The sequence below is a fragment of the Kitasatospora sp. NPDC023118 genome (genome assembly GCF_055560875.1).
In genome coordinates this window covers 1-84,757 of record NZ_JBVHHW010000030.1, presented here as the reverse complement: position 1 = coordinate 84,757, position 84,757 = coordinate 1, and the positions used below count along the sequence as shown (strand labels likewise).

Below are 84,757 nucleotides of genomic sequence, written 5' to 3'. Positions count from 1 at the left end.
GGACGCTTCCTTCGGACCGCCTTCCAGCGGGCCCTCCGGGCGCTTCGTTCTTTCGTGTTTCCAGCTTATCAGACGTTTTCCGCTCCGTTTACCGGGGCTTTTTCCATCTGAAATCTGGTGTTAACCGCCGTGTTGCGGCGACTCGACCAACCATAGCGGGTCGACAGTCGGAGCGCGAATCGGGGCGCGCCGGGAGGTCGCCCGGACGGAGGCATGATTTGTTGCTCTCGCGAGCATATACAGCAATGGTCCTGATTCGCCAAGATGCCTGTAGAGTGCGGCGCATCGGCCAAGAGGACTAGACCAGTCGCGAGTCGATGAGACGCCGGCCGGTAGGCGGGCGGGCACGGGTCTTCGCCCGTGAATGTCAGCAGATGTCCGAAGTTGACATGATTTAGGCTTCAGTTGATCGTGTGCCGCATCGCGCGGCCGCTCGATGTATTGCGCACTTGGGAGGCACCACCATGACCACTGTGACGTCGCCGCTGACCGGCAAGGTCGTCGGGCTCGCCGGCGTGCCGGACCCGGTGTTCTCGGGTGCGATGGTCGGCCCGGGCACCGCGATCGACCCGGTTCGCGAGCCCACCGAGGCGGTCGCTCCGGTGGACGGCGTCGTCGTCTCCATGCACCCGCACGCCTTCGTCGTCGTGGACGCCGACGGCCATGGTGTGCTGACCCACCTGGGGATCGACACCGTACAGCTGAACGGCGAGGGATTCGAGCTGCTCGTCAACAAGGGCGACACGGTGGTGCGCGGTCAGGCCGTCATCCGCTGGGACCCGGCCGCCGTCGAAGCTGCGGGCAAGTCGCCGGTCTCGCCGATCGTGGCGCTGGAGGCCTCCCTCGACTCGCTCGGCGACGTGCGCGAGTCCGGCGAGGCCCAGGCCGGCGACAAGCTGTTCAGCTGGAGCTGATCTCTCAATCACCGACACACACCCGCCCCGCAGGAGTTGACGGGGCGACTCGGCCTTCAGCGGCTCCCGGCGGGGCCGCTCCTCTCAGCGGAGAATCAGGTACATGCAGAAGACACTGCGCGGCGTGGGTGTCAGCCACGGGGTCGCGGTCGGCCAGGTGCGGCACATGGGCACGGCGGTCCTGGAGCCCCCGACCACCCAGATCCCGACCGAGGACGCCCCGCGCGAGCAGGCGCGCGCCCAGGCCGCCGTCGAGGCGGTCGCCGCGGACCTGATCGCCCGCGGCAACCTGGCGGGCGGCGAGGCGCAGGCCGTACTTGAGGCCCAGGCGCTGATGGCGCAGGACCCGGAGCTGATGGCCGACGTGTCCCGCCGGATCGCCGTCGGCAGCAGCGCCGAGCGCGGCGTGTACGACGCCTTCGCCGCCTACCGTGCGCTGCTCGCCTCCGCCGGGGAGTACCTGGCCGGTCGGGTCGCCGACCTCGACGACGTGCGCAACCGCATCGTGGCCCGGCTGCTGGGTGTGCCGATGCCGGGTGTGCCGGACAGCGACGAGCCTTACGTGCTGTTCGCGCGGGACCTGGCGCCGGCCGACACCGCGCTGCTGGACCCGACGCTGGTGCTCGGCTTCGTGACCGAGGAGGGCGGGCCGACCAGCCACAGCGCCATCCTGGCGCGGGCGATGGGCGTGCCGGCCGTGGTCGCGCTGCCGGGGGCGACGGATGTCGCCGAGGGCACCGTCGTCGCGGTGGACGGCAGCTCGGGCGACGTGCTGCTCGACCCGTCACAGGAGAAGCAGGACGAGCTGCGGGCGATCGCCGCCGAACGCAAGGCCGCGCTGGCTGCCTCCTCCGGTCCGGGGCAGACCTCGGACGGGCACCGGGTACCGCTGCTGGCCAACGTGGGCGGCCCGACGGACGTGCCGGCGGCGCTGGAGAACGGTGCCGAGGGCGTCGGTCTGTTCCGTACCGAGTTCCTGTTCCTGGACGACTCGGCGAAGGCTCCCAGCGAGGAGAAGCAGGTCGAGGCGTACCGCAAGGTGCTGGAGGCCTTCCCGGAGGGCCGGGTCGTGGTCCGGGTGCTCGACGCGGGCGCGGACAAGCCGCTGGACTTCCTGACCCCGGCCGACGAGCCGAACCCGGCGCTGGGTGTGCGCGGTCTGCGGACGCTCCTCGAGCACCCGGAGGTGCTGCGCACCCAACTGCAGGCGCTGGCGAAGGCGGCCGAGGGCCTGCCGGTGCACCTTGAGGTGATGGCCCCGATGGTGGCCGACCGCAAGGACGCCAAGGACTTCGCGGCCGCTTGTCGCGAGGCCGGGCTGGCCGCCAAGTTCGGTGCGATGGTGGAGATCCCGTCGGCCGCGCTGCGCGCCCGGTCCATCCTGCAGGAGGTCGAGTTCCTGTCGCTGGGCACCAACGACCTCGCGCAGTACGCCTTCGCGGCGGACCGCCAGGTCGGTGCGCTGGCCCGGCTGCAGGACCCGTGGCAGCCGGCGCTGCTGGACCTGATCGCCTCGGCCGCCGCGGCCGCGCAGGCGACGGGCAAGAGCTGCGGCGTCTGCGGTGAGGCGGCGTCGGACCCGCTGCTCGCCGTGGTGCTCACCGGCCTGGGCGTCACCAGCCTCTCCATGGGTGCGGCCTCGATCCCGTACGTGCGGACCACGCTGGCCAAGTACACCCTGGCGCAGTGCCGTCGGGCCGCTGAGGCCGCGCGGGCGGCGGACAGCGCCGAGGAGGCGCGGGCCGCGGTGCAGCAGGTGCTCTCCGGCGAGTAGCTCCCCGGCGAGTAGCTCCCCGGCGGGTGAGAGGACGGATGCGGGAAGGGGCGCTCCCCACCACTTCGGTGGGGAGCGCCCCTTCGGCGTTCCTCGGGCCGGTCGCGGGGGCCGGTCAGGCCTGGCGGTCGGCCCGGAGCTGTTCGAAGAAGCGCAGGTGGTCGATGTTGTCGACGGAGCCGGGGTTGACGGCCTTCTCCAGCGGGGTGCCGGAGAGGATGCGCTTGACCGGGACCTCGATGCGCTTGCCGGTGAGGGTGTGCGGGAGGCCGCGGACGGCGATGACCTCGTCGGGGACGTGGCGCGGGGAGAGTTCGGTGCGCAGCGAGGTGCGGATGCGGCCGATCAGCGCGTCGTCCAGTTCGGCGCCGGGGGCGAGCACCACGAACAGCGGCATCCAGTAACCGCCGTTGGGCTCCTCCAGGCCGATGACCAGGGATTCGGCGATCTCGGGGAGGCGCTCGACCACCTCGTAGATGTCCGAGGAGCCCATCCGGACGCCCTGGCGGTTGAGGGTGGAGTCGGAGCGGCCGTGGATGACGACGGTGCCGCGGGAGGTGACGGTGATCCAGTCGCCGTGGCGCCAGACACCGGGGTACATGTCGAAGTAGCTGTCGTGGAAGCGCGTTCCCTCGGGGTCGTTCCAGAAGCCGGTGGGCATGGACGGGAGGGGCTTGGTGACGACGAGTTCGCCGACGGCGTCGATGAGCGGCCGGCCCTGGACGTCCCAGGACTCGACGGCGGCGCCGAGGCAAGGGGCCTGGATCTCGCCGAGGTAGACGGGGAGGGTGGGGACGCCGCCGACGAAGCAGGAGCAGACGTCGGTGCCGCCGCTGACGGAGGCGAGCCAGACGTCCTCGCTGACCTCGTCGTAGATCCAGCGGAAGCCGTCCGGCGGGAGCGGCGAGCCGGTGGTGCCGATGCAGCGGACGGCGGACAGGTCGAGGTCGCGGCCGGGGTGGAGGTCGGCCTTGCGGCTGGCGACGATGTAGGCGGCGGAGGTGCCGAGGACGGTGGCACCGGTGCGGGCGGCGACGGACCACAGGGCGCCGGTGTCGGGGTGGCCGGGGCTGCCGTCGTAGGTGACGATCGTGGACCCGACCAGGAGGCCGGCCACGAGGAAGTTCCACATCATCCAGCCGGTCGAGGTGTACCAGAAGAAGCGGTCCTGGGGGCCGAGGCCGAGGTGGAGGCCGACCTGCTTGAGGTGCTCGACGAGGATGCCGCCCTGGCTCTGCACGATGGGCTTGGGCAGGCCGGTGGTGCCGGAGGAGTAGAGCACCCAGAGCGGGTGGTCGAACGGGAGCTGCGCGAACTCCGGTTCGCCGTCCGGCCCTTGGACCGGGCCGGAGACGAGGTCGGACCAGTCGAGGGCGCCCTCGGGGGCCGGGCCGCCGAGCAGCGGGACGTGGACGACGGTTCGCAGCGAGGGCAGTTCGCGGCGCAGCTCGGCGACGACGTCGGTGCGGTCGTGGGCCTTGCCGCCGTAGTGGTAGCCGTCGACGGCGATCAGGACGTCGGGGTCGAGCTGCTGGAAGCGGTCAAGCACGCTGCGGGCGCCGAAATCAGGGGCGCAGGAGGTCCATACGGCGCCGACGGCGTTGGTGGCGAGGAGGGCGACGACGGCCTGCGGGATGTTGGGCAGGTAGGCGGCGACGCGGGAGTGCGGGCCGATGCCCTGGGCGCGCAGGGCGGCGGCGAGGGCGAGGACCTGGCGGCGCAGTTCGGCCCAGCTGATCGGGACCGGGTGCTCGTCGGTCTCGTCGAGGTGGAGGATGGCGGGCTGGTCGGCGTTGGCCGGGTCCTCGGCGTGGCGCAGGACGTGCTCGGCGTAGTTGAGGCGGGCGCCGGGGAACCACTGCGAGCCGGTGCGGGTTGCGTCGGCGAGGACGGCGTCGGGCATCCGGGGGTCGGCGAGGACCGCCTCGGGGGCCTGGGTGAAGCGGACGTCGAACCACTGGGTGACGGCGGTCCAGAAGCGGTCGAGATCGGCGGTGGACCAGGCGTGCAGGTCGGCGTAGCGCTGGGCGGCCTGCTGGTCGTCGTCGGCCGGCGCGAGCGGGGCGGCCGGGGCGCCGTGGTGTTCGGCGGCCCAGGCCTGGAAGGCCACCAGGCTGGTGGCGGCGGCGCGAGCGGGGTTCGGGCGCCAGAGCGGCTGGTCCTGCGGTGGGGTGCTCACGGTGGTGGTCTCCCGGCCGGTGGTGGGGACGGGAGAGCTCGTGGCCAACCCGTCCGGTTGGGCTGTCGGTGCAGACCATGCCATGTGATCGCCCGCCGCGCCAGGGTTGGCCGGTGGCGGCCCGGACGCCTAGCTCTGGGTGAACTCGCCGTCGAACCAGCGGCGGAGGATGCCGTTGTGGAAGTCCCAGACGAGCGGGGTGTCGGCGGTGGCGAGCAGCCAGCCGTCGGTCTCGTCGGTGGGGCGCGAGGGCGGGAGGTCGCTGAGCGGGCGGGCGGGGAGGAGTCCGCAGAGCATGACGAAGCGGCCGTTGGGGTCGGAGGCCATGTGGATCAGCCTGACCTCGGCCGGGTCGGCCGAAATGCCGGTCTCCTCGCCCAGTTCACGCACGCAGGCCTGCTGCCAGCTCTCGCCGTAGTCCATGTAGCCACCAGGGAAGGCGAGTTGACCGTAGCCGGGTTCGATGGTGCGGCGGATGACGACCAGCGCGGGGTCGGCGTCGGGGCGGGTGACGGGGAGGACGGCGACCGCGACGGGCAGCGGGTTGCGGTAGCTGATCTCGGCGCAGCCGGGGCAGGTGCGGGGCCAGGCGTCGGTGCCGGGCGGGTAGGGGGTCCCGCAGAAGTGACAGTGGGAGAAGGGCCGGTGGACGGTCTGGGTCGCTTCGTCAGTGGTCATGGCCGGATCGTAGCCCTGTTCGTCAACGGCGTTCCCCGGGGTCGGGGTGGTCAATGGGCCCGGCCGCCGCCCGGGGCGGCGTCGCTCGGCGGCTCTTCGCGGGTGGGGCGGAGCAGGGCGGGGTGGAGCAGTCGGGCGTCGCCGGCGTGGTAGGTGCGGGCGCGGGGGCCGCCGCGGGCACCGCCGCGTTCGGTGGTGGCGCCGGTGCTCTCGACGAAGCCGGGCACGGAGAGCACCTTGCGGTGGAAGTTGCCGGCGTGGAGCTTCTCGTCCCAGACGGCCTCGTAAACGGCGCGCAGGTCGGGGATGGTGAAGTCGTACGGCAGGAAGGCGGTGGCGAGCGGGCTGTACTCGAACTTGGCGCGGACCCGGTCGAGACCGTCGGTGAGGATGCGGGCGTGGTCGAAGGCGAGGGTGATCGGGCGGGGGCCGGTGTGCCCGTCGACGCCACCCCCGTGGGTGTCGACGGGCACACCGGTGGCTGGAGTGGAGCCGCAGGACCACGGGCCCAGGTCGAGGTCGGCGACCGGGTGCCAGGCGGCGGCCGCGGCGTCCGTCCCGGCCTGGGGGTCGGGCAGGTCGGGGGCGAAGGCGAGGTAGGCGACGGAGACGACGTGCATGCGCGGATCCCGCTCGGGGGCGCCGTAGGTGCCGAGCTGTTCCAGGTGCAGGCGGCAGAGCCGGGCCTCGACCTCGGAGACGCCCTGCAGGCCCGTCTCCTCGGCGAGCTCGCGGGCCGCGGCTTCGTCCAGGCCTTCCTCCCCCGCGCGCAGGAAGCCGCCGGGCAGTGCCCAGCAGCCCTGATAGGGCGGGGCGCCGCGTTCGACCAGCAGCACGTGCAGGTTGCCCCGGCGCAGCGTCAGGGCGACGACGTCGACGGTGACGGCGATGGGGGCGTAGGCGCGCGGGTCGTACGCGGCGAGCCACTCCTGCTCGGCCGCGGGCCCGGCGCCGGGCCGGGCGGACGGTTCGTCGGCTGCCATCGCGGGCTCCTCTCCGCGCTCTCCAGGGCACCTGGTGCCGTCGTTCTCGGTCTGAGCACAACGTAACGACTGCCTTCCCCGGCGGCAAATGGTTTTACCGGTCGGCGGGGGCGTCCGGCTTCTAGGCTGTGACCAGGAAGGACCGCTCCCGAGGAGGCCCAGATGCCCATTGCTCCCCCGCCGGACTTCGCCGCGGCGCTGGCGGCCGGTCCCCTGGTCCTGGACGGCGGGATGTCGAACCAGTTGGCGGCGGCCGGGCACGACCTGTCGGACGAGCTGTGGTCTGCGCGGCTGCTCGCGGACGCCCCGGAGGCGGTGGTGGCGGCACACCAGGCGTACTTCGCGGCCGGGGCCGACGTCGCGATCACGGCGAGCTACCAGGCGAGCTTCGAGGGCTTCGCCCGGCGCGGGGTGGGGCACACGGACGCGGCACGGCTGCTGGCGAGCAGTGTGGAGCTGGCCCGGGAGGCGGCGCGGGCCGAGCCGGGCGGGCGGCGGCGCTGGGTGGCGGCCTCGGTGGGTCCCTACGGGGCGGTGCTGGCGGACGGTTCGGAGTACCGGGGGCGGTACGGGCTGAGCGCGGCGGAGCTGATGGCCTTCCACCGGCCGCGGCTGGAGGTGCTGGCCGCGGCCCGGCCGGACGTGCTGGCGCTGGAGACGGTGCCGGACACGGAGGAGGCGCGGGCGCTGCTGGCGCTGGTGCGCGGGCTGGAGGTGCCGGCCTGGCTGTCGTACAGCGTGGCGGGCGACCGGACCCGGGCCGGGCAGCCGCTTGAGGAGGCCTTCGCGCTGGCCGCGGAGGTGGACGAGGTGGTGGCGGTGGGCGTCAACTGCTGCACGCCGCAGGACGCGGACCGCGCGGTGGCGCTGGCCGCCGAGGTGACCGGTAAGCCGGTGGTGGTCTATCCGAACAGCGGGGAGGAGTGGGACGCCGACCATCGGGGCTGGCGCGGGGAGCCGACCTTCCGCTCGGCCCGGGTGGGCGGCTGGCTGGCGGACGGTGCGCGGCTGGTCGGCGGCTGCTGCCGGGTCGGGCCGGACGGGATCGCCGCGCTGGCGGCCGAGGTGGCGGTGCGGCGGGGGCTCATGAGCGAGCGGAGCGAGCGAATCGATCAGAGGCGCGCGCGGGGCGCATGAGCGGTGTGGAGGGCTAGGAGTCGACCGAAGGGCTCGGAAGGTTAACAGCCGGCCGAGTACGGGTTACCGAGGGGGAAGGTGCACGGACGGACGGCGGCCTGGCAGACTCGTCCCGTCATCACTGCGGTCGACATTGTCGACCGCCTGTCAGCGCGGAGGTACCCATGCCCGGCCCGATCCAGTCGCTATCCCGGGCCGCCGCGATCATGCGCCTGCTGGCGGGCGGTGAGCGTCGGCTGGGCCTGTCCGAGGTCGCGACGGCGCTGGACCTCGCCAAGGGCACCGCGCACGGCATCCTGCGCACGCTCCAGCAGGAGGGGTTCGTCGAGCAGGACCCGGAGAGCGGCAAGTACCAGCTGGGCGCCGAGCTGCTGCGGCTCGGCCAGAGCTACCTGGACGTGCACGAGCTGCGGGCGCGGGCGCTGGTGTGGGCGGACGACCTGGCCCGGGCGGCCGGGGAGACCGTGTATCTGGGGGTGCTGCACCAGCAGGGGGTGCTGATCGTGCACCACGTGTTCCGGCCCGACGACACCCGGCAAGTGCTGGAGGTCGGTTCGATGCAGCCGCTGCACAGCACCGCGCTCGGCAAGGTGCTGGTGGCCTACGACCCGGTCGCGCGTGGGGAGTTGGGCGACGGGCCGTACGAGCCGTACACGCTGCGGACGCTGACCGAGGCGACCGACCTGGACGCCGAGTGCGCGCTGATCCGCGAGCGCGGCTGGGCGGACTCGATCGAGGAGACCTGGGAGGGCGTGGCCTCGATCGGCGCGCTGATCCAGGACCGGCGCCGCAACCCGGTGGGCGCGGTGTGCGTCAACGGGCCGGTGGAACGGGTCTGCGAGGACGGTTTCGTGAAGCCCTCGCTGGTCGCCTCGGTGCGTAGCGCGGCGCGCGCGATCTCGCGCGATCTGGGCGCCGGGCGCTTCTGAGTACCGCGGTCGAATCGTCACGCTGAGGCGCGGACGGGCGGTAGGCCTGTCCGCGCCTTGGCGTTTTGTCCCGATTCCGGGCACTCCGCTGGGTAACTTCGAGGAACCCGCCGAGGGAAGGGTCACAGCTGCGTAACCCTGCCTTGACGTGGGGCCGACCTGGGGAGGAAGCTTCCGCATGACGGTCGACATTGTCGAACGATGGCCGGGAAGATCACTCCCACAGCGCGCTCACCCGCACAGGGATCGACCGGCCGCCTGCCCCCACCCGCACCTCCGGGCCATGACAAGGGAGTCTTTGTGTCCGCGTTCTCCAACGGCGACGTCTTCGTCGGCGAAACCCTCGGCACCGCCGCCCTGATACTCCTCGGCGGTGGCGTCTGCGCCGCCGTGACCCTCAGGAAGTCGAAGGCCCTCAACGCCGGCTGGCTGGCGATCACCTTCGGCTGGGGCTTCGCGGTTCTCGTCGCGGCCTACATGACCGGCGCGAAGTCCGGCGCCCACCTCAACCCCGCCGTCACCATCGCGCTCGCGGTCAAGAGCGGCGACTGGAGCCAGGTGCCGCTCTACATCGGCTCCCAGATGCTCGGCGCGATGATCGGCGCCGTGCTGGTCTGGCTCACCTACCTCGGCCAGTTCAAGGCCAACGAGGAGCCCACCCTCGGCATCTTCTCGACCGGGCCCGAGATCCGGAACCCGATCCAGAACGTGATCACCGAGGTCATCGGCACCTTCGTGCTCTGCATGGCGATCCTCACCCTCAGCCCGAAGCTCGGCGCCGGCGGCACCGCGGTCGTCGCGATCGTCGTGGTCAGCATCGGCCTCTCCCTCGGTGGCCCGACCGGCTACGCCATCAACCCGGCCCGTGACCTCGGCCCGCGCATCGTGCACTCGCTGCTGCCGATCCCGAACAAGGGCGGCTCCGACTGGTCCTACGCCTGGGTCCCGATCGTCGGCCCGATCCTTGGCGGCCTGGCGGCCGGCGGCGTGTACAACGCCCTCTTCTAAAGGCCCCCAGCCAAGGGCAGAGTCGAACCCGCCGAACACGGGGACTGACCGGGCATCCGAAACGGCCGCGTCAGACCCACCCACCCCGTAACCCCCCGAACTTGAGCCGAGGACCCTCCACATGACCTCCACTGGCAACTACATCGCCGCGATCGACCAGGGCACCACCTCCAGCCGCTGCATCATCTTCGGCGCCGACGGCCGCATCGTCGCCGTCGACCAGCAGGAGCACCGGCAGATCTTCCCCCAGCCCGGCTACGTCGAGCACGACGCCGCCGAGATCTGGACCCGGGTGCAGTCGGTCGTCCGCGGTGCGCTGGAGAAGGCCGGCCTGACCAAGGACGACATCCGCGCCATCGGCATCACCAACCAGCGCGAGACCACCGTCCTGTGGGACAAGCACACCGGTGAGCCGGTGCACAACGCGCTGGTGTGGCAGGACACCCGCACCGAGGCGCTCTGCCGCGAGCTGGGCCGCAACGTGGGCCAGGACCGCTTCCGCCGCGAGACCGGCCTCCCGCTGGCCAGCTACTTCGCCGGGCCGAAGATCCGCTGGCTGCTGGACAACGTCGAGGGCCTGCGCGAGCGCGCCGAGGCCGGCGACATCCTGTTCGGCACCATGGACACCTGGGTGATCTGGAACCTCACCGGCGGTGTCAACGGCGGCAAGCACGTCACCGACGTGACCAACGCCAGCCGCACCATGCTCATGAACCTGAAGACGCTGGCCTGGGACGAGAGCATCGCAGAGTCGATGGGCGTGCCGATGGCCGTCCTGCCGGAGATCCGCTCCTCCGCCGAGGTGTACGGCGAGGCCGTCGGCGACCTGGCCGGCGTCCCGGTCGCCTCCGCGCTCGGCGACCAGCAGGCCGCGCTGTTCGGCCAGACCTGCTTCGACGAGGGCGAGGCCAAGTCGACCTACGGCACCGGCACCTTCCTGCTGCTGAACACCGGCGAGAAGATCGTCAACTCATACCACGGCCTGCTGACCACGGTCGGCTACCGGATCGGCGACCAGGCCCCGGTGTACGCGCTGGAGGGTTCGATCGCCGTCACCGGCTCGCTCGTCCAGTGGCTGCGTGACCAGCTCGGCATCATCTCCACCGCCGCCGAGATCGAGACCCTCGCCAACACGGTCGAGGACAACGGCGGCGCCTACTTCGTCCCGGCCTTCTCCGGTCTGTTCGCCCCGTACTGGCGCTCCGACGCCCGCGGTGTGATCGCCGGTCTGACCCGGTACGTCACCAAGGGCCACCTGGCCCGGGCCGTCCTGGAGGCCACCGCCTGGCAGACCCGCGAGGTCGTCGACGCCATGCAGAAGGACTCCGGGGTCGAGCTCACCGCCCTCAAGGTCGACGGCGGCATGACCAGCAACAACCTGCTCATGCAGAACATCGCCGACGTCCTGGACGCCCCGGTCGAGCGCCCGTACGTGGCCGAGACCACCGCCCTCGGCGCCGCCTACGCGGCCGGTCTCGCCGTCGGCTTCTGGAACGACCTCGACACCCTGCGGGCCAACTGGCACCGCGCCGCCGAGTGGACCCCGCGCATGGACGAGGCCACCCGGGAGCGTGAGTACAAGAAGTGGCTCAAGGCCGTGGAGCGCACCATGGGCTGGGTGGAGGAGGAAGAGAACAACTGACCGACGAGCCGGTCGGGGCCCCGAGCCCCGACCGGCCGCCCGCTGTTCCGGCAACGGGTATCACCGTGTTTCACCGGCCCGCCGCACCGGGCCGACCGGCCTCTCCCGCAGGGGCCGCACCGCACACGAGAGGAGTAACGGCGCCGCCCGACCAGCGCGCCGTACACAACCACCATGGCAACCATCCCGACCCTGGGCGCCGAGCGCACCGCCGGCCGCACCGCCTCCCGCGCCGAGACCCGCGAGCTGCTCGGCAAGGCCACCTACGACCTGCTGGTGATCGGGGGCGGCATCCTCGGCACGGCCGTCGCCTGGACCGCGTCCCAGGCCGGCCTGAAGGTCGCCATGGTCGACGCCGGCGACTTCGCCGGCGCCACGTCCAGCGCGTCGTCCAAGCTCGTCCACGGCGGTCTGCGCTACCTGCAGACCGGCGCGGTCAAGCTGGTGGCGGAGAACCACAAGGAGCGCCGCGCGCTCTCCACCGACGTGGCCCCGCACCTGGTCAACCCGCTGACCTTCTTCGTGCCGGTCTACAAGGGCGGCCCGCACGGCGCGGCCAAGCTCGGCGCCGGCGTGTTCCTGTACTCGGCGCTGTCCGCCTTCCGCGACGGCATGGGCCGGGTCTCCACCGCCGCCCACGCCGCCCAGCAGGTGCCCGCGCTGCGCACCGAGGGCCTGCGCTCGGTGGCCGTCTACGGCGACCACCAGATGAACGACTCGCGCGTCGCGGTGATGACCGTGCGCGCCGCGGTCGACGCCGGCGCCGTGGTGCTCAACCACGCCGAGGTCACCGGGCTGCGCTTCACCGCCGGCCGGGTCACCGGCGCCGAGGTGCGCGACCGTCTGGACGGCAACGAGTTCGGCGTCAACGCCCGCCTGGTGCTCAACGCCACCGGCCCGTGGGTGGACCACCTGCGCACCATGGAGGACGCCGGCGCCGCGCCGTCGATCCGCCTCTCCAAGGGCGCGCACGTCGTGGTCAAGCGCCGTTCCCCGTGGCGCGCCGCGCTGACCATCCCGATCGACAAGTACCGCGTCTCCTTCGCCATCCCGTGGGAGGACCACGTCCTGCTCGGCACCACCGACGAGGAGTACACCGGCGACCCGAAGGACGTCCGGGCCACCGACGCGGACATCGACCAGATCATGGGCGAGGCCGCGCACGCGATCCGCGACGAGCACCTCGACCGCGACCTGATCACCTACGCCTTCGCCGGCCTGCGCGTGCTGCCGGGCGGCCCGGGCGACACCGCCGCCGCCAAGCGCGAGACGGTCGTCACCGAGGGCCGCGGCGGCATGCTGTCGGTCTCCGGCGGCAAGTGGACCACCTACCGTCACATCGGCCGCACCGTGCTGGAGAAGCTGGCCCACGTGCCCGGCACCAGCCTCGCCGAGGACATGTCCCCGATCGCCCCGACCGTGCCGCTGCCGGGCGTCGGCGCGCCGAACGCGGTGGCCCACCGCCTGCTGATCGACCGTGAGCCGGGCTCGCGGATGGAGCCGCTGGTGGCCAAGCACCTGGCCAGCCACTACGGCACCCTCTCCTTCGAGATCGCCCGCATGATCGACGAGAACCCGGAGCTCGGCCGGCCGATCCACGAGGACGGACCGGACGTCTGGGCGCAGGTCGCGTACGCGGCCGACAGCGAGTGGGCGTACACGGCGGACGACGTGCTGCGTCGCCGTACCACCATGACGGTGCGCGGGCTGGACACGCCGGAGATCCGGGCCGAGGTCGAGGCCTTCCTCGCGAAGCGTGGGACCAAGTAAGCACGGCCTGGCGAAGCGCGCGGGTGGGTAAGCGCAAGGTCTGGCAAGCAACTCGCTTGTAACGGGCGGGCGTTCGGGGTTCCGAGCGCCCGCCCGTCGTCGTTAAACGACGGCGCCCGCCTTGATGACGTGCTTCAGGTGGCGGTCGGGGCGGGTGAGGACGGTGAGGTCGTCCAGGGGGTCGCCGTCGACGATGAGGAGGTCGGCGTGGGCGCCCGGGGCCAGGGTGCCGATCTCCCCCGCCATGCCGAGCAGCCGGGCCGCCGTCGTGGTGGCCGAGCGGAGTACGTCGGCGGGCGGCTGGACCTCGGCGCGGAGCGTGAACTCCTCCAGCTGCGCCGGGTGCAGCGGGCCGAGCAGGTCGCTGCCGTACACCAGGTTGACGCCCGCGCGGTGGGCGCGCTCCAGGGCGGCCAGGCCCTGGTCGCGGACCTCGGCCAACTTGCCCAGGGAGGCCGGCGGCAGGCCGGAGCCGGCGCCGAGCCTGGCCGTCTGCGCGTACGCGACCAGCGTGGGCACCAGGAACGCGTCCTTCTCCAGCAGCAGCCCGATGTTGGCGTCGTCCAGCAGGTTGCCGTGCTCGACGCAGCGCACCCCGGCCCGCAGCGCGCGGTCGATCGCGCGCGGGTGGTAGGCGTGCACGGTCACGTAGCGGTTGTGGTTCTCCGCCTCCTCGACGGCCGCCCGGATCTCCTCCTCGCTGTACTGGACGGCGGCGATCTCGTCGTGCGGGGAGGCGACGCCACCGGAGAGCAGGACCTTCAGATGGGCGGCACCCTTGCGGAACTCGTCCCGGGCGGCGGCGCGGACGGCGTCCACGCCGTCGGCGATCCGGCCGAAGTCGGGGCGGGACTCGCAGCAGGGCACCGAGTCGTCCCCGAGCGGGCGCAGGTCACCGTGGCCGCCGGTCTGGGAGAGCGCCTTGCCACCGAAAATCAGCCGCGGACCGAGCGCGAAGCCCTCGTCCAGGGCCCGGGCCATACCGTGGTCGGCGCCGCCCACGTCGCGGACGGTGGTGAAACCGCGGCGCAGCATCCGCTCGGCCTCGGCCAGCGCCCGGACGGTGAGGTAACCGGGGGTCCAGTTCGCCACCGCGGCGAGGTCGAGGGTCGTGACCAGCAGGTGGACGTGGGCGTCGATCAGGCCGGGCAGGACGGTGGCGCCCGCGGCGTCCAGGACCCGGACGCCTTCGGCGGCGGCGGGCGGACGGCCGGTGCCGGTGGCGGCGATCCGGCCGTCGGCGGTCTCGATCCAGCCCAGGTCGGTGCGGGTGCCGTCCTCGGGGTGGAGCAGGTGGGCGTTGGTGATCAGCAGCCGGGTCGGTTGGGTCATGGCGGTCGTCCCCTCCAGTTCAGTACGGGCCGTATTGAATACGACTCGTACTGAATACACCATGTATCGTTCACCTGTGAACCCACCCCCGGCCGAGACCGCCGCTCCCCGACCGCCCCGCCGCCGCGTCCACACCCGGGCCCGGTTGCTCGCCGCGGCGAGCGAGCTCTTCCTCACCGTCGGCTTCGGGCGCACCAGCATCGAGGACGTCTGCGCCGCGGCCGGCTACACCCGCGGGGCCTTCTACTCGAACTTCACCGGCAAGGAGGACCTGCTGCTGGCGCTCTTCGACGAACAGGCGGCCGCGCGGATGACGGAGCTGGAGAAACTGGCCGCCGCCTGCGAGGCGCTGGCGCCGCAGGAGCGGGCCCGGCTGCTGGTCGAGGCGCTACTGCGGGTCGAGCCCGCGGAGACCGGGTGGATCCTGCTGTTCCTGGAGTTCCGGCTGGTCGCGGCCCGGTCCGAGGCGCTGGCCGAGCAGGTCGCCGCACACGACCGGACGCTGGCGCGGGCGGCGGCGGACGTCCTGGAGCGGGCACTGCCCGAGCTGGTACCCCCGGGGGCCAGTGCCCGGCAGGCGGCGGCGGTGATCCTGGCGGCGCGCGAAGGCCTGCTGGCCCGTACGGCGGCGGGCGGCGCGGTGGCCGAGGATCTGATGGCGGCGACGGCGGCGGTGCTGTCGGGGCTGCTGGGGCGCTGACGGAACGCCGAAGGGGCGGCACCCGTACCGTACGGGTGCCGCCCTCGTGCGCGTCTCGTGGGCTAGATGATCAGGCTCAGCGGCATGATCAGGGCGATCGCGACCACCGAGATCACCGTCTCCATCACCGACCAGGACTTCAGCGTCTGCCCGACGCTCATCCCGAAGTACTCCTTCACCAGCCAGAAGCCGGCGTCGTTGACGTGCGAGAGGAACAGCGAACCGGCGCCGACCGCGAGCACCAGCAGGGCCGAGTGGGTCGAGGACATGTTGGCGGCGAGCGGGGAGACGATGCCGGCCGCGGTGATGGTGGCGACCGTCGCCGAGCCGGTGGCCAGGCGGATCAGCACCGCGATCAGCCAGCCCAGCAGCAGCGCCGAGATGTGCCACTGGCTCGACCAGTGACTGACCATGTCGCCGACGCCCACGTCGATCAGGGTCTGCTTGAAGCCGCCGCCCGCGCCGACGATGAAGACGATGCCCGCGATCGGGCCGAGCGACTTGCCGACGGTGTCGGAGATCCGGGCCTTGTCGAAACCGGCCGCCTTGCCGAGGGTCAGCATGGCGAGCAGGGTCGCGGCGAGCAGCGCGATCAGCGGGGAGCCGATGAAGTCGAACACCCGCTGGCCCATCGCCTTCGGGTCGTCGATCACCACGTCGGCCAGGGCCTTGCCGAGCATCAGCACGACCGGCAGCAGGATGGTCGCCAGCACCGCGCCGAAGGACGGGGTGCGCTCGCGCTTGACCGTCTGCTCGGGCGCGATGGCGGTCGGGATCTCCAGGGGGCCCACCCAGCGCTCCGCCACCCGGGCGAACAGCGGACCGGCGATGATCAGGGTCGGGATCGCGATCAGCAGACCGAGCGCCAGGGTGATGCCGAGGTCGGCCTTCAGCGCGTCGATGGCCACCAGCGGGCCCGGGTGTGGGGGAACGAGGCCGTGCAGCACCGACAGACCGGCCAGGGCCGGAATGCCGACCCGCATCAGCGGCACGTTGCCGCGGCGGGCGACCAGCAGCACGATCGGGATCAGCAGGACGACGCCGACCTCGAAGAACAGCGGCAGGCCGAGCACCGCGGCGATCAGCGCCATCGCCCAGGGCAGCGCCTTGTTGCCGGTCCGGGACAGCACGGTGTCCGCGATGATGTTGGCGCCGCCCGAGTCCGCGAGCAGCTTGCCGAGCATCGCGCCCAGGCCGATCAGCAGACCGACGCCGGCCACGGTGGAGCCGAAGCCCGTCGAGAAGCTGTTCAGCAGCTTGTCGAAGGGCGCGCCCGCGATGGCGGCCAGCAGGCCGGAGCCGATCGTGAGGGCGAGGAACGGGTGCAGCTTCAGCTTGGTGATCGCCAGCACGATCGCGCCGATGCTGATCAGCACCGCGATCAGCAGCTGGGAGTTGCTGCCGGTGTGCGGCAGGGCCGGTGGGGCGGCCGCCAGGAGGAGGGTGGGGGCATTACTCACGCGCCCGCCTCGCTTCGCTCGGCCGGGGCATTCGCCCGTACGCGCCTTGTACTGGCTCGCTCGCTTCGCTCGCTCACGTGAGGTCTCCATTGACGGGCCGCAGCAGCACCACGGCCTTCTCGACGAGTTCTTCGGGGGACGGGCCCACGTCCAGGACGGCGCCGCGCTCGTCCGCGCCCAGGGGTTCCAGGGCGGCGTACTGGGAGCCGAGCAGCGACGCCGGCATGAAGTGGCCGGTGCGGTGGGAGAGCCGGTCCTCGACCAGCTCGTGACCGCCGCTGAGGTGCAGGAAGAAGGCATCCGGGGCGTCCACGCGCAGGATGTCGCGGTAGCCGTGCTTCAGCGCCGAGCAGGTGACCACGCCGCCGGTGCCGGCCTCGGTGCGCTCCTTGAGCCAGACTCCGATGGCGCGCAGCCAGGGCTCGCGGTCCCGGTCGTCCAGCGGGATGCCGACGGACATCTTGGCGATGTTCGCCGGCGGGTGGAAGTCGTCCGCCTCGGCGAAGGGGAGATCGAGGCGGTCGGCCAGGAGGCGGGCCAGGGTCGTCTTGCCGACGCCGGAGACACCCATCACCACGACGGTGAGGGGTGCGACCGGGTGGTCGTGGTTCTCGACGCTGAGAGCCATGGGTGGTGCTCCTTCGTTGCAGGCCGCCACTATCGCTTCAAAGATATGACGTATTCAAGCGCCAGAAACCAAATCGTCATACTTTTACTTCGCTGGGGGTGGGGCCGGGGAAGCGGGGGCGCCCGCGGCGCCGGGGGTGGGCGGGCCCGGGTGGGGGTGGCGGGGCCGGACGGTGGCCGAGGTGGGGGTCGGGGGCTCGACGGGTGGGTGAGGCGAGTCACGCGCGCGCCGGAGGGTGCCGTGGGGGCTCGGGGCGGTGGGCGTCTACGCTGGGCGGATGGAGATCCAGGGGCTGCCCGGTCGGCTACTTGCCGAGCTCGGGCCGGCGATCGCGTCGGGGGAGATTCCCGAGGGCGCGGTGCTGCGCGGGGAGGAGCTGGAGGAGCGGTTCGGGGTGTCCCGGACGGTGGTCCGGGAGGCGGTGCGGGTCCTGGAGGGGATGCGCCTGGTGGCCTCCCGGCGGCGGGTCGGGATCACCGTGCAGCCCAAGTCGCTCTGGGACGTGTTCGACCCGATGGTGATCCGCTGGCGGCTGGCCGGCTCGGACCGCTCGGCCCAGCTGCGCTCGCTCGGCTCACTGCGGGTGGCCGTCGAGCCCGCCGCGGCCGCGCTCGCCGCCGTCCACGCCACCGACGACGACCGGCGCGAACTCAGCTCGCTGGCCGTGGAGTTGACGGTCACCGCGCGGGCCGCCGACCTGACCACCTTCCTCGGGCACGACATCGCCTTCCACTCCGTGGTGCTGCGCGCGTCCGGCAACGAGATGTTCGCCCACCTCGGGGACACCGTGGGGGCGGTGCTCACCGGGCGGACCGAGTATCATCTGATGCCCCATCAGCCGGAACCGTACGCGATCCGGTTGCACCGCGAGGTCGCGGAGGCGATCTGCGCGGGGGACGCCGCCCACGCCGAGGCGGCGATGCGGACGATCGTGACGGGCGCTCTGGAGGAGCTCAACCAGCAGTTGGGCTGAGCGCCTTACCCGGCGCGTGCGCCGACGGGACGCTGCCGCATGCCCGGATGGCACGATTTGTCGGCAGTTCGGTGGATTCGAACGCATAGTCCTGGTTCGGTGGGGCAGAGTGAGGCAAGGGGGCGTTTTTTGTGTGCGCCCGTTCCGTGTCCGCCATCGAATTCGCGCCTGGGGGTCGCCCGATGTCCGTGCCACGCCGCCGTCGCCGCCTGCCCGACGAGGTGCGCGCCGCCGCAGTCCGGGCGGTGCTCTGCCTGGCCTTCACCCTGGTGGGCGTGGTGGTCGCGACCTTGGCCTCGTACGCGGGCAGTTGGCTGATGACGCCCGCGCTGATGGCGATGGGGCTCGGGGTGTTCGGCACGATGTGGTGCCTGCTGGAGATCCTGATCTCCCGCCAGGTCGCCGCCCAGCGGATGCACGGGCCGAACTCCGCGTACCCGATGGCGGGCAGCCGGGTGGCCCCCGAGCCGCTGGCCGCCCGGCCGCTCCCCCGCCCCGGCGGCGCGCCGCCGCAGCCGTACCCGCCCCAGCGCCCGCTCCCGCCGCAGCAGCCGCCCCAGCGCCGGGTGCCGACCGCGTAGCCGACGGCACCCGACCCGGCGTCAGGGCGCTCCCCTAGAGTCGGGCGCATGAAGTTCTTCCGTTCCAAGACAACACCCCAGTACGACCCCGACCTCACCGCCCTGACGACCGACCAGGCCGACCACCTGCGCGAGCTGGTCCGGCAGTACCACGCGGGCATCGGTGTGCGGGCGACCGTCACCGGCCAGTCCGTCCAGCGGGCCGAGGGCACCAGCAACCTGTACAACCTCGCGGAGTTCTGCCGCCGCGCCGATCCGGGCGAGTGGCCCCAGCTGGTGGAGCGCCACTTCCGCGCCCTGGCCGGCGCCGGCGAGTCCACCCCGCAGGGCCAGGACGACGTCCTCCGCTGCGCCTACCTCCGGCTGATCGCCGACGACGCGATCCCGGCCGAGATGGCGCCCTCCTTCAGCTACCTCCGGCCGGTCGCGACCGGCCTGGTGGAGGCGCTCTGCCTCGACCTGCCCGACACCGTGCGGACGCTGGACGACCGCTTCGTCGCCGAGGTCGGACTGGAGCGGCTGCGGGCCGCCGGGCGGGCCAACCTGATCGCCGATCCGGTGGAGTTCGACGTCCTGGAGGGCCCGACCGAGGGCTCGACCCTGTACGCGGTGACCGGCGACTCGATGTTCACGGCCAGCAAGGCGCTGGTGCTGGACGAGCTGGCCCGCGCGCTGACCGGACGCGAACTCCCGCAGGACGGCGCCCTGTTCACCGCGCCCAGCCGGGACTACCTGTTCTTCCACCCGCTGGCCGAGCCGCAAGTGGCCGGCGCCGTGAACGACTTGGCCTCGATCGCGCTGCGCGTCCACTCGGAGAACCCGGGGCCGCTCTCGCCCCGGCTCTACTGGTGGCACCAGGGCACGGTGACCAACCTGACGCAGATCGACGAGGCGCAGCGCTCCTTCTCCATCGCGCCGCCCGCCGAACTCATGGCGATCCTGCGCCGGTTGAAGGACAGCTAGTCCAGCGGGACGACCCGGTAGTGGGTGGTGAGCCGACCTTCGCCGTCCAGGACGTGGAAGGCGAGCATCGGCGGGTGGTCGAAGGAAATGCCGCGCCCGCCCTCGCAGGGCAGCGTGGTGGTGGAGACCACGCCGGGCGCGACCAGCACCGGCAGTCCGGCGAAGGTGGTCGCGGCGGGGGTGTGGGAGTGGCCGCAGAGCAGGGCGGCGACCCGGGGGTGGCCGCTCAGCACCCGCGCCAGGCGCTCCTCGCCGAACTGGCGGATCCCGTCGACGTACGGTATGTGCAGTTCGACCGGCGGGTGGTGGAAGGCCACCAGGGCGGGCAACTCGGTGCGCCCGTTGGTGAGTTCGGCGTCCAGCCAGTCCAGCGTCTCGTTCGTCAGCAGGCCGTCGTGCTGCCCGGGGATGGACGAGTCGAGCATCAGCACGTCGGCGCCGGGCAGTCGGTGCTGCCGGTTCACCGGCTCGTCCCCCGGCGCCTCGCCGAGCAGCACCTCCCGGTACGGCGCGCGAGTGTCGTGGTTGCCCGGGCAGGTGAGCACCGGGTGCCGGGAGGTCAGCACCTTGGCCACCTGTTCGTACTCGGCGGGCAGGCCGTTGTCGGCGAGGTCGCCGGTGACCAGCACCGCGTCCAGCGGGCCGGGAAGGGAGTTGAGGTACGCCATCACCTGCTCGGCCCGCCGCCGGGCCCGCTTGCCGCGGTCCCGGCGGTGGTCCTGGCCGAGGTGGATGTCACTGAGGTGCGCGATCGTCAGCATGGTGATCACGCTAGTCAGTTCAGGACTGTGCGGGAACCTCCGCGGGGCGCTTGAACATCCGGGTGGCGGTGATCTCGCCGTGGATGGTCGGGCCGTCCGGGTCCGGCTGGGCCGGCAGGCCGGGGCGCAGGTGCTCCTCCACCGAGATGTACTTGAGGCCGGCCCGCAGGTCGGCGTCGTTGCGCAGGCGGATCACCAGCGGGAACTCGGCGAGCGCCGTGGTGTCGAACAGGCCGGTGGTGTAGATGAGCTGGACGCCGAGCGCGTCGGCCACGGCCCGCTGGAGCTCCAGCAGATAGGTGGCGTTGGCGCGGCCGATCGGGTTGTCCAGGAACAGCGTGCCCGCGTGGCGCAGCTGGGACTGGCCGCGGTCGTTGGCGCGCAGCGCGGCCATCGTGCAGTAGAGCGCGATGGCGGCGGTGAGCAGCTGGCCGCCGGAGAAGACGTCGGACATCTGGCCGACACCAACCCGCTCGGCGCGCAGCACCGCGTCGGGCTTGAGGATCTCGACGCTGACGCCCTTGGGGCCGATGGCGGCGGCCACGCCGCGCAGCAGCAGGGACATGCCGTCACGGCGCAGGTCGCTGTTCTTCTTGACGGCAGCACGGGTGGCCTCGTCGATGACCTCGCCGAGGCGCTCGACCAGGGTGGCGTGGTCCGGGTCCTCGAAGCGGATCCGCAGGAACTCCTGGCCGGACCACTCCCCCAGGCCCTCGGGCAGCCGGGACAGCCGCTGGGCGGCGCGCAGGGTGGTGAGCGAGGACTCGACCAGGCCGCGCAGCCGGTCCACGATCGAGCCGCGGTTCTTCTCCAGCTGGGCGAGCTCGTCGGTGAGCACCCGGAGCCGGGGGGCGAAGGCGGCGGCCCAGGCGGCGGCGTGCTCGGGCAGCGCGGAGGCGGGCAGTTCGCGGATCTGCTGGCGGGCGGGGGTGCGGACGGCCTCGTAGCGGGCGGCGTTGGCGTGCCGGACCAGCGCGTCGGAGGCGTCGCGGACGGCGAGTTCGGCGGAGGAGAGCTCGCCGGCCGCGGTACGGAGGGTGCGGCGGGCCTCGGTGGAGGTGGTCCGGGCCTCGGCCAGGGAGCCGAGGTACGGCTCGGCCGGGTCGTCCGCGTCGTCCTGGTGGTCGCGCAGGCCGTCGCGCAGCTGGCCGGCCAGTTCGTCGAAGTCGGCGGCGGCGGACTGGGCGGTGTCGTAGGTGCGCTGGAGGTCGGCGTGTGCGGTGCGGGCGGCGTCCACGGCCTCGCGGCACTCGGCGAGCCGGCTGGTGGCGGTACGCAGCAGGGTCTGGGCGTGCTCGGGGTCGGTGGGGACGAGGTCCTCGGGCAGCTCGGTGTGCGCCTCGCCGTCGGCGGGGGCGGAGCGTTCGACCTCGCCGCGCAGGCGGCCGAGCTGCTCGCTGGCGGCGGCGGAGCGGGCCTCGATGGTGGCGACCAGCTCCTCGGCGCGGGCGGCGGCGGCCTGGCGGGCCGGGCCGTCGGCGCCGTCGGGGCTGCCGAGCAGTTCCTCCGCGCGGGTGCGGACCTTGTTGGTGAGGCGGTCGAGTTCGGCCGCGGCGCCGGCCTCGTCGCCCTCGGCGCGGGCCTGCTCGGCGCGCAGGTCGGCGCCGACGCCGACCTTCTCGTAGAGCTGGGAGGCGGCCCGGTAGGCCTCGCGCAGGGCGGGCAGTGCGGCGGAGGCGGTCTGCTCGGCGGGCTCGTCGCACTGCTCGGCGGCGGGGATCTCGGCGCGTTCGGCGCGCAGCGCGCGGCCGGTGCGGCGGGCGTCGTCGGCGGCGCGCTGGGCGGCGCGGCGGTCCTCGTCGCAGGTGCGGGCGCGTTCGGCGCAGACGGCCTGGCGGCGGTCGCACTCGGCGGCGTCCTCGCCCAACTCGCGCTGGCGGCGGCTCCAGTTGGCGCGTTCGCGCAGTCGGAAGGCGAGGCCGGAGAGGGCGTCGGCGCGGCGGCGGGCGCGCTGGGCGGCCTCGCGGTGCTCCTCGTACGCGGAAGCGGCGGTGGCGTGGTCGGTCTCGGCCTCGTCGTGGTCGGCGCGCAGGGTGGCCAGCGCGGCGGCGGACTGCTCGGCGTGCTCGCGGGCGGCCTCGGCGGCGGCGGCGAGTTCGGCGAGGGTGCCGGGCGGGCAGCTGGCGTGCCAGGAGGCGAGGCGGGCGGCGAGGGCGCGGTCGGCGCCGAGGCGGCCGGCGAGTTCGCGGATGTGCTCCTCGCGGGCACTGGCGCGGGCCCGCAGTTCGCGGCGCTCGCCATCCGCGGCGGACTCGTCGTGCATGGCCGGGTTCGGCGGCACCAGGAAGAACGCGGGTTCGTCGGTGATCGGGGCGATCAGCGAGGCGGCGGCGCCCACGGCCACGGTGGAGCGCGGCAGCAGGGCGGCGGCCTGCAGGGCCTCGCGGGCGCGCTCCAGCGAGGACGGGTCGGTGACCACGACGCCGTCGACCAGTTCGGGGCGGGCGGCGAGGATCGCCTCGTGGTCGGCCGGGTCGACGGACTGGGCGAGGTAGCGCCAGCCGGGCAGGGCCGGGATGCCGTGCTCGGCGAGGTACTCGACGGTGGCCAGCACGTCGGGGCCGGGCGGCAGCAGGCCGCCGTCGCCGAGCGCGGCGAGGATACGGGAGTCGTCGGCGGCGGCGGTGCGCAGGTCGAACAGGGTGCGCTCGGCGGTGGCGATGGCCTCGTCGAGGAGTTCGCGCAGGTACTCGGCGTTGCGGTCGAGCACGGCGGGGGTGAGGAAGCCGGCGTCCTCCGCGGCGCCTGACCCGTCTTCGCTCCAATCGGTAGGTGCGGGGGTGAGGGAGAGCAGGTCGGCGAGCCGCTGCTCGGTGGCGAGCAGGGCTGCGGTGCGCTGCTCGGCGGCCAGGGCCCGGGCGGCGCCCTTGCGGGCGTCGCCGGCCCGCTCGGCGGCGAGTTCGGCGCGCGAGGTGGCCGCGGCGGCCTCGCGCAGCCGGGCGGCGGAGGCCTCGGCGGCGGTGCGAGCCTGGGCGAGGGCAGCGGCGGCGGCCTTCTCGACGTCGGCGGCGTGCAGTGCGGCGCGGGCCGGGTCCACGTCGCCGTCGGCGTCGATGAAGCCGGCCTCGACGGCGGCGGCGGTCTCCTGCTCGACCTCGGCGAGGCGCTGGCGCAGGTGCTCGGCCTCGCTGCGGGCCTTCTGGGCGGCGGTGGCGGCCTCGGTGGCGTCGGACTGCGCCCTGGCGCCGTCCGCCTGGAGCTCGCCGGCGCGCTGTTCCTCGGTGTCGGCGCGGGACTCGGCGGCCGCGGCTGCGGCCTCCAGGGCGCGGGCGAGCGCGGTGGCGGCGGCGGCGCGGGCGGCGAGCGCGGGGGCGGCGTCCAGCTCGGCCTCGCGGATGGCGGCGGCCACCCGGGCGACCCGGTCGGCGGCGGCGCGGTGGCGCAGTACGGCTTCGGCGGCCTGCCAGGCGGAGTGCAGGGTGCGGGCGTCGATGAGTTCGCGGCGCAGTGCGGCGGCCTCGGCGGTGGCCGCGGCGAGGCTCAACGTGGCGTGCCGGTGGGTGAGTTCGTCGGCGATCAGGCTGTGCCGGGTGCGGTCGGCCTCGGCGGCGGTGACGGCGCTCGCGGCGGCGGCGACCTCGATGGCGAGGTCCTGGGCGCGGTCGCGTTCGGCGGCAGCGCGGGAGGTGAGGGCGTGGGCGAGGCGGCGGGTGCGGCGTTCGGCGGTGCGGTGGGCCTCGCGGACGGTCTCGCGGGCGGTGGTGGCCTCGACGATGCGTTCCAGCAGGTCGAGCGAGCCGGCGGTGAAGTCGCGTTCGGCGGTGAGTTCGGCGCGGCGGCCGAGCTTGGCGGCGAAGCCGTGCACGAGGTCGGCGAGGCCGTCGGTGTCCCGGGTGTCGGTGACGGCGCGCAGCAGCAGGTCGGTGAAGTCGCTGTCGTGCTTGACCGCGAAGAGGCCGGCCGCCTCGCCCTCGTCGGCGTTCATCTCGCGCTGGTAGCGGAAGAGTTCGGGGTCGAGGCCGAGTTCGCCGAGGTGCTCGGTCCAGCGGTCGTGGCCGTCCTCGAAGACCAGGTCGAGGTGGGGGTGGGCCTTGCCGGCCTCGGTGAGGGCGTCGCGGAAGCCCTTCATGGTGCGGCGGCGGCCGCGGGCCTTCTGGTCGCCGGCCAGGCTGACCCGTTCGGCGACCGGCAGCGAGTCGAGGGTGAGGCCGGGGCCGGGACGGAAGGAGTACCAGGTCTCGGCGAACTTGCGCGGGTCGGAGGAGACCTGGCGGCCGCGCCACTCGCTGACCTTGCCGACCACGATCAGCTCGCCGGTGACGGTGTGCTGCCACTCCAGGGCGACGTGGCCGCAGTCGTCGGCGAGCAGGAACTTGCGCAGCACGCCGGAGCTGGCCCCGCCGAGGGTGTTGCGGTGGCCGGGGAGCATCACCGAGAAGATCAGCTTGAGCAGGACGGACTTGCCGCCGCCGTTCTCCAGGAAGAGCACGCCGGCCGGGGCGGGGCGGCGGACCGGGCCGTCGGTGTCCTCGCCGAACAGGCCGATCTGCTGCGGGGCCGGGTCGGCGACGGGCTCGCCGACGCCGCGCAGGTCGAGCACCGTGTCGGCGTAGCGGGCGCCGGCCGGTCCGATCGAGTAGAGGCGGACCCGGTTGAGCTCGTACATGTGCGGCGGTTCTCCGTGCGTCTGTGGGGCGTCTATGGGGTTGTCAGAGCGAGTGGAACGGCAGGCCAGCGTCGGCGACCAGCTCGTCGCCGGTGTCCGGCGGCAGCAGACTGGCGGTGCCGTCGGAGACCGGGACGATGCCGAGGTCGAGCAGTTCGGCCATCGCGGCGCTGCCGGCCAGGTCGCGGACCTGGAGCTGGTAGCGGGCGGTGGTGCGGTAGGTGCCGCCGGAGTCGTCGGAGACCTTCTGCAGGAAGCCGGAGTCGACCAGGAACATGACGGCCTTGGCGACGATGCCGATGGTGGAGCCGGAGAGGCGGCGGGCGTCCTTGGTGGCGCCGGTGGCGGTGCGCCGGGCCCAGACCCGCCAGGCGGCCTCCAGGCCGGGGGCGTCGGAGGCCGGGTCGGTGTTGGCGCCCTCGGCGTCGGCCTGCTCCTCCAGCCGGCGGCAGGCCTGGCGGACGAAGGAATCGACGCCGTTGACGGTGATCCGGCCGAGGTAACCGTCGTCGGCGAGGTCCTCGGGGCGGGGGAAGGCCATCGCGGCGACGGCGAGGTGGGCCAGGCCGTGCAGGAAGCGGTCGGTGGACTCGGAGGCGGCGCGGCGCGAGTAGTCGCCCATTCGGACGGCGAACAGCGAGTCCTCGGCGGCGGCGACGGCCATCCCGGCCCGCGGCGAGACCTCCAGGACGACCAGGCCCATGCCGGTGGCGATGGCGTCGGCGAGGCGGGCGAACGGCGGGTCCTCGCGGTGGCGGCGGACGAGTTCGGCGTATTCGGCGTCGCGGGCGGGGAGCAGCTTGGCCTGGAGGCCGAAGGAGACCAGCCGGGCGGCGTCGGCGACGTCGGCGGGGGTGATCGGCGCGGGGGCCGCGGGTTCGGTCTCCGCCGCCCAGGACGTGTCGTGGTGGGTCGTCACGGGCGGTGCTCCTCGGGGCTGCTGCTGTTACGGGTGTTCTGGTGGTGCGTCACGGTCGGTGCCTGGAAGGTCGGTGCCTGGAAGGTCGGTGCCTGGAAGGTCGGTGCCTGGAATCTCGATGCCCGGTAGGTCGGGCGTCCGGACGGCCGCTGCCCGGCCGGTCAGCCGCCGTCCTTGCGGTCGGCCGCCATCCCGACCGCGTCGAGCAGGGCGCTGCCGACGATCAGGTCGGCGCCGCCGAACTCCGGGTCGCGCAGCGGGGTGCCGTCGTCCACGGCGAACAGCAGCCGCTCCTCGCCCTGGCGGTAGGCGGTGCCGACCGGCGGGCTGGCCGCGTGCACGGCCAACAGAGCGACCAGGTACGGGAGTTCAGGGTCCCGCTTGCGGGCGTCGGCGAGCAGGCCGGAGAGCCGGCGGGGGGCGTCCGGAGGCAGGTCGAGCAGCTCCAGGGCGGATTCCAGCTGGGCCTCGGAGAAGCGGCTGTCGTCCGGGGTGGCGACCAGGTCCGGGTCTGGCAGTTCGGCGCCGAGGTGCTCGCGCTCGACCGGCGGGGTGAGCAGCAGGTCGACCAGGTCGGCGACCCGGACGGAGACGGGCGTGCGCAGTCCGGCGCCGCGGGTGAAGAAGGCGCCGGTGGGGCGGACGGCCTGCTCTATCGGCAGCCGCAGCACGGGGGCGAGCAGCTGTCCGTACAGGTCGATGCCGCTACGGGCGCCGGGGGTGGCGAAGGCCTGGCGGTCCTGCTCGGCGCGGAACAGCGGGCCGGCCTCCAGCAGGCGGGTCTGCAGCTTCGTGTGGCGGCGGATGCAGTCCTTGACGATGTCGAGCAGCTCGGCGGCGCGGCGCTTGTGCTCCGCCCCTTCAGGAGTGTGAGGCTCGGCCTCGTCGCGCGCCTTGCGGATGTTGGTGAGAATCGCGTTCTCGTGCCGGTAGCGGTCGGCGATGTGGTCCAGCGCCTCGTCGATGAGGTCCGGGACGGCGCGCATCCAGTCGACGGCCCGGACGTTGCGGCGGGTGGCGTCGAGGGCGCGGCGCAGTGTCTCGGCGTACTGGACGGTGCGGTAGCGGGCCTGCTCGGCGGCGAGCTGGGCGTCGGCCAGCCGGCCGCGGCGGATCAGCACCTCCAGCTTGACCTCGGCGGCGATCTGGGCCGAGGTGACGTCGGTGTCGAGCGCGCCGACCAGGACGTTGACGGCCTCGTCGGTGGTGCGCAGGTAGACGCCCCCGTCGGGGCCGGGGACCTCCTCGATCAGCTTGAAGTCGTAGTCGCGCCGGACGTACTCGCCGTCCGCGCCGAAGGTGCCGTAGACGGCGCGGAAACCGCGGTCCACGCTGCCGACGTTGATCAGCGACTCCAGCACCCAGCGGGCGACCCGCTCGTGCTCGGCGGCGCGACGGGTCGGGGCCTGGGCGGCGACCCGGGGCAGCAGCCGGGCGAGCACAATCTCGCGGTCGGCTCCGGTGTCGAAGTCCATGTGCAGGGTGACCAGGTCGATCGCGGCGAGGCCGACCTCGGCCATCGCGTAGCCGCCGTACTCGCCGGCCAGGTTGACCTTGCGGTTGTCCAGGTCGTGCAGCGGGGCGGTGCAGGCCAGTGCCTTGAGCCGGCGGGCCAGGCCTTCGTCGGCGGCGGGGCCGGGCGCGGGCCGCGCGGGGGCGGCGGGCCCGGCGGGCGGCCGGAGGCCGTGCTCGGTGGGCAGGTCAGCGATGGCGGTCACGGTGGACAAGATTAGAGGTTCGCACCGACATCGACCGAAACGGACCTTGCGGGCGGGCCCGACGGCAGGTGGGCGGCGGTGCGAGGGGCCGATTCAGAACGGGGCTTCGACGGAATCCCGCCATTCCCGAACCGATATTCGGGAAAGCCGTGAAGGCGCCGCGCGGCAACCATGATGATCGAACCATGATCACTCGACTGGTCAAAGCAGGCCTCGCCGCCGCGCTCACCGTGACCGCTCTCGCCACCGGCACCGGCACCGCGTCGGCCTCCCCGTCCGACGCGCAGCCCGTTCAAGGGCCGCACGTGACCGCGTCCGTGTACGGCCAATTCCCAGGCACCACCCCGCCCGGGCCGGGCCAGTTCGGGGTCGGCTGGACCTCCGCCGGCACGCAGGACCTCACCGGGCCGACCCACATCACCGTCGACCTTCCGCCGGGTCTCACCACCGGCCTGGCGATGTTCTACTCCACGCCGTACGACTACACCTTCAGCGAGAGCGTCTCGCCCGACGGCCGGCACCTGGACGCCGTCCTCATCGGCACCCGGCAGCCCGGGCACTACGAGTTCATGAAGATGAACGTGTCCGCCGACCCCAGCTGGGATCGGACCGGCCGGATCGTCGAGACCGTCAGCAACCCGAACGACACCGATCCGACCGGCCACGTGTCGATCGTGTCGGCCGACGGCAGCACGCCGACGCCGGTCGTCCCGGTCGCCCCGACCGTGGACAGCCTGGACACCACCACCGGCCCCGGCGCGGGCGGCACCACGGTGACCGTCAGCGGCAGCAACCTGGCGCACGGCATGGTGCTGGTCGGCGGCGTCCCCGCGACGGGCACGTGCACCGACACCGACTGCACGGTGACCACGCCCGGCGGCTCGGGCAGCGCGCCGGTCAGCGTGGTGGCCCCGGGCGGCACGGCGGCGGCGCCGGTCGCCTTCGACTACACCGGCGCCCCGCCCCCGCCCCCGCCCGCACCGGTGATCGGCAACATGACCATCACCAGCGGGCCGGCGGCCGGCGGGACCGCGGTGTACCTGCAGGGCAGCAACCTGACGTACGGCTCGGTCGCCTTCGGCGGGGTGCCGGCCGCACACGTCTCCTGCGGGCCGTCCTTCTGCTCGGCCACCGCTCCGGCGGCCGCCGGGCCGGGGCCGGTGAACGTCACGGTCACCACGGCGGGCGGCACCAGCGCGCCGGTGACGTACACGTACACGGCCTGACCACTGCTCCACGGATGCCCGGGTGCCGCTTCGGCGCCCGGGCACCCGTGCGTCCGGGGGCGCGTCGGGGGACGCGCTCCAACCATGTTGAACATGTTCAAAAGATCGGTCTAGAGTCGGTTCCGCGCAGGTGGGACAAGACTCCGCCTGCCCTTCGGCGTGCTCAGCGGAGGCACGCCCGACATGGAGGTGTGCGAGATGGACGGCGACCCTGCGGTCATCCTGCGGCGGGCCCGACGGTGGCTCCGGTTCTTCGTGGCCTGCCTGGTGCTCAGCGGCCTGACCGCCTTCCCGCTGGAGACCGAGACCCGTTGGCTGGTCGACTTCGCCTCCGGCCCGGCTGCTCCGCTGACCGACCACTTCCCAGCCGCCCTCGCCTGGTTCGAACGGGTCCACCGGGGCATCACCGAGACCGACGAGCGCTACCCCTTCCTGGCGTACGGCACCGACTGGCTGGCCTTCGCCCACCTGGTGATCGCCGCCGCCTTCCGGGGGCCGCTCAAGGACCCGGTCCGCAACATCTGGGTGATCCGCTGGGCGATGCTCGCCTGCGGTGCCGTGATCCCCCTGGCACTGATCTGCGGACCGCTGCGCGGGATCCCGGTGGCGTGGCGGTTTATCGACATGTCGTTCGGAATCTTCGGCGTCGTTCCGCTGCTGATCGTGTTGCGGTCCCTCCGTCCGCTGGAACGTTCCTTCCAAGAACGCCTGGCCGCGAGCTAAGTCGGCCGCCCCCGGAACCGCCCCGGGGCGCGCGAGCGGAGACCGCGCGCCGGTGGGCCCTCCGGGGGCCCGGGTCACGGACACCGGGCTTCACCCGCAGGCCCTACCATCTGGCTCAACAGCTGCTGGGAGGCGGACGGGCGTGGCCGATGCGGTGATCGATCTCAATGCGGACCTCGGCGAGGGGTTCGGGCGCTGGAGCCTGACCGACGACGAGGCACTGCTGTCCGTGGTGACCAGCGCCAACGTCGCCTGCGGCTTCCACGCCGGGGACCCGTCGACCATGCGCCGGGTCTGCGCACTGGCCGCCGAACGCGGCGTCCGGATCGGCGCCCAGGTCTCCTACCGCGACCTGGCCGGCTTCGGCCGCCGCGCGATGGACGTCCCCCCGGAGGAGCTCGCCGACGAGATCGCCTACCAGATCGGCGCCCTCCAGGTCTTCGCCCGCGCCGCCGGCTCACGGGTCTCGTACGTCAAACCGCACGGCGCCCTCTACAACCGGGTGGTCGCCGACTCCGAACAGGCCGAGGCCGTGGTGGCCGGGGTGCTGCGGGCGGGCGCGGTCTGCGACGGACCGCTGCCCGTCCTCGGACTGCCCGGCTCCCGGCTGCTCGACGTCGCCGACGGCGTCGGACTCCCGGTGGTCAGCGAGGCCTTCGCCGACCGCGCCTACACCTGGGCCGGCACCCTCGTCCCGCGCCGCGAGCCCGACGCGGTGGTGCACGACCCCGAATCGGTGATCACCCGCGCCGTCGGCATCGCCCGGGACGGCACGGTGGAGGCGGTCGGCGGCGAGCGGATCGACGTCGAGGCCCGGTCGCTGTGCGTCCACGGCGACACCCCCGGCGCCGCCCAGCTCGCCTGGCGGATCCGCGGCGCCCTCGCCTCCGCCGGGGTCCGGGTGGAGGCGTTCACATGACGGTCGGCGCGGTCCGGCGGGTCGGCGAGCGGGCGCTGCTGGTCGAACTCCCGGGGACGGCCGAGGTCGCCGCGCTGTACGGCTGGCTGCGCGAGCGGCAGGAGGCCGGGGAACTCGGCGAGGTCGAGGAACTGGTGCCCGCCGCGCGCACGGTGCTGCTGGACGGCGTCGCGGACGTCCCGGCGGTGGCAGCGCTGGTGCGCACCGCCCGTCCACGGGCGGCCGCCGCGGCGAGCGGGCCCTTGGTAGAGGTCCCGACCGTCTACGACGGCGCCGACCTGGCCGAGGTCGCCGCGCTCTGGGGGGTCTCCGAGGAGGCGGCGCTGCGGATCCACACCGAACCGGAGTACGTGGTCGCCTTCTGCGGCTTCGCACCCGGCTTCGGCTACCTCACCGGGCTGCCGCAGCGGTACGGGGTGCCCCGCCGGGACACCCCGCGCAGTTCCGTCCCGGCCGGCTCGGTCGCCCTGGCCGGACCGTACACCGGCGTCTACCCGAGCCCCTCCCCCGGCGGCTGGCAGCTGATCGGTCGCACCGCGCTGGCGCTCTGGGACCCGGTCCGCGAGCCCGCGGCACTGCTGGCGCCGGGGGTGCGGGTGCGGTTCACGGCGGAACGGGCTTAGGAACGGGCTTAGGAACGGATCCGGCAACAGTCTTGGAAGCGGGCTGAGTTGAGCGAACTGCAGGTGGTGCGGCCCGGGCCGCTGACCACCGTCCAGGACCTCGGGCGGCGCGGTGTCGCCCACCTCGGGGTGCCCAGGGCGGGCGCGCTGGACGAACCGGCGCTGCGGGCGGCGAACCGGCTGGTCGGCAACGGGCCGGCGGCGGCCGGGCTGGAGACCACGCTCGGCGGGGTCGCGCTGCGCGCCCTCGGGCCGGTGCTGGTCGCCGTCACGGGCGCGCCCGCACCGGTGACGGTCGACGGACGGGCGGCCGCCTGGGGCGCGCCGGTCGCGGTGCCGGCCGGGGCGGTGGTCGAGGTCGGCACGGCGACCGCCGGGGTGCGCGGCTACCTGGCGGTGGCGGGCGGGATAGCCGTCCCGCCGGTGCTGGGCAGCCGCTCCGCCGACCTGCTCTCCGGCCTCGGGCCTGCCCCACTGGTCGCGGGCGACCGGCTACCGGTCGGCACACCGCCGCCGTACCGGGACCGGGCCGACCTGGTGCCACTGCCCGCTCCCCCGGCCGAACTGGCACTGCGGCTGCGACTCGGCCCGCGCGCGGACTGGTTCGCGCCCTCAGCGGTGGACCGGCTGGCCCGGGACGGCTACCGGGTCTCCGCCACGAGCAACCGGATCGGGCTGCGCACCGAGGGGCCTGCCGTGGAGCGCAACCGGGAGGTCGAACTGCCCAGCGAGGGCATGGTGTTGGGAGCGGTGCAGATCCCGCCAGACGGGCAGCCGGTGGTCTTCCTGGCCGACCACCCGACCACCGGCGGCTATCCGGTGATCGGCGTCGTGCCGGCCGCCGATCTGGCGGCGGCCGCCCAGGCCCAGCCCGGGACGCCGGTGCGCTTCGTACTGCTTCGGGAGCGCTGAGGGCGGGAGCACCAAGGGTTTCAGGCCCGACCCGACAGCAGCTCCGCGATGGTGCGCTGGGCCGGGTCGAGCGTCGTCTCGCCCTCCTCCGCCGCCCAGGCCGCGTTCTGCAGCACCCGGGCCAGCGTCCAGGCCGCCGCCACCTCGCGGTCCAACTCCAGTACGTCCAGCAGGAGGTCGAAGCGCAGCCGCAGCGCCCGGTCGGGGGCGCCGCCGGCCCGCAGGTCGTTCCAGCGGTTGCGCAGCGCGGGCAGCAGCTCGAAGCCGGGGTGCCCGGCGAGCGGCTTGGGGTCGATGGCCAGCCAGGGCCCGCGGCCGCTGCCCGGCAGCGGGGCGAGGACGTTGCCGTAGTGCAGGTCCCAGTGCAGCAGCCGGTCACCGGACTCGGCCCGCACCTCGCGCAGGGCGGCCGCGCAGTCGGCGAGCAGCCGTCGCTCGTCCGGGTCGGCGAGGGCGGCGGCCACGGCCGGGGCCTCCGCCAGCAGCCCGTCCGCAAGGTCAGCCAACGTCCGCAGGTGAGCGGGTGCCTGATGTTCCGTCAACTGACGGAGCAGCTCGGCGAGCACACGCAGCGCCGCCAGGTGGTCGGGCAGGCCGAGCAGCGAGCGTGACGGGTCCAGCCGTTCCAAGAGCATGGATCCGGAGGCCGGTTCATGGTCGAGCAGGCGGACGGCGCCCCGCCCGTCCCAGGCCCGCAGGGCGTCGGGCTCGCCGGCCGTCTCCTCGTCCACGGGTTGGAGCTTCAGCACCGCGGGCGTCCCGTCTGCCCGCCGCACCGGTAGCACCAGTCCGGCCACGCCGTGTGCCGCCGGCCCGTCCGGGCGCAGCTCCCATCGGTCCAGCAACTCGCCTGCCAGGGCGGGCAGTCGGGCCGCCCAGGCGCGCCCCTCGACGCCGAGGAACTCCTCCAGCGACCGGGCCAGCGCGGGCGGGACCTCGGGGACCTCGACGGGCATCGGGCGGGCTCCTCTCGGGCGGTCCCGCTCAGCCTAGTTCGCGCTCAACCCTGTTGGAGCTCAATCCGTACTGAGCGCCGCCGCGGCCGCCGACGCGAAGCCCTCCGGATTGTCGAGCATGATGTTGTGCCCGCAGTCCGGCACGGCCACCACCCGCACGCCCGCCGTGCGCAGCCCGTCGACGCCCTCCGGGTCGCCGTCCGCCGCCGGGTGCAGGAAGGTGCGCGGGAGGTCGAGCCCGAGCAGCAGTTCGCGCATGGTCGGCTCGCTCCCCCGGGCGAGGTGCACGGCGCTGCGGTACAGGCCCTCCGGGCCGGCCAGCCGCATCGTGGACCACCAGAACGGTCCGACCCGCCCGGCGACCTCCTCCCGCCCGCCGGCCAGGAACTCCGCCTCCGTGTAGGCGGCGATCCCGCTGCTGCCGATCCGCTGGCGGCTGGGGGTGATCGGGTCCAGGTTGGCGTCCACCAGGAGCAGCCGCTCGACCAGTTCGGGATGCCGGTGCGCCAGGACGATCGCGATCGCGCCGCCCATGCTGTGGCCGACTAGCTCGACCCGGTTCAGCCCGGCCGCCGCGACGGCCGCCGCGACCGCGTCGGCGTGCGCCTCCAGGGTGTAGTCGAAGTCGGCGGGCCGGTCGCTGATGCCGAAGCCGAGCAGGTCGAGCAGCAGCGAGCGGCGCCCGGAGAGCAGCGGGTGGGCGGCAGCGGCGGCGAAGTAGACCGGCGAGCTGGCGCCCAGCCCGTGCAGGTAGAGCCTGGCGGGCTCGGCGCCGGGCAGCTCGACCCAGCGGATCCGGTCGCCGTTCGGGGTGACGGGGGCTTCACGCATGCGCGCACGCTCCTGGTTCGAAGTGGCTCGTTCGAATGGTTCGAGTGGCTCGAGTGGTTCGAGGGAAACGCCGAGAGCATACCTCGATATCGATGTATCACGGCATCGATATACCCATGCCCCGAGTCACTGATCTGAGAGAGTGGCCCCATGCTGAAGCTCGCGATCCTCGGATTCCTGTACGACCGGCCGCTGCACGGCTACGAGCTGCGCCGCCACCTAGCGGGGCTCACCGGCCACATCCGCCCGATCAGCGACGGCACGCTCTACCCCGCGATCAAGCGCCTGGAGGCCGACGGCCTGCTGGTCCGCCGGACCGAGCCCGGCAGCGCCGCCGCTCCCCGGCACACTCTGCACCTCACCGAGGCCGGCCGCACCGCCCTGCTCGACCGGTTGCGCGAGCCCGAGCCGCTGGACATCAGCGACGGCAACCGCTGGACCACCGTGCTCTCCTTCCTGCGCCACCTCGACGACCCGGCCACCCAGGCCGCCGTGCTCCGCCGCCGACTGGACTTCCTCTCCGAGCCGGCCAGCTTCTACTACGAGGGCGACCGACCGCGCAGCGCCGAGGAGTTCGCCGATCCGTTCCGGCGCGGCCTGCTGCTGACAGCCCGCGCGACGACCGAGGCCGAACTCTCCTGGCTGCGCGCCGCCCTGGCCGAGCTGGCGGAGGCCGGACGAACCGGCGGAGCGACGGGCTGACGAACTGACGCACTGACCGAAAGACGCCGTACCGTCCTTCCCGCCGGACCCCGCCCGTGTTCCGATGGCCCCATGGGCAACGACACTCACATGCACGACGAACGACGCCGCGGTTACGACGGCACGGGCGCGGGCGCGATCACCCCCGACGGCTGCGCGGTCGAGGTGTGGAGCCGCCTCCCGGTGGGTGACGCACCGGACGTGATCGAGGCCGCCGTGCCGCCCGGCGCGCGCATCCTCGAACTGGGCTGCGGCGTCGGCCGGATGACCCACCCGCTGGTCGACCGCGGCTTCACCGTGACGGCCGTGGACGAGTCCGCCGAGATGCTGGGCCGGGTGCGCGAAGGCATCCGCACCGTGCGCAGCCCGATCGAGCGGCTGGACCTCGGCGAGCGCTTCGACGTCGTCATGCTCGCCTCCTTCCTGGTGCACGCCGGCGATGTGGCCGTCCGCCGGGGCCTGCTGGAGACCTGCCGCCGCCATGTCGCCGAGGACGGCTGCGTGCTGGTGCAGCGCGAGGGCGAGGACTGGCACCTGAACGTTCCGCGCGAGAGCCGGATCGGGGCGGACGGCATCGCCCGGATCCTCTCCGCCACACCGGTGGGTGACGGGGTGAGCTCCGTCCACGCGCAGTACGAATTCCCGGACGGCGCCTGGACGCAGACCTTCCTCTCCCGCCCGCTCAGCACGGAGGCCTTCGAACAGGCCCTGGCGGACGCCGGCCTGCGGGTCGAGAGGTACCTGACGGAGGACCGCACCTGGGTCAGGGCCCGCCCACTCGGCTGAGCCGTGGTGGCCCGGAGCGCGAGGCCCCTCAGAGAGCGCAACGCCGGTGCGATCAAGTAGAACGCCGTTCCACAGAAGACAACAGAAGGCACCAAAAGCAGTGGGCCGGGACACCTTCACGGTGTCCCGGCCCACTGAACGTCGAGGACCTAGCGCCCGAACTCCCGGGCGGCGGTCAATCGGCCGCGGACGGCGGCGTGGACCTCGGCCTCCTCGGCCGGGTCGGCGGCAAGCCTTCGCAGCCGCTCCAGCACACGCGCGTCGCCCGTGGTGGCGACATGGCGCGCGGCGAGCTCGCGCGTGGACTCCTCGCAGTCCCAGAGGCACTCGACGGCGGGCCCCTCGGGGAAGTGCACATCGGTGGCGGCGAGCGCCCGGGCGGCGCGGCCGCGCAGTTCGGAGGAGGCGGCCTCCCCGTAGATGTGGCGCAGGACCGGTACGGCGTCGGCGGCGGCCAGCCGCCCCGCACCGTCGACCAGCGAACCGAGCCCGGGACCGCTGACCCCGCGCACGGACATCCAGCGGCGCAGCCCGGCGACCACCAGCGGCGCGTCGGCCGGCTCCCCGGCATCGGCGAGCAGTCGGACGGCGGCCTCGCCGAGCGCGCTGTCGGCGCCTCCGCTGGCCGGGTCGGCCCAGCGGCGGGCCTGCGCCAGCACCTCGGGGCCGCGCATCCGGCCGAACAGCTCCAGCGCGGCCCGCACCATCCGCTCGTCCACGTCAGCTGCGGCAGCCTCGATCAGCTCGATGGCGACCGGGTCGCGTTGGTCGACCAGGTAGCGCAGGGCGGCCCGCCGGGCGCCGGGCAGGCCGTCGCGGGCGGCCTCCAGCAGGACCGGACGGTCCTCGGGCCGGACCACGGCGGTCAGGCAGCGGGCGGCCGCGGCGGCGCGGCGGTCCACGGCGTCGGGCGCGGACGGGTCGTCCTCGGCCCGCTCGGGCTCCGGGCGGGCCAGGAAGGCGCCGGCGCCGAGGCCGCCCAGCTCACCCTGGTCGGCCCAGGCCAGCACGTCGGCGGTGGACCAGCCCGGGGTGACGCCGCTGCGGTTCAGCTGGCGCTGCCAGAGGTCGAAGGGTGACTGCTCGCTCGCCGCGGCGACTCTCGGGTGGTAGGCCGCCCACAGCCGCCAGGGCCGGGGCTCGTACGCGTTGCGGATGAAGTCGCGCAGCTCGGCGTCGCCCTCGGGGCCCGGCGGGAAGCGGTCCAGCACGGCGGTGCCGAGCAGCAGCAGGCCGCGGTCGTCGTCGCGCAGGGCGAGCTCGTCCAGGGCCCAGGCCCAGTTGGCGCCCGTGGCGGCGTACTCGCGCAGCATCAGCAGCGCGTCGCGCCGGCCGTAGGCGGCCAGGTGGCCCAGGACGGAGAGGGCGAGACCGGTGCGGTTCTCGTCGTCGTTGACGAGGTCCTCGGCGGAGTGGAGGTGGTCCTCGATCCCGTCGAGGGAGGCCTCCAGCTCCATGTAGAGACGGGCGTAGTAGAGGGAGCGGCTCTCGACCTGCCAGTCGGCCCGCGGATCCCTGGTGACGCACTCCTCCAGCGCGGCGATGGCCTCGGCACGGTCGGCGGCCAGCGCATGGAGCTGCCCGTCACCACGGCCTCGCTGCAGGAGGCCTAGGAGGCTGGCACTGGGTGCTATCACTGGCTCGAACATGAGGTCAGCATCCGTTGCGGCGGTCGTAGTGGCAACGGGATTTCCGTCGCCGGGGTCTCTGGTCGGTACTGCGGTGGGCGCCCGGGCGCCGGAATCACCGAAGGTTACCGCCTCGGGCCCCCTTCCGCACACAGGGCGACGAAGGCTGCTGCCACAGTGGCATATGCCAGGGGAATTTTGCCTGCGATCTGTCCAAATCGCCCACAGCGATGAGGACGCTGTGCGACAGTCTTCTCACTACCCCAACGACCCGCACACGGCTGGTCGCACCGAGCGATGGACCCGTCATGAACATGCCTTTAGGAGCCACCCGCCCGCCGGACAGCGCCGCGGTGAACGGCCCGGCGGGCGCGGACGGCCCGGGCTCCGCGGGCGGCACGGGCCGCGCCCGCGACGAGACGGGCGACGGCGCCGACAGCGGAACGGACGGCAGAGTGGACGGCACGGCGCAGGACCCGTCCGGCCCCCACCTCGACAACGGCGGCACCGACGACCGGATCGTCGGCTCGGCCGAGTGGGACCTGCTGACCGACGGCATTCAGTGGAACGCGGAGACCTACCTCCTCCTCGGCTGCGACCCGGGCCACGGCCCGCTCAGCCTCGACCGGCTGCCCGACCGCCTCCCCGAGGCGGACCGGCCGATGCTGCGCCGGATGATGACCGACGCCCTGGTGCACGGCCGCCCGGCCGCCGGCACCCTGCGGATCCGCCGGACCGACGGACGACACGACAGCGTCGAGTGCGCGGGCGAACCCGTGCTCGGCACGGACGGCACCGTCACCGCGCTGCGGATGCTGCTCCGGCCGGCCTCACCGGCCTGAACCAGCGCGGCCCGCGGCCCCGCTCCTCCTCGAACGGCTCGCGCGAGCCGCCCGCCTCACGACAGCCGCGGCCGGTTCTTGGCGTCCGCCGCCCGCAGTTCCCGCCCGAGCTCCGCCCGCAGCTCGTCCACCACCGGCAGTCCCCGGTACCGCGTGGTCAGCCGGTACATCTCGCGCAGCCGGTCCCAGGTCCGGTGCGAGGAGTTCTGGCCGATCAGGTTCATCACCATCTTGGCCTGGAACTCCGCCGCGTCCGGTTCCCCGGTGATCCAGTGCACCGAGGCCAGGGTGATCCGGTCGAACAGCGCCGAGCGCAGCTGCCCGGTGCCCTCCCGCAGGGTGATCACCCGCTCCGCGTGCCGCCGGGCCAGGGCGGCCGCCGACTGGTCGTGCTCGGACAGCGTGCGCAGCACCAGGGCCTGCATGCCGCGCAGCTCCGCCTCGTCGAAGACCTGCATCCAGTTCGGCGCCGGCTCCTGCGCGTCCTCGGTGAACAGCTCCTCCGCCTCACCGAGGAGGCGGTAGGTGTCCTGGGAGTGGCCGATCGAGGCGTGCGCCCAGGCCTCGACGGTGTTGAACATCGCACGCGTTCTGGGCAGCAGCCGGCCGCCCGAGGCCTTGGCCGCCGACATCAGGTCGATCGCGTCGTCGGCCCGGCCCAGGTGCACCATCTGCCGCGCCGCCCGGGAGATCGCCTCACCGGCCCGCGGCCGGTCGCCGGCCTCCTTGGCCGCCTCGGCCGCGATCATGAAGTAACGCTGGGCGGTGGGCTCCAGGCCCACGTCGTGCGACATCCAGCCCGCGAGCACCGCGAGGTTGGCCGCGACCAGCCACAACCGCTGCTCCACCACCGGATCGTGGCGGTGCGTCAGGAGGCCACCCACCTCGTTGAGTTGACCCACCACCGCCTTGCGCTGGAGCCCGCCGCCGCGCGCCGCGTCCCAGGCCCGGAACACCTGCACCGAGCGCTCCAGCGACTCCACCTCGTCGAGCCCGACCGGGCCCGCGTCGTACACGTCCACCACCGGGCGCGCTCCGCCCCCGGTGACCACCTGGCGCGGGCCGGGCACCGAGGCCGCGTACGCGACGGCGTCCCCGCCCAGCCAGCCCTTCAACGAGTCGGCGATGACCGCCCCGGCCGTGAGCGCGGCTCCAGCGCCCACCAATCCACGTCGGTTCAGCATGAGGTCCATTCCCGTGAACTCGGTGAGGACCGCGGCTGTTCGACCCGGCGACCATGGCACTGCTGCGGACGGCTCCGCTCCGGACCTGGTGGGCCGGTGTCGTTCCAGACCGAGGTCCTCAGTGGTGACGACACGGCCGAGCCGCTCCGTGAACACGGCTGCCAGCACCCTCGGCACCGGATCGCGCGGGATCTCCCCCTGCTCGATCCAACGCCGTACCCTCGACGTGTCGGTGGACAGCTGCTGCTGCCCCAGCGCGGCACCCCGACGGTTGACCAGCCGCGCCAACTCGCCCTTGGACCATCCGGTCAGGACGAACAGATCGGCGAGTCGGGTGTTGGGTCCCCTGCTCAATGAAGCCCCCAGGTTCCTCGGCTTCTCCGAGGCTAGAGGCTCGGGCAAGTGCCAGGCGAGCATTCGCCACCGTTCGCCAGGGCCCGCCAGACTACTCAGCCAGTGCCCGACGGGTGTATTGTAGAGGTGCGCCACCTCGCCCCTCGGGTCGGGCGGCGTCCCACCAGGGCCGAGGCAGTCCCCCGACCGTGGCACGGGACGCTCCCGGTCCTCACCCGAGGGGGTGGCGCGGCCGGGTGGCGCGGGGGCGCCGGGCACGGCCACGGCGATCCGGCCGACCGCATTCCCCAGGGTGCGGACGGCCGGAGCACTGCCGAACAGGGGTTCCGACCCCGCGTCCGTGCCCGGCGCCCGCGCACCACCCACCGACCGCAGCAGGGCCGCCGTCGCACCAGGAAGCACACGGCACCGGCCCTCCCCCACCCCCGCGGGGAGAACCCGCCGACGGACCGGAAGGGACCACCCTCAGCCCATGTACTCCTCAGCGACCACCCCCACGCCGACCGCGACCCGCACCGCGCTGCGCCCCCCCACCGCAGCCGCCGGCCGTCCCGGCCCGAAGCAGGTGCCCCCGGCGAGCCGTCCGGTGGCTCCGCGCGGCACCGAGGGCCGGTCCACGGACGCCCGGGTCCCGGTCGGCCGTGCGGCGCTGGGACTGCGCGGCTCCGAGGTCGCCCCGCCGCCCGGCCACCGCCTCCCGCTCGCCCGCCAGGCCGACGGCCAGGTGCTGCGCGCCCGACGGCCCGGCCAGCCGGCCGGACCCGACCGGATCGACCCGTCCGCGCTGCAGACCCCGGCGGTACGGGCCGCGCTGGCGAGCGTCGCGCGGATATGTCCGGCGTTCACCCCGCGCCAGGTCCTGCGCGAGGGCAGCCGCCACATCCTGGTGGCGGGCACCATCGGGCGGGCGCCGGTGGTCGCCAAGTGCCTGGCGCCGCAGGCGGTGCGGAGTGAGTACTTCGAGCAGCTGGTGGCCGACTTCCACCACGAGGTCGCGGTCTACCGGGCGTTCGTCCGGCACCGCCCGCCGGTGCGGCTGCCCCGGCTGGTCGCGGCCGACCACGACCGCTGCGTGCTGGTCGTGGAGCGCGTTCCCGGGCGGCCGGCCGCCCGGGAACGCCACCCGGTCAACGCACCCACCCCGGGCGAGGTGCGGGCGCTGCTCGGCGCGGTCCGGACGCTGAACCTGTGGCGGCCGCCGAGCGACGTGTTCCGGCCGCGCCTGGACTACCAGTTGGAGATCGCCCGCTACCACTCCGTGGGCCAGCTCACCGACCGGGACGCCGGCGACCTGCGCGGCCTGCTGCACGGCCTCGGCCACACCCCGTTGCAGCTGTGCCACGGCGACGCCCTGCTCAGCAACATGCTGCTGGCGCCGTCCGGGCCGGTGCTGGTCGACTGGGAGCAGGCCGGCTGGTACCTGCCGGGCTACGACCTGGCGGTGCTGTGGAGCGTGCTCTCCGGCGACACCGCCGCCCGCCGCCAGATCAGCCAACTCGCCCAGAGCGGCGGCACGCTGGCCCGGGACGCGTTCCTGGTGAACCTGGTGCTGGTGCTGATGCGGGAGATCCGGCTGTACGACGTGCCGGGCGCCGGCGAGGAGCAGCGGATCATGATCCGCCGGCTCTACGACGACGCCGCGCTGGCCCGTCGGGCCGTCCGGGCCGCGGTCGGGACGCGCTGAGGCCGGAGGTTCCGCGGCCGGTGCGTCCTGGGGTGCTACGGCCGGGCGCCGCGCTCCAGGGCGGCCCGGCCGGTGGCCTCCAGGACGGCTTCCTCCGGCGCGAGGTGCACCCGGCTGCTGAGCACGTCCCGCAGGTAACGCTCCAGCGGGTGACGCCGGCTCAGCCCCGGGTTGCCGGTGAGCGCGACGGCCTGCTGGACCGCCGCGGTGGCGGCCCGGGTGGCCAGCAGCTGAGCCGGACCGGTCCGGGCCACGGCGTCCGGTTCGCCCCGGTCCACCCGGGGGGCCAGACCCTCGACCAGTTCCTCGGCGCCGATCAGCTGGGCCTCGATCTCGCCGAGGGCGCAGCGGTAACGGGGCAGGGTGCCGAGCGGTTCGGCCGGATTGGCCGGAGTGCGTTGGCCGAGGAAGCGAACCAGCCAGGATTCGGCGGCCCGGGCGACGCCGATCGCCACTGCGGCGAGGGCCAGATCCTGCCAGGCGCGGGAGAGTTCGGCCTCCGCACGGTCCTCCTGCCCGGGGGCGCCGAGGCCGAGCGCGAGTTCGGCCGGCACCCGCACCCTGTCGAGGACGACATCGTGGCTGGCGCTGGCCCGCAGGCCGAGCTGGTCCCAGGTCGGGTCGATCTCCAGGCCCTCGCTCTCGCCGCGGACCAGGAAGGTGCCGATCCTCGGCTCGGGCTCGTCGGTCCGTGCGGTGACCCCCATCCAGGCCAGTGCCTCGGCGCCGGTGCAGTACGTCTTCCGGCCGGTCAGCAGCCAGCCGCCGCCGTCCCGTCGGGCCACCGTCCCGGGCAGTCCGTCCGGTCGGCCCGCGGGCTCCGCCCGGAGCGTGTTGACCAGCACGGGCCCGCGCCGGGACTCGGTGAGCAGTCGCCGGTAGCCGGCCGTCGGCCAGCCGGCGCGGCGGGCCTGCTCGGCGTGCCGGAGCAGGGTGAAGGCGGTGACCACGGCCACCGAGGCGTCGCCGCGGCCGAGTTGGGCCAGCACCCGGACGATGTCGGTGAGCGTGCCGCCCGGTCCGCCGTACCGCGGGGAGACGGTCAGGGTGAGCAGCCCGGCCTCGTGGACCGCCTCGATGCCCTGGTACGGGAAGGTGGCGTCGCGGTCGTGCTCCTCGGCGCGGGCGGCGAGCAGGTCGACCACCCGGGGCAGTCCGGCCAGGGCGGCCTCGACCGCGGTGCGGTCGGGCGCGGGCGACGTGGGGTGGCCTGAAACGGTGTGGCCGGGAGTCGAGTGGCCTGAAGTCGAGCGGGCTGAGGCAGAGTGGCCGGAACCCGATGACTCGGTTCGGGAACGATCGTTCGAGGGACGATCGGTGGCAGCGGTGGTCGTCATGGTGCTGGTGCCTCCGGGCGGCAGCGTGGGCTCAGCGAGTGCGGACGGCACGCCGCACGGGCGTGCGAAACCGGTTGGCGGCCCCGGATGTCGACACACGGCCCACCCCGGACTCGGCACCACCGACCGGATCAGGCCGGTTGCCACCGCCACGGGGGCGAAAACCCCCTCAGCGGCCCGGACACGCCGCGCTGGCGGTCCGCCGCAGGTCGAGATGCCTGCGACGGGTCAGCAGCGGGAGACGGCACGGCATGTCCGCGACTGTACGAACCGATGATCGAAACCGTCAAGCAGCGTCCGGGCCCCAGGTGGGGCCGGTCGGCCGTGCCGGAATCAGCCCCGCCGGAATCAGCCCTGCTGGAACATGTCGGCCGGAAGCGGCTTCAGCAGCTGATACAGGTCGTCCGAAATCGGTCGGTCCCAGGACGCGATGGTGACCAGGACGCCGTCGCTGCGGCCGAACTGGGCGCAGAACACGCGCTCCTCGCTGACCTTGACCTTCTTCACGATCAGCAGGTCGTCCCCGAGCATGACCGGGAAGTCCTCGGCCGAGACGAACTCGACCGGCTCGTCGTTCTCCAGCGCCGCGAGCAGCTGCCGCACCTCGAAGGGCACGCTGTCGCCGGTCTCCCGAGCGGGCGAGCCCTCGGGGAGATTGCCGATGAACATCGCCGGGCCTCTGCCGCCGAACAGGTCGTAGCGCAGGAAAATCCCCTGGCAGGAGCCGTCCGGGCCGGTCATCATGGCCGCACCGAAGTCGCCGGGCCAGTCGCCCGGGTCCATCGCGAGCACGTCGAAGTCCGGGCCGGCGGGCTGTCCGGAGCGACGGCGGAGAAAAGACATGGGAACATCGTACGTGCCCGGCACACCGCACTCGCGAGGTGGGTGGGGCGCCGACTCGGGACCGGCGGGAGATCGACGCTCAGAGACCAATGTTGACTCTGAGCAACCGTCCGGGCTACGTTCGGTTCAGCACGACAGCCGTTCTGGGTTTCACCCTCCGGGGGGACGGCACGTCGCAACGCGGCCCTACACGCGTATCCCTCACTGTGCACTTGTCGTGCCGAAAAGCAGAGCGCCCAGCTTCGTCATCGCACACCGCACAACACACAAGCCAACAGTTCCACGCAGTTCCATGCACCACATGTAACAAGAGCCAGATCCGCGGGGCCCCGGCCCGTCGCTCCCGTGGATCTGCTCGGGACGCCGCCGCGTGGGGGCGTGCGGGTCCCGAGCAAAAGGTGCCGTTATCCGAGTCGCTCTCGGATTCGGCGCCAGCCTCCCGGCGACTGCCGGCCCCTTGTGGGCCGGGACCGGCCGACGCACCCCGGTGCGCAGGGGATGACTGGGAGGATGGCCTGGCAGTGCTGCCGGGCCGCACAGCAGGCGCCGTGTCTGGCCGCGTGGGGGCGGTGGGCACGGCGTCTGCCTGTGCTCATACTCTGAGCTGCGTTTGTCTAACAGTCAACAGAAATTCTGACGGGGCACGCTCAAAAGATCATCAGTTGTGATGTTCGGTGCGGAAATCGTCTGCTGAACCACCTGCGGAGCGGACCCGTCCGCCGTGCACTTCCGTGCCGGACGGGTCCGCTCCGCGGGTGCGCGCCGGTGGCTCAGGTGAGGTCGAACTCGCCGTCCCGGGCGCCGAGCACGAAGGCCCGCCACTCGGCCGGGGTGAAGACCAGGATCGGACCGCCCTCCTGACGGCCGTCCCGCATCCCGATGTACCCGTCCACGAACGCGATCTGGACGTCCCCGACGCCCTGGCTGCTGCACAGCCACTCCGCCCCGGTGAAGTCCACCTTCGGCTTCCCGCTCGGCGCCAGCTCCGGCTGCGCGCCGACCACCTCGGTGTCCGTACCGCTGTTGACTGCCACTGACGATCTCCTCCCGACGGCATTCCAGGGCCAGCCTAGCCACACCTCCCGGGCCCGGTCAGCGGGTTGGCGAGGACTCCCTCCGAGAGGGGAGGCGGGCCCCGGAGGAGGGCGGCCGGAGGAACGGCCGAGGGGCCTCGGGGCGTCGTAGCGGCTCCGCGGGACTCGTCCAGGCGCGCCGAGGCGTGTCCCGACCGGCGGGCGCCGGGGCAGCTGCCAGAGTGCTGCCAGGGCGCGCGTACGGCCCCGGACCCACCCTCCAGCCCACGACCCAGCCTTGAGGAGCAGCCGATGAGCCGCCGGGACGGAACCCGCGCCGACGTCATCCCCATCTCCGACGCCCCCTCGGCCCATCCTCCGGCGCCCCGCACCCCGCCCGTACCCACCCCGCTGCCCCGGCCCACCCCCGCCCGGCCGTCCGCGCACGGCCGGGTCGGGATCGTCCTGGTCTCGCACAGCCAGGAACTGGCCACCGCCGTACGCGACCTGGCACTCGCTTTGACCGGATCCGACTCCCCCGCGCCGGTCGCCGCGACCGGTGGCGATCCGGCCGACGGACCGGGCATCAGCGCGGTGCTGGTGGCCGCCGCCACCCGCCGGGTCGACCAGGGCCACGGTGTGGTGGTGCTCGCCGACCTGGGCGGGGCGGTCAGCACCGTCCGGGCCCTGCTCTCGGACGCCGACGAGCACGGCTTGCCCTTCCCGGTCCGCTTCGCGAACGCGCCGTTCGTGGAGGGCGCGGTGGCCGCCACGGCGACCGCCACGGCGGGCGGGGACCTGGCAGCGGTGCTGGACGCGGCGGAGGAGGCCTACCGGCAGGGCAAGGCCTGACGGGCTGGCAAGCCCTACGGGCGCTCCTTGTCGTCCCAGCTGAAGATCGCCGGGCCCCGGCACTCCAGGGCGTGGCGCAGCCGCTCGTGCTCGGTGTCGATCATCGGCGGCAGCTCGTCCAGTCCGAACCAGCCCACCTCCAGCGACTCGTCGTCGTTCACCCGCGCCTCGCCGCCGACCGCCCGGCAGCGGAAGGTCAGCACCAGGTACTGCGTCACATCGCCGTTCGGGTAGGTGACCTGCGGAGACACGGTGACCGAGGCGAGCAGCTCGGGAACGACCACCACGCCGGTCTCCTCCAGGCACTCGCGCACCACGCCGTCGGCGGGCTGCTCACCCGGGTCGAGGATGCCGCCGACCGGCGCCCACCGGCCGTCGTCGGCCCGGCGGGCGAGCAGCACCCGGCCCTGGTCGTCCACGGCGACGGCGACGACGGCGCTCAGCCAGAGCGGCTGGGTGCCGACCATGGAGCGGAGTTCGGCGAGGAAGGGGGGAATGGCCATGCGGCGCAGCCTAGCGGGCTACCTCGGCTGGTCCCCGTGGGGGCAGTCCCCGTACGGGCGCAGCAGGGCGGCGACGGCGAGGTCGCCACCGTGTCTCATGAGGCGGACGCGGCTGTACCCGGTCCGCCACTCATCGCTCGCCTCCATGGCGCCCCGAGCCACAAGGGCGTATTCACAGTAAGGGCAGGATGAAGTGGTTGTCCGGGAATCGTGAAAGAAGGGCGGGCGATTGTCGGACAGGATGAAATTCGGTCGATCTGACCAATTTCACTCGATCTGTTGATCTATCGCTCGGCAGTCACCGCCCGCTTCTCACTCGCTTCCCGCTAGAGCGCGGCACGGCGCCGGTCGCGGAACACGCCGAAGGCGATCCGGCCGAGCAGCAGGACACCCGCCGCCAGGCAGCCGGCGACCGCCATCGCCCAGGCCGGTCCGTCACTGTCCGGAACGATCACGGCCACGACGATGCCCAGCGCCAGGCAGGCCAAGCCGACCACCGCCAGCGGGATCTGGTGGGTGACCAGGGCTCCGCCGCTGCACGCGCGGGCCATCCGGGTCGCGCCGTGCCGGGGGGCGGGATCACGGTCCGCATCTGCCATGAGCCCAAGGTACCCCGGGCACGCGCGGCAGGCAGCCCGCAGGGAGTCGGGACTACGGCACACAGGGCAACCGGCCGACCGCAGGTGGTCCTGGCCTGCGGACGCGTGTTCATGCTCCACAATCAGTCCACGAAAAATCCTCGTCCCCCCGGTACAACCATTCCGGTAGGGCAGCGGTCTCAATGGCATCGAATGATCCAGGAGCCGTTCGCGGGACGGGTGAGAACCCCCCACCGAGAACCGGAATATCCAGGGGGCGGAGCCGCCGCCCCCTGGAGTCGGAGGCCGGGCTCCGTCCTCCGGCGGGACCGCCACGCCGCTCGGCGACCGAGGGGGAACCGTTGCCGCAAACCCAGTCCACCACACCGATCTCCATCGCCCGCGCCAGGCCCGTGCCCGGCGTACGGGCGCTGCCGCCGCCCACCGGGTGGGCGGCCGACCACCACGGAGGCGGCCGCCGGGGGGCCGATCACCAGGGGGCCGACCACCACGGCGCCGGCCGCCGGGGGGCCGATCACCAGGGGGCCGACCGACACGGCGCCGACCACCACGGCGCCGGCCGACACCAGGCGTCCGCCACCGCGGAGCATGCCGAAACGGAACACCAGGACGCGCGGGGCGAATGGCTGCGGTTCGCCCCCGTGCAACCCCTGTTCCGGGCTCGGGCCGCCCAGCGGCTCGCCGTCCTCGCCTATCACGGGGTGACCGACCACCGATCCTTCGGCGCCCAGCTCGACCGGCTTCGAAGGCTGGCCACCCCGGTCTCGCTCGAAGCCGTGCTCCAGGCCGTCACCGAGCGGCGGCCGCTGCCGCCGCGCAGCGTCCTGGTCACCTTCGACGACGCCGACCGAAGCGTCCTCACCCACGCCCTGCCCGCCCTCGACGCGCGCGGCATCCCCGCGACCGCCTTCGTCATCTCCGAGCTCATCGGCACCGAGCGCCCCTTCTGGTGGCACGAGGCCGACTTCCTCGCCCGCCACGGCGGCCGCGCCCGCTCGCTCGACTGCGGCCACCCCTCCCAGCTACTCCCCCGGCTCAAGGCCATGCCCGACCCGGACCGGCGCCGCAGCCTGCACGAACTGCGGGTCAGCGCGGACCGCCGGCCACCCCGCCAGGAGCAGCTCACCCCCGCCGACCTGCTCGCCCTGCGGGACGGCGGCGTCGCCATCGGCAACCACACCCAGGGGCACCCGTGCCTCGGCCGCTGCGACGACGCCACCGTCCGCGCCGAGATCACCGGCGCCCACGAAGCCCTCACTCACTGGCTCGGCGAACCCCCGACCGCCTTCGCGTACCCCGACGGCGGCCACGACCCCCGTGCCGAAACCGTCCTGCAGGAGCTCGGCTACCGCCTCGGCTTCCTCTCCGACCACCGCCTCGGCCCCCGCCTCCCCACCCACCCCCTCCAGATCAGCCGCCTCCAGGTCGACTCCACCACCAGCACCCGCCGCTTCGACACCATCCTCTCCGGCCTCGAACCCGCCTACCGCCGCTGGCGCCGCCAAGCGGTCGCCTAACGACACGCCCATCGGGTGGGGAAGCCCCGGGGACCGGCTTCCCCACCCGATGCGCCCGCCTCGCCTTGGCACACGCCTTGCCGAACAGGCAATCCGCCTACGCCCACCCGCCCAGCAGGAAGTCGGCCGGGCCGACTTCCTGCTGGGCGGGGTCCGTGGGGAGCGCGCGGTCTCGGGGGTTGCACGAGACGTCGGCGTGGGCGGCTTTCGGTCAGGGGATGAGGGTGGCGAGGGTGAGGCCCTGGGGGTAGAGGGCCGCGGCGGCGGGGAGGGTCGCGGGCCTGCCGGCGTGGAGGACGGTGAGGGTGCCGGTGCCGGTGCCCGTGGGTCCGGTGATGCGGCGGAGGGCCTGGGCGGCGACGGCCTCGGCGGAGCCGAGGAGGGTGAGGGCCGGGGAGGCGGTGGGGGCGACGGCGGCGCGGATGCGGTCCTCGACGAGTTCGTAGTGGGTGCAGCCGAGGACGATGACGTTGGTGCCCACCGGTGTGCGGGCGGCGGCGTCGGCGATGGCGGCGGTGATGGCGTCATCGTCGCCGTGTTCGACGGCGTCCGCGAGGCCCGGGCAGGCGACCTCGGTGACCTCGGCGGTGCCGCCGAAGTCACGGATCAGGCCGCGTTGGTAGGCGCTGCCGGTGGTGACCGGGGTGGCCCAGATGGCGACGCGGCCGCCGAGCGCGGCGGCGGGCTTGATCGCCGGGACGGTGCCGATGACGGGCAGTCCGGGCTCCAGTTCGGCGCGCAGGGTGGCGAGCGCGTGGACCGAGGCGGTGTTGCAGGCGATCACCAGGGCGTCGGGTTCGTACGCGGCGGCGGCCCGGCAGCAGCCGAGGGCCAGTTCGGTGATCTCTTCGGGCGTGCGCGGTCCCCACGGCATCGAGGCCGGGTTGGAGGAGAGCACCAGATCGGCGTCCGGGCGCAGCTTCCGAAGGGCGGCGGCGGCGGCCAGCAGACCAATTCCGGAGTCCATCAGTGCGATCTTCACGGGGCAAGACTTTAGTCGATGCGCCCGCCGGAGCCGGTTCTGCGGCAGACTGCCGGGGTGACCGTCCTGCCGTGGATCGCCGCGTTCTCCCTGCTGGTCTGGCTCTGGCTGGCGTGTTGCCACGGCTTGTTCTGGCGCACCGACGTACGGCTGCCGCCGCGTCGTCCGCCGGTGCGGTGGCCGCAGGTGGCGGTCGTGGTGCCGGCCCGGGACGAGGCGGCGGTGCTGCCCCTGAGCCTGCCGACGCTGCTGGCGCAGAAGTACCCGGGGCGGGCGCGGGTGATCCTGGTGGACGACCACAGCTCGGACGGCACCGGAGCCCTGGCCGCGGGGCTGCGGACGATGGACGGGCCGGAGCTGACGGTGACCACCCCTCCCCCGCTGCCGCCGGGCTGGACGGGCAAGCTGTGGGCGCTGCGGCACGGGGTGGAGTTGGCCGGTCCGGACGTCGAGTACCTGCTGCTGACGGACGCGGACATCGCACACGGCCCGGATTCGCTGGCCGAGCTGGTGGCCGCCGCCGAGAGCAACGGGCTCGACCTGGTGTCGCAGATGGCCCGGCTGCGGGTGGCGACCGGCTGGGAGCGGCTGATCGTCCCGGCCTTCGTCTACTTCTTCGCCCAGCTCTACCCGTTCCGCTGGAGCAACCGACCCGGTTCCCGGACGGCGGCCGCGGCGGGCGGCTGCTCGCTGGTGCGGCGGGAGGCGCTGGAGCGCGCGGGCGGGGTGGCGGCGATCCGGGGCGCGGTGATCGACGACGTGTCGCTGGCCCGGGCGGTGAAGTCCTCGGGCGGGCGGACCTGGCTGGGTCTGGCCGACGAGGTGGACAGCGTCCGTCCGTACCCGCGGCTGGAGCAGTTGTGGCGGATGGTGTCGCGCAGCGCGTACGCCCAGTTGAAGCACTCGCCGCCGCTGCTGCTCGGGACCGTGCTGGGGCTGACGCTGGTGTACCTGGTGCCGCCGGTGGCGACGGTGGCCGGGCTGACGGCCGGGGCGCCTGCGATGGCGGCGGCTGGCGGGGCGGCCTGGGCGCTGATGGCGGGGACGTACCTGCCGATGGTCCGGTACTACGGGCAGCCGGCCGCGGCCGTGCTGCTACTGCCGTTCACAGCGGCGCTGTACCTGCTGATGACGGTGGACTCGGCGGTGCAGCACTGGCGCGGCCGGGGCGCGGCCTGGAAGGGCCGGACCTACTCGCGGGCGTGAGAAGCGGGCGTCGGAGCCGACACGGGAAGTGGGGCGTGAGGAGCGGGCATGCGGAAAGCCCGGGCGCTTTGGGCCGGACGGATCCATACTGCTCGGATGGACCGTCAGCAGCTCTCCCGCCTCGCCCACGCCCACCACCCGATCGCGGCGCCGCTGGCGGACGGGTCGGTGGCCCGGCTGTTGGACCGCGCGCTCGCCGGGCAGGAGTCCGGCCGGGCGCTGGATCTGGGCTGCGGCGAGGGCTCCTGGCTGCTGCGGGCGCTGGCCGCCCGGCCGGACTGGCGGGCGGTGGGGGTGGACCTGGATGCGGAGGCGCTGACCCGGGCCCGGGAGACGGCCACCGCGCTCGGCGTGGTCCGCCGGATCGGCCTGCACCACCTGGACGCCCGGGAGTTCACCGCCAAGGAGCCCTTCGACCTGGTGCTGTGCGTGGGCGCCACCCACGCCTTCGGCGGGCTGCTGCCAACGCTCGCGTCCGCCCGTGAGCTGCTGGCCCCGGGCGGCCGGTTGCTGGTCGGCGAGGGGTTCTGGGAGCGCGAGCCGTCGCAGGCCGCGCTGGACGGGCTGGGTGCCGTCCGGGAGGACTTCGCGGACCTGGCGACCACCACGGACCGGGTGCTCGCGGACGGCTGGACCCCGGTGTACGGGCACATCAGCACCGCGCGGGAGTGGGACGACTACGAGTTCTCCTGGACGGGTTCGCTGGCCGAGTGGGCGCTGGACCACCCGGACGACCCGGGGGCGGTGGCCGCCCGCGAGGCCGCGGACCGCCACCGCGCCGAGTGGCTGCACGGCTACCGGGGGACGCTCGGCTTCGTCACCTACCTGCTACGCCGCGACTGAACCACCCTACGGAGCCTGTTACTTCAGCCTACTTCTGCGTGCGGGCGAGGAAGTCGTCGATCAGCGGGGCGATTTCAGGCAGCTTCTCCTCCAGCGCGAAGTGCCCGGTGTCGAAGACATGCAGCTCCGCCTCGGGCAGGTCGCGCAGGTAGGCGCGGGCGCCGGCCTCGGTGAAGAACGGATCACCCAGCCCCCAAACCACCAGCGTGGGCGGCTGGTTGGCACGCAGCCAGGCCTGCCACTCGGGGTAGAGCTCGACGTTGGAGAAGTAGTCGAGGGCCAGTTCGACCTGGATGTCCTTGCGGCCTGGCAGGTCGAGGAAGTGCTGGTCGAGCGTCCAACCGTCGGGGGCGACCAGGCTCGGGTCGCCGGTGCCGCCCTCGTACTGGCTGCGGGTGACGTCCAGGGTGAGGATCGAGCGGGCGACGTCCCCGGCGCCCGGGACGCCGCGCTTGTTGGCGATGAACTCCCTTGCCTGGTCGGAGAGTCCCTCCTCGTAAGCGTTGCCGTTCTGGACCACCAGGCCGGTGATCCACTCCGGTCGGCGGGTGGCCAGGCGCAGGCCGACGGGTGCGCCGAAGTCGAAGACGTAGAGCGCGAAGCGGTCCAGGCCGAGTGCGAGGCAGAAACGTTCGACCACGTCGGCAAGGGTGTCGAAGCGGTAGTGGAAGGCGTCGGGCGCGGGGCTGTCGCTGTGGCCGAAGCCGGGGTAGTCGGGGGCTATCAGCCGGTAGCGGGTGCCGAGCGCGTCGAGCAGCCGGGCGTACTGGTGCGAAGCGGAGGGGAAGCCGTGCAGCAGCAGGAGGACGGGGGCGTCGGCCGGACCGGTTTCGCGGTAGAAGACGCGCAGGCCGTCGAGGTCGACGTGGCGGTGGTGGACGTGCGGGATCGCCAGCTCGCTCATACTAACCATTAAATATCATCTGAATGGTTAGTCAAGGATGGGCTGACCACACGTCACCGACGGGAGAAGGAGCTCAGTGCTTCGGCAACTGCTCCTGCTGCACCAGGTAGTCCAGCACCTCGGGCATCGCGTCGACGCCGCCGGCCTTGGTCGGCGAGGTGCGGTACTCGCCCTGGACGACCACGGTGGGCAACTCGTCGATGCCGTAGCGGACGAACTGGGCGGCCGCGTCGTCCACCGACTGCCCGATCTCGGCGGAGCGGTAGGTCCGGCCGAACAGCTGGGCGTCGACACCGTGGCGCACCGCCCAGTCGGTGGCGGCGGACTCGGTGGTGAGGTCGGCCCGGTCGCTGTGGATCGAGCGGAACGCGCTGGCCTGCAGGCGCTCGACCAGACCCAGGCGCTCCAGCGTGTAGTACAGGCGCGCGTGGGCACGCTGGGTATCCTCGTCCGAGTGGCCCGGCCAGATCGCCGGGACGCGACGCAGCGCGACGTCCGCCCGGTGCTTCTCGGCCCAGGCCTGCAAGGGCTGTTCGAGCTCCTGGGAGTGGCCGCAGTCGTACCAGAAGAACTCGACCGCCTCGGTTCCGGCACTCTCACGCACCGGCTGCGGGTGGTCGAGCCTGACGAACTGGACGCCCTCGGACGGGGGTTGGTGGGACACCGCACCGGCCTGGACGGGGGATGCGGCGATCCCGGCGGCGACGGCGAGCAGGACGGTGGACCGCAGCAGAGACTTCGAGTTCACATCGGGAAGTCTGCTGGTGACGGCTCTCTACCGGCGAGCGGGCAGGGGTCGGCGGACCCGGATTCGCCCGAACGGCGCAGCTGGGACCGCCTCGGAGCCGCCCGTCAGTGCGAGGTGGGAGCCCCGGTCCACACCTCGGCGACCAGCCGCTGCCAGTCGTCCACCACCGCGCCCAGTTCGAAGTGCTCCAGCGCGTGCGCCCGGGCGGCCGCGCCGAGGCCCGCGCGGTTGCAGGCGAGCACCTTGGCCAGCGCCTCGGCCAGGGCGAGCGGGTCCCCGGGGGCGACGAGTGCGCCGGTGGCGCCGTCCCGGACCACCTCGCGCACCCAGCCGACGTCGGTGGCGACGGCGGGCACCCCGGCCAGCGCCGCCTCGATCAGCGCGCCGGGCACGCCCTCGCTGTCGCTGGTGAGCAGCAGCGCGTCGGCGGCCCGGTAGAGCGGGACGGGGTCGGGCAGGGAGCCGAGGAAGTGGGCGCGGGCGGCGGCCGGATGACGGGCCAGGGTCTCGCGCAGCGGGCCGTCCCCGGCGACGGCCAGCCGGACGTCGGGCAGCCGGTCGAGCACGTCGAGGGCGAGGTCGAGCCGCTTCTCCGGCGCTATGGCGCCGATCCAGGCGACCAGCAGGACGTCCGCGGGCAGGCCCAGGGCGTGCCGGGCGGCGCGCCGTTCGGCCCGGCCGTCAGCGGGCGGATAGCTTTCGGCGGCACGGGAGTTGGGGATCACCCGGACCTTGCCCCCGGGGAGCCGGAACTGTTCTTCCAGGACCTCGCGTGCCTCGTCGGTGAGCGTGGTGACGGCGGCGGCGCGGTGCATCAGCGTGCCGCCGCGCAGTCTGCGCAGCCGGTTGGCGGTCCAGTAGCGGGGGTGGCCGACCGAGACGTAGACGAAGGGGGTGCGGGTGCCGACCAGGGCGAGGGCACAGGTGGCCAGGGTGTCGGAGCCGTGGGCGAGCACCACGTCGGCGGAGTGGGCGGCGGAGCGCAGCGCCCACAGGGTGCCCGGGCGCAGTCGACCGGGGCCGAGGACGGGGGCGGAGCGCAGCCCGGCGGTGTCGGGGCACTCCTCGCCGCAGTCCCCCGGAACGGTCGTGCCCGCGGCGCACACTCCCGGAGCGGCCGCCGTATCCGGCCGGGCGGGTAGCACGGCCGGGTGCGGGGCGAGGGCGCACAGCGCGGAGGCCTGGCCCCGGCGGCACAGTTCCCGGTGGAGGTCACGGGCGAAGTTCTGGGCGCCGCCCCGGCGCGAGTCGCTGATCAGGTGCAGGACACGCGGGCGGGCTCCGGCCGAATCGGCCGCCGTATGGTCGGGCATGGACAGACCTTGGCACAGCACCACGGCCGGTACAGCCCCTTCGCGCAACCTGGCGGTGGCCCGTGCGCCCGCGCCCGTACATCCGATGTGCGCTGAAGACCCGCCGTCGTGCGCCGGTTGCGACCGCTGTGCGCCCCGTCTCGCCCTCGACCGCTCGGATCGACCGCCCTCCGCTCCGCCGCACGCCGCCTCAAGTACCAGCGCACATCCGCCGGTTCACCGTCCAGGGGCCGTCGACAGACCGGTACGCGGAGCGCCCGCGCGCCGGCCGGGAAGGCCGGGTACGACCGGGCGCGGCCGGACACGGCAGGTCGGCCGGTTACGCGGATCGGGTGAACGCGGTTGGACCTCGGCCCGGACCGCTCGGCAGGATGTCCGGCCGGGGCTTCCCTGCGCCGCCCCATCTCCCCCTTCCCCGTTCGGATTTGGAGTCACCCGGTGTTCAAGGGATTCCGCAGCTTCCTGCTGCGCGGCAATGTGGTGGACCTCGCGGTCGGCATCGTGATCGGCGCGGCCTTCACCGCCGTCGTCACCGGGTTCGTCAGCGCCTTCCTCACCCCGCTGGTCGGGGTCGCCGCCGGGGCGGTCGGCGACTTCACCCAGAAGACCTTCGAGGTGGGCGGCACCAAGTTCCCGTACGGCCTCTTCGTCAACGCGCTGATCGCCTTCGTGCTGGTCAGCGCGGTGATCTACTTCACCGTGGTAGTGCCGGTCGGCAAGCTGCAGGCGCGCTTCGAGGCGGCCAAGCCCGCGCCCGCCGCCAAGGTGGACTGCCCGGAGTGCCTGAGCTCGATCCCGGCCGCCGCGACCCGCTGCTCCTTCTGCACCTCCGAGGTCGCCGCCCGGCCGGGCGTGCCCGCGCAGAGCCAGGCGCTGCAGTCGCACTGACGGTCCCGCAGGCGTCGTCCGGCTCATCAGCCCGGCTCATCCTGCGGATCGAGGTCCGGATCGAGGTCCGAACCGGCGTCCGGCTCGCCCTCGGATCGGCGTCCGGATCGCCCGCTCTGGGCGCTGACCGGAAATTTATTCCCGAAACATTCACGAGCCCCCGTCGTACCGTCGGCGGGGGCTCGAATGCGCCGGCGCACGCCCCGTCCGCAAAAGTTTCTCCGCAGCGTCCACGGCCGTCTACCGCCCGGTCACCACAAGGTCTCGTGGCGGCCGCGTCCGGGTGCCGTTCGATCACCGACAGGGTGTCAGGGTTGTCCGGAACTGGACGCCGTTATGTCCGTTCTTCCTACTTTCGAAACCTTTGTGCGAGCGAAGACTGTGTAAACACTCGAACTGCTCCCCCTCCCGCTCTCCTCAGCAGGCGCATTGTGGGCTTACCGTATGCCCCATGACCTCGCCCCGCTCCTACGACGGAGTCGGCTACCCCTCTCCGTCCTTCTCCTCCGGCACGCCGATTTACGACAGCCTCGTGGCTGAGCGCGGCGTCCCCCAGATCGCACCCATCAACGTGCCGGCCGCCCTGCCGCCGGCGCTGTCGTCCGGATACGGAACAGGCGTCGGCCCGTCCTACGAGAACCGGTACGGCAACGGGTACGAGAGCGCCGGCAGCAACCTCCCCGCGCTGCCGCCCGCCCGCCTCGCCCTGGGCCCCGGCCCGAGCAGCGGCCCCTCCGCAGGCCCCGCCACGGCGTACATCCCGGCGCAGCCCGCGCCGGCGTACGCCGCCGCCCCGCAGCCGCCGGTCCCCGGTTACGGCGCCCCCCAGTCGTACCAGCGACCGCAGCCCGGCGCCCCCGCGTTCGCGCAGACCGCCAGCGGCGGCTACCAGCCGACCGGCGGCCAGAGCTTCGGCGGCCAGAACACCTTCATCGGCCAGGGCGGCCCGCAGACCTTCGGCGCGCAGCCGACCGGCGGCCCGGCCGGTTTCGGCCACGGCCAGCCCGGCGGCCAGCCCCAGGGCGGTCCGCAGAGCTTCGGCGGGCAGCAGTCCTTCGGCGGCCCGAACCCGGCCGGCCCCGGCTTCCAGGGCCAGGGCGGCGACCAGGGCTTCGGCGGCGCCCAGCTGCGCCCTGCCATGGCGCCGGTCGCGCCGGTCCGCCCGATGCAGCCGCAGCGCCCGGGCCCGTACGGCGAGCCCGGCAACTTCCAGGGCGGCTACCAGCCGCAGGGCCAGGGCTACTGAGCCCCTGGCTTCCCGGGGCCGAACCCCGATCGGCCCGCACCCGCACCACCTGAGCACCACCCGGCGACCCCTGAACGCCGGGCCAACGGAGAAACGGGTCATCCACGGACCGCCCGGAACGCCCCCCACGGCGTCCCGGGCGGTCCGTGCGCTCAGGGGGTCCGGAGGGCGCAGGCGTGCGGGGGCGTGCGCGTGCGGGGTCCGTGGGCGTACGGGGAGGTCCGGGGGCCGTGCGGATGCCCGCGGCGCTGCTGGCAGGATGGAGGAATGCACCTCACCGGACTCCATGTCTACCCCGTCAAGTCGATGTACCGCCTCAGCCCGGACACCGCCGAGGTCCAGCCCTGGGGTCTGGCCGGAGACCGCCGCTGGATGCTCGCCGACCCCACCGGACGCTTCGTCAGCCAGCGCGAGAACGCCGCGCTCGGGCAGATCCGGATCGCCCCGCTGCCCGACGGCGCGCTGTCGCTGACCGCCCCTAGCGGCTCCCGGATCGAGGTCACCGCCCCCGCCGTCGCGGCCGGCGACCCGCTCGCCGAGGTCGAGGTCTGGGGCACCCGCTTCCGCGCCGTCGAAGCGGCCAAGGATGCGCACGAGTGGATCGCCGAGCACCTCGGCGACTACCGCCTGGTGCACCTGGAGGACCCGCGAGCCCGGCCCGTCGACCCCGAGTACGGCCGGCCCGGCGACACCGTCTCGATGGCCGACGGCTTCCCGCTGCTGCTCACCACCACCGCCTCCCTCGACCGGCTCAACGAGCTGATCGCCGCCGAGCACCCGGACGGCCACGAGGCCCTGCCGATGGAGCGCTTCCGCCCCAACGTGGTGGTCGGCGGCTCCGAGGCCTGGGCCGAGGACGGCTGGCTCCGGATCCGGATCGGCTCGCTCACCTTCAAGGTGGTAAAGCCCTGTGGCCGCTGCGTGATCACCACCACCGACCAGGAGAGCGGCGAGCGGCGCGGCCCGGAGCCGCTGCGCACCCTGGCCCGGCACCACCGGCTGATACGCAAGGCCGCGTTCGGGCAGAACCTGATCCCCGAGCGCCCCGCCGGCGTCGAGGGCGACGTGCTCGGCACGCTGCGGCTCGGCGACGACGTCGAGGTGCTGGAGGACGGGGCGCGCTGGCCGGCCGACGGGCGCTGAGCGCCCACCCGTGCCCCGGGTCGCACTCTCGTCCCGGCTCGTCGGCATGCGCATCGCTCCCGGGGCGTCCGCACCCGCTCCGCTTCCGGGGCACCGGTACGGAACCCCGGCTGTGCGCGCTCGTTGAACAAGTGGTCGGAACCTGTGGCCGCGATGGGCGCTACCGGTGTCCGCACGACCGAGGGCGGCCGGAGCACCCATGCGGGCGCGCTACGGTGGGCGGACGGCCCGCGCACCCCGCGCGTACGGCCCGTTGATCGCCGGCACGACGAAGGTGGGGACGACAGACCGTCATGGCTGAGCACAGGGTCCGGGTCACCCAGGACAGCGCATCCCGCTGGCGTCGCCGCGCGGGCGAGTACGACACGCTCGCGGAGGCCCTGGCGGCCGCCGAGGCGGGCGACACCGTGACCGTCCGGCCGGGGACCTTCCGGGAGAACGTGCTGCTGGACAAGCCGGTGACGATCGTCCCGGCCCAGGGCCCGGGCACCGTCCGGATCGAGCCGACCTCCGGGGTGGCACTCACCGTCACCGCCGCCGCGATCGTGCGCGACCTGGTGATCGAGGGCGGCGACAGCTCCACCCCGGCCGTGCTGGTCACCGGGCCGCAGGCCGCGCCCGCGTTCAGCGGCTGCCGGGTCGAGACCCGCTCCGCCACCGGGATCGAGGTCACCGACGGCGCCCGGCCGACCCTGCGCGGCTGCGTGGTCGCCAACCCCGGCGGGCTCGGGCTGCGACTGCGCGGCGAGGGCACCGCCGCCGCCTTCGAGGACTGCGAGGTCGCCGCGGCCGGCCAGGCCGGGCTCGCCGTCCTCGGCGGCGCGACCGCCGCCCTGGACCGCTGCCGCGTCCACCACGCCTCCGGCGCCGGGGTACTGCTCTCCGACCCGGGCAGCGCGGCCGAACTGACCGGCTGCGAGATCTACGAGATCCGCGGCAGCGGCGTCCAGGCCGAGGCCCAGGCGGGCGGGCGGCTGGTCGACTGCGAGATCCACCGGGTCACCGGCAACGGCCTGACCCTGGACGGCGAGGCCGAGCTCGTGCTCACCGGCTGCCGGGTGCACGACCTGCCGGAGAACGGCGCCGACCTGCGCGGACGCTCCCGGCTCAGCCTCGCCCACAGCACCGTGCGGGACTTCGGGCGCGGGGCGCTGTCGGTCTGGGACCAGGGCACCGAGGCCGTCGCCGAGTCCTGCCAGATCCACGGCTCCACGGGCGAGTACCCGGCGCTGTGGGTCAGCGACGGCGCCCGGCTCACCCTCACCGACTGCTCGCTGCACGACCTGCCGGACGCCTTGTTCGTCCTCGACCGGGACTCCGCCGCCGTCGCCGAGGGCTGCTCGTTCAGCCGGATCCGCAGCTCGGCGGTCTCGGTCAGCGGCGGGGCCACGGTCGCCCTGGCCGGCTGCCGGGTGCAGGAGGCCGGCACCGGGCTCTGGTTCCGCGACCACGGCAGCGGCGGGCTGCTCACCGGCTGCGAGATCTCGGACGTGGCCACCGGCGTCATCGTCACCAAGGGCGCCGACCCGGTGCTGCGCGACTGCACCGTTCGGGCCAGCACCGACGCCGGGGTGTACGTCTCGGCGCAGGGGCGCGGCACCTTCGAGGACTGCCGGGTCTCGCACGGCAAAGGTTTCGGCTTCCACATCATCGACGGGTGCCGCACCCAGCTCACCCGGTGCCGGGCGGAACAGAACGAGCGGGCCGGGTTCGAGTTCTCCGAACCGGGCCCGGTCGCCGAGGGGTGCACCTCGGACGACGTCGGGCCGACCGCCGCCGCGGGCTCGGCCGCCGAGATGCCGGCCCCTCGGACGGCCCAACTGGCTGCCGCCGTACCCGTGTTGACCGCCCCCTCGGGCGCTTCGGCCGCCCCGGCCGGTTCCGCGATCGCGCCGATCCCGGACTGCCGGCCGGCCGACGAGGCGCTCGCCGAACTGGACTCGCTGGTCGGACTGGCGACGGTGAAGCAGGAGGTGCGCACCCTGATCGACCTGATCTCGGTCGGCCGGCGCCGCCGCCAGGCCGGGCTCAAGGCGCCGTCGCTGCGTCGCCATCTGGCCTTCACCGGCGCCCCCGGCACCGGCAAGACCACCGTCGCCCGGCTGTACGGCGAGATCCTCGCCTCGCTCGGGGTGCTCCAGCGCGGACATCTGGTCGAGGTGGCCCGGGTCGACCTGGTCGGCGAGCACATCGGCTCCACCGCGATCCGCACCGCCGCCGCCTTCGACCGGGCCCGCGGCGGGGTGCTGTTCATCGACGAGGCGTACGCACTCGCGCCCGAGGACGGCGCGCGGGACTTCGGGCGCGAGGCGATCGACACCCTGGTCAAGCTGATGGAGGACCACCGGGACGAGGTGGTCGTCATCGTGGCGGGCTACACCGCCGAGATGGAACGCTTCCTGTCCGCCAACCCCGGTGTATCGTCACGCTTCTCACGCACCATCACCTTCCCCGACTACACGGCGGACGAGCTGCTGGAGATCGCCCGGGCGCAGTGCGCGGAGCACGAGTACGCGCTCTCCGAGGCGACCGAGGGCGCGCTGCTGGAGCACTTCGCCCGACTGGAGCGCGGCCCCAACTTCGGCAACGGGCGCACGGCCCGGCAGGTGTTCGAGACGATGGTCGAGCGCCACGCGGTGCGGGTCGCGGCGCTGGCCGACCCGTCGACGGAGGAGCTGCAACTCCTGATGCCGGGGGATCTGCCGACGGTGCCGTTGCCGTAGGGATCCTGGGAACTCGCCGTCGACGGCGGGACGTTGGGCACACGTGAGCATGCTTCTGACGGGTGCGGCAGGCGGGTTGCTGCTGCCGGCCGGGTTGGTGGTCCTGTTCTTCCTGGGCGCGGTGGTCCGGCGACTACGCGCCCGTCCGGCGGCGGGTCCGGTCAGTGGGCGCGGCGCGGGAGCGACCGCGACGGAGGAACTGCACGCGCTGCTGTACCCGAGCAAGCGGGTGCAGCTGGAGCAGCGGCGGATCGAGCTGGTCCTGCGGGACGACGAGCACGACGGCGCGCCGAAGCGCACGGGGATCGACCTCGCGGGTGGGCGGGCGGTGATCTGGCGGCCGAGTGACGACTGACAGCTGACAGGCTTCGGCGAACAGATAACGGATAACAGATTTCAGATTTCAGATTTCAGATTTCAGATTCTGTCTGCTGAAATCTGTTATCCGTTCGCAGCCCGACGGAACGTCAGCCCGCCCAGGCGCCGCCCGCCAGGAAGGACTCCAGGGCAGCCCGGTACGGCGCGATGTCGATCCGCTCGCCGGCCAGCCAGTCGTCCGAGTAGTACTTGTCCAGGTAGCGGTCCCCCGGGTCACAGATCAGGCTGACCACGCTGCCCGCGTGCCCGGCCGCCCGCATCTCGGCGACGATCCGCAGCGCGCTCCACAGTCCCGTCCCGGTGGAGGCACCCGCCTTCTTGCCGAGCACCTGCTCCAGCACCCGCACCGCGGCGATCGAGGCGGCGTCCGGCACCTTCATCATCCGGTCGACCGCCCCGGGGACGAAGCTCGGCTCCATCCGGGGCCGTCCGATGCCCTCGATCCGGGAGCCGCTGTCGCAGACGGCGTCCGGGTCGTGGTTCACCCAGCCGTCGAAGAAACAGGAGTTCTCCGGGTCCGCCACGCAGATCCGGGTGTCGTACTGCATGTAGTGCACGTACCGGGCGATGGTCGCCGAGGTGCCGCCGGTGCCGGCGGTGGCGACGATCCAGGCCGGCTCGGGGTGCGGCTCCAGGCGCAGCTGGGCGAAGACCGACTCGGCGATGTTGTTGTTGCCGCGCCAGTCGGTGGCCCGCTCGGCGTAGGTGAACTGGTCCATGTAGTGCCCGCCGGTCTCCTCGGCGAGCCGGGCGGAGGCCTCGTACACCTCGTCCGAGCGCTCGACCAGGTGGCACTCGCCGCCGTGGAACTCGATCAGGTCGATCTTGGCCTGGCTGGTGCTCTTGGCCATGACGGCAATGAACGGCACCCCGATCAGCTGGGCGAAGTACGCCTCGGAGACGGCGGTGGAGCCGCTGGAGGCCTCGATCACCGGCTTGCCCGGGCGGATCCAGCCGTTGCAGAGCCCGTAGAGGAAGAGCGAGCGGGCCAGGCGGTGCTTGAGGGAGCCGGTCGGGTGGGTGGACTCGTCCTTGAGGTAGAGGTCGATCCCCCACTCCGCCGGCAGCGGGAAGCGCAGCAGGTGGGTGTCGGCGGAGCGGTTGGCATCGGCCTGGACCTTGCGCACCGCCTCCTTGAGCCAGGCGCGGTACTGCGGGTCCGAGCGGTCGACGTCGACGGTCGGCTCGATGCCGGGGATCCCACCGGGCTGGGTGCTCATTGGTCACTACTCCCTCGTTGCGGCCCCCCGCTGCTCACTACGAGTGTATGAGAGTCACGATAAGTAACCGTTTTCGGAAGCCCAGCTTCCGCTTATCGCCCCTCCGGCAACACGGACACCCCGCCCTACACGGGCACCGACTGCGGGTCGGCCAGGTACGGCCCCCAGCCCAGCTCGGCCGCACCCGCGAGCGCGCCGTGCGCCAGCTCCGCCCCGACGATCGGCACCCGTCCGCTGCGCCCCCACAGGCAGCGCTCGGCGACCACCGCGCGCAGCCGGTCGGGGGCGGCCTCCAGCAGGTCGAGGTGGAGGCCACTGAGCACCACCCGGTCCGGGTTGAGGATGTTGGCGACGCCCGCCAGCCCGAGCCCGAGCCGGTCGATGACGTGCTCCACCGCCGCCCGCGCCCGCTCATCGGTGGTGGCCGACCAGCACAGCTCGCGGGCCTGGTCGAGCAGCGGACGGCCCGGCTCCGGGGTGAGCCCGGCGGCGGCGAACAGCGCGTCGGGGTCGGTCTCGGAGTTGAGGCAGCCCCGGTTGCCGCACACGCAGGGGCGGCCCTGCGGGTCGACGGTGAGGTGGCCGACCTCCAGGGCGAGTCCGGCGCTGCCGGTGTGCAGATTGCCGTCGATCACCAGTGCGCCGCCGACACCGCTGTGGCCGGAGGTGACCAGCAGCAGGTGGCGGGCGCCGCGCCCGGCGCCGTGGCGGTACTCGGCGAGCGCGGCGAGGTTGGCGTCGTTGCCGACGAAGGTGGGCAGCGGGCGCAGGACGTTCGGGCCGTGGTCGGCGCGACCGACCTCGACGTCGTACAGGTCCGCGACCGGGGTGCCGCTGGGCCAGGCGAAGTGCAGCGCGGCCAGCGCGGTGCCGTCCGGTTCGGTGACGGGGTTGGGCAGCGCGAGCGAGGCGGCCAGACAGCGGCGGTCGGTGGAGCGGGCCAGTTCGGCGCCCGCCTGGGCGACCGCGCGCAGCATCCGGACCGGATCGGTGGCGGCGGGCAGCGGCAGGTGGACGGGCGGGTCGAGCAGTCCGCCGAGGCCGGCCAGGGTGACGCTCAGCTGGTCGGCGTGGATCTGCCCGGCGACCACCACCGGGCCCCGGGGGTCGATCGCCAACCGGTGCGAGGGCCGGCCGCGGCCGCCTCCGGCCGGGCGGGAGTCAACGGTGATCAGACCGAGCGCCTCAAGTTCGGCCGTGACCGCCCCGGCGGTGGCCCGGGTGACGTCCAGCGCACGGGTGAGCGCGGAACGGGTGGGCGTCTGGCCGGTGTGGATGAGCGAGAGCGCGGGGCCGAGCAGCGTCCGACCGCGGTCGGGGGCCGCGCGGCGGTGGGCGTCGCGCCGCGCGCCGGGGTCGGTCCCGGAGAGGGGCCTCGGGCTTGAAGGTGAGAGCTGCACGCCCCTATTGTGACTTTGTGCCGCTTCGAAACAAAATCCGTTCCCATCCGCAACACGACTCCCCCAGTCAGTCTCGCAGCACAACCCCGGTGACCGACAGCCCCTGGAGCCCTGCGCGGCTCGCGCTCACCGCCTTCTTCGCCGTCGACGGCTTCCTCTTCGCCGCCTGGGTCGTCCGCATCCCGGACGTCCGCAGCCAGGTCAGCGCCTCGCACAGCACCCTCGGTCTGGCCCTGCTCTGCCTGTCCATCGGAGCCGTCCTCACCATGCCGGTGGTCGGCCGGCTCTGCCTGAGGTACGGCTCACGGCCGGTCACCGTCGGCTCGCTCGCGCTGCTCAGCCTCGCCGTCCCCCTGCCCGCGCACGCCCACTCGGTGCTCTCGCTCGGGGGCGTGCTGCTGCTGTTCGGCGCCGGGTACGGCGGTGCCAACGTCGCCATGAACAGTGCCGCCGTCGACCTGGTGGCGCAGCTGCGACGGCCCGTCATGCCCAGCTTCCACGCCGGGTACAGCCTCGGCGGGCTGCTCGGCGCGGGCCTCGGCGGACTGCTCGCCGACCAGCTCACCACCGCCTGGGCGCTCGCGCTCGGCGGGCTGCTGGGCCTGGCCGTCACCGCCGGCGCGGGCGTCGTGCTGCTGCGCAGCCCGGCGGCGCCGATGGTTGCGCCGGAACGTTCCACCGATGACTCGGCGGACCGGTCGGCCGGGGGCCACGTCCGGCTGCTGGTGCTGCTGCTCGGCCTCACCGCGCTGTGCACCGCGTACGGCGAGGGCGCGATCGCCGACTGGACCACCCTGCACCTGACGGACGATGTCCACGCGAGCGCCGGGACGGCCGCCGCCGGGTACGCCGCATACGCCTTCGCGATGACCAGCGGACGGGTCGGCGGCACCTGGTTGTCCATCCGGCTGGGCCAGAACCGGCTGATGCTGCTCGGCGGACTGACGGCGGCGGGCGGCATGCTGGTCGCGGCGCTGGCCCCGGCGGCGCCGGTCGCGATCGGCGGCTTCGTGCTGGTCGGCCTCGGTCTGGCCAACCTGTTCCCGCTCGCCATCGCGCGGGCCGGCGCGACGGGCGGCCCGCAGGGCGTCGCGCTCGCCTCGACGCTCGGGTACGGGGGGATGCTGATCGGGCCGGTGGTGATCGGCTTCCTCGCCGACGTGGCCGGACTGCCGCTGGCCCTGACCACGGTGGCCCTCGCGGCGACGGCGGCGGCGTTCCTGCCGTTGGTGGTGGGGCGGCGCTGACGGGCTGCAGGTTGTCGGGAGGCGGGGAGGCGGGGCAGTGGCGGACAGATAACGACGAACAGATGACAACAAACAGATGACAGATTTCAACATCTGTTATCTGTTTGTTGTCAGCCGCTCCCGCCCCGCTGCCGCACCCGCCCCGAAAGGTGGCAGGATGCGGCCCCATGACGACCACCGGACGCATCCAGGTACTGCGCGCCAGCGAGCGCCCCGCCACCGCGTGGCTCAACGGGGGCGGGGTGACCAGGGAGGTCGCCGGGTTCCCGGCCGGGGCCGGGCTGGACGCCTTCGACTGGCGGGTCAGCCTCGCCGACGTCGCCTCCGCCGGGCCCTTCTCGCCGTTCCCCGGCGTCGACCGGGTGATCACCCTGGTCGAGGGCGCGGGCATGGCGCTCACCGTGGACGGCACCGAGCAACTGGTCGACGCACCGTTGCGCCCGTTCGCCTTCCCCGGCGACGCCACGACGGACTGCCGACTGCTCGGCGGCCCGGTGGTGGACTTCAACGTGATGACCCGTCGCGGCCGGGTCGAGGCCACCGTCGACCTGCGCAGCGAGCCCGGCCCGGTGGAGGTCCCGCCCGCGGCGACCGTCCTGCTGGTCTGCCTCGCCGGTTCGGCGACCCTCCACGACACCGAACTGGCCCGCTTCGACGCCGCCCTGCTGACCGCCCCCGGTCCGTACGAGCTGCGCCCGGCCGACGGCACCACCGCCGCCGTCACCTTCCGCGCCGCCCGCTGAGAAACGTGACCGCCCGTGTCCCCGGCGCAGCCGGGGACACGGGCGGTCACGGCGAGCGCCGCGATCCCGGCGCTCGCCGCGGCGAGCGCTCAGCCGCAGAGCACCGGCGTGGCGTGCGCCGGGTCCAGGGCGTTGGTCACCAGGTGCAGCGCCGTCGGCGAGAATGCGATCGCCACGTGCTCGGCGAGCGCGATCCGGCAGTGGTCCTGCAGCACCTCGTTGTCGACGTCCGGCCCGGTCAGGAACTGGCTCTGCCACGGGGTGACGACCTCGTCGTACACCGTCGAGATCACCGTGTAGCTCACCCCGGGCACGGTGTCCGGCCGGGACGCCATGGTCCGGTTGAAGTCGGAGCCCACCGCCTGGTCACGACAGGCCTGGCAGACCGTGTAGATCAGGTCCGCGACGCCCGGGAAGTACGGCGCGAGCTTGGTGATCCCGTCGAGCGTCGTGCCGTGGTTGGACGGCGCCAGGCCGACCAGCTTGTCCACCTTCGAGGCCCCGCCGAGGAACTTCAGGTAGTAGTTCGGCAGCATGCCGCCCTGCGAGTGTCCGACGATGTCGACCTTGGCCGCACCGGTCGCGTTGCGCACCAGGTCGACGAAGCTCGCCAGCTGGGCCGCCGAGGCGGGCACCGGCCCGAGCCCGCCGATCGGCAGCAACAGGCCGCTGCCAGTGGAGGTGATGCCGGGAACGGTGCCGTAGTCGAGGGCGAAGACGCAGTACCCGAGGCCCTTCAGCAGCGGGGAGAGCGCCAGCCAGTTCTCGTAGCGGTTGGCGAAGGTGCCGTGCACCAGGACCACCGGGTTGGGGTGCGCGGCGGTCGGTCGGCAGTTCCAGTCGTTGGCGCCGGGCGGCGAGGCCACCGAGTCTCCGTCGGGCGGCAGTTCAGCCGCAGCGGTGACGGCCGGGCTCACGACGGCCGGGCTCACGACGGCCGGGCTCGCGGCGGCCGGGCTCGCGGCGGCCGGGCTCACGACGGCCGCCGGGGCGGCCGAGGCCGGGCCCGCCGTCGCCCCCGCCAGCAGCGCGCCCGCCAGCAGGGCCGCGCCGAAGGATCCGCCGAGCCGACGTCGCAAGGAAGTTGCGGGGAAGCGGAGAAGTGGGGTTCTCAACTGTTGCCTCCACAGCGGAAGTTTGTTACCAACAGGTAACCCGAGTGGCTCAATCATGCGGTCGCCCCTCCGGCCCGGCCCTTGGGCGTTCCCCAGACCTGGACGGTGTTCTCTGTGACCGGTCACAACGCACCCCACTGCACGCCCCCGGACACCCCCGAAACCACGCCGACCTGGCGCGTCCCGGTGATCGGCGGCCGCCCGGCCGACCAACTACTCCTCGGCGGCGTCCGCGCGTTGGCCGAGGGCGTGGTCGCCGCCCTACTGGACCGCGTGCCGGTCTACCGCCGCCTCCCGCGCGAGCAGCTCACCGGCGAGCTCACCCGGGACACCGAACGCCGCATCCGCGCACTCGCCCACGCCGTCCGCAGCGGACTCCCCGCCCCCGCCGAGGAGTTCACCGCCGTACGGGAGGCCGCCGCGCGCCGCGCCGAGGAGGGCCTGCCGCTGGACGCCGTGCTGCTCGCCCACCACCTCGGGCTGGAGGTCTGTTGGGAGTTCGTCACCCGGGACGCCCACGCCGGTGACGCCGCCGACCTGCTGGTGCTCAACCGGCTGCTGCTCGACCAGCTCCGCCAGGCCACCACCGCCGCCGGCGCCGGCTACCTGGACGGCCGACGCCCGGCCGGAGACCGACACTCCACCGCCCGGCAATCCCTGCTCACCGCACTGCTCGCCGGCGCCCCCGCCGAGGAGGCCGCCGCCCGGGCGGGCGTCCGGCTTCCGGCAGGCTACGCGGCGCTCTGCCTGGCCCTCGCCGACCACCCGGACGAGCACTCCCCGGGCATCGACCCGGCCATCGCCGCCCACCGCAAGCTGCGTCGCTTCGTCGCCGAACTCGACCACCGCACCCGGCAGTCGACGCTCTCCGCGCTCACCCCCTCGGGCGGCCTGGTCCTGGTCCCGCTCGACCCGGAACCCGAGTCGGCCGACGGCACCGCCCCCGAAGCCCCCTGGCTGAAGCTCGCCGCCACCCTCACCGCCGCGGCCCGCGCCGCCGGGGCGCCCGTGCTGGCCGGAGCGGCCGCCGCGGTACCGGCCGAGGTGCCGGGCGCGGCCGCACTCGCCTACGAAGTCCTGGACGTGGCAAAGGCGTTCGGCCGCCCGAACGGTCTGCACCGGCTCGACGACGTGCTGCTGGAGTACCAGCTGACCCGGCCCAGTCAGGCCCGCGCCCGGCTCGCCGCACTGCTCGAACCGCTCGCCGGCGGCGGGGAGTTGCTCACCACCCTGCGCACCCACCTGGCGGGCGGCCTCAACCGCCGCCACACCGCGAGCGCCCTGCACCTGCACCCGAACACCGTGGACTACCGGCTGCGCCGGATCGCCGTCCTCACCGGCCTGGACCCGTCCCGCCCGGCCGACGTCCTGCGGATCACCGCGGCCATCGCCGCGCGCGCCGCCGAACAGTCCTCCCCGACGGGCTAGTTACGCCACGGCACCCGCGCCGCCGGAAACGGTGACGCGGGTGCCGGGGAACGAGCGGGGATCAGCGGTGCAGCAAGGCGTGGGCCCCCCACCCAGGAGTTCAGGCTGGAGCAGGTCTGCAGCCCGACGACGCCGTCCCGCCCGATGCCGGCACAGCGCCGGACGGCCCTCAGCCCTGCTCCCCCGGAAGCCGCAGGTCCCAGCCCACCAGGGCGCGCAGCTGCTCCGCCGTCACCCCGTCCGGCACCGGCCGGGGTGGCTCGTGGCGCAGCGGCGGCTGCCAGCCCTCCTCCTCGGTCCAGCGGCGCACCACCTTGGCGGGCGCTCCGGCGACCACGCAGTGGGACGGCACCTCGCCGCGCACCACGGCCCCTGCGGCGACCACCACGTTGCGCCCGATCCGTGCCCCCGGCATGATCACCGCGCCGGTGCCGATCCAGCTGCCCGCGCCGATCTCCACCGGCTCGTTGCGCGGCCACTGCTTGCCGATCGGCAGCTCGGTGTCCCGGTACTCGTGCGCCTGGTCGCTCACGTACACGCCGGGCCCCGTCCAGACGTCGTCGCCGATGACGATCGACTGGTGGCCGACGATGTGGCTGTCCCGTCCGATCACGCAGCCGCCGCCGATCCGCACGATCGGCTCCGGCCCGAGGTCGAGGCCGGGCAGGAAGCCCGCGCTGATGGTGACCCGCTCACCGATGATCGAGAACGGCCCGATGGTGATCCACTGCTCGTTGAACACCGCCCCGAGCGGGAAGGCGAGGCTCGTGCCGTCCCCCAGCTCGCCGAACCGGTACGGGCCCGGGTTCCGGTTGGTGACCGCGCCGGTCCGCTGCACCCAGCGCCAGCCCCGGTGGACGAGGCGTCCGGCGGCCCGGTGGCCACCGGTCCGGACGGCGGAGAGAAGCGAACGGGTTATCGGCATGCGCTCACGTTACCGGCCCGTAGCGTCCGCCCGGTCGCCGGGAGGCCGACATCACACCAACCCCGCCAGACCCAGCCGTACCGATCTCACCGGCCCCTCCCGCACCGGCCTCACCCGCCCCGCCGCGCCGGCCTCCGCCGCACCCGCCGAACCCGCCGAACCCGCACCGACCCCAGGGCCGTCCGAAATCCGCCACCGAGGGTGGGCGGCGGTGAAAGACTCCGTCCCATGGAGATCTCCGCACACATCGACGCGCTGCGCCGCGAGGGCACCCTGCTGACCGAGGCCGCCGCCCGCACCGACCTCGACGCCCCCGTACCGACCTGCCCGGACTGGCGGTTGGGCGACCTGCTGCGGCACGTCGGCCACGTCCACCGCTGGGCCGCCACCTACCCGTCGAGGGGCCTGCGGACACCGCTGGACCCGGCGGGCGAGCAGGAGGCCGTCGGACCGGCGCCCTCGGACGCCGCACTGCTCGACTGGTTCCGTGAGGGCCACGCCGCACTGGTGGCGACGCTCACCGAGGCCCCGGCCGAGGTCGAGTGCTGGAGCTTCCTGCCCGCACCCAGCCCGCTGGCCTTCTGGGCCCGGCGCCAGGCGCACGAGACCGCCGTCCACCGCTTCGACGCCGACGCGGCGGCCGGCTCGCCGGGCCCGGCCGTGGACACCGCGCTCGCCCTGGACGGCATCGACGAGCTGCTGCGCGGCTTCATGGTCAGCAGCCGGTCGAAGGTGCGCAGCGACCGCCTGCGCACCGTCCAGGTCCGGACGACCGACGGCCCCGGCTCCTGGCGCCTGACCATCACCCGCGAGCCGCTGTCCGTCAGCACCGAGGAGCGCCCCGAGCAGGCCGACCTGACCCTCACCGGACCGGCCCGCCAGCTCTACCTGCTGCTCTGGAACCGGCTGACGGCCGAACAGGTCGAGCGGGGCGGGCAGGCCGAGCAGTCCGAGCCGGCAGAGCAGGCCGGGCAGGCAGAGCAGGTCGAGGTCAGCGGCGACCGGGACCTGCTCGACCTCTGGCGGGCCACAGCGGCGATCGGCTGACCCCGAGCCGAGTCAGCCGGTCCCCAGCCGACTCGGCCGGTCGTACGCCGACTCAGCGCGCCCAGGCAGCGGGCCGCTTCTCCAGGAACGCACGCATGCCCTCCTGCGCCTCCGCCGAACCGAACAGCCGCGCCGACAGCTGCACCAGCTCGTCCGCGTCGCGCTGGAAGGAGCGCACCACCTCGGCGTTGGCCAGCCGCTTCGACTCGGCCAGCCCCTGCGGCGAGCCCTGGCGCAGCGCGTCCAGCAGGCCCTTCAGCACCACCCCGGTGTCCTCGGTGGACTCGGCGGCCCGGGTGAGCAGACCGATCCGGGCCGCCTCGGCGGCGTCGAAGACCTCGCCGGTCAGGTAGTAGCGGGAGGCGGCGCGCGGGTCCAGCTTGGGGCGCAGCGGCAGCGAGATGACGGCGGGCGCGAGGCCGAGCCGGACCTCGGTGAAGGCGAAGGTCGCGGCCGGTCCGGCGATGGCGAGGTCCGCCGCGCCGATCAGGCCGAGGCCGCCGGCCCGGGCGTGCCCGTCGACCACGGCGATCACCGGCTTGGTGCAGTCCACGATCGCCTTCTGCAGCTCGACCAGGCCGCGTGGGCCGACCGTCGGGTCCGCGCCGGTCGCCTCGGAGAGGTCCGCGCCCGCGCAGAACACCTTGCCGGTGTGGGTGAGTACCACCGCGCGGACGTCCCGGTTCGCCGCCGCGACCGCCAGTCCGGCGTGCAGCTCGGACATCAGGCGGGAGGAGAGCGCGTTGCGGTTGTGCGGCGAGTCGAGGGTGAGCGTGGTGACGGCGTCGACGGTGCTGACGCGGACGAGGGGCTCTGCGCTGGTCATCGGCGTGGGCCTGCCTTCCGGCTGAGGGTGGGTCGGACTGCGGGCGCGGGGCCGGGGTGCCCGGACCGCGCCCGGACGACTCTGGCACGCCCACCCTCCCCTCGGCCAGAGCCAACCGCGCCCCGGCCGGAGCCGACCGCCCGGTGGCCGGACGGAAAACCGCTGGTGGCGGCCGCCGCACTCCCGGCAGCATGGACGGCATGATCGCCGAATCCCCCGTCCTGCTGCTCGCGCCGCGCATCAACGAGACCGGCCTCCAGCTGCGCACCGCCGCCGGACTGCGCGGCCTGCGGGCGCACACCGCGGCGTCCTGGCAGGCCCCGCGCGAACTGCTCGGTGCGCCGGTGCACGTGTACGGCGGGCCGCTGTTCGGCGACGCGGTCGGACGGGAGCTCGGCCTCGCCCTGCTGGAGCCGGCCGAGGACTGGCTGGCCCGGCTGCCGCTCGCCCTGACCAGACGACGGGTTTCCGCCACCACGCTGGCCGAGGCCCGCGGGCTGCACAGGCCGGCGTTCGTGAAGCCACCGGCCGACAAGCTGTTCGCCGCCCGGGTCTACCCGGACGGCGGCGCACTGCCCGGGCCCGAACTGTTGGACAGCGAGACCCCCGTGCTGGTGAGCGAGGTGGTGCGGTTCCGCACGGAGTACCGGCTGTTCGTCCTGGACGGCGCGGTGCGGGCCGGCTCGCGCTACGCGGTGGAAGGCGAGCTGTCCGTCGGGCCGCTCGGGCGGGACGGCTCCGAGGTGCTGGCCTTCACCCACGACGTGCTGGCCGCCTCCGCCTCGCAGGCCCCGCTGCCGAGCGCGGTGGTGGTGGACGTCGGCTGCACCGACCACGGCTGGGCGGTGGTCGAGGCCAACGCGGCCTGGGCCAGCGGGGGCTACGCGGCCGAGCCGGACGCCGTCCTGGACGTGGTGCTGCGCTCGGCTGGGCCGGATGCCCAACTTCCCGCCACCGACCGGCCGTTCCGGCGCCAACTGCCCGAAGTGCTGCGCTGACCGACCAGTTGGCCGGCCAGTTGTGTCCAATTGGTCGGCCAGCCCGTTGGCCGACCCGTTGGCCGACCTGTCGGCCAACCCGCTGGCCGCCAGGGGGAATCGCTTGCGGTCCGGACGCGCGATGGCGCACGATCATGCGCCATGACCACCACGCACCTCACCCACATCACCGAGCCACCCGGCGTCGCCCCCGGGACGGGCTACACCCAGGTCGTCACCGGCACCGGCCGGCTGGTCCAGGTCTCCGGCCAGGTCGCCTTCGACGAGCACCGGAACCTGGTCGGCGTGGGCGACCCGAAGGCGCAGGCGCGGCAGGTCTTCGAGAACCTGCGCCGCTGCCTGGCCGCCGCCGGGGCCGACTTCTCCGACGTCGTGAAGTTCACCTTCTTCATGACCGACATCGCCTACCTCCCGGCCATCCGGGAGGCCCGCGACGCGTACCTGGGCGGCCTGCCGCTGCCGGCCGCCTCGGCCATGCAGGTCGCGGCACTGTTCCGGCCGGACGTGCTGATCGAGATCGAGGCGATGGCGGTGGTCCGGGAGTAACGACGGCTCACGCCGCTCGGAGCAGCCGCCGGTCACGCCACTCGGAGCCGCAGCTCCCGCCGTCCGGCCCACCGGACGGCGGGGCCCATCGCCAGGCCCGCCGCCGCCAGCACCGCGCCCAGCACGGCCCACCCGACCAGCCCGAAGCCGATCACCGCGGTGCTGACCACCGCCGGGCCGGCCATCATCGTGGCAGCCGAACCCGCGTTGAACACGCCCTGGTAGGCGCCGTGCTCACCCTCACCCGCGAGGTCGTAGCTCAGCGCCCAGCCGCCCGCCTGTCCCATCACCTCGGCCAGCGACTGCAACGCGATCCCCGCGAGCGCCACCACAGCGGCGAGGAGCCCGGGCAGGCCGTGCGCGAAGGCGATGACCAGGCAGGAGGCGGCCAGCACCAGTCCGGCGCGACGGAAGGCCCGGGCGGCGGCCGTCCGGTCCTCGGTGCCCCGAGTGGCCCGCACCTGCAAGGCGATCACCAACAGGGTGTTGACGATCAGGGCGCCGGCGACGGTGATCCGCGGCGCGTCGGTCTGCTGGACGATCCACAGCGGAACGCCGACCTCCAGGACGGCGAACTGCAGGCCGAGGACGGAGCACAACGCCGTCACGACCAGGAACGGGCCGTCCCGCAGCGCCGGGTTGCGCCGTCGGCCCTGCTTGACGCCCTTGTCCCCGGGATCCGACGGGTTCGCCGTGCCGGCCTTGGTCGCCGTCGCGGACTTGTTCGCCGTACCAGACGTGGTCTCCGTACCGGACGTCGCCGAGGGCTCGGCCGACGAAGGGCCGGACAGGGCGGACAGACGGTAGAACAGCACCGCGACGGCCACGTAGGAGACGGCATCGGCCAGGATCGCCGTCAGGTAGACCGGCCGGGTGTCCAGCTGGAGCGCGATCGCGCCGAGCCCCGTCCCCCCACAGATGCCGACGTTGGTCACCACCCGCAGGTAGGCCCGGCCCGCCACCCGGGTATCGGGTGGCAGCACCTCGGCGTAGAGCGCGTTCCGCACGGCGGCCGACCCCCGGTCGACGGCGGAGACGGCGCAGGCCAGTACGACGAAGGCCGGGTAGCTGTGCACCAGCGCGTACCCAGCGGTGCCGAACGCCTCCACGCCGACCAGCACCACCAGCACCCTCCGGGCGCCCCAGCGGTCGGCGGCCCGGCCGGCCGGCACGCTGGCGACGACCCCGCACAGGCCGGCGGCGGTCATCCCGCCGCCCAGCTGGGCGGCGCTCAGGCCGAGCACCCGGGTGAAGAACAGCACCGCGACGGACAACGAGAGGCCGTTGCCCACCGTGTTGACGAGGGTGATCCCGGCCAGCCGACGGACCGTCGGATCGGGGTGCAGACGGCGCCGGACAGCCGCGGGAAGGCGGCCGCCCGGGTTGTGCGCGGGCAGGGCGAAGGACAGCGCGGAGGACTCCGCCGGCTTGGTGGTCATGCCCTGATCCCACCGCCGGCGGGCCGCCAAGGGTATTCCTTTAGGCTCTGGCTGAATCTTACGAGGGGGGCGTACGTGCACCGCTTCACACTCCGGCTGGCCGACCTCGCCACCACCTGGTTCGCCGTCTCCCCGATCCACGAGGCGGTGCTCAGCCTGCGGATGTGGACCCACCCGGGCGTCTACCCGCTCCAGACCAGGGCCTTCGAGCAACTCCGGCCCACATTCGAGCGGCTGGAATCGCGCCGTCTGCTGCTCGCACTGGTCGCCGAGAACCGCTGGGTCCCCGACTTCCTGACGCCCCGACCGACGGCAGCCGCCGGCGACTTCCGCGCCGAGCTGGCCGTCGTGCGCGCGCTGCCGCCGGAGCTGCTGCGCGGCGAGCTGGAGCAGACCTTCCTGTCGCACGGGCAGCCGCTGCCCGCCCTGCTCGACGACGGACTCGCCGATCCGGCGCGGCTGCTGGCACGGATCTCCGACGCTCTGAAGGAGTACTGGGAGGCGTGCCTCGCGCCCGGCTGGTGGCCGCAGGCCCGTGCGGTGCTGGAGGCGGACCTGGTCTACCGGGCGCGGGTGCTCGCCCAGCAGGGCGCGGCGGCACTGTTCGCGGACCTGGACCACCGGCTGCACTGGGCGGACGGCGTACTGTCGATCAACCGGCACTGGGGGGACGGGGACGTGGAGACCGCCGTGGACGGGCGCGGGCTGGTCCTCAGCCCGACCTGCTTCGTACGCGGGGCGATCACCATGATCAGCAAGAACCGGGAGCCGCAGATCTCCTACCCGGCGCGCGGGCAGGCGGCCATGGGCGGCGCGGGCGCGGACCCGCCGGTGGCGTCGGCGGCCCTGGAGTCGCTGGTCGGCGCCCCGAAAGCCCGGCTGCTGGCCCTGCTCGCCGAGCCCGCCTCGACCACCGACCTCGCCTATCGCCTCGGCGTCACCCCGAGCGCGGTCAGCCAGCACCTGTCCGTCCTGGCGGCCACCGGCCTGGTCACCCGCGCCCGGCACGGCCGCTCGGTGCTGTACCGGCGCAGCGTGCTCGGGGACGAGCTGACCGGTGGCCGGTAACAGCCGGCGAACGGCCCGCAGCGGACAACCGACGGCGGACGGCGGCGCCAACGGCGCCTGGCAGTCCGCGAACGGCGCCGCCCCCGGCCGGTTCGCCGAGGAGGCCGGGACACGCGGCTACAACAACCTCATCAGCGGCGTCCCCGGCCTCACGGTCTACCACGACCCCAAGTCCGTTGCCACGTACGGCCATACGGGCGCGGGCGGCCAGTGGTGGACCTTCGACGACGCCTGGTCGATCGCCCAGAAGGCGGCTTACCTCAAGTCGACGAACCTGCTCGGCGGCATGATCTGGCAGATGTCCGGCGACACCCCGTCCGGCACCCTCATGACCGCACTCGACACCGGACTCAAGCCGCCGGACTCAAGCAGCCGGGCCCAAGTAACCGGACTCAAGTCAGCCGGACTCAGTAGCCAGGCCCAGGTAGCCGGCCTCAAATAGCCCACCCCGCACGGCGAACGGGGCCGGCGTTCGCTCCGCTGGGCGGAGGAACGCCGGCCCCACCCGGCAGCAGACCGGTTACCGCGAGGCCATGGCCGCCAGCCGCCGCGCCGCCCGGTACTGCCGCAGCACCTGCGCGAAGCTCGTGTGCCCCTGGGTGGTTCGGGCGAAGGCCCGCCAGGCGGCAGGCACCAGGCAGACCGCCGCGTGGAACAGGTACGGCCGCCGCTCGAAGGCGCCCAGCAGCTGCTTGCCCGCGCGCATCTCCACGCCCAGCCCGGCTTTGACGGCGAACGCGTAGTTCAGCGCCTCGCGCCGCACCGCCGCCGCGTTGCCCGCCTCCGCGATCTGCACCGCCCACTCACCGGCCAGCCGGCCCGAGCGCAGCGCGTAGGAGATGCCCTCACGGGTCCACGGCTCCAGCAGCCCGGCCGCGTCGCCCGCGACCAGCACCCGGCCGCGGGCGAGCGGCGAGTCCTCGGCCCGGCACCGGGTCAGGTGCCCGGACTCGACCTGCGGGGTGAAGCCGGACAGGCCCAACCGCCGGATGTAGTCGGCGAGGTACTGCTTGGTCCGCTCGCCGTCGCCGCGCGCCGAGATGACGCCCACGGTCAGGCTGCTGGACTCGGTCTTCGGGAACACCCAGCCGTAACTGCCGCGCAGGGGGCCCCAGTCGAGGTGGATCCGGCCCGACCAGTCGGCGGCGACCTGCGGCGGGACGGGGATCTCCGCCTCCAGGCCCAGATCGATCTGGTCGAAGGTGACGCCCACGTGCCGGGCGATCCGGCTCGCGCTGCCGTCCGCGCCGACCACCGCGCGCGCCTCGAAGCTGCGCCCGTCGGCCGCGGTGACCAGCGCCGTCCGGTGGTCACCGCCCCGCTGCTCGACCCCGGTGACGGTCACTCCGGTGACCAGTACCGCCCCGGCCTGCTTGGCCGCCTGCACGAGGCGCAGGTCGAACTCGTCCCGGTTGACCAGACCGAACAGCATCCGCTCGGAACGACGCGTCCGGGTGTACCGCCCGTCGTACGCGAAGGTGACGGCGTGCACCCGGTCCTGCAGCGGCAGCTCGAAGTCCGGCGGCAGGCTGTCCCGGGAGGGGCCGATGATGCCGCCGCCGCAGGTCTTGTAGCGAGGGTGCTCGGCCTTGTCGAGCAGCAGCACCCGGCGGCCCTGCGCGGCGGCGGCGTACGCGGCGGAGGCCCCGGCCGGCCCGGCGCCGACCACCACCACGTCCCAGACGCCGTCCAGCTGTCCCACCGAGGCCGCCGACCCCACCGACGCCGCCGGATCCGCCGAATCCGCCGCAGCCGTTGACGCCTCCGTCGACGCCCTCGACACCTGCGGCGACGCCGCTGACACCTGCGCGGACGCCTCACCTCCGACCGACGCGGTCGTACGGTCGAGCGGGCTACGGGAATCGGAGCTTCCGGAGTCAGTCACGTCGAGCAATCCTATGCGTCCGCACGGCCACCCGGACGCCGCACCACCCGACAATCGCCTCCGCCTATGATCGGCGGTACCCCAAACGACCCCTCCGCCCGTACCACCCCACGGGCGGACCCGTCCCCTCGGAGCCCCGATGTCACAGCCCCTGGCCGACGCCGTCCGGTCCCTGATGGACCGTGCCCGCACCGACCTCGCCGAACTGGTCGCCTTCCCGTCGGTCGCCGACCCGCGCCAGTTCCCGGTCGAGGAGTGCCAGAAGGCCGCTCAATGGGTCGCCGACGCCTTCGCCGCCGAGGGCCTGACCAAGATCCAGCTGCTGGACACCCCGGACGGCACCCAGTCCGTCTACGGCGAGCTGCCCGGCCCCGAGGGCGCCCCGACCGTCCTGCTCTACTCGCACTACGACGTCCAGCCCCCGCTCGACGAGGCCGCCTGGATCAGCCCCGCCTTCGAACTGACCGAGCGTGACGGCCGCTGGTACGGGCGCGGCGCCGCCGACTGCAAGGGCAACATCCTGATGCACCTGACCGCCCTGCGGGCGCTGCGCCAGGTGTACGGGGACGCCTACCCGGTCGGTCTGAAGATCATCGTGGAGGGCTCGGAGGAGCAGGGCACCGGCGGCCTGGAGCGCTACGCCGAGGCCCACCCCGAGCTGCTCGCCGCCGACGCCATCATCATCGGCGACACCGGCAACTTCGCCGCCGGCCTGCCCACCGTGACCGCCTCGCTGCGCGGCATGACGGTGGTCGAGGCCTCGGTCACCACGCTGGGCGGCAACCTGCACTCCGGCGCCTTCGGCGGCGCCGCCCCGGACGCGCTGCAGTGCCTGGTCCGGATGCTGGCCTCGCTGCACGACGAGAACGGCGACGTCGCGGTCGCCGGGCTGACCACCGACCAGACCTGGGAGGGCGTGCAGTACCCGGAGGAGCAGTTCCGCGCCGACGCCAAGGTGCTCGACGGCGTCGCCCTGACCGGCACCGGCACCATCGCCGACCGGCTGTGGGCCCGCCCGTCCGTCACCGTCCTCGGCATCGACGCCCCGCCGGTGATCGGCGCCACCTCCTCCGTGCAGGCCGCCGCGAAGGCGCTGGTCAGCCTGCGCGTCCCGCCGGGCATGAGCTCGGACGCCGCCCAGGACGCGCTGGTCGCCCACCTGGAGGCGCAGGTCCCGCTCGGCGCCCGGCTGACCATCGAGCGCCAGGGCAACGGCGCCCCGTTCCGCGCCGACACCAGCGGCCCGGCGTACGAGGCGATGGGCGAGGCCATGGCCGAGGCCTTCGGCACCCCGATGGTCGCCTCCGGCGAGGGCGGCTCGATCCCGCTCTGCAACACCCTGCGCTCGCTCTACCCGAGGGCCGAGATCGTGCTGATCGGCGTCGAGGAGCCGACCACCCAGATCCACGCGGTCAACGAGAGCGTCGACCCGCAGGAGCTGGAGCGGATGGCCCTCACCGAGGCCCTGTTCCTGCGCCGCTACGCCGAACTGCGCTCTGCCTGACGCCGGTCGGGACCGTGCGGACCTCCGGGTCCGCCACCGGCCGCCCGCCCCGCCACCGGCGGGCGGCCGCCACCACCGCCGCGTAGCCGACCGCGCCCACCGCGAGTCCGGCCCCGGCGCCGAAGCAGACCTCCGGGACCAGGTTCCGCCGCAGCGGGCTGAGCCGGTGCAGCACCCCGGCCGCCGTCGCCGCGCCCAGCGCCGCGACGGCCACCCGCCGGGTCCGGGCCGCAGGCCGGACGTCGGGGCGCACCGGCTCGACCGCCCGCACCGTACGCGCCGCCCAGCCGGCCATCGCGGCCAGACCGAGCACCGAAGTCCCGTACTGCAGCGCCTCGTAGAGCGGGACCCCGGCCACCTTCCGCTCCAGTACGGGCAGCAGCCGTACGCCCAGCCGATCACCGTGGGTGAACGCGTCCCAGCCGACGTGGGTGGCCGCGCCGATCGCCGCCGACCCAAGGAACCACGCCGCGTCCGTCCCCCGGCTGCCGCCGCCACCGGCCCGGCGGACCGTCAGCGCCTCGGCGCCGCCGGCCCACCGCTCGGGCAGCAGCCCCACCAGCGGCGCCCGCAGCAGCCCGTGCCACCCCGCGACCAGCGCGGCGGCGACCGCCACGTCGACCGTCGGCACCGCCCACCAGCGGTGCAGCAGCCCGCCGTGCTCGTAGACCCCGGGCAGCAGCGACTCGGCGAAGAACGGCACATCGGGCGCCATCGACCCGGCCACCAGCGCCGAGGCCACCAGGGGCCCTCGCTCCCCGGCGGCACGCAGCAGGGGCAGGACGGCGGCGGGATGACTGAACGTGAACGGCATGCCCCCATCCTGACGCCCGCACCGCTCGCCGGGCCAACCGAGGTCGGCCCGGTCCGCAGCCGCCCCAGCCACCGACCACGACAGGCCCACCCGCCGACCACCGCAGCCCTACGCGGCGTCCGCCGTACTGGCCAGCCCGAGCGCCACCCGGCTCCCCGCCTCCAGGTACCGCAGCTCCCCGATCCGCCGCGCCTCCAGCGCCGCGGCCAGGCGCCGGTAGCGGCTCGGCGGCAGCAGGTCGGCCGCCTCGTCCAGGGTGACGAACCGCCAGCCGCGCAGCTCCTCCTGCTGCAGCAGCAGGTTCTGCCGGCCCTCGTCGTCGAGCAGCCCGCCGTCGTACATCAGCCGCAGGCCGCCGCGGCGCGGGCCGGTGCGCGGCTCCCAGTCGACGGCGAGCAGCCGCAGGATGGCGGGGTCGAGCCGCAGCCCCAGTTCCTCGGCGATCTCGCGCAGGGCGGCGTCGGTGGGGGCCTCGCCGCGTTCGACCACGCCGCCGGGGAAGTCCCAGTCGGGCTTGTAGACCGGGTCGACCAGCAGCACCCGGTCCTGCTCGTCGAAGAACAGCACCGCCGAGGCCACGGTGTCCCCGGTCGGGTCGGGGCTCTGGACGATCGGGCAGCGCGCGGCGCCGACCCGGACCAGTTCGGCGATCCGGTGCGCGGTCTCGCGCGGGGTGAGCTGGCTGGTGTCGAGCATCCGAGCGTCGCCGACCAGCCAGCGGCGGGCGGCCCGGTAACGGGGCAGGTGTTCCAGGCACCAGTTGCGGACCCGCTCGCTGGCCTCCGGATCGCCCGGGCACTCCTCGCGTTGCGTGATGCGGTCGCGCAGGATCGTTTCTTCTGGGTCCAGGACGAAGTGGTGCACCGCGATCCCGTGGGCGGCGAGGTCGCCGAAGATCTCGTCCCGGTAGTCCTCTCTGAGCAGGGTCATCGGGACCACCAGCGGGCCGCCGACCTCGCCGAGCAGCGCGGCCGCCGTCTCGGGGACGAGCCGGCGCCAGGCCGCCAGGTCCTGGAAGTCGGACACCGCAGCCAGCCGGTCGGCCGGAAGCATCCGGCGCAGACCGAAGCCCACCAGCTCGGGATCGAAGAGCACGCTCCCGGGCAGCAGTTCCACCAGCTCGCGGCAGGCACTCGTCTTGCCCGCCCCGAATGTGCCATTGACCCAGACGATCACAACGTCCCCTGCCCTCGACTTGCCCCGATGCCGTACGCACCGGGCAGCGCCCCCGTCGACCGAACCAGCGCCACCCGAGGTGGTACCCGCGCCACGCCGCTCCCCATACCTGCCCGCCGCGCCCGCCCACGCGCCCCGGCCCGCCCCTTGACAGAGGCATGTGCCCAGGCCAGGGGCCTGGGCCAGGAGGCATGCAGACCGTTCGACCGCAAAGCCGCCCGCTGACAGTACGCCGTGCGCACAGGAAGTCGGACCGGCCGACTTCCGCCGCGCGCCCCACCCGTACGCCGTGCGCGCCGCCCCTGCGACCTCCCGCCCCCGGTCTCCCCTGCCCGCCTCCGCGAGTGCCTCTTGCGCCGCCCGCACCCCGGCGCGTACAGAGGAACGATGAAGCTGCTTCCCGCCGGCCGGGTCGTCGTCATCGGCTCGGTCAACACCGACCGGATCCTCCGCTGCCCCGTGCTCCCGTCCCCCGGCGAGACCGTCCTGACCACCTCCGCCGGCCAGGGCTTCGGCGGCAAGGGCGCCAACCAGGCGGTGGCGGCGGCCCTGATGGGCGCGGCGACCCACCTGATCGCCAAGATCGGGCGCGACGCCGACGGCGAGGCGGCGCTCGCCGATCTGCGCGGCGCGGAGGTCCAGACGGGCGCCGTGCTCACGCACCCTGATGCGCCCACGGGTCAGGCGATCGTGATGGTCGACCCGTCGGGCGAGAACAGCATCGTGGTCGTCCCGGGCGCCAACGCCGAACTGACCCCGGAGGAGGTCACCGCCGCCCTGGCCCGGCTCCACCTGCTCCCGGTCGACGTGGTCCTCACCAGCAACGAGGTCCCCGCGGAGTGCATCCGCGCCACCGCCGCCGCCCTCCCCACCGCGGGCCCGAACGGCGGCACCCGCTGGCTGCACAACACCGCCCCGGCCGGGGCACTGCCCGATCCCGGTCCCGGCGGCCGCCGACCCCTGGTGGTCGCCAACGCCGTCGAGGCCCGCCAGCTCACCGGCGCGGCGACCGTCACCGAAGCCGCCCGCGCCCTCGCCCGCCACGCCGAGGGGGCGGTGGTCACCCTCGGCGGCGAAGGCGCCCTGGTCGTCACCGGGGAGGAACTCGCCAGGCTGCCCGCGCCCGCCGTACGGGTGGTCGATACCACCGGCGCCGGCGACGTCTTCTGCGGCGCCCTCGCCGCCGGGCTGGCCCGCGGCGCCGCCCTCCCCGGGGCGGCCGCCACCGCCGTGGCCGCCGGCGCCTTCGCCGTCACCGCGCTCGGCGCCCGCGGCGCCCTCCCCCGCCCGGCCGACCTCTGAGCTCCCGCGCGTGAACGCACGTCACCGACCGCCCCCTGGAGTCCGGCACACGGACGCACGCCAGAGGCACCGAGCCGAACACCGGCTCCCTCGGCGCCCGAACCGGCGACCCCGCTACGGCCGTCCCATGTACGCCGGGTAGTACCCCTTGCTGATCCCCGAGATCCGGATCTTCGTCCCGGGCCGCGCGGCCTCGACGTACTGGTTGTTGCCCAGGTAGATCGCCACGTGCTGGATCCCGCGCCGGGTACCGTCCGGCGACCAGAACAGCAGGTCGCCCCGGCGCAGCTGGCTCGCGCTGATCGGCGTGGTCGCCGCGTACTGGTCGTTGGCGATCCGCGGCAGCTCGATGCCGCCGCGCCGGAAGGACTGCTGCACCAGGCCCGAGCAGTCGTACCCGTCCGGACCGTTGCCCGCCGTCATGAACGGCTTGCCGACCTGCGCGAGCGCGAACTGCACGGCGGCCTCGACGTTGCGGTCCCCCGCCACCGAGTCATGGGACGAGCCCGAGGAGCCGGAGGAGGACGGGGCGCCGGAGGAGGACGAGGACCCGCCGGTCCGCGCCAGGTAGATGTCGTAGTGGGTGGTCCAGCGCCACTCGCCCTGGGCGTTCTTGAACCAGTACCGGGAACCGTCCCAGCCCTGCTTGATCCCCCCGGTCGACTTCGCGGACGACGTCGGCGAGGACGTCGCGCCGCTGGTCCGCGCCAGGTAGATGTCGTAGTGGGTGGTCCAGCGCCACTCGCCCTGGGCGTTCTTGAACCAGTACCGCGAGCCGTCCCACCCGGCGTGCGCCGGCGCCCGCTCCGCGGCCGCGGGGCTCACGCCGGTGCCGAGGCCGATCACCCCGGTCCCGACCGCGACCACGGCCGCCATCGCGATCCCCCGGCGGACCCGCGCGGCCCGCGAGGGACGGGCGGGTCCGCCGGAGCGGTCGGCGGTGGCGGGGGCGTGCTGCCCGGTCGCTTCGTCGGCGGCATCCGGCACGCTGGTATTGGCGGTGGTCATCCTGCTGACTTCCTTCGCTGCTTCGAACGCACTGTTGCGAACGGCCGCCGGACGGGCGGCTGCGGAAACTGCTGCGGACACGCGGTAGGCCCCGGGATCGCCGGTCCGTCCGCTCGGCAGATCAGTTCTGCCTGTGTGTCACGTTAAGCACGCGTTCGCTCACGGCGCGCACTGGAGTGCGCCAAAGGAAGGTTTCCCGGGCGGTGGCAACCGACGGGGCGTCAGGGTGAGCACCCGTCAGCGGGAGGTCGGCCGACGCCCCGTCATCAGCGGCCCTCGGCCTCCGCGAGCAACTGCTTCTTCAGCACCTTTCCCAGTGCGTTCCTGGGCAGTTCGGGTACCAGCACGACCCGGCGCGGCCGCTTGTGCACCGAGAGCCGCTCGGCCACAAAGGCCGTCAGCTGTTCCCCCGTCACGGCGCCGTCCGGGATGACGTACGCGACGATCGCCTGTCCGAGGTCCTCGTCCGGTGCGCCGACCACCGCCGCGTCGGCGACCGCCGGGTGGTCGCGCAGCGCGGCCTCCACCTCGCCCGCGCCGATCCGGTAGCCGCCGCTCTTGATCAGGTCCACCGAGGCGCGGCCGACGATCCGGTGGAAGCCGTCCGGCCCGATCACCGCGACGTCCCCGGTGCGGAACCACCCGTCCGCCGTCCAGGCCTCGGCGTCGGCGTCCGGCCGGTTGAGGTAGCCGCTGAACAGGGTCGGACCGGAAACCTGCAGCTCACCGACGCTCTCCCCGTCGTACGGCAGCGGCTCGCCGGCCTCGCCGACCAGCCGGGTGCGCACCCCCTCCAGCGGCAGCCCGACACTGCCGGGGCGCCGCTCTCCGTCCGCCCGGGTGCTGACGGTGATCAGTGACTCGGTCATCCCGTAGCGCTCGATCGGGGCGTGCCCGGTGAGCGCCGCCAGCCTCTCGAACACCGGTACGGGCAGCGGCGCGCTGCCGGAGACCAGCAGCCGGGCCGAGGCCAGCCGGGCGGCCGCCGCGGGGTCCGCCGCCAGCCGGGACCAGACGGTGGGCACGCCGAAGTACAGGCTGCCGCCCGCCGCCGCGTACCCCTCCGGGGTGGGCCGCCCGGTGTGCACCAGCCGACTGCCGGTGCGCAGGGCGCCGAGCACGCCGAGCAGCAGCCCGTGCACGTGGAACAGCGGCAGGCCGTGCACGAGGGTGTCCCCGGCGGTCCACTGCCAGGCCGCGGCCAGCGCCTCCAGGTCGGCGGCGATCGCCTCCCGCCGGATCACCGCGCCCTTGGGCGCGCCGGTGGTGCCCGAGGTGTACAGCACGAAGGCGGTCGCGTCGGCGGCCGGCTCGGCGTAACCGGTGGCGGAGCGCTCGGCGGGGTCGACCGGCAGGGCCTCCACCGAAGCACCCTCCGGCGCGGCCTCCCCGGCGGCGTGCGCGAGCAGCGCCGCGCCGGAGTCGCGCAGGATGTGCTCACGCTCCTTCGGCCCCGAGTCTGGCGGCAGCGGCACCACCGGCACACCCGCCAGCAGGCCGCCGACCACTGCGGTGACCGTCTCCACGGTGGGCCGGGCGAGCACGGCGAGCGCGGGGGCGCCCGCCACCCGGTCGGCCACGGCGGTCGCCGCGCCCAGCAGGTCCTCCCGGGAGAGCGCCCGACCGTCGATCCGCAGCGCGTCCGCCGCGTCGCCGTAGTCACCCTGAAGTGCCGTCAGCAGTGCCATGCTTCCGCCCTCGCCCTCGTCTCACCCTGGTCGCGCCGAACCCGCCGAACCCGGTCATGCCGTGCGCCGCCGCATCCCGCGCTGTCGGGCCGACTCTACGGGCCACCGCTCCGGCGCCTGCGGACCGGGGCGAACGACGGAGGGCGTGGCACCGAGCACCCGGTGCCACGCCCTCCGCGGTCTGTCCGCGGGATCAGGCCTTGCGAGCCTTCACCTCGGCGGTGAGCTGCGGCAGGACCTGGAAGAGGTCGCCGACCACGCCATAGTCGACCAGCTCGAAGATCGGGGCCTCGGGGTCCTTGTTGACGGCCACGATGGTCTTCGAGGTCTGCATGCCGGCCCGGTGCTGGATGGCACCCGAGATGCCCGCCGCGATGTAGAGCTGCGGGGAGACCTGCTTGCCGGTCTGGCCGACCTGGTTGCTGTGCGGGTACCAGCCGGCGTCGACGGCGGCACGCGAGGCGCCGACGGCCGCGCCGAGCGCGTCCGCGAGCTCCTCGACCACGCCGAAACCCTCGGCAGCACCGACGCCGCGGCCGCCGGAGACCACGATGGCGGCCTCGGTCAGCTCGGGGCGGCCGGTGGAGACGCGCGGGGTGCGCGAGGTGACCTTGGCGGCGTTGCCGGTGAACTCCACCGACACGTTCTCGACCGCGCCGGCGGCCGGGGCGGCCTCCGGGGCGACGGCGTTCGGCTTGACGGTGATGACCGGGGCGCCCTTGGTGACCTTGGACTTCACCTGGAAGGAGGCGGCGAACACCGACTGGGTGGCGACCGGACCGCCGTCGCCGGCCTCCAGGTCGACGGCGTCGGTGATGATGCCGGAGCCGATCCGCAGCGCGACGCGGGCGGCGACCTCCTTGCCCTCTCCGGAGGAGGTGACCAGGACGGCGGCCGGGGCGACCGTCTTGGCGATCTGGGCCAGGGCGTCCACCTTGGGGACGACCAGCTGGTCGGTGAACTCGGCGCCGTCGGCGACGTACACCTTGGCGGCGCCGTACTCGCCGGCCTTGGCGGCGATGTCGGCCGCGGCGGCACCGGCGCCGAGGACGACGGCGGACGGCTCGCCGATGCGGCGGGCCAGGGTCAGCAGTTCGAGGGCCGGCTTGCGGACCACACCGTCGGCGTGGTCCACCAGAACCAGGATCTCAGCCATGATTCGTTGCTCCTGATCGATCGTTGGATGCGCTGACGGGTGGGACTAGATGAACTTCTGGTCGGCGAGGAAGCCGGCGAGCTGCTTGCCGCCCTCGCCCTCGTCCTTGACGACCGTGCCCGCGGTGCGCGCCGGACGCGCCGCCACCGACTCGACCGC

General features: G+C 73.8%; 74 protein-coding genes and 2 pseudogenes. 39 read left to right on the top strand and 37 right to left on the bottom strand.

The window, feature by feature from the left end; all coding sequences use genetic code 11:
- Positions 1–464 precede the first annotated feature (464 nt).
- Together ACZ3UD_RS30700 and ptsP are read left to right on the top strand one after the other, a co-directional pair.
- Positions 465–914 carry a PTS sugar transporter subunit IIA gene (locus ACZ3UD_RS30700; protein ID WP_465594891.1) on the top strand — a complete coding sequence of 150 codons (450 nt, stop codon included), beginning with the start codon at positions 465–467 and terminating at the stop codon, positions 912–914.
- Positions 915–1,017: 103 nt separating this feature from the next.
- Positions 1,018–2,688: a phosphoenolpyruvate--protein phosphotransferase gene (ptsP, locus tag ACZ3UD_RS30695; RefSeq protein WP_465594888.1), complete on the top strand. Its 1,671-nt coding sequence runs from the start codon at positions 1,018–1,020 to the stop codon at positions 2,686–2,688.
- Positions 2,689–2,803: 115 nt separating this feature from the next.
- On the opposite strand, the gene ACZ3UD_RS30690 is transcribed toward ptsP, so the two are convergent.
- From ACZ3UD_RS30690 to ACZ3UD_RS30680, 3 genes are all read right to left on the bottom strand, one after another.
- Entirely contained in the window at positions 2,804–4,867 is a 2,064-nt protein-coding gene (locus ACZ3UD_RS30690) for an acetoacetate--CoA ligase (RefSeq protein WP_465594885.1), read from the bottom strand.
- Between the two features lie 129 nt (positions 4,868–4,996).
- Positions 4,997–5,545 (bottom strand): NUDIX domain-containing protein, encoded by a 549-nt coding sequence (locus ACZ3UD_RS30685; RefSeq protein WP_465594883.1) that lies wholly within the window; start codon positions 5,543–5,545, stop codon positions 4,997–4,999.
- A gap of 50 nt (positions 5,546–5,595) precedes the next feature.
- Positions 5,596–6,528, bottom strand: coding sequence for an NUDIX hydrolase (locus ACZ3UD_RS30680; RefSeq protein WP_465594881.1), 933 nt, complete (start codon positions 6,526–6,528; stop codon positions 5,596–5,598).
- A 162-nt stretch (positions 6,529–6,690) separates the two neighbouring features.
- Between ACZ3UD_RS30680 and mmuM the strand changes: the two genes are divergently transcribed.
- The 5 genes from mmuM to ACZ3UD_RS30655 all read left to right on the top strand — a co-directional run bounded on the left by mmuM (position 6,691) and on the right by ACZ3UD_RS30655 (position 13,014).
- Positions 6,691–7,665 (top strand): homocysteine S-methyltransferase, encoded by a 975-nt coding sequence (gene mmuM / locus ACZ3UD_RS30675; RefSeq protein ID WP_465594879.1) that lies wholly within the window; start codon positions 6,691–6,693, stop codon positions 7,663–7,665.
- Between the two features lie 164 nt (positions 7,666–7,829).
- Positions 7,830–8,594 (top strand): IclR family transcriptional regulator, encoded by a 765-nt coding sequence (locus ACZ3UD_RS30670; protein WP_465594876.1) that lies wholly within the window; start codon positions 7,830–7,832, stop codon positions 8,592–8,594.
- A 300-nt stretch (positions 8,595–8,894) separates the two neighbouring features.
- The gene (locus ACZ3UD_RS30665) at positions 8,895–9,602 is read left to right on the top strand and encodes an MIP/aquaporin family protein (protein ID WP_465594873.1); all 708 of its coding nucleotides are present in this window, start codon (positions 8,895–8,897) and stop codon (positions 9,600–9,602) included.
- A gap of 121 nt (positions 9,603–9,723) precedes the next feature.
- Positions 9,724–11,244, top strand: coding sequence for a glycerol kinase GlpK (gene glpK, locus ACZ3UD_RS30660; RefSeq protein ID WP_465594870.1), 1,521 nt, complete (start codon positions 9,724–9,726; stop codon positions 11,242–11,244).
- Between the two features lie 174 nt (positions 11,245–11,418).
- Entirely contained in the window at positions 11,419–13,014 is a 1,596-nt protein-coding gene (locus ACZ3UD_RS30655) for a glycerol-3-phosphate dehydrogenase/oxidase (protein WP_465594867.1), read from the top strand.
- A gap of 102 nt (positions 13,015–13,116) precedes the next feature.
- Here ACZ3UD_RS30655 and ACZ3UD_RS30650 read toward each other — a convergent pair whose 3' ends face one another.
- Positions 13,117–14,346, bottom strand: coding sequence for a metal-dependent hydrolase family protein (locus tag ACZ3UD_RS30650; protein ID WP_465594864.1), 1,230 nt, complete (start codon positions 14,344–14,346; stop codon positions 13,117–13,119).
- Between the two features lie 76 nt (positions 14,347–14,422).
- Between ACZ3UD_RS30650 and ACZ3UD_RS30645 the strand changes: the two genes are divergently transcribed.
- Positions 14,423–15,046 (top strand): TetR/AcrR family transcriptional regulator, encoded by a 624-nt coding sequence (locus ACZ3UD_RS30645; RefSeq protein ID WP_465594861.1) that lies wholly within the window; start codon positions 14,423–14,425, stop codon positions 15,044–15,046.
- A 62-nt stretch (positions 15,047–15,108) separates the two neighbouring features.
- Here the strand turns inward: ACZ3UD_RS30645 and ACZ3UD_RS30640 are convergent, their stop codons facing one another.
- Positions 15,109–16,506, bottom strand: coding sequence for a GntT/GntP/DsdX family permease (locus tag ACZ3UD_RS30640; RefSeq protein WP_465594858.1), 1,398 nt, complete (start codon positions 16,504–16,506; stop codon positions 15,109–15,111).
- Positions 16,507–16,579: 73 nt separating this feature from the next.
- Complete coding sequence (locus tag ACZ3UD_RS30635) at positions 16,580–17,134, bottom strand: gluconokinase (RefSeq protein ID WP_465594855.1); 555 nt, start codon at positions 17,132–17,134, stop codon at positions 16,580–16,582.
- Positions 17,135–17,411: 277 nt separating this feature from the next.
- Here ACZ3UD_RS30635 and ACZ3UD_RS30630 point away from each other — a divergent pair, with 277 nt between their 5' ends.
- The 3 genes from ACZ3UD_RS30630 to ACZ3UD_RS30620 all read left to right on the top strand — a co-directional run bounded on the left by ACZ3UD_RS30630 (position 17,412) and on the right by ACZ3UD_RS30620 (position 19,651).
- Complete coding sequence (locus ACZ3UD_RS30630) at positions 17,412–18,107, top strand: FadR/GntR family transcriptional regulator (protein WP_465594852.1); 696 nt, start codon at positions 17,412–17,414, stop codon at positions 18,105–18,107.
- A gap of 182 nt (positions 18,108–18,289) precedes the next feature.
- Complete coding sequence (locus ACZ3UD_RS30625) at positions 18,290–18,688, top strand: hypothetical protein (RefSeq protein ID WP_465594849.1); 399 nt, start codon at positions 18,290–18,292, stop codon at positions 18,686–18,688.
- A gap of 48 nt (positions 18,689–18,736) precedes the next feature.
- Positions 18,737–19,651, top strand: coding sequence for a hypothetical protein (locus ACZ3UD_RS30620; RefSeq protein ID WP_465594846.1), 915 nt, complete (start codon positions 18,737–18,739; stop codon positions 19,649–19,651).
- Here the strand turns inward: ACZ3UD_RS30620 and ACZ3UD_RS30615 are convergent.
- From ACZ3UD_RS30615 to ACZ3UD_RS30600, 4 genes are all read right to left on the bottom strand, one after another.
- Entirely contained in the window at positions 19,648–20,412 is a 765-nt protein-coding gene (locus ACZ3UD_RS30615) for a metallophosphoesterase (protein ID WP_465594844.1), read from the bottom strand. The two genes, ACZ3UD_RS30620 and ACZ3UD_RS30615, sit on opposite strands and share 4 nt — an antisense overlap.
- Positions 20,413–20,431: 19 nt before the next feature.
- Positions 20,432–25,018: a hypothetical protein gene (locus ACZ3UD_RS30610; protein ID WP_465594841.1), complete on the bottom strand. Its 4,587-nt coding sequence runs from the start codon at positions 25,016–25,018 to the stop codon at positions 20,432–20,434.
- 43 nt (positions 25,019–25,061) lie between these two features.
- Positions 25,062–25,937 carry a hypothetical protein gene (locus ACZ3UD_RS30605; RefSeq protein ID WP_387627527.1) on the bottom strand — a complete coding sequence of 292 codons (876 nt, stop codon included), beginning with the start codon at positions 25,935–25,937 and terminating at the stop codon, positions 25,062–25,064.
- Positions 25,938–26,098: 161 nt separating this feature from the next.
- On the bottom strand, positions 26,099–27,655 hold the full coding sequence (locus ACZ3UD_RS30600) for a hypothetical protein (RefSeq protein WP_465594838.1): 1,557 nt from the start codon (positions 27,653–27,655) through the stop codon (positions 26,099–26,101).
- Between the two features lie 185 nt (positions 27,656–27,840).
- Here ACZ3UD_RS30600 and ACZ3UD_RS30595 point away from each other — a divergent pair, with 185 nt between their 5' ends.
- The 5 genes from ACZ3UD_RS30595 to ACZ3UD_RS30575 all read left to right on the top strand — a co-directional run bounded on the left by ACZ3UD_RS30595 (position 27,841) and on the right by ACZ3UD_RS30575 (position 32,058).
- Positions 27,841–28,881, top strand: a complete 1,041-nt coding sequence (locus tag ACZ3UD_RS30595; protein ID WP_465594835.1) for an IPT/TIG domain-containing protein — start codon at positions 27,841–27,843, stop codon at positions 28,879–28,881.
- Between the two features lie 198 nt (positions 28,882–29,079).
- Positions 29,080–29,604, top strand: coding sequence for a hypothetical protein (locus ACZ3UD_RS30590; protein WP_465594832.1), 525 nt, complete (start codon positions 29,080–29,082; stop codon positions 29,602–29,604).
- 142 nt (positions 29,605–29,746) lie between these two features.
- Positions 29,747–30,523, top strand: coding sequence for a LamB/YcsF family protein (locus ACZ3UD_RS30585; RefSeq protein ID WP_465594829.1), 777 nt, complete (start codon positions 29,747–29,749; stop codon positions 30,521–30,523).
- Positions 30,520–31,146: a 5-oxoprolinase subunit PxpB gene (pxpB, locus tag ACZ3UD_RS30580; protein ID WP_465594827.1), complete on the top strand. Its 627-nt coding sequence runs from the start codon at positions 30,520–30,522 to the stop codon at positions 31,144–31,146. Before ACZ3UD_RS30585 ends, pxpB begins: the two co-directional genes overlap by 4 nt.
- A gap of 48 nt (positions 31,147–31,194) precedes the next feature.
- Positions 31,195–32,058: a 5-oxoprolinase subunit C family protein gene (locus ACZ3UD_RS30575; RefSeq protein WP_465594825.1), complete on the top strand. Its 864-nt coding sequence runs from the start codon at positions 31,195–31,197 to the stop codon at positions 32,056–32,058.
- 20 nt (positions 32,059–32,078) lie between these two features.
- Here the strand turns inward: ACZ3UD_RS30575 and ACZ3UD_RS30570 are convergent, their stop codons facing one another.
- Positions 32,079–33,014 (bottom strand): aminoglycoside phosphotransferase family protein, encoded by a 936-nt coding sequence (locus tag ACZ3UD_RS30570; RefSeq protein WP_465594823.1) that lies wholly within the window; start codon positions 33,012–33,014, stop codon positions 32,079–32,081.
- Between the two features lie 60 nt (positions 33,015–33,074).
- A complete protein-coding gene (locus tag ACZ3UD_RS30565) occupies positions 33,075–33,845 on the bottom strand; it encodes an alpha/beta fold hydrolase (RefSeq protein ID WP_465594820.1) in 771 nt (256 codons plus the stop codon).
- A 150-nt stretch (positions 33,846–33,995) separates the two neighbouring features.
- Between ACZ3UD_RS30565 and ACZ3UD_RS30560 the strand changes: the two genes are divergently transcribed.
- Together ACZ3UD_RS30560 and ACZ3UD_RS30555 are read left to right on the top strand one after the other, a co-directional pair.
- Complete coding sequence (locus ACZ3UD_RS30560) at positions 33,996–34,547, top strand: PadR family transcriptional regulator (RefSeq protein ID WP_465594817.1); 552 nt, start codon at positions 33,996–33,998, stop codon at positions 34,545–34,547.
- 72 nt (positions 34,548–34,619) lie between these two features.
- The gene (locus ACZ3UD_RS30555) at positions 34,620–35,333 is read left to right on the top strand and encodes a class I SAM-dependent methyltransferase (RefSeq protein WP_465594814.1); all 714 of its coding nucleotides are present in this window, start codon (positions 34,620–34,622) and stop codon (positions 35,331–35,333) included.
- Between the two features lie 149 nt (positions 35,334–35,482).
- Here ACZ3UD_RS30555 and ACZ3UD_RS30550 read toward each other — a convergent pair whose 3' ends face one another.
- Positions 35,483–36,982, bottom strand: coding sequence for a HEAT repeat domain-containing protein (locus tag ACZ3UD_RS30550; protein WP_465594811.1), 1,500 nt, complete (start codon positions 36,980–36,982; stop codon positions 35,483–35,485).
- A gap of 287 nt (positions 36,983–37,269) precedes the next feature.
- Here ACZ3UD_RS30550 and ACZ3UD_RS30545 point away from each other — a divergent pair, with 287 nt between their 5' ends.
- Complete coding sequence (locus ACZ3UD_RS30545; RefSeq protein ID WP_465594808.1) at positions 37,270–37,803, top strand: PAS domain-containing protein; 534 nt, start codon at positions 37,270–37,272, stop codon at positions 37,801–37,803.
- 56 nt (positions 37,804–37,859) lie between these two features.
- Here the strand turns inward: ACZ3UD_RS30545 and ACZ3UD_RS30540 are convergent, their stop codons facing one another.
- On the bottom strand, positions 37,860–39,341 hold the full coding sequence (locus ACZ3UD_RS30540; protein WP_465594805.1) for a DNA-binding protein NsdB: 1,482 nt from the start codon (positions 39,339–39,341) through the stop codon (positions 37,860–37,862).
- Between the two features lie 472 nt (positions 39,342–39,813).
- Between ACZ3UD_RS30540 and ACZ3UD_RS30535 the strand changes: the two genes are divergently transcribed.
- Positions 39,814–41,025 carry an aminoglycoside phosphotransferase family protein gene (locus tag ACZ3UD_RS30535; RefSeq protein ID WP_465594802.1) on the top strand — a complete coding sequence of 404 codons (1,212 nt, stop codon included), beginning with the start codon at positions 39,814–39,816 and terminating at the stop codon, positions 41,023–41,025.
- Positions 41,026–41,060: 35 nt separating this feature from the next.
- Here the strand turns inward: ACZ3UD_RS30535 and ACZ3UD_RS30530 are convergent, their stop codons facing one another.
- From ACZ3UD_RS30530 to ACZ3UD_RS30515, 4 genes are all read right to left on the bottom strand, one after another.
- Positions 41,061–42,170, bottom strand: a complete 1,110-nt coding sequence (locus ACZ3UD_RS30530) for an acyl-CoA dehydrogenase family protein (RefSeq protein ID WP_465594799.1) — start codon at positions 42,168–42,170, stop codon at positions 41,061–41,063.
- Between the two features lie 361 nt (positions 42,171–42,531).
- Positions 42,532–42,615, bottom strand: a complete 84-nt coding sequence (locus tag ACZ3UD_RS30525) for a putative leader peptide (RefSeq protein WP_350526312.1) — start codon at positions 42,613–42,615, stop codon at positions 42,532–42,534.
- 95 nt (positions 42,616–42,710) lie between these two features.
- Positions 42,711–43,205 carry a hypothetical protein gene (locus ACZ3UD_RS30520; protein ID WP_380613342.1) on the bottom strand — a complete coding sequence of 165 codons (495 nt, stop codon included), beginning with the start codon at positions 43,203–43,205 and terminating at the stop codon, positions 42,711–42,713.
- A gap of 770 nt (positions 43,206–43,975) precedes the next feature.
- Positions 43,976–44,209 (bottom strand): DUF397 domain-containing protein, encoded by a 234-nt coding sequence (locus tag ACZ3UD_RS30515; protein ID WP_465594906.1) that lies wholly within the window; start codon positions 44,207–44,209, stop codon positions 43,976–43,978.
- Between the two features lie 321 nt (positions 44,210–44,530).
- Here ACZ3UD_RS30515 and ACZ3UD_RS30510 point away from each other — a divergent pair, with 321 nt between their 5' ends.
- A complete protein-coding gene (locus ACZ3UD_RS30510; protein ID WP_465594795.1) occupies positions 44,531–45,070 on the top strand; it encodes a PTS-dependent dihydroxyacetone kinase phosphotransferase subunit DhaM in 540 nt (179 codons plus the stop codon).
- Between the two features lie 14 nt (positions 45,071–45,084).
- On the opposite strand, the gene ACZ3UD_RS30505 is transcribed toward ACZ3UD_RS30510, so the two are convergent.
- Together ACZ3UD_RS30505 and ACZ3UD_RS30500 are read right to left on the bottom strand one after the other, a co-directional pair.
- Entirely contained in the window at positions 45,085–45,573 is a 489-nt protein-coding gene (locus tag ACZ3UD_RS30505; RefSeq protein WP_465594792.1) for an NUDIX hydrolase, read from the bottom strand.
- A 326-nt stretch (positions 45,574–45,899) separates the two neighbouring features.
- Complete coding sequence (locus ACZ3UD_RS30500; RefSeq protein ID WP_465594789.1) at positions 45,900–46,172, bottom strand: hypothetical protein; 273 nt, start codon at positions 46,170–46,172, stop codon at positions 45,900–45,902.
- A gap of 641 nt (positions 46,173–46,813) precedes the next feature.
- On the opposite strand from ACZ3UD_RS30500, the gene ACZ3UD_RS30495 reads away from it, so the two are divergent.
- On the top strand, positions 46,814–47,689 hold the full coding sequence (locus ACZ3UD_RS30495; protein ID WP_465594786.1) for a polysaccharide deacetylase family protein: 876 nt from the start codon (positions 46,814–46,816) through the stop codon (positions 47,687–47,689).
- Between the two features lie 211 nt (positions 47,690–47,900).
- On the opposite strand, the gene ACZ3UD_RS30490 is transcribed toward ACZ3UD_RS30495, so the two are convergent.
- Positions 47,901–48,671, bottom strand: a complete 771-nt coding sequence (locus tag ACZ3UD_RS30490; RefSeq protein WP_465594783.1) for a glutamate racemase — start codon at positions 48,669–48,671, stop codon at positions 47,901–47,903.
- Between the two features lie 66 nt (positions 48,672–48,737).
- Between ACZ3UD_RS30490 and ACZ3UD_RS30485 the strand changes: the two genes are divergently transcribed.
- Together ACZ3UD_RS30485 and ACZ3UD_RS30480 are read left to right on the top strand one after the other, a co-directional pair.
- Positions 48,738–49,877: a glycosyltransferase gene (locus tag ACZ3UD_RS30485; RefSeq protein WP_465594903.1), complete on the top strand. Its 1,140-nt coding sequence runs from the start codon at positions 48,738–48,740 to the stop codon at positions 49,875–49,877.
- Positions 49,878–49,973: 96 nt separating this feature from the next.
- Entirely contained in the window at positions 49,974–50,720 is a 747-nt protein-coding gene (locus ACZ3UD_RS30480) for an SAM-dependent methyltransferase (protein ID WP_465594780.1), read from the top strand.
- 28 nt (positions 50,721–50,748) lie between these two features.
- Here ACZ3UD_RS30480 and ACZ3UD_RS30475 read toward each other — a convergent pair whose 3' ends face one another.
- From ACZ3UD_RS30475 to ACZ3UD_RS30465, 3 genes are all read right to left on the bottom strand, one after another.
- Positions 50,749–51,624 (bottom strand): alpha/beta fold hydrolase, encoded by an 876-nt coding sequence (locus tag ACZ3UD_RS30475; RefSeq protein ID WP_465594777.1) that lies wholly within the window; start codon positions 51,622–51,624, stop codon positions 50,749–50,751.
- A 73-nt stretch (positions 51,625–51,697) separates the two neighbouring features.
- A complete protein-coding gene (locus tag ACZ3UD_RS30470; protein ID WP_465594774.1) occupies positions 51,698–52,372 on the bottom strand; it encodes a thiol:disulfide interchange protein DsbA/DsbL in 675 nt (224 codons plus the stop codon).
- Positions 52,373–52,476: 104 nt separating this feature from the next.
- On the bottom strand, positions 52,477–53,685 hold the full coding sequence (locus ACZ3UD_RS30465; protein ID WP_465594771.1) for a glycosyltransferase family 4 protein: 1,209 nt from the start codon (positions 53,683–53,685) through the stop codon (positions 52,477–52,479).
- A gap of 438 nt (positions 53,686–54,123) precedes the next feature.
- Here ACZ3UD_RS30465 and mscL point away from each other — a divergent pair, with 438 nt between their 5' ends.
- From mscL to ACZ3UD_RS30440, 5 genes are all read left to right on the top strand, one after another.
- Positions 54,124–54,573 (top strand): large conductance mechanosensitive channel protein MscL, encoded by a 450-nt coding sequence (gene mscL, locus ACZ3UD_RS30460; protein ID WP_465594768.1) that lies wholly within the window; start codon positions 54,124–54,126, stop codon positions 54,571–54,573.
- A gap of 451 nt (positions 54,574–55,024) precedes the next feature.
- The gene (locus ACZ3UD_RS30455; protein ID WP_465594766.1) at positions 55,025–55,819 is read left to right on the top strand and encodes a DUF6643 family protein; all 795 of its coding nucleotides are present in this window, start codon (positions 55,025–55,027) and stop codon (positions 55,817–55,819) included.
- Positions 55,820–56,086: 267 nt separating this feature from the next.
- The gene (locus ACZ3UD_RS30450; RefSeq protein WP_465594763.1) at positions 56,087–56,962 is read left to right on the top strand and encodes an MOSC domain-containing protein; all 876 of its coding nucleotides are present in this window, start codon (positions 56,087–56,089) and stop codon (positions 56,960–56,962) included.
- Between the two features lie 293 nt (positions 56,963–57,255).
- On the top strand, positions 57,256–59,685 hold the full coding sequence (locus ACZ3UD_RS30445) for a right-handed parallel beta-helix repeat-containing protein (RefSeq protein ID WP_465594760.1): 2,430 nt from the start codon (positions 57,256–57,258) through the stop codon (positions 59,683–59,685).
- Positions 59,686–59,734: 49 nt separating this feature from the next.
- Positions 59,735–60,040: a DUF6191 domain-containing protein gene (locus ACZ3UD_RS30440; protein WP_465594900.1), complete on the top strand. Its 306-nt coding sequence runs from the start codon at positions 59,735–59,737 to the stop codon at positions 60,038–60,040.
- Positions 60,041–60,152: 112 nt separating this feature from the next.
- On the opposite strand, the gene ACZ3UD_RS30435 is transcribed toward ACZ3UD_RS30440, so the two are convergent.
- Complete coding sequence (locus ACZ3UD_RS30435; protein ID WP_465594757.1) at positions 60,153–61,283, bottom strand: PLP-dependent cysteine synthase family protein; 1,131 nt, start codon at positions 61,281–61,283, stop codon at positions 60,153–60,155.
- A 125-nt stretch (positions 61,284–61,408) separates the two neighbouring features.
- The gene (locus ACZ3UD_RS30430; RefSeq protein WP_465594897.1) at positions 61,409–62,584 is read right to left on the bottom strand and encodes an ROK family protein; all 1,176 of its coding nucleotides are present in this window, start codon (positions 62,582–62,584) and stop codon (positions 61,409–61,411) included.
- A 116-nt stretch (positions 62,585–62,700) separates the two neighbouring features.
- On the opposite strand from ACZ3UD_RS30430, the gene ACZ3UD_RS30425 reads away from it, so the two are divergent.
- Both ACZ3UD_RS30425 and ACZ3UD_RS30420 read left to right on the top strand, forming a co-directional pair.
- Positions 62,701–63,930, top strand: coding sequence for an MFS transporter (locus tag ACZ3UD_RS30425; RefSeq protein WP_465594754.1), 1,230 nt, complete (start codon positions 62,701–62,703; stop codon positions 63,928–63,930).
- Between the two features lie 167 nt (positions 63,931–64,097).
- A complete protein-coding gene (locus ACZ3UD_RS30420) occupies positions 64,098–64,673 on the top strand; it encodes a HutD/Ves family protein (RefSeq protein ID WP_465594751.1) in 576 nt (191 codons plus the stop codon).
- Positions 64,674–64,762: 89 nt separating this feature from the next.
- Here the strand turns inward: ACZ3UD_RS30420 and ACZ3UD_RS30415 are convergent, their stop codons facing one another.
- Entirely contained in the window at positions 64,763–65,650 is an 888-nt protein-coding gene (locus ACZ3UD_RS30415; protein WP_465594894.1) for an esterase/lipase family protein, read from the bottom strand.
- Between the two features lie 252 nt (positions 65,651–65,902).
- Between ACZ3UD_RS30415 and ACZ3UD_RS30410 the strand changes: the two genes are divergently transcribed.
- Positions 65,903–67,216, top strand: coding sequence for a PucR family transcriptional regulator (locus tag ACZ3UD_RS30410; protein ID WP_465594748.1), 1,314 nt, complete (start codon positions 65,903–65,905; stop codon positions 67,214–67,216).
- Positions 67,217–67,385: 169 nt separating this feature from the next.
- Here ACZ3UD_RS30410 and ACZ3UD_RS30405 read toward each other — a convergent pair whose 3' ends face one another.
- The gene (locus tag ACZ3UD_RS30405; protein WP_465594745.1) at positions 67,386–68,141 is read right to left on the bottom strand and encodes an acyltransferase; all 756 of its coding nucleotides are present in this window, start codon (positions 68,139–68,141) and stop codon (positions 67,386–67,388) included.
- A 228-nt stretch (positions 68,142–68,369) separates the two neighbouring features.
- Between ACZ3UD_RS30405 and ACZ3UD_RS30400 the strand changes: the two genes are divergently transcribed.
- On the top strand, positions 68,370–69,188 hold the full coding sequence (locus tag ACZ3UD_RS30400) for a maleylpyruvate isomerase family mycothiol-dependent enzyme (protein WP_465594742.1): 819 nt from the start codon (positions 68,370–68,372) through the stop codon (positions 69,186–69,188).
- 52 nt (positions 69,189–69,240) lie between these two features.
- Here the strand turns inward: ACZ3UD_RS30400 and ACZ3UD_RS30395 are convergent, their stop codons facing one another.
- Positions 69,241–70,014, bottom strand: a complete 774-nt coding sequence (locus tag ACZ3UD_RS30395) for an enoyl-CoA hydratase family protein (protein ID WP_465594739.1) — start codon at positions 70,012–70,014, stop codon at positions 69,241–69,243.
- Between the two features lie 200 nt (positions 70,015–70,214).
- Between ACZ3UD_RS30395 and ACZ3UD_RS30390 the strand changes: the two genes are divergently transcribed.
- Together ACZ3UD_RS30390 and ACZ3UD_RS30385 are read left to right on the top strand one after the other, a co-directional pair.
- Positions 70,215–71,012 carry an ATP-grasp domain-containing protein gene (locus ACZ3UD_RS30390; protein ID WP_465594736.1) on the top strand — a complete coding sequence of 266 codons (798 nt, stop codon included), beginning with the start codon at positions 70,215–70,217 and terminating at the stop codon, positions 71,010–71,012.
- 141 nt (positions 71,013–71,153) lie between these two features.
- A complete protein-coding gene (locus ACZ3UD_RS30385; protein ID WP_465594733.1) occupies positions 71,154–71,558 on the top strand; it encodes a RidA family protein in 405 nt (134 codons plus the stop codon).
- A 32-nt stretch (positions 71,559–71,590) separates the two neighbouring features.
- On the opposite strand, the gene ACZ3UD_RS30380 is transcribed toward ACZ3UD_RS30385, so the two are convergent.
- Positions 71,591–72,997 (bottom strand): MFS transporter, encoded by a 1,407-nt coding sequence (locus ACZ3UD_RS30380; RefSeq protein ID WP_465594730.1) that lies wholly within the window; start codon positions 72,995–72,997, stop codon positions 71,591–71,593.
- Between the two features lie 75 nt (positions 72,998–73,072).
- On the opposite strand from ACZ3UD_RS30380, the gene ACZ3UD_RS30375 reads away from it, so the two are divergent.
- Positions 73,073–74,065, top strand: coding sequence for an ArsR/SmtB family transcription factor (locus ACZ3UD_RS30375; RefSeq protein WP_465594727.1), 993 nt, complete (start codon positions 73,073–73,075; stop codon positions 74,063–74,065).
- Between the two features lie 16 nt (positions 74,066–74,081).
- Positions 74,082–74,420, top strand: a pseudogene (locus ACZ3UD_RS30370) (glycosyl hydrolase family 18 protein); the annotation flags it as partial.
- Between the two features lie 165 nt (positions 74,421–74,585).
- Here the strand turns inward: ACZ3UD_RS30370 and ACZ3UD_RS30365 are convergent.
- Positions 74,586–75,767, bottom strand: coding sequence for a geranylgeranyl reductase family protein (locus ACZ3UD_RS30365; protein WP_465594724.1), 1,182 nt, complete (start codon positions 75,765–75,767; stop codon positions 74,586–74,588).
- A 322-nt stretch (positions 75,768–76,089) separates the two neighbouring features.
- Between ACZ3UD_RS30365 and ACZ3UD_RS30360 the strand changes: the two genes are divergently transcribed.
- Entirely contained in the window at positions 76,090–77,454 is a 1,365-nt protein-coding gene (locus ACZ3UD_RS30360) for a M20/M25/M40 family metallo-hydrolase (protein ID WP_465594721.1), read from the top strand.
- Here ACZ3UD_RS30360 and ACZ3UD_RS30355 read toward each other — a convergent pair.
- On the bottom strand, positions 77,405–78,268 hold the full coding sequence (locus ACZ3UD_RS30355) for a DUF4184 family protein (protein ID WP_465594718.1): 864 nt from the start codon (positions 78,266–78,268) through the stop codon (positions 77,405–77,407). The genes ACZ3UD_RS30360 and ACZ3UD_RS30355 overlap by 50 nt on opposite strands.
- A 108-nt stretch (positions 78,269–78,376) precedes the next feature.
- Entirely contained in the window at positions 78,377–79,444 is a 1,068-nt protein-coding gene (locus tag ACZ3UD_RS30350; protein WP_465594715.1) for an NUDIX hydrolase, read from the bottom strand.
- A 387-nt stretch (positions 79,445–79,831) separates the two neighbouring features.
- On the opposite strand from ACZ3UD_RS30350, the gene ACZ3UD_RS30345 reads away from it, so the two are divergent.
- On the top strand, positions 79,832–80,746 hold the full coding sequence (locus ACZ3UD_RS30345; RefSeq protein WP_465594712.1) for a PfkB family carbohydrate kinase: 915 nt from the start codon (positions 79,832–79,834) through the stop codon (positions 80,744–80,746).
- A gap of 114 nt (positions 80,747–80,860) precedes the next feature.
- Here ACZ3UD_RS30345 and ACZ3UD_RS30340 read toward each other — a convergent pair whose 3' ends face one another.
- From ACZ3UD_RS30340 to ACZ3UD_RS30325, 4 genes and pseudogenes are all read right to left on the bottom strand, one after another.
- Positions 80,861–81,754 carry a C40 family peptidase gene (locus ACZ3UD_RS30340; RefSeq protein WP_465594709.1) on the bottom strand — a complete coding sequence of 298 codons (894 nt, stop codon included), beginning with the start codon at positions 81,752–81,754 and terminating at the stop codon, positions 80,861–80,863.
- Between the two features lie 266 nt (positions 81,755–82,020).
- Positions 82,021–83,442: an AMP-binding protein gene (locus tag ACZ3UD_RS30335; protein ID WP_465594706.1), complete on the bottom strand. Its 1,422-nt coding sequence runs from the start codon at positions 83,440–83,442 to the stop codon at positions 82,021–82,023.
- Positions 83,443–83,635: 193 nt separating this feature from the next.
- Positions 83,636–84,598: an electron transfer flavoprotein subunit alpha/FixB family protein gene (locus ACZ3UD_RS30330; RefSeq protein WP_402952090.1), complete on the bottom strand. Its 963-nt coding sequence runs from the start codon at positions 84,596–84,598 to the stop codon at positions 83,636–83,638.
- Positions 84,599–84,643: 45 nt separating this feature from the next.
- Positions 84,644–84,757 (bottom strand): annotated as a pseudogene (locus tag ACZ3UD_RS30325) (electron transfer flavoprotein subunit beta); the annotation flags it as partial.

Excerpts from the sequence above, each read along its gene's own strand:
- ptsP (WP_465594888.1), top strand. The coding sequence starts at position 1,018 with ATGCAGAAGACACTGCGCGGCGTGGGTGTCAGCCACGGGGTCGCGGTC.
- ACZ3UD_RS30635 (WP_465594855.1), bottom strand. The coding sequence starts at position 17,134 with ATGGCTCTCAGCGTCGAGAACCACGACCACCCGGTCGCACCCCTCACC.
- ACZ3UD_RS30625 (WP_465594849.1), top strand. The coding sequence starts at position 18,290 with ATGTCCGTGCCACGCCGCCGTCGCCGCCTGCCCGACGAGGTGCGCGCC.
- ACZ3UD_RS30465 (WP_465594771.1), bottom strand. The coding sequence starts at position 53,685 with ATGCCCGACCATACGGCGGCCGATTCGGCCGGAGCCCGCCCGCGTGTC.
- ACZ3UD_RS30535 (WP_465594802.1), top strand. The coding sequence starts at position 39,814 with ATGTACTCCTCAGCGACCACCCCCACGCCGACCGCGACCCGCACCGCG.
- ACZ3UD_RS30395 (WP_465594739.1), bottom strand. The coding sequence starts at position 70,014 with ATGACCAGCGCAGAGCCCCTCGTCCGCGTCAGCACCGTCGACGCCGTC.
- ACZ3UD_RS30570 (WP_465594823.1), bottom strand. The coding sequence starts at position 33,014 with ATGCCCGTCGAGGTCCCCGAGGTCCCGCCCGCGCTGGCCCGGTCGCTG.
- ACZ3UD_RS30380 (WP_465594730.1), bottom strand. The coding sequence starts at position 72,997 with ATGACCACCAAGCCGGCGGAGTCCTCCGCGCTGTCCTTCGCCCTGCCC.
- ACZ3UD_RS30670 (WP_465594876.1), top strand. The coding sequence starts at position 7,830 with ATGCCCGGCCCGATCCAGTCGCTATCCCGGGCCGCCGCGATCATGCGC.
- mmuM (WP_465594879.1), top strand. The coding sequence starts at position 6,691 with ATGCCCATTGCTCCCCCGCCGGACTTCGCCGCGGCGCTGGCGGCCGGT.
- ACZ3UD_RS30405 (WP_465594745.1), bottom strand. The coding sequence starts at position 68,141 with ATGCCGATAACCCGTTCGCTTCTCTCCGCCGTCCGGACCGGTGGCCAC.
- ACZ3UD_RS30340 (WP_465594709.1), bottom strand. The coding sequence starts at position 81,754 with ATGACCACCGCCAATACCAGCGTGCCGGATGCCGCCGACGAAGCGACC.
- ACZ3UD_RS30525 (WP_350526312.1), bottom strand. The coding sequence starts at position 42,615 with ATGCCGTGCCGTCTCCCGCTGCTGACCCGTCGCAGGCATCTCGACCTG.
- ACZ3UD_RS30400 (WP_465594742.1), top strand. The coding sequence starts at position 68,370 with ATGGAGATCTCCGCACACATCGACGCGCTGCGCCGCGAGGGCACCCTG.
- ACZ3UD_RS30360 (WP_465594721.1), top strand. The coding sequence starts at position 76,090 with ATGTCACAGCCCCTGGCCGACGCCGTCCGGTCCCTGATGGACCGTGCC.
- ACZ3UD_RS30615 (WP_465594844.1), bottom strand. The coding sequence starts at position 20,412 with ATGCTGACGATCGCGCACCTCAGTGACATCCACCTCGGCCAGGACCAC.
- ACZ3UD_RS30510 (WP_465594795.1), top strand. The coding sequence starts at position 44,531 with ATGAGCCGCCGGGACGGAACCCGCGCCGACGTCATCCCCATCTCCGAC.
- ACZ3UD_RS30455 (WP_465594766.1), top strand. The coding sequence starts at position 55,025 with ATGACCTCGCCCCGCTCCTACGACGGAGTCGGCTACCCCTCTCCGTCC.
- ACZ3UD_RS30355 (WP_465594718.1), bottom strand. The coding sequence starts at position 78,268 with ATGCCGTTCACGTTCAGTCATCCCGCCGCCGTCCTGCCCCTGCTGCGT.
- ACZ3UD_RS30420 (WP_465594751.1), top strand. The coding sequence starts at position 64,098 with ATGACGACCACCGGACGCATCCAGGTACTGCGCGCCAGCGAGCGCCCC.
- ACZ3UD_RS30565 (WP_465594820.1), bottom strand. The coding sequence starts at position 33,845 with ATGCGTGAAGCCCCCGTCACCCCGAACGGCGACCGGATCCGCTGGGTC.
- ACZ3UD_RS30590 (WP_465594832.1), top strand. The coding sequence starts at position 29,080 with ATGGACGGCGACCCTGCGGTCATCCTGCGGCGGGCCCGACGGTGGCTC.
- ACZ3UD_RS30630 (WP_465594852.1), top strand. The coding sequence starts at position 17,412 with ATGGAGATCCAGGGGCTGCCCGGTCGGCTACTTGCCGAGCTCGGGCCG.
- ACZ3UD_RS30475 (WP_465594777.1), bottom strand. The coding sequence starts at position 51,624 with ATGAGCGAGCTGGCGATCCCGCACGTCCACCACCGCCACGTCGACCTC.
- ACZ3UD_RS30620 (WP_465594846.1), top strand. The coding sequence starts at position 18,737 with ATGAAGTTCTTCCGTTCCAAGACAACACCCCAGTACGACCCCGACCTC.
- ACZ3UD_RS30680 (WP_465594881.1), bottom strand. The coding sequence starts at position 6,528 with ATGGCAGCCGACGAACCGTCCGCCCGGCCCGGCGCCGGGCCCGCGGCC.
- ACZ3UD_RS30595 (WP_465594835.1), top strand. The coding sequence starts at position 27,841 with ATGATCACTCGACTGGTCAAAGCAGGCCTCGCCGCCGCGCTCACCGTG.
- ACZ3UD_RS30330 (WP_402952090.1), bottom strand. The coding sequence starts at position 84,598 with ATGGCTGAGATCCTGGTTCTGGTGGACCACGCCGACGGTGTGGTCCGC.
- ACZ3UD_RS30440 (WP_465594900.1), top strand. The coding sequence starts at position 59,735 with ATGCTTCTGACGGGTGCGGCAGGCGGGTTGCTGCTGCCGGCCGGGTTG.
- pxpB (WP_465594827.1), top strand. The coding sequence starts at position 30,520 with ATGACGGTCGGCGCGGTCCGGCGGGTCGGCGAGCGGGCGCTGCTGGTC.
- ACZ3UD_RS30555 (WP_465594814.1), top strand. The coding sequence starts at position 34,620 with ATGGGCAACGACACTCACATGCACGACGAACGACGCCGCGGTTACGAC.
- ACZ3UD_RS30560 (WP_465594817.1), top strand. The coding sequence starts at position 33,996 with ATGCTGAAGCTCGCGATCCTCGGATTCCTGTACGACCGGCCGCTGCAC.
- ACZ3UD_RS30385 (WP_465594733.1), top strand. The coding sequence starts at position 71,154 with ATGACCACCACGCACCTCACCCACATCACCGAGCCACCCGGCGTCGCC.
- ACZ3UD_RS30505 (WP_465594792.1), bottom strand. The coding sequence starts at position 45,573 with ATGGCCATTCCCCCCTTCCTCGCCGAACTCCGCTCCATGGTCGGCACC.
- ACZ3UD_RS30345 (WP_465594712.1), top strand. The coding sequence starts at position 79,832 with ATGAAGCTGCTTCCCGCCGGCCGGGTCGTCGTCATCGGCTCGGTCAAC.
- ACZ3UD_RS30650 (WP_465594864.1), bottom strand. The coding sequence starts at position 14,346 with ATGACCCAACCGACCCGGCTGCTGATCACCAACGCCCACCTGCTCCAC.
- glpK (WP_465594870.1), top strand. The coding sequence starts at position 9,724 with ATGACCTCCACTGGCAACTACATCGCCGCGATCGACCAGGGCACCACC.
- ACZ3UD_RS30445 (WP_465594760.1), top strand. The coding sequence starts at position 57,256 with ATGGCTGAGCACAGGGTCCGGGTCACCCAGGACAGCGCATCCCGCTGG.
- ACZ3UD_RS30550 (WP_465594811.1), bottom strand. The coding sequence starts at position 36,982 with ATGTTCGAGCCAGTGATAGCACCCAGTGCCAGCCTCCTAGGCCTCCTG.
- ACZ3UD_RS30700 (WP_465594891.1), top strand. The coding sequence starts at position 465 with ATGACCACTGTGACGTCGCCGCTGACCGGCAAGGTCGTCGGGCTCGCC.
- ACZ3UD_RS30450 (WP_465594763.1), top strand. The coding sequence starts at position 56,087 with ATGCACCTCACCGGACTCCATGTCTACCCCGTCAAGTCGATGTACCGC.
- ACZ3UD_RS30520 (WP_380613342.1), bottom strand. The coding sequence starts at position 43,205 with ATGTCTTTTCTCCGCCGTCGCTCCGGACAGCCCGCCGGCCCGGACTTC.
- ACZ3UD_RS30545 (WP_465594808.1), top strand. The coding sequence starts at position 37,270 with ATGAACATGCCTTTAGGAGCCACCCGCCCGCCGGACAGCGCCGCGGTG.
- ACZ3UD_RS30500 (WP_465594789.1), bottom strand. The coding sequence starts at position 46,172 with ATGGCAGATGCGGACCGTGATCCCGCCCCCCGGCACGGCGCGACCCGG.
- ACZ3UD_RS30655 (WP_465594867.1), top strand. The coding sequence starts at position 11,419 with ATGGCAACCATCCCGACCCTGGGCGCCGAGCGCACCGCCGGCCGCACC.
- ACZ3UD_RS30480 (WP_465594780.1), top strand. The coding sequence starts at position 49,974 with ATGGACCGTCAGCAGCTCTCCCGCCTCGCCCACGCCCACCACCCGATC.
- ACZ3UD_RS30335 (WP_465594706.1), bottom strand. The coding sequence starts at position 83,442 with ATGGCACTGCTGACGGCACTTCAGGGTGACTACGGCGACGCGGCGGAC.
- ACZ3UD_RS30390 (WP_465594736.1), top strand. The coding sequence starts at position 70,215 with ATGATCGCCGAATCCCCCGTCCTGCTGCTCGCGCCGCGCATCAACGAG.
- ACZ3UD_RS30610 (WP_465594841.1), bottom strand. The coding sequence starts at position 25,018 with ATGTACGAGCTCAACCGGGTCCGCCTCTACTCGATCGGACCGGCCGGC.
- ACZ3UD_RS30435 (WP_465594757.1), bottom strand. The coding sequence starts at position 61,283 with ATGAGCACCCAGCCCGGTGGGATCCCCGGCATCGAGCCGACCGTCGAC.
- ACZ3UD_RS30685 (WP_465594883.1), bottom strand. The coding sequence starts at position 5,545 with ATGACCACTGACGAAGCGACCCAGACCGTCCACCGGCCCTTCTCCCAC.